Annotated in this window: 78 protein-coding genes, 2 tRNA genes and 2 pseudogenes (1 of these 82 cut by a window edge); 33 read left to right on the plus strand and 49 right to left on the minus strand. The window is 63.1% G+C overall.

The window, feature by feature from the left end:
* Positions 1–163: 163 nt before the first annotated feature.
* Positions 164–874, minus strand: coding sequence for a DUF6198 family protein (locus tag C1M53_RS08650; RefSeq protein WP_129411875.1), 711 nt, complete (start codon positions 872–874; stop codon positions 164–166).
* Between the two features lie 82 nt (positions 875–956).
* Positions 957–2684, minus strand: coding sequence for an amidohydrolase family protein (locus C1M53_RS08655; RefSeq protein ID WP_129411876.1), 1728 nt, complete (start codon positions 2682–2684; stop codon positions 957–959).
* A gap of 111 nt (positions 2685–2795) precedes the next feature.
* On the opposite strand from C1M53_RS08655, the gene C1M53_RS08660 reads away from it, so the two are divergent.
* Entirely contained in the window at positions 2796–3710 is a 915-nt protein-coding gene (locus C1M53_RS08660; RefSeq protein WP_207213080.1) for a LysR family transcriptional regulator, read from the plus strand.
* 74 nt (positions 3711–3784) lie between these two features.
* On the opposite strand, the gene C1M53_RS08665 is transcribed toward C1M53_RS08660, so the two are convergent.
* From C1M53_RS08665 to C1M53_RS08675, 3 genes are read right to left on the minus strand one after another with little or no spacing between them, the layout of a single operon-like run.
* On the minus strand, positions 3785–4750 hold the full coding sequence (locus C1M53_RS08665; protein ID WP_129411877.1) for a substrate-binding domain-containing protein: 966 nt from the start codon (positions 4748–4750) through the stop codon (positions 3785–3787).
* A complete protein-coding gene (locus tag C1M53_RS08670) occupies positions 4737–6059 on the minus strand; it encodes an ABC transporter permease (RefSeq protein WP_129411878.1) in 1323 nt (440 codons plus the stop codon). The genes C1M53_RS08665 and C1M53_RS08670 overlap by 14 nt, the downstream gene beginning before the upstream one ends.
* Positions 6056–7657 (minus strand): sugar ABC transporter ATP-binding protein, encoded by a 1602-nt coding sequence (locus C1M53_RS08675; RefSeq protein WP_129411879.1) that lies wholly within the window; start codon positions 7655–7657, stop codon positions 6056–6058. Before C1M53_RS08675 ends, C1M53_RS08670 begins: the two co-directional genes overlap by 4 nt.
* A 220-nt stretch (positions 7658–7877) precedes the next feature.
* On the opposite strand from C1M53_RS08675, the gene C1M53_RS08680 reads away from it, so the two are divergent.
* Positions 7878–8903, plus strand: a complete 1026-nt coding sequence (locus C1M53_RS08680; protein WP_129411880.1) for a LacI family DNA-binding transcriptional regulator — start codon at positions 7878–7880, stop codon at positions 8901–8903.
* An 84-nt stretch (positions 8904–8987) separates the two neighbouring features.
* Here C1M53_RS08680 and C1M53_RS08685 read toward each other — a convergent pair whose 3' ends face one another.
* The 14 genes from C1M53_RS08685 to C1M53_RS08750 form a co-directional block, all read right to left on the minus strand.
* Positions 8988–9638, minus strand: a complete 651-nt coding sequence (locus C1M53_RS08685; protein WP_129411881.1) for a VOC family protein — start codon at positions 9636–9638, stop codon at positions 8988–8990.
* A gap of 114 nt (positions 9639–9752) precedes the next feature.
* On the minus strand, positions 9753–10331 hold the full coding sequence (locus tag C1M53_RS08690; protein ID WP_129411882.1) for a DUF1349 domain-containing protein: 579 nt from the start codon (positions 10329–10331) through the stop codon (positions 9753–9755).
* A 79-nt stretch (positions 10332–10410) separates the two neighbouring features.
* Entirely contained in the window at positions 10411–11013 is a 603-nt protein-coding gene (locus tag C1M53_RS08695; RefSeq protein WP_245488488.1) for a TetR/AcrR family transcriptional regulator, read from the minus strand.
* Between the two features lie 147 nt (positions 11014–11160).
* Positions 11161–11985, minus strand: coding sequence for an SDR family oxidoreductase (locus tag C1M53_RS08700; protein WP_207213081.1), 825 nt, complete (start codon positions 11983–11985; stop codon positions 11161–11163).
* A complete protein-coding gene (gene phaZ, locus C1M53_RS08705; protein WP_245488489.1) occupies positions 11972–12859 on the minus strand; it encodes a poly(3-hydroxyalkanoate) depolymerase in 888 nt (295 codons plus the stop codon). The genes C1M53_RS08700 and phaZ overlap by 14 nt, the downstream gene beginning before the upstream one ends.
* Complete coding sequence (locus C1M53_RS08710) at positions 12846–14573, minus strand: alpha/beta fold hydrolase (protein ID WP_165358097.1); 1728 nt, start codon at positions 14571–14573, stop codon at positions 12846–12848. Before C1M53_RS08710 ends, phaZ begins: the two co-directional genes overlap by 14 nt.
* The gene (locus C1M53_RS08715) at positions 14570–16588 is read right to left on the minus strand and encodes an acetoacetate--CoA ligase (RefSeq protein WP_129411886.1); all 2019 of its coding nucleotides are present in this window, start codon (positions 16586–16588) and stop codon (positions 14570–14572) included. The genes C1M53_RS08710 and C1M53_RS08715 overlap by 4 nt, the downstream gene beginning before the upstream one ends.
* A gap of 50 nt (positions 16589–16638) precedes the next feature.
* Positions 16639–17400: a glucose 1-dehydrogenase gene (locus C1M53_RS08720; protein WP_129411887.1), complete on the minus strand. Its 762-nt coding sequence runs from the start codon at positions 17398–17400 to the stop codon at positions 16639–16641.
* Between the two features lie 37 nt (positions 17401–17437).
* Positions 17438–18625 carry a lipid-transfer protein gene (locus tag C1M53_RS08725; RefSeq protein WP_129411888.1) on the minus strand — a complete coding sequence of 396 codons (1188 nt, stop codon included), beginning with the start codon at positions 18623–18625 and terminating at the stop codon, positions 17438–17440.
* A gap of 113 nt (positions 18626–18738) precedes the next feature.
* Positions 18739–19860, minus strand: a complete 1122-nt coding sequence (locus C1M53_RS08730; RefSeq protein ID WP_129411889.1) for a DUF5938 domain-containing protein — start codon at positions 19858–19860, stop codon at positions 18739–18741.
* A gap of 53 nt (positions 19861–19913) precedes the next feature.
* On the minus strand, positions 19914–20711 hold the full coding sequence (locus C1M53_RS08735; protein WP_129411890.1) for an SDR family oxidoreductase: 798 nt from the start codon (positions 20709–20711) through the stop codon (positions 19914–19916).
* Positions 20712–20993: 282 nt separating this feature from the next.
* Positions 20994–21875 (minus strand): transporter, encoded by an 882-nt coding sequence (locus C1M53_RS08740; RefSeq protein ID WP_207213082.1) that lies wholly within the window; start codon positions 21873–21875, stop codon positions 20994–20996.
* 373 nt (positions 21876–22248) lie between these two features.
* Positions 22249–22584, minus strand: coding sequence for a hypothetical protein (locus C1M53_RS08745; RefSeq protein ID WP_207213083.1), 336 nt, complete (start codon positions 22582–22584; stop codon positions 22249–22251).
* 118 nt (positions 22585–22702) lie between these two features.
* Positions 22703–23380 carry a GntR family transcriptional regulator gene (locus C1M53_RS08750; RefSeq protein WP_129411891.1) on the minus strand — a complete coding sequence of 226 codons (678 nt, stop codon included), beginning with the start codon at positions 23378–23380 and terminating at the stop codon, positions 22703–22705.
* Between the two features lie 203 nt (positions 23381–23583).
* On the opposite strand from C1M53_RS08750, the pseudogene C1M53_RS08755 reads away from it, so the two are divergent.
* From C1M53_RS08755 to C1M53_RS08785, 7 genes and pseudogenes are all read left to right on the plus strand, one after another.
* A pseudogene (locus C1M53_RS08755) lies at positions 23584–24509 on the plus strand (SMP-30/gluconolactonase/LRE family protein).
* On the plus strand, positions 24509–25294 hold the full coding sequence (locus tag C1M53_RS08760; RefSeq protein ID WP_129416087.1) for a glucose 1-dehydrogenase: 786 nt from the start codon (positions 24509–24511) through the stop codon (positions 25292–25294). The pseudogene C1M53_RS08755 and the gene C1M53_RS08760 overlap by 1 nt, the downstream one beginning before the upstream one ends.
* Before the next feature lie 10 nt (positions 25295–25304).
* On the plus strand, positions 25305–26501 hold the full coding sequence (locus tag C1M53_RS08765) for an AGE family epimerase/isomerase (protein WP_129411892.1): 1197 nt from the start codon (positions 25305–25307) through the stop codon (positions 26499–26501).
* A gap of 100 nt (positions 26502–26601) precedes the next feature.
* A complete protein-coding gene (locus C1M53_RS08770; protein ID WP_165358098.1) occupies positions 26602–27558 on the plus strand; it encodes a sugar ABC transporter substrate-binding protein in 957 nt (318 codons plus the stop codon).
* 181 nt (positions 27559–27739) lie between these two features.
* Positions 27740–28690 (plus strand): ABC transporter permease, encoded by a 951-nt coding sequence (locus C1M53_RS08775; protein WP_245488491.1) that lies wholly within the window; start codon positions 27740–27742, stop codon positions 28688–28690.
* Position 28691: 1 nt separating this feature from the next.
* Positions 28692–29474, plus strand: coding sequence for an ATP-binding cassette domain-containing protein (locus C1M53_RS08780; RefSeq protein ID WP_129411895.1), 783 nt, complete (start codon positions 28692–28694; stop codon positions 29472–29474).
* Between the two features lie 77 nt (positions 29475–29551).
* Complete coding sequence (locus tag C1M53_RS08785) at positions 29552–30799, plus strand: enolase C-terminal domain-like protein (RefSeq protein WP_129411896.1); 1248 nt, start codon at positions 29552–29554, stop codon at positions 30797–30799.
* A 34-nt stretch (positions 30800–30833) separates the two neighbouring features.
* Here C1M53_RS08785 and C1M53_RS08790 read toward each other — a convergent pair whose 3' ends face one another.
* Positions 30834–31859 carry an aminotransferase class I/II-fold pyridoxal phosphate-dependent enzyme gene (locus tag C1M53_RS08790; protein WP_165358099.1) on the minus strand — a complete coding sequence of 342 codons (1026 nt, stop codon included), beginning with the start codon at positions 31857–31859 and terminating at the stop codon, positions 30834–30836.
* Positions 31860–32196: 337 nt separating this feature from the next.
* Here C1M53_RS08790 and C1M53_RS08795 point away from each other — a divergent pair, with 337 nt between their 5' ends.
* The 7 genes from C1M53_RS08795 to C1M53_RS08825 all read left to right on the plus strand — a co-directional run bounded on the left by C1M53_RS08795 (position 32197) and on the right by C1M53_RS08825 (position 41753).
* The gene (locus tag C1M53_RS08795; RefSeq protein ID WP_129411898.1) at positions 32197–34026 is read left to right on the plus strand and encodes an ABC transporter ATP-binding protein; all 1830 of its coding nucleotides are present in this window, start codon (positions 32197–32199) and stop codon (positions 34024–34026) included.
* A complete protein-coding gene (locus C1M53_RS08800) occupies positions 34023–35780 on the plus strand; it encodes an ABC transporter ATP-binding protein (protein ID WP_129411899.1) in 1758 nt (585 codons plus the stop codon). Before C1M53_RS08795 ends, C1M53_RS08800 begins: the two co-directional genes overlap by 4 nt.
* Before the next feature lie 61 nt (positions 35781–35841).
* Positions 35842–38061 (plus strand): TonB-dependent receptor, encoded by a 2220-nt coding sequence (locus tag C1M53_RS08805; RefSeq protein WP_245488492.1) that lies wholly within the window; start codon positions 35842–35844, stop codon positions 38059–38061.
* Position 38062: 1 nt separating this feature from the next.
* On the plus strand, positions 38063–39148 hold the full coding sequence (locus C1M53_RS08810) for an iron ABC transporter permease (protein ID WP_129411900.1): 1086 nt from the start codon (positions 38063–38065) through the stop codon (positions 39146–39148).
* Entirely contained in the window at positions 39145–39915 is a 771-nt protein-coding gene (locus C1M53_RS08815) for an ABC transporter ATP-binding protein (RefSeq protein ID WP_129411901.1), read from the plus strand. The genes C1M53_RS08810 and C1M53_RS08815 overlap by 4 nt, the downstream gene beginning before the upstream one ends.
* Before the next feature lie 109 nt (positions 39916–40024).
* Positions 40025–41023: an ABC transporter substrate-binding protein gene (locus tag C1M53_RS08820; protein ID WP_165358100.1), complete on the plus strand. Its 999-nt coding sequence runs from the start codon at positions 40025–40027 to the stop codon at positions 41021–41023.
* A gap of 190 nt (positions 41024–41213) precedes the next feature.
* Positions 41214–41753: a TetR/AcrR family transcriptional regulator gene (locus C1M53_RS08825; RefSeq protein ID WP_165358101.1), complete on the plus strand. Its 540-nt coding sequence runs from the start codon at positions 41214–41216 to the stop codon at positions 41751–41753.
* Between the two features lie 10 nt (positions 41754–41763).
* Here C1M53_RS08825 and C1M53_RS08830 read toward each other — a convergent pair whose 3' ends face one another.
* The 7 genes from C1M53_RS08830 to cyoA all read right to left on the minus strand — a co-directional run bounded on the left by C1M53_RS08830 (position 41764) and on the right by cyoA (position 48715).
* Positions 41764–42297, minus strand: a complete 534-nt coding sequence (locus C1M53_RS08830; RefSeq protein WP_129411904.1) for a response regulator transcription factor — start codon at positions 42295–42297, stop codon at positions 41764–41766.
* Positions 42287–43645, minus strand: a complete 1359-nt coding sequence (locus C1M53_RS08835; RefSeq protein WP_129411905.1) for an ATP-binding protein — start codon at positions 43643–43645, stop codon at positions 42287–42289. The genes C1M53_RS08830 and C1M53_RS08835 overlap by 11 nt, the downstream gene beginning before the upstream one ends.
* Entirely contained in the window at positions 43642–44364 is a 723-nt protein-coding gene (locus C1M53_RS08840; protein ID WP_245488493.1) for an SURF1 family protein, read from the minus strand. The genes C1M53_RS08835 and C1M53_RS08840 overlap by 4 nt, the downstream gene beginning before the upstream one ends.
* Before the next feature lie 83 nt (positions 44365–44447).
* Entirely contained in the window at positions 44448–44846 is a 399-nt protein-coding gene (cyoD, locus tag C1M53_RS08845; protein ID WP_129411907.1) for a cytochrome o ubiquinol oxidase subunit IV, read from the minus strand.
* Entirely contained in the window at positions 44843–45475 is a 633-nt protein-coding gene (gene cyoC, locus C1M53_RS08850) for a cytochrome o ubiquinol oxidase subunit III (RefSeq protein WP_129411908.1), read from the minus strand. The genes cyoD and cyoC overlap by 4 nt, the downstream gene beginning before the upstream one ends.
* The gene (cyoB, locus tag C1M53_RS08855; protein ID WP_129411909.1) at positions 45472–47478 is read right to left on the minus strand and encodes a cytochrome o ubiquinol oxidase subunit I; all 2007 of its coding nucleotides are present in this window, start codon (positions 47476–47478) and stop codon (positions 45472–45474) included. The genes cyoC and cyoB overlap by 4 nt, the downstream gene beginning before the upstream one ends.
* Before the next feature lie 4 nt (positions 47479–47482).
* Positions 47483–48715 (minus strand): ubiquinol oxidase subunit II, encoded by a 1233-nt coding sequence (gene cyoA / locus C1M53_RS08860; protein ID WP_129411910.1) that lies wholly within the window; start codon positions 48713–48715, stop codon positions 47483–47485.
* A gap of 250 nt (positions 48716–48965) precedes the next feature.
* On the opposite strand from cyoA, the gene C1M53_RS08865 reads away from it, so the two are divergent.
* Positions 48966–50285: an MFS transporter gene (locus tag C1M53_RS08865; protein ID WP_129411911.1), complete on the plus strand. Its 1320-nt coding sequence runs from the start codon at positions 48966–48968 to the stop codon at positions 50283–50285.
* Positions 50286–50364: 79 nt separating this feature from the next.
* On the opposite strand, the gene C1M53_RS08870 is transcribed toward C1M53_RS08865, so the two are convergent.
* Positions 50365–51057: a TetR/AcrR family transcriptional regulator gene (locus C1M53_RS08870; protein WP_129411912.1), complete on the minus strand. Its 693-nt coding sequence runs from the start codon at positions 51055–51057 to the stop codon at positions 50365–50367.
* A 222-nt stretch (positions 51058–51279) separates the two neighbouring features.
* Here C1M53_RS08870 and C1M53_RS08875 point away from each other — a divergent pair, with 222 nt between their 5' ends.
* The 3 genes from C1M53_RS08875 to C1M53_RS08885 are packed head-to-tail and all read left to right on the plus strand — an operon-like array spanning position 51280 to position 55677.
* The gene (locus tag C1M53_RS08875; RefSeq protein ID WP_129411913.1) at positions 51280–53424 is read left to right on the plus strand and encodes a TonB-dependent siderophore receptor; all 2145 of its coding nucleotides are present in this window, start codon (positions 51280–51282) and stop codon (positions 53422–53424) included.
* A 5-nt stretch (positions 53425–53429) separates the two neighbouring features.
* A complete protein-coding gene (locus C1M53_RS08880) occupies positions 53430–54551 on the plus strand; it encodes an ABC transporter substrate-binding protein (RefSeq protein ID WP_245488494.1) in 1122 nt (373 codons plus the stop codon).
* 4 nt (positions 54552–54555) lie between these two features.
* Positions 54556–55677, plus strand: a complete 1122-nt coding sequence (locus tag C1M53_RS08885; RefSeq protein WP_129411915.1) for a siderophore-interacting protein — start codon at positions 54556–54558, stop codon at positions 55675–55677.
* 38 nt (positions 55678–55715) lie between these two features.
* On the opposite strand, the gene C1M53_RS08890 is transcribed toward C1M53_RS08885, so the two are convergent.
* From C1M53_RS08890 to C1M53_RS08900, 3 genes are read right to left on the minus strand one after another with little or no spacing between them, the layout of a single operon-like run.
* Positions 55716–57068, minus strand: a complete 1353-nt coding sequence (locus C1M53_RS08890) for a transporter (protein WP_129411916.1) — start codon at positions 57066–57068, stop codon at positions 55716–55718.
* Positions 56987–59641: a hypothetical protein gene (locus C1M53_RS08895; protein ID WP_129411917.1), complete on the minus strand. Its 2655-nt coding sequence runs from the start codon at positions 59639–59641 to the stop codon at positions 56987–56989. The genes C1M53_RS08890 and C1M53_RS08895 overlap by 82 nt, the downstream gene beginning before the upstream one ends.
* Entirely contained in the window at positions 59638–69477 is a 9840-nt protein-coding gene (locus C1M53_RS08900) for a DUF11 domain-containing protein (RefSeq protein WP_129411918.1), read from the minus strand. Before C1M53_RS08900 ends, C1M53_RS08895 begins: the two co-directional genes overlap by 4 nt.
* A gap of 589 nt (positions 69478–70066) precedes the next feature.
* Here C1M53_RS08900 and C1M53_RS08905 point away from each other — a divergent pair.
* Positions 70067–70507: a MucR family transcriptional regulator gene (locus C1M53_RS08905; protein ID WP_129411919.1), complete on the plus strand. Its 441-nt coding sequence runs from the start codon at positions 70067–70069 to the stop codon at positions 70505–70507.
* Between the two features lie 93 nt (positions 70508–70600).
* Here the strand turns inward: C1M53_RS08905 and C1M53_RS08910 are convergent, their stop codons facing one another.
* The 3 genes from C1M53_RS08910 to C1M53_RS08920 form a co-directional block, all read right to left on the minus strand.
* Positions 70601–71824: an ABC transporter substrate-binding protein gene (locus tag C1M53_RS08910; protein ID WP_129411920.1), complete on the minus strand. Its 1224-nt coding sequence runs from the start codon at positions 71822–71824 to the stop codon at positions 70601–70603.
* Between the two features lie 187 nt (positions 71825–72011).
* Positions 72012–72374, minus strand: coding sequence for a hypothetical protein (locus C1M53_RS08915; RefSeq protein WP_129411921.1), 363 nt, complete (start codon positions 72372–72374; stop codon positions 72012–72014).
* Between the two features lie 169 nt (positions 72375–72543).
* Entirely contained in the window at positions 72544–87033 is a 14490-nt protein-coding gene (locus tag C1M53_RS08920) for a DUF5801 repeats-in-toxin domain-containing protein (RefSeq protein ID WP_129411922.1), read from the minus strand.
* Between the two features lie 373 nt (positions 87034–87406).
* Between C1M53_RS08920 and C1M53_RS08925 the strand changes: the two genes are divergently transcribed.
* Positions 87407–88258, plus strand: a complete 852-nt coding sequence (locus tag C1M53_RS08925; protein WP_245488580.1) for a transglutaminase-like cysteine peptidase — start codon at positions 87407–87409, stop codon at positions 88256–88258.
* A gap of 37 nt (positions 88259–88295) precedes the next feature.
* Here C1M53_RS08925 and C1M53_RS08930 read toward each other — a convergent pair whose 3' ends face one another.
* The 4 genes and pseudogenes from C1M53_RS08930 to C1M53_RS08945 form a co-directional block, all read right to left on the minus strand.
* Positions 88296–88934, minus strand: coding sequence for a ribbon-helix-helix domain-containing protein (locus C1M53_RS08930; RefSeq protein ID WP_129411924.1), 639 nt, complete (start codon positions 88932–88934; stop codon positions 88296–88298).
* A pseudogene (locus tag C1M53_RS08935) lies at positions 88924–90212 on the minus strand (HlyD family type I secretion periplasmic adaptor subunit). The gene C1M53_RS08930 and the pseudogene C1M53_RS08935 overlap by 11 nt, the downstream one beginning before the upstream one ends.
* Positions 90213–90263: 51 nt before the next feature.
* Positions 90264–92402 carry a type I secretion system permease/ATPase gene (locus C1M53_RS08940; protein ID WP_129411925.1) on the minus strand — a complete coding sequence of 713 codons (2139 nt, stop codon included), beginning with the start codon at positions 92400–92402 and terminating at the stop codon, positions 90264–90266.
* A 39-nt stretch (positions 92403–92441) separates the two neighbouring features.
* Complete coding sequence (locus C1M53_RS08945) at positions 92442–93893, minus strand: TolC family outer membrane protein (RefSeq protein ID WP_129411926.1); 1452 nt, start codon at positions 93891–93893, stop codon at positions 92442–92444.
* Positions 93894–94337: 444 nt separating this feature from the next.
* On the opposite strand from C1M53_RS08945, the gene C1M53_RS08950 reads away from it, so the two are divergent.
* The 3 genes from C1M53_RS08950 (at position 94338) to C1M53_RS08960 (ending at position 97394) form a co-directional block, all read left to right on the plus strand.
* Entirely contained in the window at positions 94338–95099 is a 762-nt protein-coding gene (locus C1M53_RS08950; protein WP_129411927.1) for a GGDEF domain-containing protein, read from the plus strand.
* A gap of 384 nt (positions 95100–95483) precedes the next feature.
* Positions 95484–96647, plus strand: a complete 1164-nt coding sequence (locus tag C1M53_RS08955; RefSeq protein WP_129411928.1) for a pyridoxal phosphate-dependent aminotransferase — start codon at positions 95484–95486, stop codon at positions 96645–96647.
* Between the two features lie 339 nt (positions 96648–96986).
* A complete protein-coding gene (locus C1M53_RS08960; RefSeq protein ID WP_207213084.1) occupies positions 96987–97394 on the plus strand; it encodes a nuclear transport factor 2 family protein in 408 nt (135 codons plus the stop codon).
* Positions 97395–97518: 124 nt separating this feature from the next.
* On the opposite strand, the gene C1M53_RS08965 is transcribed toward C1M53_RS08960, so the two are convergent.
* The gene (locus C1M53_RS08965; RefSeq protein ID WP_129411929.1) at positions 97519–98208 is read right to left on the minus strand and encodes a helix-turn-helix domain-containing protein; all 690 of its coding nucleotides are present in this window, start codon (positions 98206–98208) and stop codon (positions 97519–97521) included.
* Positions 98209–98347: 139 nt separating this feature from the next.
* Here C1M53_RS08965 and C1M53_RS08970 point away from each other — a divergent pair, with 139 nt between their 5' ends.
* Positions 98348–98917 (plus strand): dihydrofolate reductase family protein, encoded by a 570-nt coding sequence (locus C1M53_RS08970; RefSeq protein WP_129411930.1) that lies wholly within the window; start codon positions 98348–98350, stop codon positions 98915–98917.
* Positions 98918–98957: 40 nt separating this feature from the next.
* Here the strand turns inward: C1M53_RS08970 and C1M53_RS08975 are convergent, their stop codons facing one another.
* Complete coding sequence (locus C1M53_RS08975; RefSeq protein WP_129411931.1) at positions 98958–99176, minus strand: hypothetical protein; 219 nt, start codon at positions 99174–99176, stop codon at positions 98958–98960.
* A gap of 203 nt (positions 99177–99379) precedes the next feature.
* Positions 99380–100036 carry a CPBP family intramembrane glutamic endopeptidase gene (locus tag C1M53_RS08980; RefSeq protein ID WP_129411932.1) on the minus strand — a complete coding sequence of 219 codons (657 nt, stop codon included), beginning with the start codon at positions 100034–100036 and terminating at the stop codon, positions 99380–99382.
* A gap of 174 nt (positions 100037–100210) precedes the next feature.
* Between C1M53_RS08980 and C1M53_RS31675 the strand changes: the two genes are divergently transcribed.
* Positions 100211–100357: a hypothetical protein gene (locus tag C1M53_RS31675; protein ID WP_165358102.1), complete on the plus strand. Its 147-nt coding sequence runs from the start codon at positions 100211–100213 to the stop codon at positions 100355–100357.
* A 58-nt stretch (positions 100358–100415) separates the two neighbouring features.
* On the opposite strand, the gene C1M53_RS08985 is transcribed toward C1M53_RS31675, so the two are convergent.
* Positions 100416–100886, minus strand: coding sequence for a hypothetical protein (locus C1M53_RS08985; RefSeq protein ID WP_245488495.1), 471 nt, complete (start codon positions 100884–100886; stop codon positions 100416–100418).
* 437 nt (positions 100887–101323) lie between these two features.
* On the opposite strand from C1M53_RS08985, the gene C1M53_RS08990 reads away from it, so the two are divergent.
* Positions 101324–102202, plus strand: a complete 879-nt coding sequence (locus C1M53_RS08990; RefSeq protein WP_129411934.1) for an SDR family oxidoreductase — start codon at positions 101324–101326, stop codon at positions 102200–102202.
* Between the two features lie 173 nt (positions 102203–102375).
* On the opposite strand, the gene C1M53_RS08995 is transcribed toward C1M53_RS08990, so the two are convergent.
* Positions 102376–104331, minus strand: a complete 1956-nt coding sequence (locus tag C1M53_RS08995; RefSeq protein ID WP_129411935.1) for an AI-2E family transporter — start codon at positions 104329–104331, stop codon at positions 102376–102378.
* A 217-nt stretch (positions 104332–104548) separates the two neighbouring features.
* Here C1M53_RS08995 and C1M53_RS09000 point away from each other — a divergent pair, with 217 nt between their 5' ends.
* On the plus strand, positions 104549–104830 hold the full coding sequence (locus C1M53_RS09000; protein WP_129411936.1) for a DUF982 domain-containing protein: 282 nt from the start codon (positions 104549–104551) through the stop codon (positions 104828–104830).
* A gap of 89 nt (positions 104831–104919) precedes the next feature.
* Here C1M53_RS09000 and C1M53_RS09005 read toward each other — a convergent pair.
* Together C1M53_RS09005 and rtcR are read right to left on the minus strand one after the other, a co-directional pair.
* A tRNA-Arg gene (locus C1M53_RS09005) sits at positions 104920–104996 on the minus strand.
* Positions 104997–105118: 122 nt separating this feature from the next.
* Positions 105119–106732, minus strand: a complete 1614-nt coding sequence (gene rtcR, locus C1M53_RS09010; protein WP_129411937.1) for an RNA repair transcriptional activator RtcR — start codon at positions 106730–106732, stop codon at positions 105119–105121.
* 210 nt (positions 106733–106942) lie between these two features.
* Here rtcR and C1M53_RS09015 point away from each other — a divergent pair, with 210 nt between their 5' ends.
* The 3 genes from C1M53_RS09015 to C1M53_RS09020 all read left to right on the plus strand — a co-directional run bounded on the left by C1M53_RS09015 (position 106943) and on the right by C1M53_RS09020 (position 110928).
* On the plus strand, positions 106943–108517 hold the full coding sequence (locus C1M53_RS09015) for a TROVE domain-containing protein (protein ID WP_129411938.1): 1575 nt from the start codon (positions 106943–106945) through the stop codon (positions 108515–108517).
* Between the two features lie 636 nt (positions 108518–109153).
* Positions 109154–109228 (plus strand) — tRNA-Cys (locus tag C1M53_RS31680).
* A gap of 311 nt (positions 109229–109539) precedes the next feature.
* The gene (locus C1M53_RS09020; RefSeq protein WP_207213085.1) at positions 109540–110928 is read left to right on the plus strand and encodes an RtcB family protein; all 1389 of its coding nucleotides are present in this window, start codon (positions 109540–109542) and stop codon (positions 110926–110928) included.
* A gap of 177 nt (positions 110929–111105) precedes the next feature.
* On the opposite strand, the gene C1M53_RS09025 is transcribed toward C1M53_RS09020, so the two are convergent.
* Positions 111106–112305, minus strand: coding sequence for an aminopeptidase (locus C1M53_RS09025; RefSeq protein WP_207213123.1), 1200 nt, complete (start codon positions 112303–112305; stop codon positions 111106–111108).
* A gap of 225 nt (positions 112306–112530) precedes the next feature.
* On the minus strand, positions 112531–113433 hold the full coding sequence (locus C1M53_RS09030; protein WP_165358103.1) for a LysR family transcriptional regulator: 903 nt from the start codon (positions 113431–113433) through the stop codon (positions 112531–112533).
* A gap of 222 nt (positions 113434–113655) precedes the next feature.
* On the opposite strand from C1M53_RS09030, the gene C1M53_RS09035 reads away from it, so the two are divergent.
* On the plus strand, positions 113656–114072 hold the full coding sequence (locus tag C1M53_RS09035; protein WP_207213086.1) for a RidA family protein: 417 nt from the start codon (positions 113656–113658) through the stop codon (positions 114070–114072).
* A gap of 65 nt (positions 114073–114137) precedes the next feature.
* Here C1M53_RS09035 and C1M53_RS09040 read toward each other — a convergent pair whose 3' ends face one another.
* Both C1M53_RS09040 and C1M53_RS09045 read right to left on the minus strand, forming a co-directional pair.
* Positions 114138–114605, minus strand: a complete 468-nt coding sequence (locus C1M53_RS09040; RefSeq protein WP_129411942.1) for a helix-turn-helix transcriptional regulator — start codon at positions 114603–114605, stop codon at positions 114138–114140.
* Between the two features lie 44 nt (positions 114606–114649).
* On the minus strand, positions 114650–115343 hold the end of the coding sequence (locus tag C1M53_RS09045) for a VWA domain-containing protein (protein ID WP_165358104.1). Its footprint extends 1514 nt past the window's final position; the window shows 694 of its 2208 coding nt (coding positions 1515–2208); its start codon lies beyond the right edge, outside the window; the stop codon is at positions 114650–114652.

Raw genomic sequence — 115343 nt, forward strand, 5'->3', positions numbered from 1 at the left:
GCCAGAGGGGCCCGGCCTGGTGGACCTCACCTACTCGACATGGCGACAAAATTCAATGGCCAACCGCGCCGTGCCGAAAATGACAACAGCCGGCGCAGGCTGGAGCGCGCCATTCCTCCAGCGGCGCACCGGCGGCGGAATGAAGCGCTGCTGAAGAAGGACACTATCCCTTCGCAAGATTGGCGTTTCCAGCGCCGGCCGGGGCGCTTCTCGCCTGCCACTTCCTGTGCAGGTAGAAATACAGCTTCACATATTGGCCGACGAGGATCGCGTTGAGGATCGTGCCTTCGCGGATGAACATGATCTGGTGCAGGAAGATCAGGCCGATGCAGGCAGCGACGACCAGCAGGGTGCAATCGAAGGCGGTTTTGATGTTGCCCCATTTCCTGCCCGTCCGCTTGAAGACGGTGTTGACGAACATGTCGATCGGCATCAGCACCAGATTGGCACGGATCATCAGGAACAGGCCGAAGGCCAGCGCCGCGTCGCCGAACACCAGCAGCAGCACTTTCTGGTAGTAGACGTCCAGCGCGATGAAGCTGGTCATCTTCAGGTTGAAATCCAGGAACACGGCGAGCGCGAAGGCCGGGATCAGGGAAGCGAAGTTGGTGAGCTTGAAATCCTTCGGCAGCACCAGATAGGTCAGGAACAGCATGATCAGTTCAAGGATGAAGTTGTAGGTCCCCTGGCTGAGCGGCGGGAACACCAGCGTCATCGTCCGGGTCAGGCTGCTTTGCGGCGAGATGCCGATGCCGGCCCTGATCGCCAGGCTGACGCCGACGGTCAAAATGTAAATGCCGAGCAGATACATGATCCACCGTGCCTTGAGGCTGCCGGTGCTTTGCATTTCGTCTGAGGCTGCTTGATGCGCCATAGGCATTCCCCTCCCAGATTGTTGTTTTTCCACCCCACAGGCCTCCTCCGCCTGCGAGGTGTCGCGATTTGTCAGGCCGCCGCTACTCCATGAAGCGGAAGCGGTGCAATGAGATGAACAGGCTGAGCAGCTTGTTGACGACAGGCTCGCCCTCGTTGCGGTTGCCCATCGCTTCCAGCGCCGCATCGATGGCGGCTGCGCTGGACGTCAGTTCGTCCACCGTCATATCCGCCATGACGCCGTGGATTTCGAGCGGCATCACCGCCTTCTCCACCTTGTTGTCGGTGACGATGCAGGCGCCTGAATAGCGGTCCACCTGCTTCAGGCAGTGACACATCTCCTCGCTGTCCTGGCCGACGACGACGAAATAGGGCGTCGGAGCCGGCCAGAAGGTGGCGACGGCGCCGCGGCTTACGTTCACGCCCTGGAACAGGCCGCTGACGATGTGGCGCTTGCCGTCGGCATAACGCTGGACAACGCAAAGCCGGCTCAGTGTCTTGCCCTCATGTTCCTGGACGACCTTGCCGTCACGGAGCGGAACCCAGATCTCCTGGTGGAATTTGGCGTGGCCGCGTCCGTAGACGTCAAACAGCAGCACCTTGGCCTGGCGGCCATCAGCCGAAACCTCCAGCGGCACGATGTCGAGCGCCTGCGGCGTCAGATCATCGAGACCGGGACGCCCGGCGGTGCGCATGCCGGAATAGTCGATGTCGGCATTGCGCAGCAGCTTGCCGCCCTCGGCGATCAGCTCGCCATCCTTGAAGACGTAGAGCGGATTGATCCGCGACAGGCTGTCGGTCAGCACGATGTCGGCGAAACGGCCCGGCGTCAGCGAACCGATCTGGTCGTCCATGTGGAACGACCGGGCTGTGTTGTAGGTGGCCATCTTGATCGCCTTGATCGGATTGATGCCCATGTCGGCGCACAGCGAGATGATCCAGTCCATATGGCCCATCTTCTGCAGGCGCTCGATCGAGATGTTGTCGGTGCACAGCATGAAATTGTCGGTCGGGAACTTGCGGTCGACGATGCTGCGCAGCAGCGTTCGGATCACCTCGTTGCTGCCGACGCCGAACTTGATGTGCGTCGGGAAGCCGTAGCGGATGCTCTTCTCGATGTCGTCGCCGGTCCAGACGTCATGATTGTTGGAGACGCCGATCGCCGGCAGGTAGTTCAGCACCATGTCGGAGAGCGCGGTCACACCCCAATGGCCGTTGAGGAAGCCACCCTTCTCGCGAACCCAGGCGGCCTTGTGGAAGTCGTCGTCATTGCCGGAGCTGTAGGTGAAATGCTCGAATTCACCCAGGCCTATGACAGGCTCCATCTCAAGCACGGCTTTCGTCACCGATGCCGCCGTCTTCTTGCCCGGCGCGAAGGCAAAAAGGCGATAGGGCAGCTTGTGATAGTCCCTGAACAGGTCCTTCGCCGCCTGCACGCCGTCCTCGCCCGCCGCACTCAGAAGATCGAGACACTCGGCAAAGATCGTCGTGGTTCCGCACGGCACCATGGCTTCAGCGAGCGCGGTCGGATTGGCGAGCTGGGATTCGAAATGCAGGTGCGCGTCGATCAGGCCCGGAATCGCGTAGAGCCCCTTGCCGTCGAAGACCTGCCTGACCTTGATGGTCGCCTCATCCGGATTCAGTGCCACGATGCGCTTGTCGTAGACGAGGATCGAGCCCTGGTAGACCGTCTCGCCATGCACGTCGAGGATGTTGAGGTTCCTGACGAGAAGGTCAGCTTCCTTCTTGCCATGCAGGATATCGAAGATCGCCCGGACCTTCTCGTAGTGATCGATCTTGACGTGCTGCATACTGGTCGTTCCTCCCTCGCCGCTCTTGTGCGGACAATAAGAGGTGATTGAACCGCTTCCGAAAAGCAGTATTTTCTGCACGCATCGCTCTCTTTTCGAGAGCAATCAGCCATGAGGTTCCCGGTGCTGCATTCCCGTATCCTGCGCTATCTCGACGAGGTCGCGCGCAGCGGCTCGATCCGCGGCGCCGCCGAAAAACTGCATGTCGCCTCCTCCGCCATCAACAAGCATGTACTGCAGCTGGAAGAGACGATCGGCGAACCACTGTTCGAGCGCCTGCCACGCGGGCTGCGGCTGACGCCGGCCGGCGAAATCCTGGTCGCGCATGTGCGCCGGACGATGAAGGAATACAGCCAGGTCGAAGCGGAGATCCGCGACCTGAAAGCGCTGCAGAGCGGCGAAGTCATCATCGCCACGATGAACGGGCTGGCGGGCGGCATTGTCCCGCAGGTGGCGGCGGCCTTCTGCGCGCGCCACCCGAAGATCAAGATATCGATCCGCGTAATGTTCATCCGCGACATCGTGCAGGCGGTTGCCGATGGCGAGGCCGATCTCGGCTTCGCCTTCAACCTGCCCGACCAACAGCAGCTCGAAGTGCTGGCCAGAATGGACGGCCGCCTCGGCGCCATCATCTCGCCGGAACACGCGCTTGCCAGTATGGAATCGGTGCCGCTCGCGCACTGCGCAGACTATCCGCTGATCTTCGCCGACCGCAGCATGCTGATGTTCGACATCATGACCGACGCGTTCCGGCAGGCCGGGCTCGACGTCGAACCGAGCTTCCTGACGAACTCGATCGAGTCGATGAAATACCTGGCGGCGGCGGGCAACGGCATCGCCTTCCTCAGCAAGTTCGACATCGCCGAGGAATACCGGAGCGGCACGCTCGCCTATCTGCCGATCCGTGACCGGGCGATGGGCAAGAACATGCTGTCGCTGGTGCAGCGCGAGCGACGCTCGCACGGCCTGGCGACATCCATGTTCGCGGAAGAGATCGCGAGAGCGCTGCGCGCCACCATCGAGTGACGCCGACCTTCGTCCGCCAACGCAACAGCGGCCGGCAATGGTTTGCCGGCCGCTGTTGTCTGGGTCACACCTGCTTACAGGCCGTTGTCCTTGAGGATCTGCGGCGCGTTTTCCTTGGTGATCGTCAAGGTCGGCAGGATGACGGTCTTTTCGACCTTCTCGCCGCCGAGGAATTTCAGCGCCTGGCGCAGGCCTTCGGCGCCTGGCGTGGCGTAGAGGAAGGTCGCCGACAGCTCGCCCTTGTTGACGAGCTGCACGCCCTCATTGGGCAGCCCGTCGATGCCGATGAACTTCATTTCCTTTTCACGGCCGGCATCCTTGGCGGCGAGATAGGCGCCATAGGCCATCGGGTCGTTGTGGCCATAGACGAGATCGATCTTCTCATTGTTGCGCAGCGCGGTCGCCATGATGTTGTAGGCCTGGTCCTGCTTCCAGTCGCCCGACTGCTTGTCGAGCAGGTTTTTGATGCCCGGCTCCTTGTCGGTGAATTCATGGAAGCCGTCATGGCGGTCATGCGCGGCCTGCGTGCCCATGCCGCCCCAGATCTCGACGACATTGCCGGCGGCCTTGCCCGCGCCGCCGAGAAGCCCAACGGCATACTCACCCGCCGCGCGGCCGATCAGCTTGTTGTCGCCGCCCACGAACTGCGTGAAATCGTTGGTCTCGACATTGCGGTCGAGCACGAAGACCGGGATCTTGGCTTCGATCGCCTTCTGCACCACGCCGGTGAGCCCGGCCGATTCCTTCGGCGAGATCAGCAGCGCGTCGACCTCCTGCTGGATCAGGTTCTCGACATCGGCGACCTGCTTCTCGGTCTTGTCCTCGCCGTCGGTGATGATGAGGTTGACGTTCGGATGCTTGGCGGCTTCGGCAAGGATGTCCTTGTTGAACTGCGCGCGCCAGGGTTCGATGGTGGTGACCTGGCTGAAGCCGATGGTCCATTTCTTGTCTTCGGCGAAGGCACTGCCCGGCATCAGGACGGTGGTGGCGGCAAGCACTGTCGTCAGGGCTGCCAGCCCCAGCAATTCACGGCGTTTCATTTGCGTTTCCTCCGATTGTTCGAGACTGCGTCTCTTTTGTCGTCCGCTCCTCCGCGGGCGTTGGCGTCGACGCCGGCCGCTTTCGCGGCAGGCGCAAATGGGAAAAGAGGTCGGCGGCATTGCGCTCCTGCACCAGCACCGTGCCGATGATGATCAGGCCCTTCAGCACCAGCTGCAGGTTGGAATTGATGTTGTGCAGTTGCAGGATGTTGGAGAGCAGCCCGAAGATCAGCACGCCGCAGAAGGTGCCGGCGAGGCTGCCACGCCCGCCCATCAGACTGGTGCCGCCGATGACGACGGCGGCGATGGCGTCCAGCTCCAGCCCGGCGCCGGCGTCCGGCTTGCCCTGGCGGTACTGCGCCACATAGAGCACGGCGGCGATGCCGGCGAGCAGGCCCGACATGGCATAGGTGGCGATCTTGACGCGGCCGGCGGCGATACCGGAAAGCCGGGCGGCCTCCTCATTACCGCCGATGGCATAGACGTAACGTCCGAATGGCGTGAAGCGCAGCACGGCGCCGTAGATGACGATGGCACCGAGGAAGAACAGTCCCGGCATCGGGATCAAGCCGAAGGCGAGCGAGCGCAGGACCTCGAAATCCTCAGTCGCGTTGGAGCCGGTATAGACCGGCAGCACGGCGTTGTTCTGCCCGGCGGTTAGGCGCGCTATGCCGAGTGCCGTCACCATCATGGCCAGCGTGACGATGAAGGGTTGCAGCCGGCCGGCGACGATGATGACGCCGTTCAGGGCGCCGAACAGCAGACCGACGCAGGGCGCTACGATCAGAACGCCGAGCACGCCGAATTTCGAACCGACCTGAGGTAGCAGGAACCACAGCGCGAAGGCGCAGAGGATCACACCAACCACGGCAGGCAGCGCCACGCCGCGCGTCACATCGAGCTGGGTGGTCCGATGCTGTGTGCCGGCCGCTGGTTTGGCCAGATTGGCGAACAGGAAGCGTGTGACGACGACACCGAGGAACAGGGCGATGAAAGCCACGGCCGGGATGCCCATGACGGCTGCCGGCGTGGCGCCCGGCATCGTCAAGAGCATCGCCGTCACCACCGTGCAGATCGCCATCAGCGAGCCGACCGAGAGGTCGATGCCGCCGGTGATGATGACCGCGGTCATGCCGGTGGCGATCAGGCCCGTGGTGGAGACCTGGCGCAGCACGTCGAGCAGGTTGCCGTAGGACAGGAAGATGTTGCTGCCCTTGGAGGTGACCGGCGAGGAGAACACGCCGATCAGGAAGATGGCGATCAGCCCCCAGTAAAGCTTGGTGCGCGACAGGACCCTCAGCGCACTCATGCCGCGGTCCGCCCGTTGGCATGCCGGGGTGCTGCCAGTTGCATGATGCGTTCCTCGCTGGCCTGATTGCGGGGGAGAATTCCGGTCTGGCGGCCTTCGGCCATCACCAGGATGCGGTCAGACAGATGCAGCAGCTCCGGCATCTCGGAACTGACGACGATGATGGCGAGCCCCTCGTCGGCCAGCCTGAAGACGAGGTCGTAGATCTCGCGCTTGGCGCCGATGTCGATGCCGCGTGTCGGTTCGTCGAGCAGCAGCACGCGCGGCTTGGTGGCCAGCCACTTGCCGATCACCACCTTCTGCTGGTTGCCGCCGGACAGGGTGTTGGCGATCTGGTCGATGCCGCTGCAACGGATGCCCAGCGCCTTGACGGCCTCATCGGCCAGCGCCTTTTCGCCCGAGACGGAGCGCAGGCCGAATCGCGACAGCGTGCCGACCAAAGGCAGCGCGACATTGTCGACGATCGAAGCCTTGAGATAGAGCCCCTCCGCCTTGCGGTCCTCGGTGACCAGTGCGATGCCGAGACGGCGCGCATCGCGCGGCGAACGGATCGCCACCGGCTTGCCGTCCAGCCGGACGTCGCTGTCGACCCTGCCTTGCGCGCTGCCGAAGATCGCTTGCAGGATTTCGGTACGGCCGGAACCGAGCAGCCCGCCGATGCCGAGGATCTCGCCGCGCCCTAGATCGAAGCTGACGCCGGAGATGACCTTGCGCCAGCCATGGCGGGCGACTCCGTCGACCCGATCCGGCCTGTCGAAGGAAAGGTTGCGCACCGTCAGGATCGGCATGTCGTAGTGGGCGGCGCGCATGGCGGTGGACGCATCAAGCAGGGTGCGCCCGACCATGGCGGCAATCAGCCTGTCTTCGTTGAGTTCGTTCATCGCGCGCGTCAGCACATGGCGTCCGTCGCGGAAGACCGTGGTGCGATCGGCAAGATGCATGACCTCGTCGATGCGATGCGAAATGTAGACGATGGCGACGCCCTGCGCCGCCAGCTGGCGCATGATGCGGAAGAGCCGCTGGCATTCGGCCGGCGACAGCGCCGAGGTCGGCTCGTCCATGATCAGGATGCGCGCATCCTTCGACAGCGCCTTGGCGATCTCGACCAGCTGCTGCTCGCCGACCCGCAGGCCGCCGACACGCGCCTCCGGGTCGAGATCGATACCCAGCGATTTGAGCAGGGTGCGCGATGCGGCAAGACTTGCCTTGCGGTCGACGATCAGGCCGGCGATCAGCTTTTCCCGGCCAAGGAAGATGTTCTCGGCGACGCTCAGTTCGGGGACGAGGTTCAGCTCCTGGTGGATGATGGCGATTCCGGCATCCTCGGCGTCGCGCACGCCGGAAAACCGCACCGGCTGGCCGGCGACGGAGACGGTCCCCTCATAGTCGGTGTAGACGCCGGAAAGGATCTTCATCAGCGTCGACTTGCCGGCGCCGTTCTCGCCCATCAGCGCGTGGATCTCGCCGCGCCGCAGATCGAAGCCGACGTCGCTCAGCGCGACGACGCCACCGAAAGCCTTCGAGATGTTGCTGGCGGCAAGCACCGGCTGCCCCGCCACGGGGGCATCATGTTCCGGTACGGATTCACGTTCGGCCATGACAGGAACGGCCTCCCTACCGTGCTGCCAGTGATGGTGAAAAGCTAATCTAAACGTTTCGATTTAGTCAAGGATGGAGTCGGGCAGCGGATGCGATGTTTTTTTGATTCTTGCTAAAAACAGGAGAATTCCATAGGTATTGGCAATTGACGCGCTTCAAAACGTTTCGAAAATGACCGAGCCAAGCCTCAGAAAATCCCGAAAGAGCGGCGCACCCACCATGCTGCACGTCGCGGAAGCCGCGCGCGTTTCGGTGGCGACGGTTTCTGCTTACATCAACGGCACCACCACGGTCAGCCAGGAGCTTTCGGCTCGCATCGAACAGGCGATCCGCGAGATCGGCTACAAGCGCAATGCCATCGCCCGCAGCCTCAAGATCGGCACCACCCGCACGATCGGGCTGACGGTGCCGCACATCACCAACCCGTTCTTCACCGACGTCGTCTCCGTCATCCAGCAGGCCTTCGACCGCGCCGGCTATGCGGTGATGCTGTGCTGCACCGATGAGGACCTGAGCAATCAGGACGAACAGATCCGGCTGCTGCTCGACCGCATGGTCGACGGCCTGATCATCGCCCGCGTCGGTGACGGCGCCTATCTGAGGGAGACAGTCGAACGCGCCAACGTGCCGGTGGTGCTGCTCGACCGCGAAGTCGACGGGGTCGACAGCGATCGGGTCGTGCTCGACAACCATCAGGCCGTGTTCGAGGCGATCACCTACCTGCTCGATCTCGGCCACCGCCGCATCGGCTACATCACCGGCGCCTTCAACATCACGCCGATGCGCGACCGCATGACCGGCTATCACGAGGCGCTGCTTCATGGCGGGCTCGACTTCGACCAGAGCCTGGTGCGCTCCGGCGACCTGCATGAGGCCGACGGCTACACGGCCGCGATGCAACTGCTTTCCCTGCACGATCGCCCGACCGCGATCTTCTCCGCCAACAACCCGATGGTGGTCGGCGCCATGAAGGCGATCCGCGACCTCGGCCTGTCCTGCCCGGAGGACGTCTCCGTCATCTGCTTCGACGACTTCCCCTGGGCCGACGTCTTCAACCCGCAGCTGACCACCATCGCGCAGCCGGTGCAGGCGATCGGCGAGCAGACGGCGAGCTTGCTGCTCGACCGCCTCAACGGCAACCGCGAAGCTCCCTCGCGCCGTCTTGTGCTGAAAGGGCGGCTGATGGTGCGCAATTCCTGCCGGCCGCTGCAGGCGGGGGCCAACATAGCCGCTTCGGTGGCATGATCGGAGCGCCGCGCGTCCGTTTGGACGCGCAAAGGACGCTCTAACACTTTTATTTTGCGCATTTCCGTGAAGAACGGAAACGCTCTAGCCACCGGGTCCCGCGAACAGGATCAGGTTGCCATCGGGATCGAGCACGATGAAATCCCGTGCACCCCAGGGTTCTTTCTTCAAGTCCTGATGGAAACCCACCCCCGCCGACTGGAATTCCAGGAAGAGTTGCTTGATCTCTGCCGCCGTATCGACGGTGATCGAAGCCGACAAAAGATGCTCGCGCTGGCGGATGTCTCCGACGAAGACCGGCTCGCACACAAGCCGCAAACAGAGCTGCGCACGATCGCGTTTGACGGCGGCGTAAAATGGCGGGTCGCCATAGACGAAATCGACTTCAAAACCGAGCCTGGACGTGAAGAACTCGCATGATGCCTTCACATCCGCGACGTAAAGGAGGGCGGCCGTCCCGCTGAGGAACGGAGCCGCCATTGCCGGTTTGGGTTGAGTACTCATGGCTGGGATTCCTGCCTTGAGCGCCTGCCATCCATCGAAGCCCTGCTTGCGGGCCACAAGCTCCTGCGCATCGCTGAGCTTGAATTCTGCCTCCAGCACCTGAGCATCATCGATCAGATGCCGGAAACGAGGCAGCACAGCCCTGATCTCGGTCGCGACCGGATAGTACCGCTCGCGATGCCAGCGCAAATACTGCTTGGCTTGCTTCCTGAGGTTTTCGAGGTTCGGCATGGGCGCAGCTACGGTTCATGTATCGTAGGTGGGCATTGCCCTTTCAGCCTCAGCCGATGCGCCCTACAGCAACGGCTGCATGATGGCTGCGTGGCCGGTGGCTTGTCAACGGGACTAGCCCGCCGCGTGGAGATCGCGCGGGATCGCCTCACCCACGGCAAAGCCCGAGAAGGCCACGTCAAAGCCCGGCCCCTGCGGTGAGCAGGCCATGACGCCGATCCGGGCCTCAGTCGCCGGGAACGGACACAGCCGCGCCATCTGCCAGGCCATGTCGTCGACCGCATACTGGACGCGCACGGCGTCGTCGTGCCGGGTCAGGCGGATGCGGACCGGATCGGTCGACTTCGCAGCAGGCAGCGGAATGACGGACCAGTCCGAGACGCCGCGCGTGACGACGACGGAAAAGTGCATCATGCCGTCGGTGTATTCGATGCCTGCCTTGATCCAGTGTTCTTCGTCCAGCCGCAGGAAAAGGCCGGCCTGGTCATAGAGATCGGCATAGTCGCCGAGCACGGTCGCCTCAGCGGTGAAGTCGCCTGTCACCGGACAGATATAGGCATGGCCGCTGTCGCGGATGAAGCCGTAAAAAGTCTCGCGCCAGAAATCCGTATCCGGCTCCGTCCTGAGCTTCAGCGCAGCGGCATCGCCCGACCAGGACTTGGGCTCGTTGAGCCAGGAAAACTGCGCTGCCATGAGTGAAGACCGTTCGCTTGGATGAAGGCGCGCCGGATGTCACGGACCGTCCGGCCGGGAGCCGGTCGACGGGCCTCGATTAACTTCCGGCTGGTTTCTGGGTCTGGCAAGCCAGCGAAAGGAATTCGCACACCCTGTATTTCAGATTGGGCAATGCGTCCGGATCCTCGTTGAGGAAATTCAGCAAGGCCGACTGGAACAGACCATCGAGTGCTGCGTAGGCCACCGGCGGCGATATGCTGGGCTCCTTGCCGCTCAAGGCAAATGCCCGCGAGATCACACGCCAGACCATCTGCTCGAGACTTTTGTCGATCTCGTTCACATCCGCGCGAAATGCGTCTTCGTAGAGTGCCTGCGCCCGCAGGTCATACCACAGGCGGTGAAGCAGAGCCTCTTCGCGCAGGGTCTGGACGAGCCCCTCGGCGAACCGGCTTTCAAGCTCCTGATAGGAGGTCGCATCAAGCACGATCTGGTCGTAACGCTTGACGCATTTTGCCTTGTACTCGCGTACGCAATAGGCAATCAGGTCGACCTTGTCGCTGAAATAGTAGTGGATGGCACCGTGGGAAAAGCGCGACTTCTGCGCGATTTCGCGCAGGCTGGTGCGCGCATAACCCATCTCCGCCAGTGTCTGAAGGGCCGCCTCGACCAATTCGGCCCGACGCTCCAGATACTTATCCACCGGAGGTCGCCGCTCGGCACGCTGTCGCGGGGCAGTTTGCATCAAAGGCCTTCATATCCAACTCTCTCGCGGCAATATGGTTTATTGCTTAAGTAAGTTCAACGTGTTCGGCCGCTTTGCGACCGTGACATGTTGGCGTTTCCCGGATCAGAACATGTAGCCGCCGCTGCAGACGAGCACCTGGCCGCTGACGTAGTTCGATTCCGGAATGCAGAACAGGTAGACCGCTCCCGCCGCTTCTTCCGGCGTGCCGGCGCGGCCGAGCGGGATGCCGGCTTCCATCGCCTTCATCACATCGGGATTGACCCCCACCTTGATGTCCTTGCCTTCGATCTTGATCGCGCCGGCGCCGCCGGCGACTTCGGTCAGGCGGGTCCTGATCAGACCGAAGGCGACGGAATTCACGTCGACCTTGTAGCGCCCCCACTCCTTCGCCATGACCTTGGTCATGCCGTTGACGCCGGCCTTGGCTGCGCCATAGCCCAGTTGGCCGGCATTGCCGCCGACGCCGGCAAGCGAGGAGATGTTGACGACCTTGCGGAAAACCTCGCGGCCCTCCTCGGCTTCCTTCCTGGCCGCCAGCCGGATGAAATCCGACGCCGCACGCAGCACGCGAAACGGCGCGGTCATGTGAACGTCGATCATGGCGTACCATTGTTCGTCGGTCATCTTGCCGACCGTGTTGTCCCATGTGTAGCCGGCATTGTTGACGATGATGTCGATGCCGCCTAGTGCGTCGAGAGCCGTCTTCACCAGGCGATCGCCGAAGTCGGACTCCGTCACCGAGCCGACGCAGGCAACCGCTCCGGTGCCCAGCAGCTTCACCGCCTCGACCGTTTCCTCGGCCAGGGAAGCATCGAGATCGTTGATGACGATGCTGGCGCCCTCATTTGCCAGCTTCAAGGCGATCTCGCGGCCGATCCCGCGGCCGGAACCTGTAATCAGCGCGACCTTGCCATCAAGCTTTCCCATTGTTGTCCCTCCCATTGGTGTCCAGGAATTCGCGAACCGCTTTGGCGGCCTCCTCCGCGCTCGAGATCAGAAACAGATGACCATCGTTGAGAACACGCAGGCGGCTGTCGCGGATCAGCATCGAGAGGACGCGTGCATTGGCGAGCGGAACGACCGGATCGTCGTCACCGGCCAACACCAGCGTCGGCTGCGCGAGCAGCGGAAGCCAGGGCATGCTGGTCCAGCCCAGCAGCGCCAGCTGCTGGTAGAGATAGCCGCGGCGGCTCGTCGTTCGAAACTCCTCGACCAGCAGCTGTTCGGTGCGCGCCTTGCCTCCATAGATCTCGCCGGCGATCTGCTTGCGGTAGCCGGCGTCATTGAACCGCCTCGGGGTCATGAATTTCGACAGCACCGACAGCCTTGGCGGAACCATCAGCATGCCCTGTGAGGTTGCCGCGAGAACCAGCTTGCGGCAGCGGCGCGGATTCTGCAGCGCGAACTGCTGCGCCAGGGCACCGCCCCAGGAAACACCCAGCACATCCACCCGGCCATAACCCAGCTGGTCGAGGACACCCGATGCCAGCATGGACAGCATCCACAGGCGGTAAGGCAGGATCGTCGCTTCGGACTTTCCCGAACCCGGCACGTCGAAGGCGATGATCTCGCGGTCGACGAGCGCATCAGCGAAAGGCATCAGCATCTCCAGGCTGGCGCCAATGCCGTTCAGCAGCAGCAGCGGGGTCCTGGCCTTGCCAGGACACGGCCAGACGGCGACACGGATGCTCTTGCCGAAAACCCTGAGCTGGCGCGACGACATCTCGCGCCTGCCGGTGCCGGCAACCGGGCGGTCAGAGGCTGTCTCATTCCTGCGCCGCAAGGTCTCATCCACGCTCATGAACATAGGTCCCGGGTGCGGCACATAGTGGGGGGAATTCGGCGTTGCCTTCCGCTCGTGGCGCGCCAACCATCTTGCCGGCGCGGGCGGAGGTCCATGCAACGCCATGATCCCACCAGCTGCCGGCGTGTTTTTCCGCGGTCGTCAGCCACTCTTCCGCCGACTCCGGTTTGTTCTCGTTGGTGAAGAAGCTGGCCCTCGGGTTTCCCGGCGGCGAGACGATGGTCTGGATATGGCCGCTGTTGCCGAGCACGAACTGGCTGCGCTCCCCCAGGAGCCGGGCGCTGCGATAGACACTCTGCCAGACGCAGAGATGGTCGTTGGCGGCGCCCAGGACATAGCTGTCGATGTCGAGCTGCGACACCGGCGCGATCGCGGTGCCGCGCACTTCCATCGCGCCGTCCTCAAGGAACGGATTCGCGTCCACGAAGGCCGAAAAATCATGGTTGAACTGCGCGGTCATGCCAGTCCCGTCGCCGTTCCAGTAAAGCACGTCGAAAGCAGCAGGCGTGGTGCCCATCAGATAGTTGGAGACCCAGTAATTCCAGATCAGGTCGTTGGGCCGCAGCATGGCAAACAGCAGCGTGAACTCGTTGGCGCTGATCCGCTTGTTGCGACTCACCTTGCGCACCACCTTGCGGGCCATCTCGTTGCGCGGCTCGGCAAAGGCACTGAGCGACGGTGCCTGCGCCATCGCCTTGGTGTCGAGCGGCGAGACGACCAGCAGCAGGCTGTTGATCCTGCGGGTCTTCCTGGCGGCATAATAACCGGCAAGCGAGACGGCGACGGGGCCGGCACCGCACACCGCCCACAGATTGACATCGTTCGAACCGGTGATGGCGGACGCGGTGCCGATGGCGGTGTCGATCGCGTCCTGATACTCGCCCATGCCCCAGCGATCATGCCGCTTCTGCGGATTGCGCCAGGCCAGCATGAAAACGGTGTGGCCGCTCCGGATGTAGTGCTCGATGATCGAGCGACCCGGCGCGATATCGAAGATGTAGAACTTGTTGACGATGGAAGGCACGATGACGATCGGGCGCTCATGCACCTTTTCGGTCTGCGCCCGATACTGGATCAGTTCGAACATCTCCGTGCGCAGCACGACCGAGCCCGGCGACACAGCCAGGTTTTCGCCGACCCTGAACGCGCTGTCATCGACCTGCGATGGAATCGGGCGCAGCTTTGCGATGTCCCCGGCCAGGTTCCTTGCCCCACGCACCAGGCTGGCACCACCGGATTCGACGGCCGCACGCAACGCTGCCGGATTGCCGAACAGGCTGTTGGTCGGAGCACCGGCCTCGACGAGCTGGTCGAGCAGGAAACGCTCCTTTTCGTTCAGCGCGACGTCCGCGAAACCCTTCAGCGCGGAGCGCCAGGCGAGATAGCCCTGAAGCAGTCCGGCATAGAACAGGTTCTCGGTGTAGGCCTTGTCGCTGAACCTGCGGTCACCCTGCTCGGGTTCCCGTTTCTCCGCGGTTCCGGTGGCGATCCTGGCGATATCGGTCCAGAAATCCAGCGTCGCCCTGCCAAGTGCCATCGGCTGGCGCGCCGCCCGGAAGACCATGTCGATCGCGGTGCCATACAGGTCGGACGGCAGGAAATCGCCGGTCACATTCTGGCCGAGCGCACTGTCGATCGTTCGCCTGACCTGCTCGCTGGCCGTCCCGCTGTCGTTGGCCGGCCCGGCCTGTGCCCGCTTGCCGGGGCTCATGCGGATGCCTCCGCCCGCCATTGATAGTCGGTGGACGACCTTGCGAACTCGACGAAATAGGCAAGCGCGTCCGGGTTCGCCATCGCATCGCGGCTCGCCGCCTTGCCGGGTTCCCAGCCCATCAGGATCTTGCGGATCGGCACTTCCATCTTCTTGCCGGTCAGCGTGTAGGGTACGGCGTCGATCGCGTAGATCCTGTCCGGCACGTGCCGTGGGCTGTAGTCCTGCCTGAGCCGCTTGTTGATGCCGGCGCGGATCTCGTCGGACATCTCGAAGCCAGGTTTGAGTTTGACGAAGAGCGGCATGAAGAAATTGCCGCCGGGCAGTTCGCAGCACACGATCAGGCTGTCGGCCACCTCCGGCTGCTGTTCGACGGAGCGATAGATCTCGGCCGTGCCGATGCGGACGCCGTAGCGGTTCAGCGTCGAGTCCGAACGGCCATAGATGTAGCAGCCGCCGCGCTGGTTGATCTTCAGGAAGTCGCCGTGACGCCAGACCCCGGCAAACACGTCGAAGTAGGATTCGTGGTAGCGCTTGCCGTCGGCATCGTTCCAGAATTTCACCGGCATCGACGGAAAAGGACTGGTGACGACCAGCTCACCCACCTCGTCCACCAGCTCCCTGCCGTCATCGCCCCAGGAGCGCACATCCATGCCCAGCATGCGGGTCTGGATTTCACCGGCATGGACAGGCAGGCTCGGTGCCGCCCCGACGAAGCCCGAGCAGATCTCGGTGCCACCGGACTGCGACGTAACCCAGAGATCCTCCTTCACGCCCTTGTAGAACCAGGCGAAGGTTTCCGGCGTCGAAGGAGCGCCCGCCGCCATTACGCATTCCAGCGCCGACAGGTCGAATTTCCTGCCCGGTTCCAGCCCGGCCTTTTCCATGATCTGCACGAAGGTCGGGCTGGCGCCGAACATCGTCGCCCCGGTATCGGCGGCAAGCTTCCACAGGAAATCCGTTTCGGGGTGAGCGGGATTGCCGTCATAAAGCGTGGCGGACGAGCCGGTCAGGAGCGCGGCCACCAGAAGGTTGAACATCATCCAGCCCGTCGTCGAATAGAAGAACATGTTCGATCCGGGCTTGAGATCGAGCTGGAAGTGCATGAGTTTCAGGTGCTCGACCAGCACACCGACATGGCTGTGCACGATCGCCTTCGGCAGGCCCGTCGTCCCCGACGAGAACAGGATCCAGATCGGATGGTCGTGGCCCACGCGCTCGAATTCGAAATCGGCGCGCGACGGCGCCTGGATATCCATCAGCGCCTGCCAGTCGGTGACATTGTCGACGCCCTCAAGCCGGGCATCGCGATCGAGATAGGGCAGCCAGATCACGTGCTCCAGCGTCGGCAGCGCATCGGTGATCGACTTGACGTCGCCGCGCCGATCGAAGTCCTTGCCGCCAAAACGGTAACCGTCCGCAGCGAAGATCAGCTTCGGCTCGATCTGCGCGAAACGCTCGATCACGGTCTTCACGCCGAATTCCGGTGCCGCGCTCGACCAGATCGCGCCGATGGCGATGACCGCGATCATCGCTACCGCCGTCTCGGGCAGGTTCGGCATATAGGAAACCACGCGGTCCCCAGGCTTCACACCCAGCCTGCGCAGCTGCGTCGCCAGCTTGCGCACGTCATTGCCGAGCTCGGTCCATCCCATCCGCCCAAGCGGCCGGGTCTCCGAGAGGTGATGGAAGGCAACGTCGCCCGGCCGCGCCTTCGTCTCGTAGCGCAGGAGATGTTCGGCATAATTGACCGTCGATCCCTCGAACCATTTCGCGCCCGGCATCCTTCGACTGTCCAGCACCTGCGCGTAAGGCGTGCCCGACTGGACGTCGAAATAGTCCCAGATGCTTGCCCAGAATGCTTCGATCTCGGTGACCGACCATTGCCGCAGCGGTTCGTATTCGGTGAAATCGAGACCGCGCTCCGTCTTCAGCCACTGCATGTACGCATGCAGGTTGGAGCGTTCGACGAACGCCTGCTTCGGCGTCCACAACAATTCGCCTTCACTGACCATTTCCACCTCCCACGGATTCCGATGTTGCTGGCACCGCGTTCATGGCGACCTCAGGCAATCATTCCGCCGTCCACCACCAGGTCACTGCCCGTGATGTAGCTGGCTTCACTGGAGGCGAGGAAAAGGACACAGTTGGCTATCTCGCCGGGTTCAGCGAAACGACCCATCGGGATGCGGGCCAGCGAGCGTCCGGCGAAGGCCTCCGCCTCCGCTGGATCGAGTGCGGCGAGCGCATCAGCCACCATCTGCGTGCCGGCGAAACCGGGGCTCACCGTGTTGACGCGGATGCCATAGCCGCTCCGCGCGCAGTGGATCGCGGCCGAGCGGGTGAACATGCGGACCGCGCCCTTGCTCGCATTGTATGCCGGCAAACCGGGATCGCCGACCATGCCCTCCACCGAAGCGATGTGGACGATCGATCCTCCCCTGCCTTTCATCCGGGCGATCGCAGCCTTGGTGCCAAGGTAGATGCCGTTGAGGTTGATGTTGATGGTGCGATTCCACTCGGCGTCCGAGATATCCTCGACGCTCGCGATCGAGCCGACACCGGCGCTCGAGACGAGAACGTCGAGGGGACCGAACGCCTTTTCCGTTGCATCCAGCGCGGCATCCCAGGCCCTGGCATCCGTCACGTCCAGTCTGTGAAAGGCGGCTTTGTCGCCGAGCGTGCCGGCGGAGGCTTCGCCGCCGGCCACATCGATGTCGGCGATCATCACCTTGGCACCTTCGCGCACCAGCGCCTCCGCCGAGGCCAGACCGAGGCCCTTGGCTCCGCCGGTCACGATCGCCACCTTGTCCTGAACGCGTCCCATGTCTCCTCCCTTTGGATGTCTTGCCGTCGTTTCCGTCTCAGCTCACCTTCTCGAACAGCGTGACCACGCAGGCGCCGCCCAGGCCCAGATTGTGCTGCAGGGCCAGACGCGCGCCCTCCACCTGACGCGCACCGGCGATGCCGCGCAGTTGCGCGGTCAGTTCGGCGCATTGCGCCAGTCCGGTGGCACCCAGGGGATGCCCCTTGGACAGGAGACCGCCGGACGGGTTGACGACGACGGCGCCGCCATAGGTGTTGTCGTTGTCGCTGACGAGCCTTTCGGCCTCGCCAGGACCACACAGGCCGAGCGCCTCGTAGGTGATCAGTTCGTTGTGGGCAAAGCAGTCGTGCAGTTCGATGACGTCGACGTCGCGTGGATCGATGCCCGCCTGGTCGTAGACCTGCCGCGCCGCCATCCGCGCCATTCCCGCTCCGACCACGTCACGCATGTCGCGCGTCGCCGGATCGATTGCCGGATCCGTCGTCATGACCTGAGCCGAGATCACCACGCTCATGTCGAGCCCGTGCCTGCGGGCGAATGCGGGCGAGCACAGGAGGCTCGCCGCAGCACCGCATGTCGGCGGGCAGGCCATGAGACGGGTCATCACCCCGTCCCACAACATGGGCGAAGCCATGACGTCTTCCACGCTCAGGGGCCTGCGGAAAATCGCCATCGGATTGTGTTCGGCGTGACGGCTGGCCTTGGCCCTGATGCTGGCAAAGGTTTCCAGTCTGGTTCCGTACTGCCGCATATGCGCCAGACCAGCGCCGCCGAAATAGCGGATCGCTATCGGAAGTTCCGCGTGGCCAGCCAGCCTGTCGGCCTCCTCGTCGAACAGATCGAACGGGCTTTCGCGGTCGGTGAAGACATTGCCGATGGCGCCCGGACGCATCTGCTCGAAACCAACCGCCAACGCGCACTCGACCGCGCCGCTCGCCACGGCCTGCCGTGCCAGGAAGAGAGCCGTCGAGCCCGTCGCGCAATTGTTGTTCACGTTGAAGATGGGGATTGCCGTCATGCCTGCCTGGTAGACGACGCGCTGCCCCGCGCAGCTGTCGCCATAGACGTAACCGGCATAGGCCTGCTGGACGACATCGTAGGACAGGCCCGCATCCTGCAGGCACAGGGCAATTGCCTCTGCGCCCATGCGCACATAGCTGTCGCCGGCATCCGGCTTCCTGAAGGGGATTGCTCCAACCCCCGCAACGACGACCTGCATGGACACGGCATCTCCCTGACGCTTGGCGAACAGCCGAGCGCTCCTCCAATCGGCCGGCTCTTTCTGGAAACAAGGGGCTGACGACGTATCGCCGTCAGCCAGGGTCACGGTCTCTTGCGCTACCGGTTGACCGTCACGATCGGCTCGCCGACGAAGCCGAAGCTCTGCAGCACACCGAGCAGTTCGCGGTGACCGAAAGCCTGGCCGGCCGATGCGAAGCCGGCACGCTTTGGTGGCTGCTGGATCAGTGAATATGCAGCGTAGGCCTGCAGAAGACCGGTCTGTTTGTAGTTGCTGTTGCCGTGGATCACGACATGCACGCGGGTCAGCGGACCGGAGGCGTGAACCGAGTCGATCGAGCGGTTGATGCGCGGATTTTCGCGCGGCGGCATGTTCGACTGGATCGACGAGGCGATCTTCTGCAGTTCCTCGATCTGCTTGTCCATCGGCAACGGCTTGATGTTGTCTTCGTACATCTTCACCGTGGCGATGACGCCTTCCATGACCGGACGCGCAAACACGCCGGCGGCCACCTTCACATTGGCGACGCGCGGATCATCCTTGAACCAGATCGGGTGACTGGTGCCGCCCCACGGCAGGGCCAGGCCCATCTCGTGCTGGCCCGGAACGACGACGTCGAACTTGGTGCTGGTCGGCCATTCCTTGTATTCATTCTGCTCGAGATAGTACCATTTCGCCTTCAGGATCGTGAAAATGGTCTGCGTCGAGGCCGTGGTCGGGAAGCCGCCCCACAGCGTCAGGATGTCGAGCGTATCGAGGCCCGGTGTCTCAAGCGCGATCTGTGCCGCGATCTCGCCGATGGTGTACATGTGCGCGACCCCCGGAGAAAGCAGCAGGCCCTTCCTGGCGAAGTCGGCGCCCCATTTTTCCTTGCACTCCAGGACCCAGTCCTGCTCCCCGGTGGTATCGAGATAATGACAGCCGGCTTCCAGGCAGGCTTCGACCACGTCGCCACCATAGGAGATGAATGGGCCGACGGTGTTGCAGACCACGGAAGCGCCCTTGAACAGCTTCACCAGGGACGCCTTGTCATGCTTGACGGTGGTGACGTCGAACCGCGCGGTCTCGGTGCCGGGCAGTTTGTCCATGACATCCTTGACGAGCTTTTCGTTGCGTCCGACCGCCGTGAAAGGCACGTTCAGTTCACGCAGGTATTCGCAGATGAGGCGGCCCGTGTACCCGGACGCGCCGTAGACGATGACAGGTTTCTTGTCGCTCATGGAACTACTCTGAAAATCGGGTGAATTATCTCGGGTTCAGACAGGCGCGAGCCCTAGGTTCCCATGCCGCCATCGACCGGCAGTCCGATGCCGGTGATGAACCGCGCGGCATCGGAGCAGAGGAACACGACCGCATCGGCGACTTCCGGCTGCTCGGCCAGCCGCCCGAGCGGCGTCTGTTCGACGACGCCGCCGACCGCTGTCGGGACGTCCGGCGCCAGGCCGAGCGCGACGATGTCGTTGGCCAGGGCGACGCCCATCGAATTGGCGATCAGCCCCGGGTAGACGCAATTGACACGCACGCCATAGCCGAGCTTGCCGGCTTCGACCGCTGCGACGCGGGTCATGCGATCGACCGCGGACTTGCTGCCCGAATAGGCGGCGATGGCCGGAAACGCGATCGTCGCTGCGACCGAAGCAATGTTTACGACCGAGCCGCCATTGCCTGCGGGGCCGCCCGGCCGCATGGCACGAAAGGCATGCTTCATGCCCAGTGCCGTGCCAACGCAATTGATGTTGAACATCCGCAACATGGAGTCGGCATCGATATCGGCCACGAGCGCGGTGACTTCGATGCCCGCATTGTTGACGACGATGTCGAGGCCGCCGATCTGCCTGATGATTTCCGGAATGGCGGCTTCCCAGTCCTTGTCCTTGGTCACATCCAGATGGACGAAGCCGGTCCTGCCTCCCTTGGCCGCCAATTCCTTGGCGGTCGCCCGGCCGACGTCATCCTGGATATCGCCGATCACGACATCGGCACCGGCCGCCGCCAAAGCCGCGGCTATCGCTGCACCGATCGACTGAGCCCCACCGGTAACGAGCGCCTTCCTCCCTTTGAGATCCCCCATGTCAGCACCCGCTCAACCTGGACGGGCTACGGCCGCCGCTGACATCTGCACCTCGCATTTTCGAAACCATCTGACCTTCCTCCCGTGCATCGCTGATCGACACGAAATCAGTATGAAAACCGAGCTTGACATATGTCAAGTATTCTTTTGACGACTGTCAAGTTTCATTTCCCGGCTTCTTGCCGGCACTCGAAAGGGGCGGATCGAAAGGCTCGATCCGCCGCATTCGGACATTGCAGATTGCCTGCCGCAGGCCCTTGGCGGAGCCGATCCTGGACGTCTCTAGAAGAGCTTCATCAGCCGGACGGTACCGATGAAATCGTTGCGGAAACCGCCTTCCGTGTTCAGGTCGGTGCCGATCATTCCCTGCACCTGCAAGGTCGGCGTCAGGAATGTGCTGCCGAACAGGCGCAGCTGGTCGGAACGGGTTTTCGTGCCGGCATAGGTGTCGCTGACGAAGTCCTTGCCGCCGAAGGTGCCCGAATAACCGAATGAAACATTGGTCGTTGCCGAGAACTGGTAGCGAAGATACGCCTGGACCTGCACGGAGGCGTCGCGCGAGAACTCGATCCCATTCTCGGTATGGTCGGATCGCACGGCAACGTCGAGCGCGCCGTCGAAGAAGAACCCGTTGCCAAGGCCCTGGATCAGGCCGATCTGCGGCGTGAAGGTCCAGGTGCCGGAGCCGATGTTGATTGCCCCCGGTTCGTCCCGGAAAGCGCCGGTGGGGAGGGAGACATAGGCCGTGACGCCAAGCGTGGTGCCGGTCGGATCGGCGCTGCTCAGCGGCCACGCAGTGATGCCGAGCGTCAGGTCACCAATGCCGCTCTTCGTCAGCGGTTCGGCCCCTCCGATCCTTGCCTCGGTGAAACCTCCAAAGGGCAGGAAGGCCTGCAGTCCGACCGGTACCCCGCCAATGCTGGTGTAGTGAAGATAGCGTGCGATCCCGATCCCGAGGCCGAGCTTGGAATCCGGCACCTCGCCGACCCCATCCACCTTCAGCTTCGAACTCTGCGAATACTGCCCATAAAGCAGCAGCGCATTGGTTCCGTCCGGCAACACCGTGTAGTCGCCGGGCATGATGTCAATTGCGTTGGCAGGTACGGAAAACAAGACCGATGTCGCAAGCGCGATCGGACTCATCCAGTGACGCATTCTGGCCATGCTCTCTCCCTCTCCCTTCGGCCGAAGCCGACTTGCCAAGTGTCAAGCGAATATATTCAGTCGTCAAGCAAAATTTTGACAAATGGATAAAAACGCCGACAAGCCGCAAATCCGCAGACGCAGAGAGACATCCGAAGCGTCCGCGGCAAGCGCCGGAACCACCGGGACCACGGTGGGAAATCGGCACGGCTGGTCAGGCGCGATTGGTCAGGAATCGCCTGCAATCCGACAGGCCTGACTGCCGCGGAAAACGACCATCCGCTGCTGCGGAATGCGTCGATCCGGCTGCATCTGATTGCCCGGCAGCGGTCACCGCTGCCACAGACGTGACATCAGTCTCTGCTCAGCGATGTGACAAACGGCTGGCGGCCCGTCAAACGACCAAGGCCACGGCCAGGCCCGAAAAAGCCAGCAGGAAGCCGCAGATGTAGATGCGGAAGGTGGTCTGATACCGGGCCGCGGCATCCGCGTGAATGCGGTTGTTGAGCATGCGGAACAGCACGATCGTGAACAGCACGGCACTGCCGAACAGCGCCAGCGCGATGATGAAGTCGGAAGCGCTGTAGAGAGCAGGCGACGACCCATCCGCCTGTGAAGCCCAATTTGCCAGGAACGCCAGCAGGAAGCCAAGGACGATGCCGACCGACGTGACCATCGGCTGTCGATAGCCGGCAATCTCGCTCTCGAATTCCTTCTTCCGATCTTCCACGCGGATCACCCCTTCATGCAATCTACACCCGGCCGGTCGTTCACGATCATGGTGGCTGCCGGGCCGTACAATGCCATGTTTTCATCCTGCCTGCAGGATGCAGTGGGCACGAGGCCTCCTACAGCTGCTCCGGCTCGAAGAACTGCGGAAAGCTCCGGCGAATGTCAGGCAGATCATCCAGCACCCTGCGCAGATGCAGCTGCATGGTACTCGCCGCGCCTTCGGCGTCTGCCGCTGCCACCGCCTCGGTCAGGCGACGATGATCCTCGACCAGCACATCCATATGGCCGCTCTGGATCGACAGCTTGCGCAGCCGGTCCATGTGCTTCTTTGCATCGGAAATGAAGCTCCAGACGCTTTCCCGCCCTGCCAGGGCGCAGAACAGGCCATGCATGCGCTCGTCGGCCTCGAAGAAAAGCTCGGGGCTGTTCTCGTAGATCGCCAGTTCCTGTTCCTCGATCGCCTGCCGGATGCCGAGCAGGATGCGCCTGTTAGACTGGGCCGCTGCCTCCGCCACGATGGCCATTTCCAGTTTTTCGCGAACGAACTGCGCCGTGCGCACCGCATCGAGGCGGATCGGTGCGATGATGACACCGGCACGGGCCCGCAGGTCGACCAGGCGCTCGGCGCTCAATCTCGAAAGTGCCTCGCGCACCGGCGTACGGCTGACACCCAGCATCTTCGCCAGCGCCTGCTCGCCGACAGGCTCGTTCGGCTTGAGTTCAAGCGAGACGATCTTGTGCGACAGCGTGCGGTAGCAGTGCTCGGCCGCCGAAATCTTGGACTCTTGCGCCAATCCGCCAATCTCCATTCGTATGTTTTCTTGTATGCAAGCCGGCGAACTGTCAAGCATCTCGGGTTATGCTGGGCGGAGAAGCCCCAGGTATCGCTTGCTTGACACTCGATCATATTCTTGCATACAAGGATACAAACAGGGGAGGAAGCCTGTGATTTCGAGCGACCAGTCGAGGTGTGGAACAGGCAGCCGAGGCGGCGTGCATGGCTGAGCTGGTCTTCGACGCGCGCGATATCGTCGGCGAAAGCATCATCTGGTCTTCCGCGGAGAAGGCGCTCTACTGGGTCGACATCGGCGCCAGGCGTATCCATCGGCTGGAACCCGAAAGCGGCCGCCACGACCTCTGGCCGACACCGACCATCGTCACTTCGATCGGCATGCGCAGCGATGGCGGCTTCATCGTCGGCATGCAGCGCGAGGTCTGCCTGTGGTCTCCCGATGGTCGTTTCGAAAGCTTCGCCCTTCCCGAGCCGGACCTGCCGGACAACCGCCTCAACGAAGGCAAGGTCGCGCCGGACGGCTCGTTCTGGGTCGCCACCATGCAGAACAACCTGAACCCGGATGGCTCGCCCAAAGACATGGACCGGGCCTCCGGCGCGGTCTACCGCATCGATCCCGACGGGGGCGTGAAACAGCTGACCCCCAACGAATACGGCATCTCGAACACGATGGCCTGGACAGACGACGGCGGCTTCCTCTTTGCCGATACCGTCGCCAACGAGATCTACCGCTTCGACCATGACGTTGATGGCCGGGCAATCGGCAACCGGCGCACGATCGTGTCGGGGTTCGCGCCGGGCCTGCCTGACGGGTCGTGCATGGATGCGGCGGGCACGTTGTGGAACTGTCGTGTCGTCGGCGGCGCCGCCATCGCCAACTTCGATACCGACGGTCGCCTGCTGCGCATGGTCGACCTGCCCGCCACCTGGCCGACGACTGCACCTTCGGCGGAGACGACCTGTCGACGCTCTACGTCACCTCGGCACGCTTCACCATGACCGCGGATCATCTGGCGGCGCATCCGCTCGAGGGTGGGGTGTTCGCAGTCAATCCGGGCGTGCGCGGCCGACCGGAGCCGAAATTCGGTCCGCGACCGCTATCTGCATCCGTCGAAGAGGAGAAGGCATGATGGCCGAATTCAGCGGCAAGAGCATCGTCGTCACCGGCGGCAGCCTCGGCATGGGCCGCGCCTGCGCGGAACGTTTCGCCAGCGCCGGCGGCAAAGTGCTGGTCATCGCCAACGACAAGGCCTCGGTCGACACGGCTGTCGCCGAGATCGGGACGAATGCGACGGGATTTGTCGGCGACGTGCGCAAAGCCGATGACATGCGGGCGGCAGTGGGCCTTGCTGTCGCGAAGCACGGTGGCGTCGACATCCTGGTCTGCTGTGCCGGCATCCAGCGCTACGGGACGGTGGTGGATACCGCCGAAGACGTCTGGGACGATGTTCTCGACATCAACCTGAAAGGCATCTTCCTCGCTGCGAAATTCGCCATCCCGGAGATGAAGAAACGCGGCGGCGGTGCCATCGTGGCGATATCATCCGTGCAGTCCTACGCCTCGCAGGCGGGCGTGGCCGCCTATACCGCCAGCAAGGGCGCCATCAACGCCCTGGTGCGTGCCATGGCGCTCGATCATGCACCGGACAACATCACGGTCAACGCAGTCTGCCCGGCTTCGATCGACACGCCGATGCTGCGCTGGGCAGCCGATCTGTGGAAAGGCGACAGCACCGCGGAAAAGACACTGGAGGCCTGGGGCAAGGGACACCCGATCGGCCGCGTCGGCAAGGCGTCGGAAGTGGCCGACCTGGTGGCGTTCCTCGCCAGCGACAAGGCACGCTTCATCACTGGCGCCGACATGAAGATCGACGGCGGCGCCCTGTCGAAACTCGGCATCGTGCTGCCAGAGTAGGATGACAGGGATGAAGCCGGCGCCCGACTTCCGCTCGAAGGATTTCCTCATCGCGCATATGCGCGAGATCATGGATTTCTATCATCCGATCTGCCTGAATACCCGCGATGGCGGCTATTTCAACGAGTATCGCGACGACGGGTTCGTCACCGACGCCACGACCCAGCACATCGTTTCCACCACGAGGTTCATCTTCAACTTCTCCATAGCGGCGGATGTGCTTGGCCGGCACGACTACATCGAGGCCGCCGCGCATGGCGTGAGATATCTGGACGAGGTGCATCGCGATCCGCGGCATGGCGGCTATTTCTGGGTGATGAGCGGACGCGAACCGGCGGACGCGACCAAACATTGCTACGGCCACGCCTTCGTGCTGCTGGCTTATGCCTCGGCGGCCAAGGCCGGGATCGCCGGCGCGAAGGAAATGATCGCCGAAACCTGGGACCTGCTGGAGCGGCGCTTCTGGGAGCCGGCGCGCCAGCTCTACAGGGACGAGATCAGCCGCGACTGGTCCGTCGTGTCGCCTTACCGCGGCCAGAACGCCAACATGCACATGACGGAGGCGATGCTTGCTGCCTACGAGGCGACCGGCGAGACACGCTATCTCGACCGGGCCGAAACGCTGGCAAGGCGCATCTGCGTGGAACTTGCCGGCCAGGCGCAAGGCGTGGTCTGGGAGCACTACCACGAAGACTGGTCCGTCGACTGGGACTACAACAAGGACGATCCCAAACACCTGTTCCGTCCCTATGGCTACCTGCCCGGCCATATGACGGAATGGACCAAGCTGCTGCTGATCCTCGAACGATACAGGCAGCGCGACTGGCTCCTGCCCACCGCCGTCACCCTCTATGAAACGGCGCTGGCCAGAAGCGCCGATCTCGAATTCGGCGGCATGCACTACAGCTATGGGCCCGACGGCAGGCTGTACGATCTCGACAAGTATCACTGGACGCATTGCGAGACGGTGGCGGCAGCCGCAGGCCTGGCGATGCGCACCGGACAGGAGCGCTACTGGCAGGACTATGACCGGCTCTGGGGTTACAGCTGGCGGCACCTGATCGACCATCAATATGGCTGCTGGTTCCGCATCCTTTCCCCCGACGGCGTGAAGCGGAGCGACATCAAGAGCCCTCCCGGCAAGACCGACTACCACCCCTTCGGCGCGTGCTGGGAGATCCTGCGCGTTCTTGGAGAGGTGAAGTAACACCAGCACCGGATCCCCGCCGCGCGCTCCGTGGATATCCGGCTTGAAAACAGGGCACGCCAATCAGACCGGAGGAGAAGAAATGCTGAGGAAATCGTTGATGGCGCTGGCTCTGGGCGTTGCCTTTGCCGCGCCGGCACAGGCCGAGGGCAAGCCGAAATTCGTCTATCTGACGCAAACCGGCATCGACAACGGCTTCTGGCAATCGATCAAGAAAGGCATGGACGACGCCTGCGCCCAGCTCGACGCCGACTGTCAGCTGCTGTTCACCACGCCCAATGGCGACCTCCAGAAACATCTGCAGAACCTCGAGACGGTGATCGAGCAGGGTGTCGACGGCATCGTCACCGTCATCGTCAACGACGACCTCTATGACGAGGCCGTGAAGAAGGCGATCGACAAGGGCATCCCGGTCATCAGCGCCAATGTCGACGACACCAAGCGCGGCGACGGCAACGCCCGCCTCGCCTTTGTCGGCCAGGACCTTTTCCAGGCCGGCTACCTGCTGATGCAGGGCCTGTACAAGAAGATCCCTGAGGACCAGCCGGTGCATGCGCTTCTCGGCCTGTCCCGTCCGGGCGAAAGCTGGGCGGAAGACCGTATCGGCGGCGCGAAGAAATTCCTGGACGAGGCAAAGGCCGCCAATCCGAACCGCCAGATCACCTATGAGGTGATCGACTCGTCCAACGACATTTCGGTGACCGCGCAGCGCATCTGCCAGTACGTGCAGGGCAAGCCGGAAACCAACGCCTATGTCGATGCCGGCTTCTGGGGTGCCGGCGCCGGCGAATGCCTGCGCGACCTCGGCATCAAGCCGGGCCAGCTCCACATGGCGACCTTCGACCTGGTGCCGGTCGTGCTCGACGAGATGAAGAAGGGCTATGTCGACCTGACGATCGACCAGCAGCCTTATTATCAGGGCTACCTGCCCATCCTGCAGCTGGCCATGATCAAGAAGTTCGGCCTGTCGGCCTTTGACGTGAACACCGGCAAGGCGCTGATCGAACCGAAGGATGTCGAGGCCGTCGAGAAATACGTCCAGATGGGGGTGCGCTGATCGGCCTCCTCGTCAAACAGCCTCCCGCCGAGGCGGGAGGCCCTGAGGCGTTCCGTTTTCGCAGGAACGCGGAACGCTCCAACTCTCTGTTTTTCATGCAGCTCCACACGGAAACCGCCACGCGTTTTCCTGGAATTGCTCCAGCAAGGTTCAGCGCATGAACGTCAAGCTAAGATCCCTGATGGCACGTCCGGAAATGGCTGCACTCGCCATCTTCCTCGTGCTCGTCGTCCTGTTCAGTTTCCTCAACGCCCGGTTCTTCACCACCGGCAACATGACCGTCTATCTGCAGCCGATCCCCGAACTCGCAATCGTCGCGATCGGCATGACGATCCTGATCATCGCCGGCGAATTCGACCTGTCCGTCGGGTCCGTGTTCGGCCTGTCGCCCATGGTGACGGTGCTGCTGATGCAGGCCGGCTGGCCGGTGGCGGCCGCGATCCTGGTCGGCCTCATGGTGGCAGCGGCCATCGGCGTCGCCAACGGGCTGATGACCCTGCGGCTGAAGATACCTTCCTTCATCGCCACGCTTGGCATGCTGTTCATGGCGCGCAGCATGGCCGTGGTGCTGGCCGGCGGCTTCCCGCCGATTTTCCCGCGCGAACTGGACGTATCGTGGCTGGTCGGCCGTCTCGACCTCGGCATCGTCACACCGCGCGCCTCGCTGCTCTACATGATCGCCATCGCGCTGGCGCTCGGCTTCGTGCTGCGCCGCATGGATTTCGGCCACTGGATCTACGCCACGGGCGGCCAACCGCAGGCTGCACGCGACATGGGCATCAAGACCGACCGGGTGAAGATGGCGTGTTTCGTGCTCTGCGCGACGCTGGCGGGTTTCGCCGGCATCATCCAGAGTTTCCGCGTCAAGGTGATTGTGCCGAACCTCGGCACCGGGCTGGAGATGCAGGCGATCGCCGCGGCGGTCATCGGCGGGGTCGCGTTGACCGGCGGGGTCGGTTCGATCCTCGGCGCGATCGTCGGCACGCTGCTGATCGCGGTGATCGAGAACATCCTGGTGCTGAGCGGCGTCAACGCCAACTGGTTCATGTTCGCGGTCGGCGCGATGATCGTCATCGCCGTCGTTCTCAACACGCAGACCCGGCTCAAGGCCGAGAGCATGAAGGGGGCGTGAGATGAGCACCATCGCCACCGAAATCGCGCCCGTCATCACCGCACAGCCATCGGCCAATCCGATCATCCGATGCAGCAGCCTGCAGAAATGGTACGGCGCGGTGCATGCGCTGAAGGATGTCGACTTCCATGCCGAACGCGGCGAGGTCATCGGCCTGGTCGGCGACAACGGCGCCGGCAAATCGACGCTGATCAAGATCCTGTCGGGTGTGCATACGCAGGACCAGGGCCAGATCTTCATCGAAGGCAGCGAGGTCGCCATCACCGGACCGGAGGTCGCGATGCGCCTCGGCATCGAGACGATCTACCAGTACACCGCAATGGTCCCCGAGATGACGATCGCGCAGAACTTCTTCATCGGCCGCGAGCCGCTGAAGTTCGGCCGTCCCGGTCTCGGCGTCGTCGATCGCGACAAGATGCGGCGCGAGTCCATGGAAGGACTGAAAGGGGTCGGCCTGCATCTGCGTGGACCGGATACGCCGGTGAAAGCGCTCTCCGGCGGCCAGCGCCAGGGTGTGGCGATCGCCCGCGCCATGCATTTCCGCTCCAAGGTGCTGATCCTCGATGAGCCGACGAACCATCTCTCGGTGAAGGAAACCAACAAGGTGCTGGATCATGTCGTCGAACTGAAGGCGCAGGGTGTCACCTCCATCTTCATCAGCCACAACCTGCATCACATCCACCCGATCTCCGACCGCATCGTTGCGATGGCACGTGGCCAGAAGGTTCTCGACGTACCGCGCGACGACGTCAGTGTCGAAGAGATGACCCGCATCATCAGCTAGCCGGTGTCTCCCGCCGGCCGCCGGCCGCTGGGGGCAGCGGCCGGCACCCCATTCGAAACGCATGCCAGGAGCCTTCCATGAAGCGGCCAAAGATCACCGACATCCGCGCAACGACCGTCACGGTTCCGCTCGAGGCACCGCTGCGCCATTCCAACGGCGCGCACTGGGGGCGTTTCGTGCGCACCATCGTCGAGATCGAAACCGATGTCGGCATCATTGGTCTTGGCGAGATGGGCGGCGGCGGCGAGAGCGCCGAAGCGGCGTTCCGTGCGCTGAAGCCCTATCTCGTCGGCCACGATCCTTTCGAGCTCGAGCAGCTGCGCTTCGCGATCTGCAACCCGACCGCCAGCCTGTACAACAACCGCACGCAGATGCATGCCGCGATCGAGTTCGCCTGCATCGACATCATCGGCAAGTTCCTGAATGTGCCGGCCTATGACATCCTCGGCGGCAAGATGCGCGACGCGGTGCCTTTTGCCAGCTACATGTTCTTCCGCCTGCCGAACAAGGACACCGGCGAGGGCGAGACACGCACCGCCGACCAGCTGATCGAACAGACGCTGGCACTGAAGAAGAAATGCGGCTTCACCTCCCACAAGCTGAAAAGCGGCGTCTTCCCGCCCGACTACGAGCTGGAGGTGTATCGCGCCTGGGCAAAGGCCCTGGGTGGCGACAGCGTGCGCTACGACCCTAACGCGGCCTTCAGCGTCGAGGAGGCGATCCGCTTCGCCAAGGGCATCGAGGATCTGAACAACGACTACTACGAGGACCCGACCTGGGGTCTCAACGGCATGCGGCGGGTGCGCGAGAACACATCGATGGCGCTCGCCACCAACACCGTGGTCATCAATTTCGAGCAGCTGTCGGCCAACATCCTCAATCCCGCGGTCGACGTCATCCTGCTCGACACGACCTTCTGGGGCGGCATCCGGCCCTGCATCAAGGCCGCCGGCGTCTGCGAGACCTTCCAGCTCGGCATCGCCGTGCACTCGTCCGGGGAACTCGGCATCCAGCTCGCCACCATGCTGCATCTCGGCGCAGTGGTGCCGAACCTCGTCTTCCATGCCGACGCGCACTACCACCAGCTCGTCGACGACATCATCGTCGGCGGCCCGATGCAATATGTGAACGGCGCGATCGCGGTGCCGACAAAGCCCGGTCTCGGCGTCGAGATCGACCGTGACAAGCTCGGCAAATATGCCGAACTCTACAAATCGATCGGTGGCTACCCCTACGACCGCGACCCCTCCCGCCCGGGCTGGTTCTCGGTCGTGCCCAACACCCGCTGGGCAGACCCGAACGACAACCGGGTGGTGGAGTATTGATTGCCTTGTGCTCCCGCAATCGGGCTGGAAATCGCTAACGTCGAAATGCCGAGACCATCCGGTCGAGCATCCTGTCCAGAATGGCTTCCGAGGTCGCGAAGTTGAAACGCACATAGCCATCCGCTGCCGGATCGAACATCGCGCCCGCCATGGTTCTTACGCCGGCCTCGTCAAGCACGTCGTATGGAATTCGGTTTTTCGAGCAGCGGGCGAGATCGATCCACGCCATGTATGTGGCCTCGCCCGGTATCATCCTGGCACCGGGGATCAGGCTGACCGCCTCGGCGACCCTGTCGCGATTGCGGCGCAGGAGCATTTGCTTCTCGGCGAGCCAGTCGTCTCCCTGTTCCCAGGCCGCCTCGGTGGCGTCGACACCGAATACGTTGGGTTGCCCGAGCAGGGAGCGGGCGATCGTCTGCAGGAATCTGTTTTGAAGACCTGGCGAGGAGAAGTGCATCACACCACAACGCAGACCCGGTATGTTGAAGGCTTTCGATGCCGACGTCAGCGTGACGACCCGCTCGTCGAGTTCGCCGCCAAGGCTCGCCAGCGGGATGTGTGCCCCATCGAGCGTCAGGTCGGCATGAATCTCATCCGAGATCACGACCAGATCATGCCTTGCGGCCAGCGTCTTGACGGCATCCAGCTCTTCCCGGGTAAGGACCCTGCCGGTCGGATTGTGCGGGTTGCACAGGATGAGCATCCTCACATCCGCAGGGAGAGACACATCGCCGTCCGGCGCAAAACCGTCGCGGGTCTCAACGAGCGGCAATGGATGAAGGCGCCGTGAAGTCTCTTCGATGAGCCACCGGAAAGGCGGGTAGCAGGGGGTGTGCACCGCCACGCCCTCGCCGGGTCTGGTGAAGGCCAACAGGCACGCGGCAATTGCCTGGTCGAGCGAGGTCACCACCTCCACCGTGGCCGGGTCGGCCTTCCAGCCGAAGCGCTTCGCCATGCGCCACGAGAACCGATCCGCCACATGCGCGCTCATCGAGCCCGCTCCCCGAACGGGATAGCCGTAGTCCATCTCCCGCACGAGGCGTTCGATCGCCGCCTGCACGGCAGGGGGAGCCCCATAGTCCGTTTCGGCAATCCAGGCGGGATATGCCTGGTGGTCAGTGAGTTTCCACTTCGCATTGCGCCGTGCGCGAAGAAGGTCTTCTTCAAGTCGAAGGAACGTCATGGGCGACCTTTTTTACGGTGATTTTTTAATGATATATCATAACGAAATCAAGGCAAGCCACGTTGTAAGAGCACCCTGGGTCAAAGATTCAATCAAATGACTGACCGGCAGTCACTTGACTCATCTTCGCACGCGTCGCTATGAAGATGAACTTGATAGCAAAGTTCAACTTTTGTGACGTGATCCGCTGCACGCGGTTCGCGCAGGGTGATTCATGTCCGATACCAGCGCGGCGATCGAAGACCGCAACACCGTCCAGCACATATGCGACCAGCAAGGAACGGCAGACGCTTCGGCACCGTATCTGCCTCGGACGGGCCCACTCTGGCGCCTGCTCGGACCGGTCCAGGCGCATCTGATCGGCTGTTCGCTTCTTTCGGCGCTGGGAGCGGCTGCGGGCCTCACCCCCTATATCGCCATCGCGGAGATCGCCCGTCTGGCCCTCGGCGCAACCACCATCGCATCGGTCAGCGACACGATCTGGCTGTGGGTCGTCATCGCAGTCGCCGGCGGATCCCTGCGCCTGATCCTCGTCTTCTTCTCCTCCCGGCTCGGCCATTATGCCGATGCGGAGATCCTGCACCACATCCGGGTCAGGCTGGTGCGCCGCCTCGGTGTCTACCCGATCGGCTGGTTCAAGGCCGTCGGGTCGGGTGCCGCCAAGAAAGCGATGACCAGCGACCTCGAGGACATGCATCAGCTCATCGCCCATGCGCTTGGCGAGATGATCGGTGCGGCCATCGCGATCGTCGTCGGCATCGGATACCTCGTCCTTGTCGACTGGCGCATGGCGGCCGTGACCATCGTCGTCCTTGGTGCCTGGGCGGTCTGCTTCCAGGTCGCCATGCGCTCGATGTCTTTCCATCTCGGGCGGCTGAACAGGGCGGAGGCACAGATCAGCGCCGCCAGCGTCGAGTATGCCGACGGCATTTCCGTCGTGAAGACGTTCGGCACCGGCGGCAGGATCATGGAGCGCTTCGCCGACACGGTACGCGAACATACGGAGGCCTTCCGCATCTGGGTCGACGAAACCCGCTACAGCTCCGCCGTCGCGCGCCTGCTCGGCTCGGAGATGGCACTGCTTGCTGCGGTCATGGCTGCCGGCCTCTGGCTGATCAGCCGCGAAAGCCTCGCCGCCGCCGACCTGCTGCCCTTCCTGGTCGTCGGCATCGGGCTGCCGACATCGATCATGCCGGCCATTCTCGGATCGCAGGGGCTGCGCAAGGGCCGCATGGCGGCTGGAAACATCGAACGCCTGCTCTCCCGGCCGGGCCTTCCCGAAACGACCTGTGCGCAGATGCCGTTCGGCCATCAGATCGCGTTCGATGGCGTCACCTTCAGCTATGATGGCGTGACCGAAGCCCTCTCGGACGTCCACGCCGTTTGCGAGCCCGGCACGATCACCGCGCTGGTCGGCCGCTCAGGCGCTGGAAAATCCACGCTGGCGACCCTGGTGTCGCGCTTTTTCGACGTGACAGGCGGCGCAATCCGCATCGGCGGCGCGGATGTCCGCTTCATTCCGACGCCGGTGCTGCTTTCTTCGATGTCGCTGGTGTTCCAGGACGTCATCCTGCTGCGCGACACCGTGCGCGAGAACATCCGGATCGGCCGGCACGACGCCAGCGACGAAGAGGTTCGTCGCGCAGCGCGGGCAGCCCAGATCGACCATGTCATAGCGCGGCTGCCGGACGGCTACGATACCGTGCTCGGCGCGGACGGTGCCGGGCTTTCCGGCGGCGAACGGCAGCGCCTGACCATTGCCCGCGCCATTCTCTCCGATGCGCCCATCGTCATCCTCGACGAAGCCACCGCCGCGCTCGATCCCGACAGCGAAGGTGCGGTGCAGGCGGCATTGGCCGAACTGGCCGCCGGCAAGACGGTGCTGGTGATCGCGCATCGCCTGCACACCATTGCTGGCGCCGACCAGATTCTCGTCCTCGACGCGGGCCGGGTGGCCGAGCGCGGAACCCATGAAGACCTCATCGCGCGCGACGGGATCTACGCCCGGATGTGGCGCGCGCAGCAAGACGGAGCCCGGGCATGACCCTCATCTTCAACCTGTTCAAGCTCTGGCCGAACCCCTCGCTGCTGATCCGGCTGGGGTTCCTGCAGGCGGTCATGGCCGTGCTGCAGGGACTGCTGCTCGGCCTGCTCGTCCCGATCCTGGACGCCCTTTTGAAATCGCAACCGGACTTCGCAATGGCGATGCCCTGGCTTTACGCCGGTGCTGCGGGGCTTGTCCTATACGGCCTGCTAAGCCTCATCGCGACGCCTGTCGGCTTTGCCGCGAGCGGTGAACTGGCGGCCCAGCTGCGCCTTCATCTGATGCGTCATGTCGGCATCCTGCCGCTCGGCTGGTTCACCACCGAGCGCAAGGCCCGCCTGGCGCGGGCGGTGACAGAGGATGTCAGCCACATCGCCCACCTCGCCGTCGTCACCGGCGGGCCGGCGCTGACGTCGATGCTGGTATCGGCCACCATCCTGATCGTCACGCTTGCCGTGGACTGGCGCATGGGGCTGTTGTTCGCGGGAATCGGCCTCGTCGCCTTCCTTGCCCTGCGCCGGTCTTCGCGGATCGCTGACGAGGCGGTGATCCTGCTGGAAAAGGCCAACACCGAGGTTGCCGGCCGCGCCATAGAATTCGGCCAGGCCCAGCCCGTGCTGCGCGCGGCCGGGCTCGGTGAAACCGGCAGCAGCCTGATGCGCGCGTCCCTCGAGGCGCATCGCCGCGTCTATCGCGAGGGGATGAACCGGTCGATGGAACCGGACCTGACCTTCACCGGCGTCATCGTGGCAGGTGTCGCCGCCGTGGTCGTCCTCGGCGCCTATCTGCTGGTCGAGGGCTCGACGACGGTGGCGACAACCGTCGCCCTGCTGGTTCTCGCCGTTCGCTTTCTGGAACCGCTCGGCGGACTGATAGACCTCAACGGCGCCCTGCGCGAGATGGACAATTCCATCAAGCGCCTGATGGCCATCCTGGAAACCCCGACCCTGCCGCAAAAGCCCAATACGGTTCTGAAGCCGGGCGACGCCTCGATCGAGTTCTCGGATGTGTCCTTCGCCTATGGCGATCGGCGCGCGCTGGCTGATGTGTCCTTCCGCTGCGCACCGGGAGAGACCACCGCTCTGGTCGGCCCTTCCGGCTCCGGCAAGACGACGGTCATTCGCCTGATCGCCCGCTTCTTCGATGTCGATCGGGGCGCCGTCCGCGTCGGCGGCATCGACGTGCGCGACCTCGACCAGGAAGCACTGATGGACGACATCGCGATCATCTTCCAGGACGTCTATCTCTTCAACGACACCATCGAGAACAACCTCAGGCTCGCGCGTCCCGACGCCACCGCACAGGACCTGGCCGAGGCGGCCCGCGCGGCGTGCCTGGACGAGATCATCGAGCGCCTGCCGGATGGCTGGAACACACAGGTCGGAGAAGGCGGCGCGCAGCTTTCAGGCGGCGAGCGCCAGCGTGTCTCGATCGCCCGCGCCTTCCTGAAGCAGGCGCGCATCGTGCTGATCGATGAAGCAAGTTCGGCGCTCGACCCGGAGAACGAGCAGGCCATCAGCCAGGCGATCGCCAATCTGGCCCGCGATGCCGAGCGCACGGTGATCGTGATCGCGCATCGGCCGACGACACTGGCGGCAGCCGATCGCGTCATCGCGCTCGATGCCGGACAAGTGGTCGAGACCGGCCCGACGGCGGAGCTGCGCCGTGCCGGAGGCGTCTTCGCAAGACTCTACGATCAGTACGAGCAGGCACGCCAGTGGCGGATCGGGGAAGCCGGCTTCCCGCCGGCGTAGCTCAGGACATCGGCGGCCTGCTGCCAACGCAATCCAGTTTCATCATCCAAGGGGGACATTCGTGCGCATCACCATGCGACCGCCTGCCAATTCGATCCGACCAGGAAGCTTCAAGGCAGAACCGCCGGCTTCGTTCCTGATGGCGGCAGTCCTGCTGTCATCCACCGCGCTCCATGGCACCGGGGCGTGGGCGCAGACGACGTCGAAACCCGTAACCGACACCGGCGGCACCGTTCTCGAACGCATCGTGGTGACGGCGCGGCGAGCGAGCGAGGACGCCCAATCGGTGCCCATCTCGATCAACATCCTGGAGGGCGACAGGGTGAAGGAGATCTCCTCGACCTCGTCGAATTCGGACATCGCGCGATCGACGCCCAATTTCTACAATGGCTACGCCGGCACGCGATACACCAACAGGGCGGTGATGCGCGGCGTCGGCTCCCTGCTGCCGATGTCTCCCGACGATACATCCGTCGTTTTCAACACCGGCGATGTCCCGACCTCGGCCTTCGGCCCGATGCCGTCGACGCTCGACCTGGAACGGATCGAGGTGCTGCGCGGGCCGCAAGGCACGCTCTATGGCCGCGGCGCACAGGCGGGCGCGGTGAACTTCGTGCCGGTTCAGCCGGGTTTCGCAAAAGAACTGCAACTGCGCGGCGAGATCGGCAGCAATGGCAAGGCGCTCGGCGAATTCATCGCCAACACGCCGCTGATCGACGACAGGCTGGCCGGCAGGCTGGCGGTCCAGTATTCGCAGCAGGATGGCGACATCTTCAATCCGATCCGCAACGGCGAGGATGGCGGCTTCAGGATCGGGGCAGCGCGGGGTTCGCTGCTATTCACACCCGACACCGACACCACCGCGCTGCTGAGCTTCAACTACAACAGCAATGACGGCACCACCCAGAACGTGCTGCGCAACGCGTCCTGTTTCCCGTGCAGCGGGTCGAACCCGGCCGAACATCACTTCGTCGACAACTACGGCGCCAACCTGCGCATCGAACGCGCCTTCGAGAGCTTCCGCCTGACATCGATTTCCAGCATCCAACGCTACGGTTCCGAAAGCAGGATGGATCTGATCGACGGCCTGCTGTGGCCGGGTTTTCCCGCCGGCATGATCAACGATCCGCACGCTGACATGTTCTACAGCGACAGCCGCGAGACGGACTACTTCCAGGAACTCCGGCTTTCGTCGCCCGAGGGCAGCGCAACGAAATGGACGGCGGGCTTCAATTTCTTCCGCTCCGAATTCGGCGTCGGGACCTACGGCGAAAACGTCACCTTCCCGGGTTTCGAACTATTCAGCGGGCGCCAGAGCCAATCGCACAGCACCAACAGCTATGCTGCCTTCGGCGAAGCCACGGTGCCCCTCGCTGGCGGGCTCAGCGGTATAGCCGGATTGCGGCTGACGCATGAGGACAAGAAGAGCGCCTATCGTTTCCAGGGCGATGGCGCGCCCGGCACCGTCGATCGCCATGAGCAACGGTCCGATTTCTCCGACACCTATCTCACCGGCCGGGCGGGACTTTCCTACGACTGGTCCGACGATTTCATGACCTATGCAACGATCGGCCGCGGAGCGGTGACCGGCGGCTATCCAACGGCAACGATCCTGATCATGTTCGGCCGCGACGAACCGATGTTTCCGACTTCGCTGAGCTGGACATATGAAGCCGGCTTCAAGTCGACATTGTGGGATGGCCAGGCGACCCTGAACGGTTCGGTATTCTACAACGATGTCAGCAACGGCCACCTGCTGTCCTATGACGCCACCACCATGGCCTATTCGATCGCCGCGCTCGACTATACGAGCTATGGCGGCGAGCTGGAAGCCAGGGTCCAGCTGACCCCGGAACTCACGCTGTTCGGCGGGCTTGGCTTCACCCGTGCGACGCTCAGGGATGTGCCCGCCAACAACGGCACAGGCGCGATGTCGGGCAACGGCGTTCCCAACGTGCCGGAGTTCACCGCCAATATCGGTGCCGAGTACCGGGAAGCCGCCGAGCGGTTCGGACTGGAGGGCGGCGAAGTCTACGCATCCGCGTCCTACCAGTATGTCGGCGCCCGCGCGGCGGACATCAAGAACAGCTTCGACCTTGCCCCCTACGGCATCCTCAACGGCCGCATCGGCTGGGAGGGAGACAAGACCGGCATCTACGCCTTCGGCCACAACCTTCTCGACAAGCGTTACGAAGTCACCGGCGGAATGAGCGGACGCGAACAGGTCATCCGTCCGGGACTTGGCCGCACGATCGGCGTCGGCGCAACGGTCAGGTTCTAGCATGCGCCACGCCCGGCAGAATGATTTCACCCGGCACATCGGCTCGGCTTTGGGAGCGGACGAGTTCCGCCCGACCACCCGCGTCGTGGTCTACGCCGTTCTGGCTATACTGCTTGCCACCGTCACGGTCTTCAGCATCTGCGCCGGCCAGTATGCGGTCGCGCCACAGAAAGTGCTCGCCATCATAGTCGGCCAGATCGCAGGCAGCCAGCCGACATGGTCCGCCATGGACGAGCGCATCGTCACGCTGGTTCGCGGCCCACGCGTCCTGCTCGTCGCCTTGTGCGGCGCCGGCCTGTCGCTCGCGGGAGCGGCGATGCAGGGAGTTTTCCGCAATCCGCTGGCGGCACCGGAGCTGCTCGGCGTGTCGTCGGGCGCGGCGTTCGGCGGCGCGCTGGCAATCCTGCTTGGCGCTCCGGCAGCGGCACTCGTCGGGGGCGCCTTCGGCGCGGGCCTTGCCGCGCTTTTGATGGTCGGCATGGTGGCCAGGATCGGTGGCCGCTCGGATACGACCGGCGTCATCCTGGCAGGCGTCATCGTTGGCGCCTTCTTCACCGCCCTGGTCTCCATCGTGCAGATGTTCGCCGATCCGCACGACTCGCTGCCGGCGATCGTCTTCTGGCTGATGGGCAGCTTCGCCACGGCAGGCTGGCGCCAGTTCGCCATCGCAACACCTGGTATCGTGCTGGGCGCAGGCATCCTGTTCATGATGCGCTTCCGCATCAACATTCTCTCGCTTGGCGACGAGGAGGCCCGTGCGCTTGGCATCCCGGTCGAGCGGGACCGCTGGCTGGTCTTTGCCGCTGTGGCCCTGATTTCGGGCGCCATCGTCTCCGTTGCCGGCATTGTCGGCTGGGTCGGTCTGGTCATCCCTCACCTGGCCCGCCTGCTGGTTGGCCCGGACAACCGCCATCTTCTGCCGGCCTCATGCCTGCTCGGCGCCGTCTATCTGACGCTCGTCGACACACTGGCCCGCAGCACGACGGCGGCGGAAATACCACTCGGCGTCCTGACCGCCATGATCGGCGCACCCTTTGTCGCTCTGTTGCTCCGGCGGATGCGTCGGACGGCGGAGGCCGCGCAATGATCGCCTTGCAGGATGCCGGCGTCCGGTTCGGTCAGCGATGGATCTTCCGCAACCTCGACCTTCAGGTGGCGCAGGGCACCAGCCTTGCCCTGCTCGGCCCGAACGGCCGCGGGAAAACCACCCTGCTTCGGGCACTCGCCGGAACACAATCCCTGACGGAAGGAACGCGCAAGGCACCAGTGACCATCGGCTATGTTCCACAATCCGGGGCGCCTGTCGCCTATGCGGTGCTCGACATGGTCGTCATGGGTCGAGCCCAGGCATTGGGCGTCTTCGGGTCGCCATCGGCCGAGGACTATGAGGTCGCCCATGCCGCGCTCGCGCATGTCGGTCTTGCCACCCTGGCACCGCGCTCGTTCGCCGCGATCTCTGGTGGTGAGCGACAGCTCGTCCTGCTGGCCAGGGCGTTGGCGACGGGCGCCCGCACGATCATCCTGGATGAACCGGCCTCGGCGCTCGATCTCGCCAACCAGCACAGACTGCTGCTGATCCTGAACGCGCTGCGCCGGAAAGGTGGCTATTCCATCATCTTCAGCACGCATCTGCCGCAGCATGCGTTGAGCGCAACGGACGAAACAGTGCTGATGGTGTCGAACCGCGAGATCCTGCGCGGGCCGACCAAAGTCATGCTCAGCGAGAAGAACCTCGAGCGGACCTATCACGTACCTGTCCGCCGGGTCGCGATGACCGACGGCACGATCGCGATCGTGCCGGTGCTGGGCGATACGATCGAGGCAAGGGAAGAAGACAATGCAAAAGTTGACTAGACGGAACATTCTTGCGGGGACATGCGCCGGTATTTGGGCCCTGGCCGCGACGAGCCGGGGCGCATGGGGCGAGGCTTCCTCCCAAGGCACCGGCATCCGGTTCCTGGACATGACCGGCGAAGAAATCACCCTGCCTCGTCCCGCCCGCCGGATCGTGGATCTCTGGACGATCGGGACCGCTTTCGCCATCGCCGCGCATGGTTCGCCTTCGCGGATCGTCGGCGTCAACACGATCGCCCATGCGCAGTTCAAAAGCGGGCTGCTGGGCCGGCTTTATCCCGAGGTTCTCGATATCCCGTATGATCTCTCGATCGGAAACGGCGCCCCGAACATCGAACGTCTCGCCAAACTTGATCCCGATCTCGTCATCGATTTCAGGCAGGGTGGTCACGACAGCGCCGCCGCGATGCGCAATGCCGGACTGCGCGTCGCCCGTTACAGCGAAATCGAAGGCGGTATCCGCGCCACCATCGCGGCGCTGCTGACGATGTATGGACAGATGATTGGCGATACCACGCGCGCGCAGCGGATCATCGCGCAGATGCATGAAAGGCTGACACGGCTCGATGTGCTGAAAACCGTGCCGCAGCCCGACCGACAGTCGGTGCTGCTGGCGATGCCGTCGGGCGACAACCTGTTCGTCTCGGGCGGCGATGCGGGCGGACTGTTTTCCGATTTCATCTACCAGGCCGGCGGCATCAACGCCGCGGCGACGCTTCCGGGCTTCTCCATAGCGAGCGTCGAACAGATCGCCTCCTGGGATCCTGATGCCATTCTCGTCTTCCAGTCGGAAGGCGCCGACCTGGCACAGATCTACGACCATCCCATCCTCGGCGGCGGCAAAGCGGTTGCCGGACGCCGTGTCTACATGCTGCCGATCGGTGCCAACAACTGGGGATCGATGGGGCCTGACGAATTCCTGTCGCCGATCTGGCTGGCGGAACTCCTCTATCCACATCTGCTCGACAGCGCCCTGCGCGAAGACATGCGCCAGGCCTATGCGACGATCTTTGATCGAGACATGACGGATCAGCAGATGGATGAGGTGCTGAGGATCGATCTCAACAGCAGGTCGGCCAATTATGAGAGGTTCCTGAAGCGGGCTTGATGTGCTGCTCGATGGAAGCAAGGTCACAGGGATCACCACCCGCCGACCTCGAAGTGACTTCCCTAAACCGGCTGGCTGTGCTCTTGGTCGATGTCCCGCGCATGGTCGAAAGGAAGAACGCTTGGCGATGGAGACCGCTGCAACGCGAAAACCTCGGACACAACCGCCCGAGAAACGCCGTGACGATCTCATGAACGCGGCCCAGAAGCTGTTTCTGGAGCATGGGATCCTAGCGACGACGATAGAGCAGATCGCGTTGGGCGCGGAACTCTCGAAAGGCGCGTTCTACCTCCATTTCGATTCCAAGGATGAAATCCATCTGGCTCTCTGCGAACGCTTCAGCCTGCGCTTCAACGACAGCGTTCGTGAAGCCGTCGCGAAGGTGCCGAAGGATGACTGGCGCCGGAAGGTCACGACATGGGTGCACGCAACCGTCGGCGGCCTCCTCGACGAGGGTGATCTGGTGAACATGCTGTTCCATTCACACCCGATACCGGCGAACACGGGATGGGACGATATCGTGGTCGCGCCGCTGCTCGACCTGCTCGACGCGGGCGCCGCGCGTGGCGCGTGGAAACTGGAGGACAGCCGGTTTACGGCGATCTTCCTCTATTCGGGACTGCATGGCGTCGTCGACGATGCCCTGATGGGTGAACGGCGGACGAACCGAACGCGTCTCATGCGCGGCATCGAGACAATGTGCCTGACCGCGCTCGGGCTTGCCGAGTAGCCACCGCTCGTCACTTCACCGGCCGCTTCTCCAGCTTCCGTGCCAAGGTGCGGCGGTGCATGCCGAGCCGGCGTGCCGTCTCCGAGATGTTGAAATCGGTCTCGACCAGCGTCTCGTGGATGCGTTCCCATTCGAGGTTCTTGATCGAGGTCGGGCGCTGCGACAGCGGCACGTCGACATCGCCTTCCGTCCTGTCGAAGGCGGCCTCGATGTCGTCGGTGTTGGCGGGTTTGGCGAGATAGTGGCTGGCGCCGAGCTTGATCGCCTCGACGGCCGTCGCGATGCTGGCGAAGCCGGTGAGCACGACGATGCGGATCGACGGGTCGCGTGCATGAAGCGCCTTGACGCATTCGAGGCCCGAGCCGGTGCCGAGCTTCAGGTCCACAACCGCGAATTCAGGCGTGCCCTGTTCGAGAAAATCGCTGAGAGCCTGCACGCTGTCGCAGACATCGACATGGTAGCCGCGCTTCTCGAAAGAGCGCGCCAACGTGCGCGCAAAGGCAGCGTCGTCTTCGACGATTACGAGCGAACGGTCAGATGCCATTTTCATCTCCTGCCGCCAGGGCATCGAGAGGCAATGTCAGCGTCACGCAGGCGCCTCGCCCGGTGTTGCGCGCGGTGACGGTTCCACCGAGCTTCCTGATCACGTTGACGACCAGGAACAGCCCGAGCCCGCCACCTTCACGTCCCTTGCTCGACATATAGGGCTTTCCGAGCGCCGCGAGTATCTCCTTGTCGAAACCCTTGCCGCGATCGCGCACCATCAGCACCAGGGCCTGCCCCTGCCGCCTTGCCGTGACCCCGACCCATTGCGGCGATGCCTCGAAGGCGTTGTCCAGCACGTTGAAGATGACCTGCTTGAGCGCCGCGTCGGAAACGATCGGTTCGTCCGGTTCGAACTCGTTGTCGTAGTCGAGTTGTGCCGGCGACCTGTGATCGCGCCATTCGGCGACGAGCCCGTCGAGAAAGTCGCGCGCCGTGGTATGGACGCTGCCCTCGCCGCGAGCCTGGCCGGACGACATCAATATGCCGGAAACGATGCGCTTGCAGCGGTCGAGCTGGGCCTGCATCTCATCGACATCGCCAAGCAGTTCCGGGTGCCGCGCGATGATGTCGGAATGGCGCCAGTCGCCGAGCAGCACCGAGATCGTGGAGAGCGGGGTACCGAGTTCATGCGCCGCACCCGAAGCCAGCAGGCCCATGCGAACGATGTGATCCTCCTCGGCCGACTGCTGGCGCAGGTCCGCCAGATAGGCGTCGCGTTCGCGCAGGTTGCGATTGATGCGGGTCATGAACAGCACGATCAGCCCGGCCGCCAGGATGAAGCAGACGAACATGCCGCGGATGTGCAGGTCGAGCAGGTCGCCGCCGTGATGCGACATCTCGATCGGCAGGAACACCATCGTCAGAAGCACGAAGCAGAGCGAGGCGGCCGCGACGAGCACCCATGTCGACCAGGGCGCCAGCAGAACCGCGCCGAGGGTGATCTGCAGCAGGTACAGCGAAACAAAGGGATTGGAGGCGCCGCCGCTGAGGTAGAGCTGCGCCGTCAGCGCGGTCATGTCGAGCAGCAGCGATGCAAACAGGACGCCGTTCGATACCGGCCTGGCCATGCGCAGGAACAACAGGCTGGCCAGGTTGAGGCCGACCAGCGACAGCACGACGGCAGCCATCTCCGGCAGCGGCAGGTCGATGCCGAACCCCCATTCGATCGCCGCAATGGTGATCACCTGTCCCGCGACGGCGAGCCAGCGCAGCTGGATCAACAGAAGAAGGTTCTTCCTGTTGGTGGCATCCGGATTGAAAATGATCGTCCTCCCCAGAACGTTTCCGCTTTTGGCGGACCCAGTCGGGGCGTGTGTCTTCCAGCGTGGCGGTGGCGTCAAGGTCATCGGCGCATCCGATCGGCGGCGTGATGCCGGCCGCGCAGCAGGACAAAGCCCAATGCGGCCGAAAGCATGGCGGCGAGGCCGAACCATGTCAGCGCATAGACGAGATGGCTGTTGCGGAAGGAGACCACCGTCAGGCCGCCGCGCGGCGAGGCCCCGGCATTCGGCAGCGCATCCGCATCGATGAAGAAGGGCGCGGCATCGGCCAGGCTGCGTGCGGCGGCGATGGCGGCGACGTCGCGCGAATACCAGCGATCGTTGGCCGGATCGTTCGTGCGCAGGAAGCCACCACCCGGCTCGCTGATGCGCAACAGGCCGGTGACGGTGGTGGTGCCTTCGACGAGGTCGGCCCGCCGTGTGGCAGCAGCCTTGCGATCGGGCGGCACGAAACCGCGATTGACCAGGACGATGAAACCCTCGTCGGTCCGGAACGGCGTCATCACCCAGAAACCACCGCCCAAAGCCGTCACCGCCTGCGTGAACGTCTCGCGATCGTTGAGATAGGAGCCACTCAGGCACACCCGGCTGTATTCATGGCTTTTCGCGGTGACGCCGGCCCATTCGACTGGCCCCGGCACAGCAACCGCCGGCGCATGGATGCGCTGTTCGACACGGGCGATGAGGTCCAGCTTCCATTCCCGCCGCTCGACCTGCCAGATGCCGAGGCCGACGAGGATAGCGATGCAAAGCAGCGAAAGCGCGAGGAGTAAGAAACGGGTCACGAGCGAGCGGCGAGGGCGGCTGGCCCTCTCCTCTCTCGATCCACTGCTGCCGACGTTGGTTCCCCCTGCGCCCTCGCCGGCGCTCACGGCATCTCGCTCATTTCGTGCAGCCCAGGCATCATGTTCGTGTTGAGATGATACATCACCCACAGCGAACCGGTGAGCACGATCACCACCACGATGATGGTGAACATCATCGCCAGCATCGACCAGCCGCCTTCCGACGACGAGTTCATGTGCAGGAAGTAGATCATGTGCACGACGATCTGCACGACCGCGAAGACCATGATGACGATGGCGGCGGCCTGCTTGTTCTCGATCGCCCCGGTCATGACCAGCCAGAACGGGATCGCCGTCAGGATGACGGACAGGACGAAGCCTGTCAGGTAGCCCTTCAGCGAGGCATGGCCGTGGCCGTCGTCATGCGCGTGGTGGGCGTCATGCGCTTCATGGCCGGCGGCTGTATCGTGGTTTGCGCTCATCGCAGCATTCCCATCAGATAGACGAAGGTGAAGACGCCGATCCAGATCACGTCGAGGAAGTGCCAGAACATCGACAGGCACATCAGGCGGCGGCGGTTGGCCGCGATCAGGCCGCGCTGGCCGACCTGGATCATCAGCGTCACCAGCCAGATGATGCCGAAGGTGACATGCAGCCCGTGCGTGCCGACCAGCGTGAAGAAGGCCGACAGGAAACCGCTGCGCTGCGGGGTCGCCCCCTCGTGGATCATATGGGCGAATTCGTAGAGTTCGATGCCGAGGAAGGCGAGGCCGAACAGGCCGGTCACGCCGAGCCAGACCTGCGTGGCAGCGACGCGGTTCTTTTCCATCGCCAGCATGGCGAAGCCATAGGTGATGGAGGACAGCAGGAGCATCGTCGTGTTGACCGCCACCAGCGACAGGTCGAACAGGTCCTTCGGCGCCGGGCCGGCGGCATAATTGGTGCCGAGCACGCCATAGACGGCAAACAGGATCGCGAAGATGAGGCAGTCGCTCATCAGGTAGATCCAGAAGCCGAGCATGGTGCTGCCGCCTTCGGCGTGATCGTGCTCGTCCTTCACATAGAAGGTCGGAACGGCTTTTTCGGCAGCCGTCGCCACGACGGCGCTCACGACCGCACCGCCAGGAGCTGGGTTCTCGCCTCTTCCGTGCGGGTGACTTCCTCGGCAGGAATGTGGAAGTCGCGGTGGTAGTTGAAGGTGTGACCGATGGCGACGACCAGCAGGGCGAAGAAGCCCACCGCCGCCAGCCACCAGATGTACCAGATCAGCGCAAAGCCGACGATCGTGCTGAGCGCCGCCAGGATGACGCCGGTGCCGGTGTTCTTCGGCATATGGATCGGGCGATAGCCGGAGAGCGGCCGGCTGTAGCCGCGCTTCTTCATGTCCCACCAGGCGTCGTTGTCATGCACGACCGGCGTGAAGGCGAAGTTGTAGGCCGGCGGCGGCGACGAGGTCGACCATTCGAGCGTGCGGCCGTCCCAGGGATCGCCGGTGTCGTCGGCGAGCTTCTCGCGCCGCATGATCGAGACGAAGAACTGCAGCAGCATGGCGGCGATGCCGACCGCGATCAGGGCAGCGCCCAGACCGGCGATGATGAACCAGATCTGCAGCGACGGATCGTCGAACACGCGCATGCGGCGGGTGACGCCCATCAGGCCGAGGATGTAGAGCGGCATGAAGGCGAGCCAGAAACCGACCACCCAGCACCAGAACGACACCTTGCCCCAGAACGGGTCGAGCTTGAAGCCGAAGGCCTTCGGCCACCAGTAGGCGATGCCGGCGAACAGGCCGAACAGCACGCCGCCGATGATGACGTTGTGGAAATGCGCGATCAGGAACAGGCTGTTGTGCAGCACGAAGTCGGCCGGCGGCACCGCCAGCAGCACGCCGGTCATGCCGCCGACCGTGAAGGTCAGCATGAAGGCCACGGTCCACATCATCGGCAGGTCGAAGCGGATGCGGCCGCGATACATGGTGAAGAGCCAGTTGAATATCTTCGCCCCCGTCGGGATCGAGATGATCATCGTGGTGATGCCGAAGAAGGAATTGACGCTGGCGCCCGAGCCCATGGTGAAGAAGTGGTGCAGCCAGACCAGGTAGGACAGGACGGTGATGACGACCGTAGCGTAGACCATCGAGGTGTAGCCGAACAGCCTTTTGCCGGAGAAGGTCGACGTCACTTCCGAGAACACGCCGAACAGCGGCAGGATGAGGATGTAGACTTCCGGGTGACCCCATATCCAGATGAGGTTCACATACATCATCGGGTTGCCGCCGAAGTCGTTGGTGAAGAAGTTGGTGCCGACGTAGCGGTCGAGCGACAGCAGCGCCAGCACGGCCGTCAGCACCGGGAAGGAGGCGACGATCAGCACGTTGGTGCAGAGCGAGGTCCAGGTGAAGACCGGCATCTTCATCAGCGACATGCCGGGCGCGCGCATCTTGACGATGGTGCACACCAGGTTGATGCCGGACAGCGTCGTGCCGACACCGGCGACCTGCAATCCCCATATATAATAGTCGACGCCGACCCACGGACTGTAGCCGATGTTGGAGAGCGGCGGATAGGCGAGCCAGCCGGTCTGCGCGAACTCGCCGACGAACAGCGACGCCATCACCAGAACCGCGCCGCCGACCGTCATCCAGAAGCTGAAATTGTTGAGGAACGGGAACGACACGTCGCGCGCGCCGATCTGCAGCGGCACGACATAGTTCATCAGGCCGGTGACCAGCGGCATCGCCACGAAGAAGATCATGATGACGCCGTGGGCGGTGAAGATCTGGTCGTAGTGATGGGCGTTGAGATAGCCCTCGGAACCGTTGAAGGCCATGGCCTGCTGCAGCCGCATCATGATGGCGTCGGCAAAGCCGCGCAGCAGCATGACGATGCCGAGCACCATGTACATGATGCCGATCTTCTTGTGGTCGACGGAGGTGAACCACTCGCGCCACAGATAGCCCCAGAGCCGGAACCAGGTGAGCGTGGCAAGCAATGCCACGCCGCCCAGCGCCACGACCGCGAAGGTCGCGACGACGATGGGCTCGTGCAGCGGGAATGCTTCCCAGGTCAGGCGTCCGAAAAGGAATGTGGTTTCCACGTTTTGCGGGACAGCCATGACGTCAAAGCCTTGAAGAAAGTGCGGGGATGTCGACTTGCGACATCACGCCGGGCAGTTCGGGGCGCGTCCACGGCCTCAGCAGGCCGGCACCGCGGAGCGGAGAATGGTCCTTGGGACCGATGGCGTCGTCGCCGGCAGCGCGCGCCGCGCGGAAGGCGGCTTCGGCTTCCTCGGCCGTGCAGATGGTGGCGACATAGGACGGCCTCGGGCCGAGGATCGAGCCACGCCGGGCATACTTGTCGTATTCGAGCGGCAAGGTGTTGTAGGCGCCTTCGAGGCCGAGCCCGCCCTTGGCGTTGATCGACATCATCTCGTTCATGCACATCTTGCCGCGCTCGACGCACATGTTGAGGATGGCCTGGAAGAGGTTGGGGTCGACCGCGCCGTAGCGGCGCACCGGCTCGTTCTCGCTCGGCCGCTCCAGCTCGAGGTAGTGTTCCCTGTCCAGCGTCTGGCCGGCGGCCTTGGCGCTTGCCACCCACTGGTCGAAACCGGCCTCGGACTGGCCATGGAAGTCGAAGCGCATGCCGGAAAAGCCGGCGCCGCTATAGTTGGCCGAGAAGCCCTTATAGGTGCCTTCGTGGTTGATCACCGCGTGCAGCTTGGTCTCCATGCCGGCCATGGAATAGATCATGCCGGCGAGCGCCGGGATGTAGAAGGAGTTCATCACGCCGGACGACGTGATGCGGAAATCGATCGGCCTGCCGACGGGTGCGGCCATCTCGTTGACCGTGGCAATGCCGTATTCGGGGTAGATGAACAGCCACTTCCAGTCGAGCGATACGACCTCGACCCTGAGCGGCCGGTGCTCTTCGGTCACCGGCTGGCCTGGCGCAATGCGGTCGAGGCGGCGATACGGGTCGAGCAGATGGGTGCCGAGCCACGTCAGCGCGCCAAGGCAGATGATGATGAGCAGCGGCGCCGCCCAGATGACGAGTTCCAGCTTGGTGGAATGGTCCCAGTCGGGCGCGTAGGTGGCCGAGGCGTTGGAGTGCCGGTAGCGCCAGGCGAAGAACACGATCAGCAGCATCACCGGCACGATGATGATCAGCATCAGCAAGGTCGACACAACCAGCAGGTCGCGCTGCTGCGCGGCAATGTCGCCCGCGGGCGCCAGCACCACGAAATCGCAGCCGCTGAGAATCACCGCCAGTGGCAGGATCAGCAGGCTGGCAAGCCTGCGCCCCAATCCATGCAAAGGGGGCCTGTGTGAAGAGAACCAATGTGTGGACATGAAAGCGTCCGCCCGTCATTGTGCACTGCAAGATACGCGATGGAGTAGCCGAGCCGGACACGGCCACGACATTGGACAATTTGTCCAATCCCCCCGGCGAGTGCGATGCATCAAGATTTTAGGTGCACCGCGGCATGTCTCCGCGGCCGTGTTTTTGCTGCATGATCCTCGGCCGAAAAGTCTGCAACTTTTTGCTTTGCTGACCTTCGGTTCGGGGTCATGCTTTCTGTATTGGGACGGCACCGCAGGGATGACTGAAGTCACACGAGCCGACACGAGCGGCGACCACCATCACGTCAATCCCGGTGACATTGCCGTCGGCGTCGTCATCGGCAGGACGTCGGAGTTCTTCGACTTCTTCGTCTATGCGATCGCCTCAGTGATCGTCTTCCCGAAGCTCGTATTCCCCAACACCGATCCGCTGACCGCCACCGCCTACTCCTTCGCCATCTTTGCGCTGGCCTTCCTGACCAGGCCGCTCGGCACGGTGCTGTTCATGGCCGTCGACCGCCGCTATGGCCGCAGCGCCAAGCTGACCGTCGCGCTGCTGCTGCTCGGCACCTCGACCGTGGCCATCGCCTTCCTGCCGGGATACGCTACCATCGGTGCCGCTTCGGCCTGGCTGCTGGCGCTGGCACGCATCGGCCAGGGCATCGCCTGGGGCGGCACCTGGGACGGACTGCCGTCGCTTTTGTCGCTCAACGCGCCCGAGCATCGGCGCGGGCTCTATGCGATGGTGCCGCAACTCGGTGCCCCGATCGGGCTGATCGTGGCCAGCACGCTGTTCGCCTTCTTCGTCGTCAACCTGTCGGCCGAGGACTTCTTCGGCTGGGGCTGGCGCTATCCGTTCTTCGTCGCCTTCGCCATCAATGTCGTCGCGCTCTTCGCCCGGCTGCGCCTTGTCGTGACGCCGGAGTTCAGCCGGCTGTTCGAGAATGGCGAATTGCAACCGACCCGCGTGCGCGAGACGCTCAAGGCCGAGGGTCGCGTCGTCGGCATCGGCGCGTTCGTGCCGCTGGCGAGCTTCGCCCTGTTCCACATGGTGACGGTGTTCCCGCTGTCCTGGGTGTTCCTGTTCACGCAGGAAGGACCGGGGCGCTTCCTGATGATCGAGGCGGGCAGCGCGGTGTTCGGCCTGCTGGCGATCGTCGCTTCCGGCCTGATCGCCGACCGCATCGGCAGGCGCTCGCTGCTGTTCAGCACGGCCATCGCGATCGCCGCCTTCAGCGGCTTCGCGCCGCAGCTTCTCGACGGCGGCACCGCGGGCGAGATCGCCTTCATGGTTCTGGGCTTCATCCTGCTTGGCCTGTCCTTCGGCCAGTCCTCGGGCGTGGTGGCATCGCGGTTCTCGCGCCGTTACCGCTACACCGGCTCGGCCATCACATCGGACCTCGCCTGGATGTTCGGCGCCGGCTTCGCGCCACTGGCCGCCCTGCTGCTTTCGGCCAATTTCGGCCTGATCTCGGCCGGCGCCTACCTGCTCTCCGGCGCGATCTGCACGCTGGCGGCGTTGTGGGTCGCCGGACAGGCGATCGACCGGGGCTGGCAAGAGAAAAGCTCGGCCGAGTAGCGCTCGGCTGAGCCGGGGCTGTCTAGAGCGGTTCCGGTTTTCCGGACGCATAACCGCATGCACTTTTGCTGGAATTGCCCTAAGCCTGCCCGTCGCCGCCGAGAGCACCCTCCAGGAAAAGTTTCCAGGCTCGATTGAAATACCGCTCTATCTCGGCGGGATCGACGAACCTGTCTTCTCCGAGCATGGCCGAGATCAGCGGCTTGATCGAGGTCGCGTAAAGCAGCTGCTCCGCAACGAAGAAGGCATTTCCTTCCTTCAAGAAGCCCTCGGCCTGCGCCTGCTTCACCAGAGCGGCAAAGCGCATCATGATCGGGCTTTCGACGGTTGGCGTCGGCTGTACGCCTCCGAAGGCTACGGCTTCGCCGAGGGCGACGCGATTGAGAGCGATCATCTGGGGCCGCAGATTGATCGACAGCAGTGCCCGCGCAAAACGTTTCAGGCGCTTCGACGCGCTTGAATCGATCGCCATCAGCTCATCGAGTTCCGACAGGACCTCCCCCTGCAGCCCCTCCATCAAGGCCTTGAACAGTGCGGACTTCGAGGAATAGCGGCGATAGATCGTATCCTTGCCCGCTCCGCAGACCGAGGCCACCTGTTCCATCGTGGTGGCCGCGAAGCCCTGAACGGCAAACAGTTCGGCAGCGCTCTCCAATATCCGCCGATTGAGTGCCGCCTGCGCCTCCCTGGAGGGACGGCCACCCTTGGACTTGCCGACAACGGACGGTGAGCCGGTCCCCGCAGCGGGTTCCACCTCGCCGGAATTCTTCATCCGAGACTGCGCAGACGCCATGTTCCTGCCTGTACGAGGTTGGTGGGGTCACCGACGTTTCCCGCCTATCTAGCTTTGCCGGAAAACCAAACGCAACCGTTCCGTTGCGATTGTGCAACAGCAAATAAGTTGAGTATTCCAGTCATAAAATTAAACTGGACGTCATCGTCCCGTTTTTGCTATCGGCCATGACAACTCGGGCGAAGGGAAAGAGCGGGGCAAATGGCTTTTGGTGCATGCAGGGCGGCGTTTCTGGGAACGACCTCTCTTCTGGTCTTTTCGGGGGGCGCACTCGCCCAGGAACCCGCGACGCAATTGGAAAAGATCGTCCTGGAAGGACGGTCCGGATCGACCTCGGCCGACCGCATCCTGCAGAAGAATACGGCAACCGCCACAAAGACCGGAACGCCGGTCGCGGAAACTCCGCAATCGGTGACGACGATCACCCGCAAGCAGATCGAGGAACAGAGCCCGCGCACGGTCAGCGAAGCGCTGCGCTACACGACCGGCGTTCTCTCGGACCGCGATTCGAACTCCCGCTACGATTCGATCTTCCTGCGCGGCTTCGGCGCTTTTGGAACCGCGACGAGCTACGTCAACTATCTCGACGGGCTGAAGCTGCCGCGCGGACAGGCCTTCGCGCAACCGTCGATCGACCCTTACCTGCTCGACCGGATCGACGTGCTCAAGGGCCCATCGGCGCTTCTCTACGGGCAGGTGAGCCCGGGCGGCCTCGTCAACCAGGTCAGCCGCATGCCTTCGGCGCAGCCGTCCAACGAGGTCCGCATCGAAGGCGGGTCGCATGGCCGCGTGCAGGGCGGGTTGACCTCGCGCGGCGCCCTGAACGCGGATGGAACGCTGCAATACGGCATCAGCGCGGTCGGCCGGCTGTCCGGCACCCGCTATGACGATGTCGATGAAAAGCGCCTCGCCATCGCCCCTGCGGTGACCTGGCAACCCGATGCCGACACGACCCTGACGATCTCGGGCTATTACCAGAACGACCCGGAAGGCGGATATTTCAATTCGCTCTATCCGGGGTTCCTGGCTCCCCAGGCCTACCGGCCCTACCTTAATTCGAAGCTGAACATCGGCGATCCTTCCTTCGACGCCTTCAAGCGGGAACAATACGGCATCGGCTACCGCCTGGAGCATCGCTTCAACGAAACCGTGACCGTCCGCTCCGCCCTGCGCTATTCCCACGTGGACACGGACTTCAGTTCCCTGCAGATGTCAGGGCCGCTGGGCGCGAACGGGGTCATCCCGCGCCATGCCCTGCGCTCGATCGAGGATGTCGGCGGCCTGTCGCTCGACAACCAGGCGGAGTTTCATTTCGACACCGCGGCCGTAAAGCACACGCTCCTGACCGGCATCGACCACCAGAATTCGACGAGTGACTGGGAATATCGTTTCGGTGCAGCACCGTCGCTCGATGTGGTCAATCCCATCTACGGGCAGCCGATCGGCCCGCTCGCGACGATCATCAACAACGGACAGACGCTGCGACAGACCGGCGTCTACGTCCAGGACCAGATGAGCTTCGGCGGTTTCCGCGCGGTAGTCGGCGTGCGCCATGACTGGACGCGGCAGGAGACCGACAACCGGCTGGCGCGGACATCGTCAGAGCAATCGAGCAGAGCCACAAGCTATCGCGCCGGCCTGCTCTATCTGTTCGACAACGGCATCGCCCCCTATGTGAGCTATTCCACATCCTTTGAACCGAATGTCGGCGTCACCGCCAAAGGTGCACCCTTCGTACCGAGCAAGGCACAGCAATACGAGGTCGGCGTGAAATACCAGCCTGCCGGACTCGACGCGCTGTTCACGGTCTCCGCCTTCGATATCCGGCAACAGGATGCGCTCGTGCCCGACACGTTCGGCTTCAACGTGCAGGAAGGCGAAATCCACTCGCGCGGCCTCGAATTCGAAGCCAGGGGCAATGTCACCGACAACCTCGAACTGATCGGCGCGCTGACGCTGCTCGACACGAAGGTCAGCAAGGCGGCCGTCCCGGCGAATGTCGGCAAACGGCCCCAGGCAGTGCCCGAATATTATGGTTCGCTCTGGGCGAACTATACCTTCGATGCCGACGCCCTCCAGGGCCTGTCGATCGGCGGCGGGCTGCGCTTCGTCGGCTCCAGCTATGCTGACAATGCCAATGCGGTGAAGGCCGATGGCTATACGCTTGTCGATGCCGCCCTGCGCTATGACTTCGGCGCAAAGAACCCCAACCTCAAGGGGCTACAGGGCACGTTGAACATCACCAACCTGTTCAACAAGCAATACTATTCGAGCTGCAGCTCGAACATCTATTGCCAGTACGGTAATGGCCGCGAAGTCCTGGCGGGCCTCAACTACAAATGGTGAATGGAATGGACAGGCGCATATTCTGCGGAAGCCTGCTGCTGGGAGGGCTGGCGGCGGCCCTGCCGGCCCGCGCTGCGGAACCGCTGACCGTCACCGACATGGCCGGCCGCAAGGTCCGGCTGCCAGCCATGCCCAGGCGCATCGTCCTGCTGGAAGCCCGCGATATCGTCAGCATGTCGCTGCTGCATCCGGACCCGGCCGCGCTCGTCGTGGGCTGGGCAGCCGTCGATCGCATCGACAGCGACGCCGTGAGGGATGGGTTCGAGCGCAAGCGGCAGATCCCGGTCGTCGGCAAGCAGACGCCCGACACGATTTCGTTCGAGGGACTGATCAGCCTGTCGCCCGACCTCGTCGTGGCCAATCTGTACATGGCCCCCCAGGGCAGCAAGGACCTGCTGGTCGAGCGCCTGGAGAGCGCCGGTGTTCCCGTCATTTTCAGCGATCTCTCCAGCAACGCTTCCGGCGACCAGGCCCCCGCCAAGAGCACCATCGCCGATTTCCACGAGCAGATGCGCATGTGGGGCGACGTGCTCGGCGCCGCTGACAAGGCCGCCGCATACATCGCCCTTGTCGACGCGCATCTGAAGCGGGTCGCGTCCTGCGTGGCAGATGCGGCTCCGGTCACAACCTATCTGGAAGTCCAGTCCACCGTCGACGACTGCTGCTGGGCAGCCGGCAGCAGGGTCTGGGGGGAGCTGCTCGAACTTGCCGGCGGCAGGACGCTGCCCGGCGTGACGGCACCCTGGTTCCAGAAGCTCCAGCTCGAATATCTCGTTTCGACGCCAAGCGACGTCTACATCGCCTCAGGCGGCGGGTGGTCCGCCGGCGGGCGTCCGTCGATCGGGCCGGGCTTCACGGCGGCGCAAGGTCGGGAGGGTCTGCAACGACTGATCCAACGCACGGGTTTCGACCAGCTGTCCAGCGTGCGCAACGGACGTGTCCACGGTATCTGGACCGGGCTCATCTCCATCCCGCCCTTCAACATCCTGTTTGTCGAACAGGCGGCGAAGTGGCTGCATCCGGAACCGTGCCGCGACATCGACCCGGCGGCGACGCTGGCCGAGATCAACGAGCGTTTCCTCTCCGTGCCGATCAAGGGGCCGCTCTGGGCCTCCTTGCGGGATTAGGGCAATGCCGGCCCCTCGCAAGCGCCGATACGCGGCAACCGCGGTGACGCCTTTTTCGAAGGTCGAGGCGTTTCTCGAACCGATCCTGGCATCGATCGCGACACACGACATCAGCGTTCAGCGGCTGGGCGGTCGTTTCGAGTTCCAATCGCCATATGGCGTCGGCTTTCTCGAAGCGACCGCCGGCCAACTGCGCCTGTCGGTGGAAACCGACAACCGCCATGCGCTCAACCGCCTGAAGCATGCACTGGTCGGACCGATCTCCTTCATCGCCGCCGGCGAGGCGTTGCAGTTCGAATGGACCGGCGATGAAGCCGGGCTGACGCCGCTGGAAGACCTGCGCATCCTGCGTGTCAGGCGAACTGCACAGCTCACCCCACGCATGCTGCGGATCGGCTTCGAGGGAGAAGATCTGGCCCGCTTCGACCGGAACGACCAGCTCCATTGCCGGCTGATCTTCCAGCCGAAAGACGTCGTATCGCCGCAATGGCCGAGCATCGACGATCGCGGTCACATCGTATGGCCGCAGCGGCGCAAGCTCGACACGCGCGTCTACACCATCCGTTCGATCGACGTTCCAAAAGGCGAACTCACCATCGACTTCGCTCTGCACGACCGTGCAGGACCCGCGACGCGGTGGGCCATCGCAGCGTCAGCGGGCGATCTCGTCGGCATTGTCGGCCCCGCCGCCGACGGTCCAAGGCCCGCTGGCTTCTATGTGCTTGCGGGAGATGAGACAGGACTGCCGGGCATTGCCCGTATCCTCGAAAACCTCGACAGCGATGCCCGGGGCTTCGCGTTTGTCGAGATCGGCGGACTGAGCGAAAAACTGCCGCTGGCCCATCCGGCGGGGATCCAGCTTCAATGGCTCGATCGTCAAGGCGCCCAGCCCGGAACCACATCACACCTCGTCGATGCGGTCCGCTCGGTGGCGTGGCCTTCCGATCGCCAGGATTCGTTCTTCTGGGGTGGCTGCGAACACAAGGCCTTCCGCCAGATCCATCGATACCTGCGCAACGAACTGCATCTGCCACGCGAACGCCAGGTTTTCTATTCGCACTGGCATCGCACGCTCAGCGAGGAAGATATCATCGCCGCAGGCGCGTCGGCATATCTGCCCGATTGAAGACAAACGAGGCGAGCCAGGGGCCTCTATCAGCCGCCTCAGAACTTGCCGACGACGTTGAGGAACACCCCCCTGTCGTCGAGCGTGAGATCGCGAAGGTCGTCGGAGAACCGGCCGAAATTGTAGCCAACGCCGACCTTGAAGTTCTCCCCGACATGACGATAGAGCGCGACGAGCGCGCCATAGTCGACCGTGTCGGCTTCGGGCATCGCCAGGGCGCGTGCCTCGACCAGGGCATCCCATTGCTTCACGATATGCAGGTCGGCGCGAACGATGCCGAGATGCGCCGATGACCGTTGCCAGCCGTCGTCGATGGCGACGTTGTTGCCGCTGACACGCTCGCGATACCGCACGTCGCCGATGCGGAAGCCGTATTTGCCGCCGATCGAGAGCCATGGCACCAGATCGTAGGTGAAGTCCGCCGACATTATGTGGCTGCGCTGCAAGGGGCCGAAACGGTCGCCGGTCACGGCGCTGACCTGATCGTTGCCGGGCAGATCATAGAGCCAGGTGTATTTGAACAGCGCGTTCAGCCGGTCGTTGTCGACCGGACGGTAGGCGTAACCCAGCGATGCCTCGACATAGTCGCCATCGCGGAAGGAGTTGATGCAGTTGTTGGCGATGATGCTGGCGTCGCAATTGCCGGATGCGGACCAGACGCCCTCCACATTGGCGAGCACGCGCCAGTTCGGATCCGTCTTCCACGACAGGCCGGCAGCGAAGAGATAGGTGTTGACGTCGCCGCGGCCGGTGCTGGAGCTGTCAAAGCGGGCCTCGCCGCGCACGCGGCCGGTGATGCCCGCTTCCTCGTCATTGTAGCCGAGCGACATCGACACTGCCCTGCGGTTGAAACTGTCGCGCCGCTGGTACTGGCCGGTCTCCTTGCCGTTCTGGTCGAGGACGGCATAGATCCCGTCATCCTCGACCCGGCCAGCCTCGAAAGAGGCGTTGACGGTCCACATCGCGTCGGGCGTGTAGATGACGCCATAGGTCTGGTTGAGCGAGCGCCGGCTTCCGAACATGTCGTAGCTGTCTTCGGAGAAGGCCGACAAGGTGTCGTTGATCTTGCGCTTGACGCCGCCGACGATCTGGCCACTGTCGGTGCCGATCGGGTCATAGTTGCGATCGAGATCGAAGGCGCGGGTGGGGTCGAGCCTGTAGCCGATGTAATACTGGTCGTCGGCGGTGGGATTGTATGTGATGGCGGCCAGGCCGCCGACACCGCCGGTGCCGTAGGAAATCTCGCCATTGAGGCCGATCTTCTCGGTCAGCTTGTATTCGGCGCCGATGCCGAAGCGGTCGTTGCGGTCTATGTCGCCGGAGCGGCTGATCGTTCCCTGGCCGAAGGCGTAATACATCTGGTCGCTGTCGGGCCGGTATTCGACGCGCACGCCGCCACGACCCTGTCGCCATTGTAGCCGGAACGGTAACCCGAACCCCGGGCACGCAGCGGATCCGAGAGTTCGGTGTAGGTGACGCCGAACGAGACCTTCCAGTATTCGTCCCACTGCCAGCTGAGCACACCTTCGCCCTTGCGCTTGGAGCGTGTCCTCAACGCAGGATCGTCAATGCCCGAAAGCGGCGCGACATAGCGATTGTAGTCGTCGACCCGGTAGTCGTCATAGGTGACCTTCACCCCGACATCCTTGTTGACGGCGACATCGGCGAACGCGCCCCAGCTGCGCTCGTTGCCGTCCACCTGCTCGGACAAAGTCGAGAAGCCGTCATCCTTCTTCTCGAAATAGCCTCCGACAACGCCTTTCGGGCCACCGCCGAACAGCTCGTCGACGGCCGCCTGTCCGCGCATGCGCCAGGCCATCGCCGAGTGGTCCCGCGATCCGGTGCTGGGAATGTCCTCGATGGAGAGGCCGCCATCGACCGAGCGCGACGTGCCGAACCCCGGTCCCTTGGAATGGGCAACTTCGGCTTCGAGGAAGGTGCGGTCCGACTGGCGCAGCTTGATGTCGGCGCCATAGGCGCGCTGGTGCGCCTCGCCGGTGTTCTCGTCCATACCGGTCACGCCGACGCGGACCTTGTCGTTGATCCAGTGCTGGCCGCGGCCGCCATAGACATAGCCGTCGACCTCGCCGACGGCCGGCGTGTATTCGTACTGGGAGATGATGTAGGCCTTGTTGCCGCCGAGCGTTCCGTCGCGCACGGGATCGCTGGTGCCGGTCGTGGAAAAGATCGGCCGCGTCAGCAGCAGCGTGCCCTGCATGTAGTCGAACGAATAGTCGTCGCCGTAGCGCAGGTTGCGCCGTTCCACCACCCGGCCGGTCACGGCATCGCGGATCTCGAGCGTGATCGTTTCCGAGCCGATGGTGATGTCCTGGTGCTTCATCCAGTAGAAGGAACCGCTGCCCAGGAATTCGTCGCGCTGCGGCAGCGTGTCGGGCTGGGCGGCATAGACGGTAGCCTCGGTCCGGCGTTCACCGAAGGTCGTCGTCTCCTCCGAACGGTAGACCGCGTTGGCGCCGTAGAGGCCACGCTCGGAGCGGATGAATTCCGTGCCGGTGATGCTGGTCTTGTAGTTACCCCACATGACATGGCTGTCGCCGCGCTGGAGGCGGACATAGAACTTGCCCTTGGTGGGGGCGTCCTCGATGGCCGTCGAATCGTCGCCATAGACGGGATAGTAGTCATCGGGGTCGAGACGGCGCAGCAGCTGGCGCGGATCCTTCGAATCCAGTCCCCTGAACATGTTCTCGAACTTGTCGTTGCCGGTGTCGCCGGCAGCGGTCAGCAGGTATTTGCCCTGGATCTTGCCCTTCAGATAGAAGGCCAGTCGCCCGTTGGTATAGACCTTGTCGTATTCGCCCGGCCGCACGTCCTCGATCTGGGGATCGCCCGAGCGCTTGCCCACGGTGAGGTCGGCGAGCGCGACATAGAACCAGTCATTGTTGGGGATGTTGATCTGGCGGCTGAAATTCAGCGCGCCGGTCTTGGCACCACCACGCACGGCGACATCGACGTCATGCTCGCCGGGCGGCAGGATGCGCTGCACGACGAAGGCCTGCTTCGGGTCGACGGGGATCGTCTCGCCGAGCGCCACGACCTGGTGGCCGGACGGCACGTTGCGGCCGAACACGGTGACGGCGCCGCCCCGGATCGGGATGTTGCGCAGCGCCGTGCGATCCTCGCCCATGCCCGGTGCGGTCGCCTCGCGCGGCGCCGCCGGCTTCAGGTCGGCATCGGTGCGGGCGATGGTCAGCGGCACCGTCTCGTCGTAGCGGCCTTGCGCGTCGTAGACACGCAGCACGTAGAAATAGCCGACTTCCTTGCCGGTGTCGGGGTCGCGCTCGTCCGGCATGACCCAGCTTCCCTCGCCATTGATCGCGACGGGGATCACGGCCTGCGCCGGCTCCCCTTCCCGCTTGTTCGTGCGGTAGATGCGGATTTCCGAACGGTCGATGAAAGCCGGATAGTTGGCGGTGGCCAGGAAGTCGATGCGTTCGCCGGCCTTGTAGACGCGGCGGATCGGCGTGGTGGAGATGTTGAGGGTGGGACGGCTCTCCAGCCCGTCATACTTGACCTGGATGTCGACGGCGTTGAGCCCGACATCAGCCTTTCGCTGGGCGTCCACCGACTTGCCGGACGGCCGCGGTCCCTTGCGATTGTCTTGGTCTGTCCGGGAACCCGCTTCCTTGCCCTGCTGCGTGGAACTGCGGTCGACCTGCTCTCCGTCGACGCTGATCGAGAACGGGATGTTGCCCTGCTCGCCCGGCTTCTCGGTTTCGGTGTTGCTGCCGGGCGCGACCGTCTCGCTGGAGCTGTCGTCCAGCACCTTGCCGCGGATGGCTGGTTCGCATCCGCGCTCCAGGCAGGCACCCTGGGCAAGCGCGGTACCGCCGCCTGCAGGTATGACGAAGGCACAGCTGGCCAGCAGGAAGCCCGCACGCGCGGCGGCATCGATGCCAGCCTTGCGCAGCCCGGACTGGATGTGGGAGTGGCGGGCTGCTTTCATCGGCCGGTCTCTATGCGTGTTTCGATTTCGAGCCTGTAGCGGCCATCGACGGCCGACCAACGTTGCGAAATCTCCTTCTCCAGTTGCTGGACGCGGCTGCGTGCGAGCTGTTCGTCGGCACCCGGTTCGATGTAGCTCAGCCGCAGCACCGACTGCTCCCTGGCCAGGACGGCGATCAGCTGATCGAGGCCTTTCTGCCATTTCGGATCGAGTGCCGTGGAACCGCGCTGGAACGCCTCATCCTTCAGGTCGAGGCGTACGACCCGGCCGATGCGGGCGCCGAAATTGAGCTTCGTCATCTTGCCGGCGGTCAGGCGCACCACGCGCGGATTCTCGGTCGTCAGCCGGTAGCCGCTGGGCAAGGTGCGTTCGTCGAGCTTCATGATGAAGTTGGAGCCGATGCGCTTGTCCGGCAGGTCGGCGCAGGCGACATGGAAGCGCCCGTATTGATCGGTGGTGATCAGCAGCCCCCTGACAGTCACCACGCGCACGCCGGGCAGGCCAGGTTCGCCCTCGTCCTGGTAACCATTGCCGTTCTTGTCGTCGAAGACCTTGCCGATGATGTCGCCGCAATCGAACACCGGCTCGGCGACGATCTCGACCCAGGCCGAGGCTTCATCCGACAGCGGCGTGCCGCGTTCGTCGGTTGCCAGCGCCCGGTTGGTGTGCCGGCCCGGGCCGGCCGTGTTCAGCGCCAGCATCTGCAGGCGGATCTGCACCTTGGCATTCGGGCCGAAATTGATGTTCCTGAAGATGACCTGGCGGCCGGCGACCTCAGGGGTCACCGCAGTGCCATCGATGGAGGCGGAGCCGATCACGAAGCGGAAGCCGACAGGGATGGTGTCGACGATCGTCACCGGCCCGACATTGCGCGCTTCGTTGTTGGTGGCTGAGATGACGAACGGCGCCTTTTCGCCGATGCGGATCTGCCTGATCCCGGCCTGCTTGACCAGCGTCAGCGTCCCCGGCTTGCCGGTCGGCAGCGCCACCAGCGCGGTGCTGGCCGGCGAGACGATCCGTGTGCCGGAGGTGCTGTCGCCATTGGCGTAGGCTTCACCAGTGGCAGTGTTCTTTACACCATCGGCGATGCCGGCAGCGGAATCGACATCGGCGGTACCCAGCACATAGGTGGCGCTGAAGGTCGCCACGGCGCCAGGCGTCAGCACGGCGACGCTTGCCGGCGAGAAGGCCGACAGCTTGTTGGCGGCCGGCTTGCCGTTGAAGGTCGGACCCGCGTCGAGCGGCGCGACGTCGCGCAGCGTCGCGCTGCCGGTGTTGGTCACCTCGTAGCGGTAAGTGATCTTGTCGCCTTCGCCGCCGACCACGCCGTCGCCATTGTCGTCGCGCAGCGCATCCGCCGTTTTCTTCAGCACCAGCGCCGGCTTGTTGTCGATCGACACGACGGTGGGATCGTTGTCGCCGGGCAATGTCGGGTCATCGGAGGTTGCTGTCACGGGAGGTCCGCTCGGTGGCGTGCCTGTCGCCATCGCCTGGTTGACGATACGACCGCTGTCGATATCGGCCTGCGTCAGCGCATAGGTGGCCGCGGCGGTACCGGCGGCATTCGGCGCGAGCGTCGCGGGGGTGACCGCGAGCCCGGCGACGCCGATACGCGCGTCATCGATCTTCAGGTTCGTCAGCGTGACGGTGCCGGTGTTGGTGACGAGGAAGTCGTAGGTCACCGTGTCGCCGGGGTCGGTGCGACCATTGCCGTTGGCATCGACGATCCTGCCGGCGGTCTTCTTGAACGTCAGGCTCGCTGCCGACACCAGCGGCGTGGTGACGGCGCTGGGTGGACTGTCGACGGTGCCACCAGCCGGCGGGGCGCCGCTGGCGGTCGCCTGGTTGACGACGGAGCCATTGTCGAGGTCCGCCTGCTTGATCAGATAGGTCGCCGTGAATGTCGTCGTGTCCACGGCGGCCGGCTGCAGTGTCGCGATCGGGCCGCCCGTGAGCACGATATCGACAAGGGTGTCGGTGACCTTGACGTTGCGCAGCACGACATTGCCGGTGTTTTCGACCCGGAACGCGTAGACGATGGTGTCGCCGACATCCGTGCGCCCGTTGCCGTTGGTGTCTTGCACGGTCGCGGTCTTGACCAGCGTCAGCGTCGGCCGCTGCGTGGCATTCACCGTCCTGGAAGCCGGCGAAGACGTGACCGCGCCATCGGTGGCGGTCGCGGTGTTGGTCACCGATCCCGCGTTGAGGTCCGCCTGGGTGACCGTATAGCTGGCCGTGCAGGTCAGCGTCCTGGTGGGCTCAAGCCCCCCCGCCGGCAGGGCCGGGCAAGCGACGGGTGTGATCTTGTTGTCGTCCACCGTGATCGGCTCGGTGATGGTGACATTGCCGCTGTTGGTGACGACGTAGCTGTAGGTGACCACATCGTTGACGGCGGCATAAGGATCACCGGCGGTCACGTTCTTCACCAGCGTCAGGGCCGGTGTCTGCACGGCGGTCACCGTCACCGTGGAAGGCGGCGAGGTGGTGGTGCCGTCGGTGGCCGTCGCGATGTTGGTCACCTTGCCCGCGTTGAGGTCGGCCTGGGTGATGGTGTAGCTGGCGGTACAGGTCAGCGTCCTGTCCGGGTCCAGCCCGCCGGCCGGAAGCGCCGGACAGCTGACCGTGTTCGGTGCGGCGATCTTGTCGTCGGCGACACTGATCGGGCTGGTGATGGTGGTGTTGCCGCTGTTGGTGACGAGATAGCTGTAGGTCACCACATTGCCGACAGCGGTGTAGCCGTTGCCGGAGGTGGCGGACTTGACCAGCGTGAGGCCGGGCGTGCGCGAGATCGTCGTCGTGGCCGTGTCGGTTTTCGAGACGGGGGCGCCGCTCGGCGGATTCGCCGTTACCGTGACGGCGTTGACGCGGTCGGTACCGGCATTGATCTGCGCCTGGTCGACGGCATAGGTCGTCGTGTAGGTCCAGATCTCGTCTATATCGAGCTTGCCGTTGCCGTTGGTGTCACCGCTCGGATTGGCAAGCGTGACCGTCGTGCCATTCGGCAGCGTGTCGACCGGGTTCACATTGCTCAGCGAGACGTTGCCGGTGTTCTCGACCGTGATGGTGTAGGTCAGCGTCGCTGGCCCGGTGACCGTCTGGCGGTCGACCTCCTTCTTGACCTGCATCGCCGGTGCCTGGCTGATGGTCGTGGTCGCGGATGCATCGACGGGGGTCGGTGTCTGCGTGCTGGTGACCGAGGCCGTGTTGACCAGGCTGGTGCCGGCCTCGACGTCGGCCTGGCTTGCGGCGAAGGTCGCCGTGTAGGTCCAGGTTTCGCCGACATCGAGCACGCCGTTGCTCGACAGGCTCTCGACCGGCGAGCCGACATTGATTGGCCGGGCGCCTGGCGCCAGCGTGTCGGTGACGCTGACACCGGTCAGCGACACATTGCCTGTGTTGTGCACATCGATGGTGTAGGTCAGCGTGCCGGGAGCCGAAATCGAGGTCTTGTCGACGCGTTTGGCGACGGTCAGCTTCGGCGTCGTGGTGATCGTCGTCGTCGCCGAGGAACTGCCCGACAGTGCCGGGCCGCTCGGCGGATTTGCCGTCACCGTGACGGCGTTGACGCGGTCGGTGCCGGCATCGATCTGTGCCTGGTCGACGGCATAGGTCGTCGAGTAGGTCCAGGTCTCGCCGACATCGAGGCTGTTGTTGCCGTTGGTGTCACCACTCGGGCTGGCGAGCGTGACGGTCGTGCCGTTCGGCAATGTATCGACCGGGTTGACGCTGCTCAGCGAGACGTTGCCGGTGTTTTCGACCGTGATCGTGTAAGCCAGCGTGCCGGGCGCGGAAATCGACTGGCGGTCGACAGCCTTCTTGACCAGCATGGCAGGCGCCTGGCTGATGGTCGTGGTCGCCGACGCATCGACCGGAGCCGGTGTCTGCGTGCTGGTGACCGAGGCGGTGTTGACCAGGCTGGTGCCAGCCTCGATATCGGCCTGAAGAACATCGAAGGTCGCCGTGTAGGTCCAGGTTTCGCCGACATCGAGCACGCCGTTGCCCGACAGGCTCTCGACCGGCGCGCCGGGGTTGATCGGCCGTGCGCCGGGCGCCAGCGTGTCGGTGACGCTGACACCGGTCAGCGAGACATTGCCGGCGTTGCGCACCTCGATGGTGTAGGTCAGCGTGCCGGGTGCCGAAATCGAGGTCTGGTCGACACGCTTGGCGACGGTCAGCTTCGGCGTCGTGGTGATCGTCGTCGTCGCCGAGGAACTGCCCGACAGGGCCGGGCCGCTCGGCGGATCTGCCGTGACCGTGACGGCGTTGACGCGGTCGGTGCCGGCATTGATCTGTGCCTGATCGACGGCATAGGTCGTCGTATAGGTCCAGGTCTCGCCGACGTCGAGCCTGTTGTTGCCGTTGGTGTCTCCGCCTGGATTGGCCAGCGTGATGGTCGTGCCGTCCGGCAGCGTGTCGACCGGGTTCACATTGCTCAGCGAGACGTTGCCGGTGTTCTTCACCGTGATTGTGTAGTTCAGCGTCGTCGGTCCGGTGATCGCCGTCGGGTTGACGGTCTTGACCACCTGCATCGAGCCAGACTGGCTGATGGTCGTGGTCGCCGACGCATCGACCGGGGTCGGTGTCTGCGTGCTGGTGACCGAAGCGGTGTTGACCAGGCTGGTGCCGGCGTCGATGTCGGCCTGGCCGACGGCGAAGGTCGCCGTGTAGGTCCAGGTCTCGCCGACATCGAGCACGCCGTTGTTCGATACGCTCTCGACCGGCAAACCGGGATTGATCGGCCGCGCGCCGGGCGCCAGCGTGTCGGTGACGCTGACACCGGTCAGCGACACGTTGCCGGCATTGTGCACCTCGATTGTGTAGGTCAGCGTGCCGGGTGCCGAGATCGCAGCCTTGTCGACACGCTTGTCGACGGTCAGTCTTGGCGCCGTCGCGATCGTCGTCGTGGCGGTGTCCGTCTTCGAGACAGCGCCACCGCTCGGCGGATCTGCCGTGACCGTGACGGAGTTGACGCGGTCAGTGCCGGCATTGATCTGTGCCTGATCGACGGCATAGGTCGTCGTGTAGGTCCAGGTCTCGCCGACATCGAGCCTGCCGTTGCCGTTGGTGTCACCGCCCGGGTTGGCGAGCGTGACCGTCGTGCCGTTCGGCAATGTATCGACCGGGTTGACGCTGCTCAGCGAGACGTTGCCGGTGTTCTGGACCGTGATGGTGTAGGTCAGGGTACCAGGTGCGGCGATCGAATGGAGATCGACCACCTTCTCGACCTGCATCGAAGCCGTCTGGCTGATCGTCGTGGTCGCCGACGCGTCGACCGGGGTCGGTGTCTGCGTGCTGGTGACCGAGGCCGTGTTGACCAGGCTGGTACCTGCGTCGATATCGGCCTGGCTGGCGGCGAAGGTCGCCGTGTAGGTCCAGGTTTCGCCGACATCGAGCACGCCGTTGTTCGAAATGCTCTCGACCGGCGAACCGACATTGATTGGCCGGGCGCCTGGCGCCAGCGTGTCGGTGACGCTGACATTGGTCAGCGACACGTTGCCGGTGTTGCGCACCTCGATGGTGTAAGTCAGCGTGCCGGGCGCCGAAATGGAGGTCTGGTCGACACGCTTGGCGATGGTCAGCTTCGGCGTCGTCGTGATCGTCGTGGTGGCCGAGGAACTGCCAGACAGCGCCGGTCCGGTTGGCGGGCTTGCCGTCACCGTGACGGCGTTGACGCGGTCGGTACCGGCATTGATCTGTGCCTGATCGACGGCATAGGTCGTCGTGTAGGTCCAGGTTTCGCCGATATCGAGCCTGCCATTGTTGTTGCTGTCTCCGACAGGGTTGGCGAGCGTGACGGTCGTGCCGTTCGGCAGCGTGTCGACCGGCGTCACATTGCCCAGCGAGACGTTGCCGGTGTTCCTCACCGTGATCGTGTAGCTCAGCGTCGCGGGCGCGGAGATGGCCGTGGTATCGACGGTCTTGGCAACCGTCATCGACGGCGCCTGGCTGATGGTCGTGGTCGCGTCGGCCGTCTTCGGTGTCGGTGTCTCGGCACTGGTCACCGAAACGGAATTGACCCGGCTCGTGCCGGCCTCGATCTCGGCCTGCGTCACGCTGTAGGTCGTCGTGTAGGTCCAGGTTTCGCCGACATCGAGCTTGCCGTCGCCGTTGACGTCGCCGGTCGGGTTGGCAAGCGTGACGGTCGTGCCGTTCGGCAGGGTGTCGACTGGCGTCACATTGCTCAGCGCGACATTGCCGGTGTTCTTCACGGTGATCGTGTAGTTCAACAGGCCGGGCGCGTTGACGGAGGCCTTGTCGACCTTCTTCTCGACGGCGAGCGAATGGAACTGGCTGATGGTCGTCGTTGCCGAATCCTGCGGCGACGGCGTCTGCGTGGTCGTGACCTGGACGGTGTTGACCAATGTGCCACCGGCCTCGATCGCGGCCTGGTCGACGGCATAGGTGAAGACATAGGTCCAGGTTTCGCCGACATTGAGCACGTTGTTGGCGGAGATGCTCTCGGTGGGCGCCGGCAGAACAGCCTGATCGCCGTTCGGCAGCGTATCCGTTGGGGTGACGCCGGTCAGCGAGACGTTGCCGGTGTTGGTCAGCACGATGGTGTAGGTCAGCGTGCCGGGTGCCGAAATCGTCGCCTTGTCGACGGTCTTCCTGGTCGTGAAGGCGGCATTGCGGACGATCTGGGTATCGGCCCTGCTGGTCGCGGGCGTCGGCGTCTGGGTGGTCGTGACCGAAGCCCGGTTGGTCAGCGTGGTGTTGGCCGGATTGTCGATCGTTGCCTGGTCGACGGGATAGGCAAGGGTGTAGGTCCAGCTTTCACCGACATCGAGCACGCCGTTGGTCGCGACGCTCTCGTTGGGCGATGGCAGGTTCGCCGGGTCGCCGTTCGGCAGCGTGTCGGTCACGTTCACGCCGGTCAGCGTGGTGTTGCCGGTGTTCCTGACGACGATGGTGTAGTTCAGCGTCCCCGGCGCCGAGATCGTGTTCCTGTCGACCGTCTTGGTGATCGACACGCCCGGCGAACGGCGCGTCGGCGGCACGGTCTTGGTATCGGTACCGGTGACACGCCCGGCCGATGTATTGCCGGCGGCGGTGACGACGTTGCGCAGCGCAGCCTGCTGGTCGATCTCCGCCTGGGTGACGGTGTGGGTGTAGCTCGTGCAGGTCGCGGTGGCGCCGGGTGCCAGCGTCTGCGGTGAGCAGCTGAGCGTCGTCGCCGGGGCGCCGTCCAGGCTGTCGGTGACAGTCAGGGCGGTGACCGTGACATTGCCGGTGTTCTTGACGGAGACACCATAGGTGATCACCTCGCCGGCGTCGGCCGTGCCGTTGACGACGACCGTATCGGCAAGGCTCGCCGTCTTGGTCACGGTCAATTGCCGTGTCTGGGCGATCGGTGTCGTGGTGCTGGACGAATTGGTCACGGCCGGGCCGGACGGCGGCGTACCCGTCGCAGTCGCGGTGTTGACGACCTGGCCGGCGTTGATGTCGGCCTGGGTCAGCGTATAGGTGACGGCCGCACCGCAGGAGGCCGAAGCCCCCGCGGCCAGCGGCGCAACCGGACAGGTGATGGCGCCGCCGAGCATCGGGTCGTTGACCGTCACAGGGTTGAGCGTGACGGTGCCGGTGTTCCGCACCGTGAAGGTGTAGGAAATGGTGTCGCCTTCGTCCGGGCCGTTGCCGTCGAGATCATTGATCGCGCTAGCGGTCTTGGTGAGCACGATCGAGCTCGCGCCGGTGATCGGCGTGGTCGTCGTGGACGGCGGGCTGGTCACCTCGCCGCCGCTTGGCGGCCGGCCGCTGGCGGTAGCGCTGTTGTTGACGGTGCCGGAATCGATGTCGGACTGGATCAGCGTGTAGGTGACGGTCGCGGTTCCGGTGGCGCCGGGCGCCAGCGTGGCAGGAGAGACGGCGAGATCGGTGACGCCGACGCGCGCATCGTCGACATTGACCCCGGTCAGCGGCACATTGCCGGTGTTCCTGACCGTGAACGTATAGGTGATCTTGTCACCCGCATCCTGGCGACCGGAACCATTGGCATCGACGATCGGGCCGGCGCTCTTGGTGATGGTCAGCTTCGGCGCCTGCGTTATCGGCACGGTTGCAGTGGCTGGCGGGCTGGTGACATCGGAGCCGCCTTCCGGCGGCGATCCTGTCGCCGTCGCGGTGTTCACGACCTGGCCGGCGGTGACCTCGGCCTGCGTCAGGGTGTGGGTGCCGGTACAGGTCGCGACGGCGCCGGGTGCCAGCGTCGTCGGACTGCAGACGGCGGCGGAGTCCAGCTTGGCATCGTTGATCCGGACATTGGTCAGCGTCGTGTTGCCGCTGTTGGTTACCGTGAACGTGTAGGGGACCTGGTCGCCGGCATCCTGCGCGCCGCTGCCGTTGGTGTCGCTGATCGCGCCCGCGCTCTTGGCAATGGTGATGGCGGGATTTCGCGGCGCGTTGTTGAACACGCAGGTGATGTCATCACCGGCAGTCGGCCGTATCGTGCCTGTCCGCACCGCGCCGCCGGGCAACACCGTGGTCGAACCCGTCTTGGCGTTGCTGCAGGTCAGGGTCGGCGCGTAGCTGCTTTGCGGGCTGGCGCTGCCGGCGGCCATCGCTTCCGAAATGGTATAGTTGGTGTTGACGGCGATGTTTGAAAGCTGTGCCTGGCCGTTGACCGTCGTGCCGGCTCCCGTCGTGTTGACATTGACCGGGCCGTTGGTACCGGCGATCGAAAGCGCGAACTGATCGCTCGCCGCCACACGCGAGCCGGCCAGCGTCTTCTGCACGGTGATGCGGGCATCATCATCGATGATGGTGTAGGTACCGGTCGCCGAGGCGGTGGCGCCGCAGGATTGCGTGCTGGCAATGGTGTAGCTCGCCGGATTCGGCGTGATCGTCAGCTGGATCGTTTCGTCTGGCTCAATCAGCGTATCGTTGATGATGGCCATGCCGGTGGCGATCGGCTGAGTACCATCATAGTTGCCGGCCGGAATGGTGACGGTGAACGTGTTTGTCCCGGACGGCGTCGTGTAGTCGGTGCCGAGCGTCGCAGTACCACCGGTGACCTGGATCTGTACGGATGTCGGCGCGTTCAGCAGGCCAGCCACGCGCAGCGCCGGCAGGTTGGCGGTGGCGATGCTTTCCAGGCCCGAACTGTTGCCTGGGACGAATTCCAGATAGGGCGTCAGCGTTATCTGGATGTTGTCGAGAAAATTGCCGGCAGTCGTGCCGCCGATGGCCTCGAAACCCAGCGTCTGCACGCCGGAGGGGCCGGCGAAAGTGTAGTTGCCGGTCCGATTTGCCCAGGTGGACCCCGAAACAGTCGATCTCACGATCTGCGTTCGCGTGCCATTGGCTGTCGGAGCGATGTTGAAGTCGGCAACTTCGTTACCGCCCGAGCGCGAACGGTGGCTGAAACGGTAAGCGAACTGCTCGCCCGCGACGAGACAGACGGTCTGGTAGAGGCGCGAGGCACGCTCGGCGTTCAGCTCGGCGAACTGGCTGCCCTCGGCTGCCGTCACGCCGTTGAACGGCGCGCGCCACAGTTCGATCAAGGCACCGGAGGCTGCCGAGGGCGAGGTACAGTTGCCGCTGCCCTGTACGCTCGGATGCGTTGTCGACCAGCCGGGGACCGTGCCATCCGTGACCTGGACATAACATCCGTTCGCTGCATTGGAAGGCGTGAGAACGGGCTGTTCGAACCCCTGATTGATGAAGCTGCGCTGCACCTGCGCCTGCGCGGGCACAGCGAACATCAGGATGGCGATCAGCGCGAGAAGGCAGGAGATGGCTCCGGAAACCGAATGTCTTCCGCAGAAACTCTCTGGAGACGTCCCGCGGGCGACCTCGTCCAGTCCTGAGAGTTCGATCTTTTCGCGCCGAAATTCCAAATACTTCCCCCGACTTCGAACATTAGAAATTGCGAATAGAATACCCCTCCCGCACGGAAACCCGTGCAGGACAAACTCGATTCATCACTAATATAACGAAACTCTAATATTGAATAATTTGACTATTCAACAAAACTAATAACAGACTCAACACATCCAATAACTGGACGTTTGTATAAAACGCAGACTATTTTACAATGTAGTCTCGCCGAACTTTTAACCGAAGACGGCCCGCCTGTTGCATTCCAGCAACAACAGGTTGCATTACAAGGCGCAACAACCCGACCTCTGGTGGTAAAACGCCGGAAGGAATGCCGGCGCCGGTCGAGGCGACGCCCCGCGGCCCCGGTTTTCACCCCAATTCGATATGGTGTCGGCGCAGTTTCGCGCGCCGGTCGGCCGTTCGATCTTCCGGGATTCGTTTTTCCGGGAATGTATGCGAGCACAAGGCACAACCGCTGCTTCGCACGGCCGGCACAATCGGCCCGAAGCCGCGCAAAAGGGGATTATTTGCCTTTTGAATTAATGTTTCAGCTTTCGGAACTTCCGTTTCTCGGCTAGGCAAGTGGTGGGCAGCAAGGGGACAATCATGGCCGAAGACAACAAGGTTTCCAACGACCTGGTGACCGAACTTACCGCAGCGATCGTGGGTGCGTATGTCACCAAGAATCCGGTTCCGGTATCCGATCTGCCTGGCGTCATCGCCAGCGTGGCAGACAGCATCGGCAGGCTGGGACAAACCCAGGCCGAGGTCGTGCCGGAACCTCAGAAGCCGGCAATCTCGATCCGGAAATCGCTCACCCACGATTACCTGATCAGCCTCGAAGACGGCCAGCAGTATCGCACCCTGAAGCGCCATCTGGGCAAGCTCGGCCTCACCCCGGAGGAATACCGCGCGAAATGGGGGCTTCCCGTCGACTATCCGATGGTGGCGCCGGCCTATGCCGCCAAGCGCTCGGAACTGGCCAAGAAACTCGGTCTCGGCAGGAAGCCCGGAACCAAGCGCGGGCGGGGCAAGGCCAAGGGCTGAACCGCACGCTCTGCCGCCAGGCGCCGCGAAAGCACGGCGCTCCGCCGGTCTTGCGGGGATCTCCGGCAAAAGCTCGGGTGGCGGAACTGGAGATCAGAACCCCGTCACCGAATTCGCGATCTTCTTCGCTACGCCTCTGTCGATGCGATAGAAGGACATCGAGCGTTCGCTGGCACCGTCCGAGCGGAAATGGAACACGCCGGCGGAGCCGCGGAAGCCGTTCCTGTTTTCGAGGATCTGCGGTGTGAAGCCTTTGGGGCCCATGGCGCCAGCTATGCCGGCTGTCAGCGCCACGCTGTCATAGGCATAGATCGCGTTGATATCCGGAGCATAGCCGTATGTCGCCTTGAAGCGATCGGCGATCGGGCCGGCCTCGCTCTTGTCCAGGGCCGCCACGTAGCTTCCTTGAAACAGCGGGTCGGCGAGCGGCTGCTCGAGCCAGCGCGCGGTGCCGATGACCGCTACCTTGTCGGCGGAAACCCCGCGGGCCTTCAGTGCCCGCAGGATGGGCAACGGACTGGCATCGCCGATGGCGATGACCACACCTTCCGGTGTGGACACGGTCGCCAGCATATCGGCGGCCGCCTTCTCGGCCTCGGCAACCGGATCGAAAGGCATGGTCAGCGCGATCGACGCCCCGGTGATGCTCAATCCGTTCGCCACCCGCTTTTCGATGGCGCCTGCGATCGGACTTCTGGCTACGAACAGGACGAATTTGCGCTTGCCTTTCTGGGCGATGGCCGCGGCGCCGGCGGCAGCACTGTCCGCTTCATTCAGGGCCATGGCATAGAGGCGCGGCGCACCGGGAAAATTCTCCGCCAGCACAAGCACCGGCGGTCGTGTCGGCCCGGAAATCGACGTCAGCCGCTGGGCCGCATCGAGTTCGGCCGGGCCGATGATGACCCTGGCGCCGGACGTCATCGCCTTGACGACGAGGTCCTTGGCGACAGCGCTGTCGCCACGCGTGTCCTGGACGGACAAGGTGATGGTCTGGTTGCCGAGATCCGCCATGGCGAGCTTGGCCGCATCGAACATCCTGCGGCCCTTTTCGCCCATGCCACCGGAAGCCGAAAGCGGCAGCAGCATGAACACCTTGGTTTCGCCGCTGCCAAAAGTCTGGGCCGACGGCACGGGACCGGCCGATGGCGCCGGTGTCGCTGCGCCTTTCGCCTCTGGCGCCGCCGCACTGCCGCCCGGATCGAGAACATCGCCGGCAGTCTTGGACTGGCATGCCGCCAGCGCCAGCACGGGCAGCGCGGCCAGGAGCACGCGGCGACTTATGCCGAATGGACCGAAGTGCCCGTCACCAGACTGCATTAAGGGTTCGCTCCAGGGTGCCGGCATCATGCCTCGCATTGTGTCGGGGCCAGGGAAAGCAGCCATTTGAGCATGCGCAGCGTCTTCCCCCATCTCGACCGGAGGAATTTCCCCGACGGGCAGCCGGGACAGCAACGCAAGAGGTTCCTACCGGGCAAGACAACCGGAACCGGCAGCCATCATTGCTCTAGTGCATGTATTCGAGCATGCGATCGTGGAAACACTCGCATTTGTTGAGGGTGTCCTCGTCGCGATAGTTGGTCTTGAGATAGCCATAGGCCATGCCGCAGGCGACCTTGGCTTCGGAAGCCCAGACGAACACCGGACGCGAGGAATGAACCCATTGCTCGCTCTTGGCCGCTGCAACCGCTTCGTCCATCAGCCGCACGACTTCTGTCTTCAGCGTGCTCATGTTCTCCTCCAGGATCAGGTTGGAGGTGCCCACGGTGCGGCAATACTCACCCGTCGGCGCGCCGATGATGTCGGCGGCCTGCGCGCCCGTGACGCCAAGCGACAGCAGCAAAGCCAGACCGAAAGAAGAATGCTTCATGATCTCCCCCTCGTTGAAAAAACATGCCGCGGCGGGATGGATCCTTCCCGTTGTGCGGATGCAATCAAACCCAATTCAACCTTACCATGTCGCCATGCCGGCGAGCCAGCGCCCGGCGGCATGGCGGATAGTCGAGTAGACAACGGCGTCGCGCTCCTTCTTGCGCCCATCAGGTCGCCGTGCCCGTCTTGTCGTGATTGTCCTCGCTGTAGAGGATGTTCACTGTTGTCAGACCCGGATTGAGCGTCGCAACCGTCACGTAATTGTTGCCGCCGCCATCGACGTCGACCTTCAGGGCGCCGCTTGCATTGTCGTAGTCGACATAGCCGGCGGTGCCGACATTGGTGCCCAGCGCGACATTCAACAGTTCCGACAGGTCGACGACGTCGCCATCGGCATTGCTGTAGTCGTGGATGACGTCGACCATGCCGACTTCCGAAAGCGCCGACTGATCGATGACGAAGGTATCCTTGCCGCCTTCGCCATAGAGATGGTTCAGGCCGGCGCCGCCGTAGAGCATGTCGTCACCGCCACCACCGTGCAGGGTATCGTTGCCGTCCAGGCCGTAGAGAACATTGGCATTGCCGTCGCCGGTGAGCAGGTCGTTGAAGTTCGACCCGATCAGGTTCTCGATGCCGGTCAGCTTGTCGCCGCTGGCATCACCTGTCGAAGTCTGGGCCACGCCGACCAGCGTCAGGTCGACGGTGACGCCGGCTGCCGAATTCTGATAGCTGGCCGTATCGCCGAGCGTCGAATGCGCGCCACCGACGAGGACATCCGCGCCGGCTCCGCCGACGAGTGTGTCGTCGCCGCCGAGGCCGTTGAGCGTATCGACACCGAGACCCGCAACAAGGTTGTCGTGACCGGCCGTACCGTTGATGGTGGTGGTCGGAGGCGTGGTCGTCAAGGTGATGGAACCCGTCGACGTATCCCCGTCTGCGTCGGTAGCCTGAACATTGAACGACATGTTCAAGGGAGTGCCAGCGTCGAAGCGCAGGTAGCCGACGTTGGAAATCTGGAAATCGGCACCGGAGGCGTGACTGACTTCGATCCGGTTGTATCCATCCGCCGTATAGACGGAAATGATGTCGCCTGTAACCGACGGAACGATGTAGCCGCCGCCGGAAGCAGTCAAACTTGCCAAACTGAGCAGAACACCATTCTTGTAGATCTGGGTGATGGTGTCCTTGCTTGCAGCATCGTTGGTCAAGTCTGCATAGCTGTTCGCCGTATTGTCATTTGCATCGTAGGCGACCACCAGGACGCCCGACCCGCCGGTACCATCCACCGTGAATGAAAAACCGTTCGTGTTGTAGTGCGCTCCGTCGGTGTAACTGTTGTTCGCGCTCCCTGTCACCGTCACCGATTTTGCAAAATCGAACCTGAGTATATCGCCCGTTCCAACAACCGGCTGGTCGACACCAAAGGCTACGCTCGAGCCCGAGCTGCTGCCGTTGACGGCACCCTGCGTCCCATTCGAATGCGACGCGGAAATCAGGATGTCCTGATCGTTCGCCGAGGTGTCGTCCACCATCTTGTAGTCTCTCTTGCTCGTCGAGCTGAGATTCGAAGTGGTGATCGTTGTTCCCGAACCGTCGTCCAGAGCCCGGGAAAACTGGACTGTGTAGACGTCACTCGGTTCGCTTTTGGCATTGGGAGACAGCTTGACCGTGAAGACCGTGGTCTCGTCCGTTCCGTTGCCGTCGAGATCGATCCTGGCCGTCAGCGTATCGGTTCCGAAGCCGTAGAGATGAACGGTCTTGCCCCCCGATGTGACGGCGCTTGCACCGCTCATCAATGTGGAGCCGTTGGTGCCGGAGAACACCGCGCTGCCGCCATCTGCGCCGATGCTCTCATAGAAGTTGAGCGCACCACTGCCGATCGCATTGGCCCCGTTCTCGATCGTCATGGCCTGCGCGGTGAAGTTCACCGGCGAGTCATCGTCGAAATTGATCGTCAGGGTACCGGTGCCGGTATCGCCGGCGCTGGTATCGGCATCGCTGTCGCTGACCTTGTATTGCAGCGCCAGCTGAAGGTCGCCGGCTTCCGCATTGTTGGCATTGGTGTGCAGAACCGCATTGATCAGGCTGACCTGGTAGGCGCCCGTCGACGGCGTGACATCCACCGTGAACAGCACCTGGCCGACGCGGGCTGCGATCGTGCTCGAGCTGATCGTCGCCACCAGCCTGTTCAGCGTGCTGTCCCAGGAATAGGTGACCTGCTCCTGGCCGATCGTCACCGCCGGCGTGCCGGCAAGGTTGGCGAAGCTGTAGGAAAGCGCGCCGTCGCCGCCTGAACCGGTCAATGTGCCCGTTGCGAAGGCCGAGGCAGTGGTCGTGTCGTCACCGGTGCCACCGACAAGTCCGTGCAGCAGACCTTCGTCGTCGACGGACGCTGTAACCGAACCGCCTGTGGGCACGTTGTTGACGTTGGCGATGGTAATGACCTGGGCAGCCTCCGACGTGTCGCCGTCGCCATCGGTGATCCGGTAGGTGAAGGAACCCGACTGGTTCGAGGTGCTCGCATTGACCGCGGGATCGAAGGTCCAGGTGCCATCGGCCTTGAATGTATAGACACCGATGCCCGAGACCGAGAACGAATAGACCCCGCCGCCGAGCGATGTCCCTGTCGTGATGGCAACGAAACCACTGCCCAGATTGACATGGGTGAGCGTTGCACCGTCAGCACCCTGCGTATCATTGGCGAGGAGACTGGTGCCGTTCGTCTGGCCGTCCGTCTCCAGAACATTCATCGCAGCACCGGCGCGTGCCGTCGGCACGTCGTCGATGATGTCGACCTCGATGGTGCCGGTGACCGTGTTGCCGTTGGCATCCGTCGCCGTGTAGGTGAACACGTCACGGTTCTGCTCGGTGTTGGTCGCATTGTCGGCATCCGGCGAGGTGTCGAAGCGCGACGTCAGCGTATAGGTGTAGGCACCCGTCGTCGGGTTCAGCGACAGCGTGCCGTAGCTGCCCGTGCCGCCACCCACACTGGTGATCGCATAGCTGACGATCGGCACCGCACTCGAAGCCGTGATCTGGCCGGTGGCGAAGATCTCGCTGTTCGAGGAAGCATCGCTGCCCGTCGAAAGACCGGCCTCGTTGACGATCGCATCATTGTCCGAGGCCGTGATGCCGCTGTCGGACAGGTTGATCGTCAGCGTCACCGTCGAGGTGTCGCCGTCGCCATCGGTGATGGTGTAGACGAAGGTGTCCGTCGCTCCGCCGGCCGGCACCACATTCGGCTTGGCCTGGTAGGTGTAGCTGCCGTCGCCATTCAGCGTCAGCGTGCCGAGCGCCGTCACGATCGGCGTGCCGACATTGCCCGTCACCGGGCTTGCCGTGTTCGAGCCCGTCGCGACACCCGTCACGCCGCCGCCCGCAACCGTCGGACCGTCCGCGCCGAACACATCGGCACCGGACACGCCACCGGTCGTGCCGATACCCGTCAGCACATTGCCGCCGATCAGTGCGCCTTCGATACCGGCATCGGCATCGGCATGCGCCGTCGGCACGTCGTCGATGATATCGACCTCGATGGTGCCGGTGACCGTGTTGCCGTTGGCGTCCGTCGCCGTGTAGGTGAACACGTCACGGTTCTGCTCGGTGTTGGTCGCATTGTCGGCATCCGGCGAGGTGTCGAAGCGCGACGTCAGCGTATAGGTGTAGGCGCCCGTCGTCGGGTTCAGCGACAGCGTGCCGTAGCTGCCCGTGCCGCCACCCACGCTGGTGATCGCATAGCTGACGATCGGCACCGCGCTCGAAGCCGTGATCTGGCCGGTGGCGAAGATCTCGCTGTTCGAGGAAGCATCGCTGCCCGTCGAAAGACCGGCCTCGTTGACGATCGCATCATTGTCCGAGGCCGTGATGCCGCTGTCGGACAGGTTGATCGTCAGCGTCACCGTCGAGGTGTCGCCGTCGCCATCGGTGATGGTGTAGACGAAGGTGTCCGTCGCTCCGCCGGCCGGCACCACATTCGGCTTGGCCTGGTAGGTGTAGCTGCCGTCGCCATTCAGCGTCAGCGTGCCGAGCGCCGTCACGATCGGCGTGCCGACATTGCCCGTCACCGGGCTTGCCGTGTTCGAGCCCGTCGCGACACCCGTCACGCCGCCGCCCGCAACCGTCGGACCGTCCGCGCCGAACACATCGGCACCGGACACGCCACCGGTCGTGCCGATACCCGTCAGCACGTTGCCGCCGATCAGTGCGCCTTCGATACCGGCATCGGCATCGGCATGCGCCGTCGGCACGTCGTCGATGATATCGACCTCGATGGTGCCGGTGACCGTGTTGCCGTTGGCATCCGTCGCCGTGTAGGTGAACACGTCACGGTTCTGCTCGGTGTTGGTCGCATTGTCGGCATCCGGCGAGGTGTCGAAGCGCGACGTCAGCGTATAGGTGTAGGCACCCGTCGTCGGGTTCAGCGACAGCGTGCCGTAGCTGCCCGTGCCGCCACCCACACTGGTGATCGCATAGCTGACGATCGGCACCGCGCTCGAAGCCGTGATCTGGCCGGTGGCGAAGATCTCGCTGTTCGAGGAAGCATCGCTGCCCGTCGAAAGACCGGCCTCGTTGACGATCGCATCATTGTCCGAGGCCGTGATGCCGCTGTCGGACAGGTTGATCGTCAGCGTCACCGTCGAGGTGTCGCCGTCGCCATCGGTGATGGTGTAGACGAAGGTGTCCGTCGCTCCGCCGGCCGGCACCACATTCGGCTTGGCCTGGTAGGTGTAGCTGCCGTCGCCATTCAGCGTCAGCGTGCCGAGCGCCGTCACGATCGGCGTGCCGACATTGCCCGTCACCGGGCTTGCCGTGTTCGAGCCCGTCGCGACACCCGTCACGCCGCCGCCCGCAACCGTCGGACCGTCCGCGCCGAACACATCGGCACCGGACACGCCACCGGTCGTGCCGATACCCGTCAGCACGTTGCCGCCGATCAGTGCGCCTTCGATACCGGCATCGGCATCGGCATGCGCCGTCGGCACGTCGTCGATGATATCGACCTCGATGGTGCCGGTGACCGTGTTGCCGTTGGCATCCGTCGCCGTGTAGGTGAACACGTCACGGTTCTGCTCGGTGTTGGTCGCATTGTCGGCATCCGGCGAGGTGTCGAAGCGCGACGTCAGCGTATAGGTGTAGGCACCCGTCGTCGGGTTCAGCGACAGCGTGCCGTAGCTGCCCGTGCCGCCACCCACACTGGTGATCGCATAGCTGACGATCGGCACCGCGCTCGAAGCCGTGATCTGGCCGGTGGCGAAGATCTCGCTGTTCGAGGAAGCATCGCTGCCCGTCGAAAGACCGGCCTCGTTGACGATCGCATCATTGTCCGAGGCCGTGATGCCGCTGTCGGACAGGTTGATCGTCAGCGTCACCGTCGAGGTGTCGCCGTCGCCATCGGTGATGGTGTAGACGAAGGTGTCCGTCGCTCCGCCGGCCGGCACCACATTCGGCTTGGCCTGGTAGGTGTAGCTGCCGTCGCCATTCAGCGTCAGCGTGCCGAGCGCCGTCACGATCGGTGTGCCGACATTGCCCGTCACCGGGCTTGCCGTGTTCGAGCCCGTCGCGACACCCGTCACGCCGCCGCCCGCAACCGTCGGACCGTCCGCGCCGAACACATCGGCACCGGACACGCCACCGGTCGTGCCGATACCCGTCAGCACGTTGCCGCCGATCAGTGCGCCTTCGATACCGGCATCGGCATCGGCATGCGCCGTCGGCACGTCGTCGATGATATCGACCTCGATGGTGCCGGTGACCGTGTTGCCGTTGGCATCCGTCGCCGTGTAGGTGAACACGTCACGGTTCTGCTCGGTGTTGGTCGCATTGTCGGCATCCGGCGAGGTGTCGAAGCGCGACGTCAGCGTATAGGTGTAGGCACCCGTCGTCGGGTTCAGCGACAGCGTGCCGTAGCTGCCCGTGCCGCCACCCACACTGGTGATCGCATAGCTGACGATCGGCACCGCACTCGAAGCCGTGATCTGGCCGGTGGCGAAGATCTCGCTGTTCGAGGAAGCATCGCTGCCCGTCGAAAGACCGGCCTCGTTGACGATCGCATCATTGTCCGAGGCCGTGATGCCGCTGTCGGACAGGTTGATCGTCAGCGTCACCGTCGAGGTGTCGCCGTCGCCATCGGTGATGGTGTAGACGAAGGTGTCCGTCGCTCCGCCGGCCGGCACCACATTCGGCTTGGCCTGGTAGGTGTAGCTGCCGTCGCCATTCAGCGTCAGCGTGCCGAGCGCCGTCACGATCGGCGTGCCGACATTGCCCGTCACCGGGCTTGCCGTGTTCGAGCCCGTCGCGACACCCGTCACGCCGCCGCCCGCAACCGTCGGACCGTCCGCGCCGAACACATCGGCACCGGACACGCCACCGGTCGTGCCGATACCCGTCAGCACATTGCCGCCGATCAGTGCGCCTTCGATACCGGCATCGGCATCGGCATGCGCCGTCGGCACGTCGTCGATGATATCGACCTCGATGGTGCCGGTGACCGTGTTGCCGTTGGCGTCCGTCGCCGTGTAGGTGAACACGTCACGGTTCTGCTCGGTGTTGGTCGCATTGTCGGCATCCGGCGAGGTGTCGAAGCGCGACGTCAGCGTATAGGTGTAGGCGCCCGTCGTCGGGTTCAGCGACAGCGTGCCGTAGCTGCCCGTGCCGCCACCCACGCTGGTGATCGCATAGCTGACGATCGGCACCGCGCTCGAAGCCGTGATCTGGCCGGTGGCGAAGATCTCGCTGTTCGAGGAAGCATCGCTGCCCGTCGAAAGACCGGCCTCGTTGACGATCGCATCATTGTCCGAGGCCGTGATGCCGCTGTCGGACAGGTTGATCGTCAGCGTCACCGTCGAGGTGTCGCCGTCGCCATCGGTGATGGTGTAGACGAAGGTGTCCGTCGCTCCGCCGGCCGGCACCACATTCGGCTTGGCCTGGTAGGTGTAGCTGCCGTCGCCATTCAGCGTCAGCGTGCCGAGCGCCGTCACGATCGGCGTGCCGACATTGCCCGTCACCGGGCTTGCCGTGTTCGAGCCCGTCGCGACACCCGTCACGCCGCCGCCCGCAACCGTCGGACCGTCCGCGCCGAACACATCGGCACCGGACACGCCACCGGTCGTGCCGATACCCGTCAGCACGTTGCCGCCGATCAGTGCGCCTTCGATACCGGCGTCGGCATCGGCATGCGCCGTCGGACCATCGTCCAGCACCCGGATGGCAAGTGTTCCCGAAGAGCTGTCGTTATCGGTGTCAGTGACCGTCACCGTGTAGTTGGCGAAGACAGGATCGTCCGTGCCACGATCACCCGGCGTCGCATCGGCGGTGATGTTGGTGTGGGTCAGCGTGTTGTCGGTAAGGGTGAAGCGATAGGTGATCTCACCCGAACCGCTGTCGAACCCGATGATCTCGAGGGAGCCATAGGCCGGGTTGCCGCTGATGGCGATCGGCGATGCGGACGAGGCTGCTCCGAGCTGGGCAATGGTGAGGACAGTGCCGCCGATCTGGACGGACTGGATGCCGTCCGGCGCAAAAACATTGAAGCTGCCGGTCTGAACCAGCGCTGCCGGGTTGCTGCTGGAGCCATCGGAGAGATTGGCTTCCGACAGGGTGGCGTCACCGCCGCCTGCGGCCGGTGTCAGGTTGGTGATCAAAGTGCCGTTGTCGGCCACCCCGATCGTCAGCGTCGCCGTCGAGATGTCACCATCACCATCCTTGATCGTGTAGGTGAAGATGTCCTGCGAGACGACCGGATCGCTGTTGAAGCGGGTGTAGACGTAGGAGCCATCCTCGTTGAGGACCAGCGAGCCGTAATTGCCAATCACCTGGAAATTGTGCGCGGCATCCGGCGAGGAATCGGTCGACACCCCAGCCACGGAGGCGACTTTGCCACCATCGGTGCCCAGCTTGTCGGCGACGCCGTCGTCGGTGTTGGCATCGCCGGCAGCGATGTCGATACCGGTCAGGACATTGCCTGTGGCCGTCATATCCGCCCCGAGAACCGTGTCGATATCGTTGATCGCGTGCGGGCCGTCGTCCTGGAAGGTCAGCCTGATCGGGGTCCCGGACACGGCGGACGCCACATCGCCGTCGGCATCGGTGACATTGGCCTGGACATGGATGTTGCCGATCACGGAGACGGCGTCGTCATAATCGGCAGCCGTCGAACCAGCCACGGGATTGTGGATCGCCTGGAACTGGACCAGCCAGAGCTTGCCGGCATCGTCGACATAGGCGGCGAACACCTTCTGGCCGCTGGCAAAATCATTGCCGGCAATGCCCCACAGGATGCGCGGGTCAGAAGGATCGGTGAAGAGCTTGATGGCAATGCCGCCATCCGTCGTCGTCAAGCCGCTGTCCTGACCGGTGAAGGGGGTGTTCGCCGTCCCGTTCGCGAGCTGGTAGGTGATCGCGGCCGGCTCGTCCGCGCCGGGCTGCGACGTGAAGAAGCCGGCGACCGTGCCGGAGGAAACCGCATGACCGAGCTCGGTCAGCGCCAGCCCGCCGATCCTTGTCGCCAGGCTCGACGGCAGCGGCGCCGCCGTGTCGTCGGCGATGTTCGGATCCGCGGTGTTGTTGACCAGCGGGCTTTCGTCGTGCCTGACCTCGAATGGCTGGATGACGGTGCTTTCCGACCCGGAAATAAGGACCCCGAAGCTTTTCGCGCCGGAAATTGTGGCGGAGCCGCCGCCGCCGGTGTTGATCGTGACACCGTCATAGTTGGAGATTTCGAGACGGCCGAAATCGGCAGCGCCGGTGACCTTGATGGAATCGCCCGCATTGACGCCCTGGATGAGATAGCCGATCGGCGTGACGCCGTCGGCTGCGTAGACAACCGTGACAGGCCAGTTGGTCCCGTTGACGCTGACTGTGGTGATCGCAACCCTGGCGTTGTCGGTGAAGTTCGCCGAACCCGAGTTGTTGTCTTCGGTCGTGGGAACGCTGAATGCCCGCAGGAAGACCGAGGCCGTGCCTGGCCCGGTGGTCTGTGAGACCTTGAAAGTCAGCGAAGCGACAGAATAGTGCTCGGTTGCCGTGAAGGTCGTCGACATGTTGTTGCCGGTGGCAACGCCATTCTTCACGAAATCGAGGACGAGATATTCTTCGGCGCTGTTGTTGTCCTTGCCGTTGATGTTCTGGCCATTGCCGACGCCGATGTCGTTGGACGTGTTGACGGCATCCTGGGTGGTACCCGTACGCCCGCTCAGCAGGATGTCCTTGTCGTTGGCGCCGTTGAGAACCTTGTAGAGATCGTGCCCGGCCTGCACTCCGGTGAGGGAGTAGGACGTCGTCTCGGTTCCTGTCTGGGGAGGCAGCGCCACGACGACCGGAACGTCGTTCTGGACGGTAACGGTGAAGGAACCCGGAGCGGCACCGGTGGCCTTGTCGCCATCGGCATCGGTGGCCACGATCATCGACGAGAAGTCGATCGACGGCACGCTGCCGACGGTGGTGCGCAGCAGGGTGCCGGCATCGCCGCTGCCGGCGACATGGTCAAGCTGATCCTTCAGGTCGAAATTCCACGAACCGTCGGCATTGACGGTCAGCGTGAAGACGGTGTTGGCGCCGGCCGTGGCCGTCAGCACGCCGCCGGCCACGTTGTAGACCAGCTGGATGCCATGCGAATAAAGCACCGGCAGACCGCTGGTCGAGGGATTGAGGCTGAAGGTCAGCGGCGCGTCGGCACCGGCGTTGAACAGGGCGCCCAACGAACCCAGCGTGCCGGAGGCCTCGTCGCTGGACGATGTCTGGCCGGCATCCGGAATGCCGTTGGAGGCATCGCCGTCCGCCGTCGCCATAGTGTCTTCGGCAACCGTCGCCTGGATGCCGGCGCCGCCGACAACAGCTGTCGGAGCATCATCTTCGAATGCGATCACACCGGCCCGACCGCCAAGATCGACCTTGGCGGTCGAGACGTCATGGTCGCCATCCGTTACCGTGTAGACCGCCTTCAGCACGTTGCTGGACAGATACAGCGCTTCGTCGGCGTTGGTGGTGTCCGGGTGATCCAGCGCCTGGAGCTGCGTCAGCGTGACATTGCCGTTGGTGGCATTGATCGAAACCGTGAAGGCAAGCACGCCACCGGCTCCGCCGACGCGTCCTTCAATCACCCCACCATTGTCCACCAGCACGATCTCGTGTGCCGCGTCATGCACCGCGCCCGAAAGGTAGAGGCCGGTCTGCCCACCGCCGGCGATCTCCAGCGAGAACGCCGTCGTCGCGCCCTCTTCATCCTGTCCTGCCGACGAACCCGTGGTGTCGAACAGCGACGTGCCCAGAACCGTCACCTGGCCCAGGCCGGCGGCGCCGCCCTCGGCCTCGCCCGCGTTCTGCCCGAGGGTCTCGTCGACGATGATCGACGCGCCGGCCTTCAGCGCCAGCGCTGCCGTCGGACCATCGTCTTCGAAGGCAATCACGCCGGCCCGACCACCAAGATCGACGCTGGCGCTGGCAACGTCCTGGTCGCCATCGGTCACCGTGTAGACGGCCTTCAGGATACCCGTGGCCAGGAACAATGCCTCGTCATAGCTCGCACCGGGCGTCGGATGGTTCAGCGACTCGTACTGCGTCAGCGTGACATTGCCGCTCGATGGATCGATCGACACGGTAAAGGCGAGCGTGCCGCCGGCGCCGCCGACGCGACCTTCGATGACACCGCCGTTGTCGACCAGAAGGATCTCGTTGGCCGCGCCGCTCTGGCCGGTCAGGAACAGACCGGTGTGGCCGCCGGCGGCCACTTCCAGCGAGAACGCCGTCGTTGCACCTTCCTCGTCCTGACCGGCCAGGGAGCCGGTCGTGTCGAACAGCGACGTGCCCAGAACCGTGACCTGGCCGAGGGTTCCAACCGGCTCCGTCTCCGGAGCGCCGTTCTGGCCCAGGCTCTCGTCAACGACGATCGATGCCTTGCCGGCCAGGGCCAGCACAGCCGTCGGACCATCGTCCTCGAACGCGATCACGCCGGCCCGACCGCCAAGGTCGACGCTGGCGCTGGCAACGTCGTTGTCGCCATCGGTCACCGTGTAGACGGCTTTCAGGATGCCGGAGGCCAGGAACAGCGCCTCGTCGTAGCTCGCGCCAGACGTCGGATGGTTCAGCGACTCGTACTGCGTCAGCGTGACATTGCCGCTCGATGGATCGATCGACACGGTAAAGGCGAGCGTGCCGCCGGCGCCGCCGACGCGACCTTCGATGACACCGCCGTTGTCGACCAGAAGGATCTCGTTGGCCGCGCCACTCTGGCCGGTCAGGAAAAGACCGGTATGGCCGCCGGCTGCAACCTCCAGCGAGAACGCCGTCGTTGCACCTTCCTCGTCCTGCCCGGCCAGCGAGCCGGTCGTGTCGAACAGCGATGTACCCAGAACCGTGACCTGGCCGAGGGTCCCAACCGGCTCCGTCTCCGGGGCGCCGTTCTGGCCCAGGCTCTCATCAACGACGATCGATGCCTTGCCGGCCAGGGCCAGCACGGCCGTCGGACCATCGTCCTCGAAGGCGATCACGCCGGCGGCGCCACCGAGATCGACACTGGCAGTGGCGACGTCCTGGTCGCCGTCGGTCACCGTGTAGACAGCTTTCAGGATGCCGGAAGCCAGGAACAGCGCCTCGTCGTAGCTCGCGCCAGGTGTCGGATGGTTCAGCGACTCATACTGCGTCAGCGTGACATTGCCGGTCGACGGATCGATCGACACGGTGAAGGCGAGCGTGCCGCCGGCGCTGCCGACGCGGCCTTCGATCACGCCGCCATTGTCGACCAGGAGGATCTCGTTGGCCGCACCGCTCTGGCCGGTCAGGAACAGACCGGTGTGGCCGCCGGCGGCCACTTCCAGCGAGAACGCCGTCGTTGCACCTTCCTCGTCCTGACCGGCCAGGGAGCCGGTCGTGTCGAACAGCGACGTGCCCAGAACCGTGACCTGGCCGAGGGTTCCAACCGGCTCCGTCTCCGGAGCGCCGTTCTGGCCCAGGCTCTCGTCAACGACGATCGATGCCTTGCCGGCCAGGGCCAGCACAGCCGTCGGACCATCGTCCTCGAACGCGATCACGCCGGCCCGACCGCCAAGGTCGACGCTGGCGCTGGCAACGTCCTTGTCGCCATCGGTCACCGTGTAGACGGCCTTCAGGATACCCGTGGCCAGGAACAAAGCTTCGTCGTAGCTCGCGCCAGACGTCGGATGGTTCAGCGACTCGTACTGCGTCAGCGTGACATTGCCGCTCGATGGATCGATCGACACGGTAAAGGCGAGCGTGCCGCCGGCGCCGCCAACGCGACCTTCGATGACACCGCCGTTGTCGACCAGAAGGATCTCGTTGGCCGCGCCACTCTGGCCGGTCAGGAAAAGACCGGTATGGCCGCCGGCTGCAACCTCCAGCGAGAACGCCGTCGTTGCACCTTCCTCGTCCTGCCCGGCCAGCGAGCCGGTCGTGTCGAACAGCGATGTACCCAGAACCGTGACCTGGCCGAGGGTCCCAACCGGCTCCGTCTCCGGGGCGCCGTTCTGGCCCAGGCTCTCATCGACAACGATCGATGCCTTGCCGGCCAATGCCAGCACGGCCGTCGGACCATCGTCCTCGAAGGCGATCACGCCCCTCTGGCCACCAAGATCCACCGCCGCCGAAGCGATATCCTTGTCGCCATCGGTCACCGTGTAGACGGCCTTCAACGCACCCGTGGCCAGGAACAGTGCTTCATCATAGCTCGCGCCAGGCGTCGGATGGTTCAGCGACTCGTACTGCGTCAGCACCACATTGCCGGTCGCGGCATCGATCGACACGGTAAAGGCGAGGGTGCCGCCAGCGCCACCGACGCGGCCTTCGATCACGCCGCCATTGTCGACCAGAAGGATCTCGTTGGCCGCGCCGCTCTGGCCGGTCAGGAACAGACCGGTGTGGCCACCTGCGGCAATTTCAAGCGAGAAGGTCTTCGTCGCACCTGCGCTGTCGGAACCGACCGACGAACCCGCCGTGTTGAACAGCGAGGCGCCTGGAACCACCACCCGGCCAAGTGTTCCGGCCGGCTCGGTCTCCGGCCCGCCGTTCTGGCCGAGACTCTCGTCGACAAGGATCGATGCGCCTTCCCTCAGCACGAGTGCTGCGACGGGAATGTCATCGCCAACGGAAACGACAACGCTGCCGACCGGCGGCGTGAGGGTATCGCCGTCCTTGTCCGACACCTCGATCAGGCCGGACAGGTCGATGCTCAGGTTGGTTTCGACATTTCCCGGACTGTTGACGTGATCGACCTGGCCCAGCAGGGTGAATGTCAGCGAACCGGTCGCCGTCAACTCGACGGTGAAGACGGAAACGCCGCCGGCCGAGCCGGTGATGGTGTGACCGTCCGGCGAAACGACGTAGGAAATCGCGGCGCCGTTGCTCGACAGGCCGAGACCTGCCAGCTGTGTCAGCGCGCCGGAGACGAAATGATACGAACCCAGCCCATCCGCGCCGGGGTTGATGACGGTCGAAAGCTCGATATGGCTGACGGTCTGCTTGCCGAAATCATTTTCGCCGCTACGGCCGGAATCCGCATTTGCCGATGCCAGGCCGTCTTCGTCGACGCGAAGAACGCTCTGGCCGGCGCCGACGAATGCCGGGCTGTCATCCTCGATGGTGACCGACATGTTGGCGGTGGTGCTGCCGCCTTTGCCGTCGGTGGCGGTGACAGGCACGGTAAAGGTCAGGTCGTCTTCCGAGCCCGGACGCGTATCGTTCGGATGATCGATCGGGCCGAGAAGCTGGATGGTGTAGCTGTCACCGGCCGCTGTGATCGTGATGACCGGAACACCGTTCACCGAGCCGATCAGCTGGGCGGTGCCTTGTCCGGTCCAGACCAGCGGCACGCCGCCGGAGGTTAGCCCTGAAGGTTGGCCGAAAGTGTAGGTGAGCGCATCGCCGTCCGGATCCGTTGCCGGGAACCTGCCGGTGATCAGCGTGGCGTTGGTGGTATCGCTCGAACCATCATTGTCCGGGTTTCCACCGGCCAGGCCTTCGTCCGAAAGGGCAAGCGCCGAGAAATCAGCGAAGAGCGGATCGCGATTGGGGGCAGCCGGGTAGAGCTCGCGCTCGTCGAGCTGGCCAAACTGCAGGTCGGTCGGTGGCAAGAGGCTGCTCAGGTCGAAGCCGTCACCGATCCCGCCGGCAGGATGTTCGAAATTGCCGCCGGCGCTGGGGTTCGACGCGGCGCCCTGCCCGGCTGAAATCGAGCCGTCCGCGCCGAAGGCGACATCGACGCCGCTCGTCTGCAGCGCTGCGAGCAGGGCCACGCGCGGAAATTCGACTTCGCCGACAATGAAGGTCGGAACATCGACCGCACCATCCTTGATGACAACGACCGAACCGTCGGCCTGCTGCAGAACGAGATTGGTGCCCTCGACGCGGATGTTGTCGATGGATGTATTGGCGGGCAGGTGGACGGTCTTGTCCGCGCCAACGATGTATTCGCCAGAAGAGGAAGGCGGCGTTGCTGCTGCCTGTGCTGGTGTTGGTGCCGGCGTGGCGCCGACATCTACAGGCTTCGGCTCGGATGCTGCCCCGGCCGGCTGATTTTCTTGCCCCGCCGGCTGACTGCCAGAAGTGGCCTGCGCCACCTGCAATGAAACAGACGGATCATCATGCTCAGCCCGCATGCTTTGCTGATTCCAGCTCGCGGAATTGCTTTCGATCTCGAAACTGTTTGCCATGACCCACCACCCCTTACTTTGTCATCAAAGCAAACAGGGGCGAGTTTGGTTTGGCAACTAGCGGGTAACTGCATCCATATAATGGGCTATGCGTTCGATGCTAAATTTTACTTTTAGTAAATGAGGACTGCATATGGGGATATATGTTCTCTACCCAATACGTTCGTTTCAAAGGCGCGCCAGGGATAACGAGAATCTTTGATTCAAATTTGAATTAAATTCCTCCGCGCAATTTATACTATAATTATCCATCTATATTTTCGGTATCTTCAGGCGTGCTGGATAGCATCCATCGTAAAGGGTGGGTGTCATGAAAGCAAAGCAAAAGTTCTCATTGATAAAACACTTGCGGAATATTGCGAGCTTGGCCCTCGTGATCGCTGCACCGTCGGCCTATGCGGCGACCGGTCCTGCAACATCCGAGGCTCGGGACAGCCTGGCGAAGCCGGTCCAGATGGTCGAATTCCTGGGCGGCATTTCCCTGACGAAGCCCGAGTCCGCCGTCGCAGGCAGCGTCTATCGCGCCGAGATCAGTGGCGGCTACAGCCTGGCGCTCCAGAACATCGCCGAAGAAAAGCCCGAGCTGGACCCGATCCAGACCGCTGCGATCATTCCCGGCGTCTTCGGTTCCATGGCGATATCGATGAAGAACTTTCCGGCCGCAACGCGCTGGGCATCCGTCTATCGCTCCGTGCGCAACTGCGACAACATCTGCGACCGGACCAGCGCCGGCTATGCGTTCATCGTCAAGGCGGTGAAGGACAAGAACTTCACCGACAAGCTCACCTTCGTGAACAGCGGCATCAATCAGCTCATTGCCTACCGCAAGGACGAAGTCACCTATGGAAAGGTGGATTACTGGGCGACGCCGGAAGAGACGCTGAGCCGTCGCTCCGGCGACTGCGAGGATTTCGCCATCCTGAAGATGGCAGCGCTGCTGGAGGCTGGGGTGCCGGCCACCAGCATGTCACTGGTGGTGCTGCAGGACAGGAAGAGGAACGTCTTTCACGCCGTCCTGTCGGTCAGCACGTCCAGCGGCACTTTCATCCTCGACAGCCTTAGCAACAAGGTCGTGATGGACAGCGCGCTTCCAAACTATGTGCCGCTCTATTCCTTCAGCACCGAGCGCGCCTGGGTGCATGGCGCCAAGACGGGCGAGAGCCGTATGGCATCGCTGAAGGGCGGGCTCTCCGGCATCGCGCCGGGCGAAGGGCCCGAGAACTGATTGCGTCCGCATGCCATTGCTGCGGGGCTGAAACAGCCTATCCGTTGACAACGAAAGCCAGCAGCAGATCAGGCGCCGGCACCGGCGCGCGCACGGCGTTGATCTGCCCGCGATGACGCCGTTCACCGATGCCGATGACGAACCCGGTGCCGACGGGCAGGTTTCCATTCTGCCTCAGCCGCTCCAGAATATCCGCGACATTGAGGTCCAGCGCCAGCTTCATGTCCTTGCGGGCATCGTCATCCTGTCCGACCGGAAGCTGACGGCGAACCAGGTTCTGGAATGGCTGGTTGAAGGCCAGGATCTTGCGCGTGCTTTCCAGAGCGAAAGCCGGTGCCGGACAGGCGAACAGGATGGCCTTGATCATCTCGACAGAGGTCAGCCGTCGCAGCATCGCGGTTTCGGCGTTGGCGTCGTGAAGGCAAGCTACCCTTATCGCCGAGGTCAGATTGGCCTCCGGTCCTGCGGCGACGGCTATCTGATCGACGAGAGCACCGAGTGTTTCCTGATTGCGCGCAGCCATGCGTTTCAGCATGTCCCAGAAGCCGCGTTCGAGCCGGATGCCGCGCCGCTGTCCATTGCGTTCGACGACCCGGAACTCCGGTTCCTGATCGCGCAGCAGCGGCTGACTGGGCAGTTGCTGGCCAGAACTGGAGGGGACCGCGCTATCGCTCACGCATGGCCTCCTCCCTGGCCTTGTTGATCGGCTTCAGGAGATAGCTGAGGATGGTCTTGCGACCGGTCTTGATATCGACAGAGCAGATCATGCCGGGAATGATGGAATAGGTCTTGCCGTCGCGCTGCAGCGTCGACTTTTCCGTGGCGACGCGCACCTGATAGTAGGGTTCACCCGTCTTCTCGTCGACAAGGCTGTCGGCGGTGATGTTCGCCACCTTGCCTTCGATGCCGCCGAAGATGGAAAAGTCATAGGCGGTGATCTTGATCAGCGCGTCCTGCCCGGGGCGGATGAAGGCGACATCGCGCGGCGAGACACGGGCCTCGACAAGCAGGGTTTCCGAGGTGGGAACGATGCCGGCAACGACAGCACCGGGCTGCACGAAGGCGCCCAGCGTGTTGACGTCGAGCGTGTTGACGATGCCGTCGACCGGCGAGCGGATGTCGGTGCGTGCGACACGGTCGGTGGCGCCACGGATCGTCTCATCGACAACAGACAGGTCCGCCAGCGTCTGGGTCAGGTCGTTCAGCGCCTCCTGCTGCAGCTCGAGGGTGACTTCATTGACCTGAAGCTGCGCCTCGTTGATGGCGGCCTTGCCGCGCAGGATCGTTTCGCCGGCGAGCTTGATCTGGCCCGCCAGTTCCGTCTGTTCGCGCTCGACCCTGAGCTGTTCGGTCTGCGCGATCAGACCCTTCTGGGCCATCGTGTTGACGAGCTTCGCCTCGCGCGCGCTGACCTGCTGGTTCCGGCTCAAACGATCGAGATTGGCATTGGCCTCGTCGAGCTCCTTCTGCCGCTGCTCCAGTCGTGACTTCAGCACGGAAAGCTTGTTGTTGAAGTTGTCCTGCCGGGCGATTAGCAACTTCTCTTCATTGTCGCAGATTTCCGGCACGTTCTTTTGATCTCGACCGGGCAGGCGAAAGGTTCGCCGATCTTTCCGCCCTGTTCCTGCTTGAGGCGGGCAACGCGCGCCCGCAAGGCGCGGGCCTTGGCCTGCTGCTCGCCCAGGCTCGATGAATTCAGGGTGTTGTCGAGGCGGATGATGAGATCGTCCTTCTTGACGATCTGGCCGATCTTGACCGCGATGTCCTGCACGACGCCGGCTTCGCTGGCCTGGATGATCTGGGTCTTCGATGCGGGGATGACCTTGCCATCGCCCCGCGCGATCTCGTCGATCTCGGCAAAGGACGACCATGCCACGAACACGACCAGCAGGAAGCCCACGATGGCAACCGTGGCCGAGGCGAACAGTGGTGGCCGATCATCCCTAGCGAGCATTATTCCCTTACCCAGCCGACCATGGTGTTGGAGCCGCCTTTCCTGCCGAGATCACGCGCCACGACCGGATTTCTGCAGCGCCTGTATCACCTGGTCCTTCGGCACGTCCGCGACGATCTTGCCCTGGTCGATGACCATCAGGCGGTCGACCAGCTCGAGCATGCTGAAACGATGCGTCGACACGATCAGGGTGGTGTCCGAACCGAAGGCCACCTTGAGCTGGCGGATCAATTGCCGCTCGGAGGCCAGATCCATCGAGCCGGACGGCTCATCCAGGAAAACGATCTTCGGCTTGCTCAGAAGCAGGCGTGCAATGGCAACCGCCTGACGCTGGCCACCGGAGAGGTTGGTGCCACGTTCGCCGACATTCATGTCGTAGCCACGTGGATGGCGTGACACGAACTCGTCGACGCCCGCCGCCTTCGCGGCATCGATGATTTCCTCGTCCGTGGCATCGGGCCGTGCCATCAGGAGATTTTCCTTGATCGTCCCCGAAAACAGATCGCCCGCCTGCGCCACCACGCCGACGGCAGCGCGGACCTCGGAGGGATGATACTGCCGCACGTCGATGCCGTCGAACAGCAATTCACCGGACGTCGGCAGGAAAAGCCGGCCGACCAGACGGCCAAGCGTCGTCTTGCCGGAGCCGATGCGGCCGATGATGCCGACCCGCTCGCCTTGCCTGATGTTGAAGCTGAGCCCGTTCAGGACCTCGGCATCGGAGCCCGGGTAGACGAAACCGACATTCCTGAACACCAGCGCACCGTTGCGGATCGGGCGATTGACGAAGCCCACCGTATCGGGTCGGTCTTCCGGCTGCGCCATGATGCCGTTGATGACCTTGAGGGAGAGCATCGCCTGCCGGAAACGGGCCAGCGTGATCGCGATCTGACCGAGCGGCGCCACTGCGCGTCCAGCCAGCATGACAGTGCCGATGATGGCGCCGGTAGAGACATGGCCTTCCGCGAAAGCATAGGCTCCGGCGACCACCAGCGCGACCGTTACCAGTTGCTGTACCGCCTGTGTGATGTTGCCGGCCGCCGCGGACAACTGCTTGATCTGCTCGGAGGTGTTGGCGGCATTCTTGGAATGCTCGCTCCATTTGCGCAGCAGATAGGCTTCGGCGCGCAGCGACTTGATCGTCTCCAGCGTCGAAATCGACTCGACCAGCAGCGCCTGCCGCTGCGAGGATTCGTTCAGCGACGCCGCGACGCATTTTGCGATGCGGCGCTGGGCGACAAGGCCGACCGCGATCGTGATGAGGAAGGCGATGGCCGGGATGATCACGAGCCAGCCGCCGATGGCATAGATGACGATCAGGAAAATGAAGACGAAGGCGGTGTCGATGAACACGCTGATGGTGTTGGAGGTGAAGAACTCGCGGGCGAATTCATATTGCGTGACCCGGTTTGCATATTCGCCGGTGGAGCCGGGCCTCGCGACCAGCGACGAATTCAGCACCTTGTCGAACAGCATGTAGGAGATGCGCAGGTCGGCCTTGCGGCCGGCATAATCGATCAGTGCGGCGCGCGCCGTCTTCAACAGCAGGTCGAAGAGCACCACAAGGCCAACGCCCAGCGCCAGCACCCATAAGGTCGAGACCGCCTTGTTCGGCAGGATGCGGTCATAGACATTCATGGTGAAGATCGGCGAGGCGAGAGCCAGCAGATTGATGAACACCGCCGCCAGGATCACCTTGGAATAGGAGCGCCAGAACGCGCTCATCGTTCCCGTCAGCCAATGGCGCCGCTCGATCTTCTGGGCGCTGCCGACATTCATCTCTTCGGCGGCATTGGCATAGATGATCGAAAACGACGCACCGCCGAGAATGAGTTCGCGCGAAAGGTCGGACCGGGAGACGACGACCTGGCCGTCTTCCTGCGGCGCCGTCAGATAACCGTCGGCGCCATCTTCCGACAGCAGTGCGACAGGCGGCTTGTTGGCCCGAAACAGGATGGCGGGCAGGTCGACGCGCCCGGCACGAAAATCGCGTCCGTCGAATTCCTTGGCATCAAGGCCGATGCGTTCGGCGAGGTGCCGTATCTCCTCGATGTCGACACGTTCATCGGACAGCGGCACCCCGGCAAAGAGCACCGTTTCGGCGCTCGGCCGGCCAAGAAAAGCAGCGATTGCCGAAAAACAGCTTTTAAAACCCGTTCTCGGCGAACGAAGTTGAGGTTGCTGGTTCACGAGACGCTTAACCGGCTTCTATGTCCGCAGCCCGGGCGCCTATTTCTTCTTGCGTACGGGTGCGAGGATATCCAGCGGCAGATCGTTGGTCTGTTCCGATGGCGTGCGCGCGAAGGTTTCGACATCCGCGGTCTTCGGAACGTTGAACTCGGCCCTTGCATAAGCCGCTGCCTGCTTCGGCGGGCTGATGCCTTCCGTGCGCAGCAGCTGCCCGGTCGCCGCCAGAAGGCGGTATTCGGCGAAGAGCGAGGCAAAGACCGCGGTGTCCGCAAGCGTCGCCGTGTTGAAGCGCGTGTTCTGCGCATCGAGCACGTCGAGCAGCGAACGCTGGCCGACCTTGAACTGCTCGCGATAGGAAGCAACCAGCCTTTCATTGGCAGATGCCTGCTGTCGCAAGGTCTTTGCAAGATCCGCCTGCTTGAAGCGGCGGTCCCACGACGTGCGGACGGCTTCCTCGATTTCGCGGTGCGCCTGATGCAGGGCAAGGCGCTGCTCGCTGGCGCGCCGGATCTGTTCCTGCTCGTTGGCCTTGTCGATGCCACCGCGATAAAGGTTCCAGCGCATCACCAGCCGGGCCTGCAGATCGTCAGTGCGTCCGTCGGCACCGTCGATGTCCTGGCCGGCGCGTGCCGAACCTTCGGCAATGAACTCGGGGCCGTATTTGGCGCGGGCGGCATCCACCATCGCGCTTGCCGCGTCGATATCGCTGTTGGCCATATGGATGCGTGGATTGTTCTGCCGGGCCAGACCGATCGCTTCATCCAGCGAGCGCGGCAGGGCCTTTGCAACGGATGGCGGCCTGCTCGGGTTGGTCAGCGGCTTGCCGACGGTCTTGAAGAACCGGATCTTGGCCGCTTCCAGCTCTTCGGAGGCTTCCTGCAGGCGCGCCTTTGCCGAAAGGACACGTTCCTCGGCCTGCTGGCGGTCGGCATCGGTCAAGGCGCCACCGGAAACGCTTTCGCGGATATCGCCCAGGATACCCTGGTGGAACGAAAGGTTCTTCCTGGCCTCGTTCACGATCGAGCCCTGAAGCATGTATTCCAGATAGTCCTGGACGACCGACAGGGCGATGAATTCTGACCGTTCGAGGACGCGGAAGGACGCGCCGTCGACACGCGAAGCCTGGCGATCGACTTCCGCCCGACGAGCACCGCTGTCGAACAGCTTCTGGGTCACCACCACGCCGGCTTCGGTCGGATATAACGTATCGTGCTCTATGGCGAGCGTGCGACGCGAGGGATTGTCCAGCCGGCGTGCGCCGGTTGATGCTTCGAGATCGACGCTCGGCAGATAGAGACCCCTGGCCTGGCGCAGTTCGAACTCGATCGCCTCGCGATTTTCAATCGCCTGCCCGATCTCGGGGTTGGACTCGACAGCGACTGCGATGGCTTCCTTCAGGGACAGCGCATAAGCAGACCCTCCCGTTAAGGTTGTAGCCGCCAACAATATCGCTGCAAACTGGCGCAGGCGCGCCACTCTTCTTGAAGCCATTTCCCCCAGCCCTAGATCGCCCATCAATCTCCTACCACCCTTTGGAGACCGCTACAGTATCGGCCAATATCCGAAAAAAGATAAGAGTCGACAAGCGTCCCGTTACTTAAATCAAAGAATCCGCGTTGTTGGCGTCGAATCTTTCTTCATGTAGTAAAAAAGGCACATACACCCATTTAAAGTTGTGCGATTTGGTCGACTTTCGTATTGACAGGACCAGACGCTCCGAAGCTGCAAGCAATATTTGCCGACACCAGTTCTTTGCAACCTTGGATCACACGAATGCGTTGGCGCGCCGGAAAACACCAACATATGTTGATAAAGCCTCTTGCCGGAGACTATTGGGGGTCGAAATTGAAAATTGTCTTCAATATGAATGTTTTTCGAAACCAAGGCTGAACGCATCATGGCGTATTCGCATATTGTTGGCATGGAGGACGACAATTGGCGAACGAAGACCCTAAAGGCCGATATCCCACCGACTGGCTGCCGATCGCAAAGCTGGTGCTGATCGGCACTGCCATCTGCATCGGCGTTTCGGCGATCTTCAACTATCTGCTGCTGTTCGGCTCGTTCACCAGCTTCCAGAGGACGGTCATCACCGCATTTGCTGTCCCTGTCGTCATCGGGGTGCCAGTCTTCACGCTGCTCAGTCTCAAGATCGAAGAGATTCGCCGGCTCCGGAAAGACCTGACACATTCGGCCAGCCACGACAGGACAACGGATTTCTATCACGCCGACGTGTTTTCCTCGCTTGTCGATCGCCGTGTGCGTGCGCCGATGGGACCGACGCGTCCGAAGGGCGCGCTTCTGGTGGTCGATGCCGGCCAGTTGCGGGCTACGGCGGAGCGGTATGGTTTCGAATGGGCCAATGAAGCGTTGCGACAGATCGCGACGACGATCCGTTCGTCGGTCCGCAAGGAGGATTTCGTCGGTCGGCTTGGCGAGACCGAATTCGGCGTCTTTCTGCATCACGCCACCGAGCAGGAAGCCATGGATGTCGGCCAGCGCATCCGTAATGAGGTCGCCAAGGTCTATTTCGCGCCGCAGGGCAAGGCCATCGAGCTGACCGTGCAGGTCGGCGGAATTTCCTTCGAGGACGCCACGACCGTCACGGAACTGCTGCGCGTTGCCGACAAGCAACTCGAATCCGCCAAGCGCCAGTCGGGCGGCCTGGAAATCAAACGGCTGATCATCGACAGCTAGGGCAGCTGAACAGCCCGCGCAGGGCAACTCCTCGCTCCGACATCGGAAACCTTATGAGAGAAGCCCGTGCGACCGCGCGGGCTTTTTGCATTGCGGAGTGCCCGCACCGCTGCGGGCAAAGGACAGTTCCTCGGCGCAATGGGCAGACACTCCGGTCTCGCCAGCCCTTCGCCGCATCGAAAGCCCGACTTCGCGACATCATACCCCACATCGCCGCTCAAGCTTATTTGATTTTTTGATCAAACATACTTTACAGCGCCTTTTGGCCTCGCCTACAGTCGGCGCCAGATGTTTCACCGCAAGGTGAAAGGGACTGCGAGCCGCCAGGGTCGCCAAGCCATGCTGCCAGTCGGCGCAACCGGCTTACCAGCCAGGAGATTGAAGATGCGTCGCGTCGCCAAGCGGATATCGCAGACATCCGCCAAAAGCTTCGGCATGTATGATAAGGCATCACGCCTTGCCGGCGAGGATCTCATTCATCTCGAGGTCGGCAGGCCGCACGCCGACACGCCCGCCCACATCAAGCAGGCGACGATCGCGGCGCTCAATGCGGGCAAGGTCCATTATTCGGATCCGCGCGGCACGCTGGAACTGCGCGAAACCCTGGCTGCCAAGCTCACACGGCAGAACGGCATCAAGGCAGGCCCGCAGGATGTGCTGGTAACCAACGGCGTCACCCACGCCGCCTTTGTCGCCTTCATGGCGATGTTCGATCCGGGTGACGAGGTCATCCTGCTGCAGCCGCATTATCCGCAGCATGTCGGCAAGATCGAGCTGGCCGGTGCGGTGCCGGTGTTTGCGACGCTCGACGCGAACGACAACTACACCATCCATGCCGCTGCCATCGAAGCCAGGGTCACCTCGCGCACCCGTGCGATCGTTCTGGTCAACCCGTCGAACCCGACCGGACGCGTCTACAGCCGCGCCGAGCTCCAGGCGCTCGCCGAGGTGGCGATCCGCCATGATCTCATCGTCATCGCCGACGAAGTCTACGAGGACATCGTCTATGACGGCGCCCGGCATATCAGCATCGCCGCGCTGGACGGCATGCAGGACCGCACGGTGACGATGTTCGCCTTCACCAAGTCCTACGCCATGGACGGCTGGCGGATCGGCTATCTGGCGGCGCCACAATGGCTGATGCCGGCGCTGCTCAAGATCGCCATGAACGACGTCACCCACGTCAACACCTTTATCCAGGATGGCGCCCGCGCCGCGGTCGACGGACCGGTATCCGTGCTCGAAGGGCTTGTCGCGGATGACCGCAGCAAGCGCGACTTCGTGGTGCGCTCGCTCAACCAGATGCCGGGCGTGCGCTGCGCGCTGCCGCAAGGTACGATCTATGCCTTTCCCGATATCAGCGAGACCGGCATCCCGTCGCAGGAACTCGCCGACAGGATCCTGCAGGAAGCCCATGTGGTGGTGGAAGCGGGCAGCTTCTACGGCGAGGCCGGCGAAGGTCATCTGCGCATCTGCTTCGGCTCGGAATCGAGCGAGCGGCTGGAAGAAGGGATGAAGCGGCTGACGGCCTTTTTCAACGGCCTGTGATGGCAAGGCCGACGCGCAAGGCAAGCGCGATTTCGGGCAAGATTGGCAGCGTGTCCGTATGGATCAGTCTTCGCTGGTCCCGGCCTTCGCCGTGCGCGCCTCCCTCACGGCGCAGCAGGGCCCGGGCAGCAACGTTTATGCACGCTCAACCCACGCAGGCTACCGGGCGTTTTGTCGAAACCATGCATCGCATCCGGCAGCGCATGATCGTGTGGTCCGATCACGACGATGGTCTCATCCTTCGAACCGCTTGACATTCAATCCGCCGCTCATATTGTTAGTCTATCTAATTATTAGATTGTCTAATCTTTTGATATCCGACCGGATTCAAGACGAGGCATGACCATGAGCGATGGTGCCGACAACGAGGCGCAGATCAGGCGACAGATCGAAGCCTGGGCAGCGGCGGTGCGCCGCAAGGACATGGCCGCGATCCTGCGCGACCATGCCGACGATTTCGTCATGTTCGACGTGCCGCCGCCGCTGTCGTGCACCGGCCTTGAAGCCTACCGGGCAACCTGGCCATTGTTCTTCGAGGCTTCGCCCACGCCTCCGGTGTTCGACATTCGCGAACTCGACATCACCGCAGGCTCCGACGTCGCTTTCGCGGTCGCCCTGATGCGCTGCGTCGTCGTCGAAAACGGGCAGGCCAGCGACCTGGATTTCCGCCTGACCATCGGCCTGCGCAAGATCGGGGGCAGATGGCTCTTCATGCACGAACACCATTCGATCCCGGCTGCGAGCTAGGGTGTTTCCGCCTTGCTTCGGATTGCGGAAACATTCCAGCTCTCTGTTCTTGCACAATGCCGGACGCAAAACCGCTGACACTTTTGCTGGAAATGCTCTGGTGCGGCGGCGCGATGTCGGAGGGTTATCGTGCACGGACAGCCAGTTGCCCGGGCGTCCTGCCGACGAAGCGCTGCAACGATCGCGTCATGTGCGCCTGATCGGAATAGCCGGCGATGTCGACGGCGTCGAGGATCGACACTCCGGCCGACAGCAGGTCGACCGTGCGCTCCGCGCGCTCGATCTGACGTACCGTTCCATAGCTCAATCCGGTTGCACGCAGGAAGCGCCGCTGCACCGAACGCTCGGTGATGGCGACAGGCTCGCGCAGCAGCGTCTGCTGCACGACCTGATCGCGGACCAGCGCACCGTCGCGGACGAGGTGTTCGACGAAATCGAAGGCATTGTCGAAGTTCGGGATTTCCCAACTTCTCCCGGCAAAGGCGACCCTGCTTGCCGAAACGACATCAAGTTCGCGTCCGACATTGACCAGTGCGTCGAGCGCGACAGCGGGCATGAATGCGCCGAGCTTGAACTCAATGCCGAGGAACTCCGCGTCCTGCGGTATTCCGGTCACGTTCGTCGTCGTCTCCGGTCCACGCACGACCGTCATCGGGCGGCCATTCGAAGGCCTGACGACGACGATCTGCCAGTGCGGCAGTGCAACCGACAGCATGTTCTCTTCGGGCACGCTCCACGTCCGCCAGATTCGTTCGACGAAGTCCGACGGCTCCGTGCGGCTTTCAACCGAGAAGATCCTGGTTGCCCACTCCATCGCCTGAACCTACTCCGTCTGCCAACGGCTGCAAAGCGAGCACCCGGCTTGCAGGACAAGGAGACCTCACTGTCGCTTTCTTTCAAGACCCGGCCCACAGGTCGTCGTAGCTCTTGCCCACATTCAACAGGAGACGATCATGACCAGCAAAATCATCGCAACCCAATACATCTCCGTCGACGGCGTCATCCAGGATCCCGTCGGCATGGAAGGCTCCGGTCTGGGCGACTGGACCGGTCCTTTCAGCCGCGGCCCCAAGGGAGACCGGTTCAAACATCAGGAACTGATGAATGCCGAAGCGCTCATCCTCGGCCGTGCGACCTATGACGGCTTTGCCGCCGTCTGGCCGACGGTCAACGACCCCGAGGGCTTTGCCGAGCGTATCAACGCCATGCCCAAATTCGTGGCAAGCCGCACGCTGAAAACCGCCGACTGGAACAATTCCACGCTGATTGCCGGTAACCTCGTCGACGCGGCGACGTCAATCAGAGCCCAGGCAAGGGGCGATGTCCTGATCTATGGGAGCGCTTCGATCATCCATCAGCTGGCCCCGCATGGCCTGATCGACGAATACCGCCTGATGGTGTACCCGACCGTCCTCGGGCGCGGCATCCGTCTGTTTCCCGAAAACCACGCGCAAGGACTTGCGCTGGTCGAAAACGAACAGTTCGGCGACGGCATCACCTTGCTGCGATACGTCAAGGCATAGCTCCACCGCTCGAGGAGACCCGAGGAACGGCGCCGCGCGATCAGGTCCTTGTGAGATCGCCGGGAAGTGCCGAGGCAGTCAGCCCCGCGATGAACTGCGGCAGATCGGAAACCGCGATCGACAGGACGGGCTCGTCGATGCCTGGCCTGAATATCTCGACGGTGCTGACCTCCATCGTCGATGCCTTGGGATCGACGACGCCAATGATCGTCCAGTTCTTGTGTCGGGTGTTCGCGAAATGATCGAACATGTCGGACATCGGGCGTCTTCCGGGTAAGGGCAGCAGCAACGGAGCTACGGCAGCAAAAGGGCCAAAGTAGGGTTGATCCATCGTCGCGAACGGCAGCGAGAAAACTCGGCAGGGCCAATGCGATTGGATCAGGGAGAGAGAAGCTGGCGCGCCGCGTCGAGCGAAGATGAAAACTATGTCTACTCCATAGCCCTCCAAATCAACGCTCGTTTCTAGATCATCGAATAATAAATGAGGTTGAGGCCATTATAGATCACGTGAAGGGTCACGGCCGGCCAGATGGAGCCTGACAGGCGGAACATCGCACCAAAGAAGAGCCCCATCACAAACGCATCGACAAAGATGACGCTCGGCCCGTGAATAGCGGCGAACATGAGCGAACTGCCCACTACCGCGACCCATGATCCGTATTTTTGGAGAGCGCTCTGGACCACCCCGCGAAACACCAGTTCCTCGCCAATCGGCCCCAAGACCGCGCTCGTGAACAACAATAGCAGCATCCCCGCGAGGCCACCGTTTGCCGCAGCTTGAAAATCCGCTTGTGTGTTCGCTTCGGAGATAAAATGGAAATAGACCGCTTCGACGATGAAGATCAGGCCGAAGCCCACCACGCCAAGCGCTGTGCTGATCGCTATCCACTTGAGCGTCGTCGGACGAAAGCCGAATGCCCCCCAGTTTCGAACACGGTAGAGATACGCGCCGAGCAATCCAGCGAGGCCGAGCGCAAAGTTCGCTGCACCGGCGATGTTGACGCGGAAGACGGACTTGTCGTCGGGCTGGAGCAGCATCCAGTAGCCAAGAAAGCCAATGCCGAGAATATAAACACCAACAGCGATCACGATCTCCGGCCATCCGGGTTGCGCGATCATTCGTGTCTGGGCAGGTCGAATATCAGTCATTGGGCAGCCACAAATCCACCAATTCCTCCACTGTCACGGCCGTTATTTCTATCAGTTTAGCATTGTGGACGGCTGGTGCCGAAAGCTGCGCTGGCAATCCAATGTCCCTTGGCGCGAAGCGGTGATAGGCGGCGACATCGTGCCGTGGGACAATCGACGGCTGCCCGCATGCTGAGGCGCACGCCATATTCGCTCTCGGCCCTTGATATCCTGATGACCGATAGCAGACTGGAGAAGCTCCTGACCGAAGCCGTCGAGGCCGCACATGGCCGAGCAATCAAACTGCGCTGAAGAACGGCCAGCAAATCGGCGTCATTTCCTGTCGCGCAAAGTCTGGTGCCGGGAATAGCTAGGTGCGGCTGAGGTTGATCTGACTGATAACGACGTTTTTTCCCGTTGCCGGATCCTTGTCGATGGTCGTCAGGCGCATGCGGTCATTCCCGAGCTTTTCCAACCTCAGTTGCGCAGCACGGTCGCCGTTGACTTCCTTGGCCCAGCGAATGCCCAGGACCAATGCATCGCCTGCACGGTTGCCACGCAGACCAGCGGGTCCGGTGCGGGAACCGGTGTATACCCCCGTATAGGTTTTTCCATCGGTCTTGACGTCGGCGCCGATCGCCCGGGAAAAGACGACATATCCGGTGCACTTGCCATTCAGTGACAACGAGCTTGCCGTCGCACGCGACGAAAATTTGCAGTTGATCTTGATAGGCTGGGACCCTGTCTCGGTTGTGACCGAGCCCCGGCCACCCCAACTCCCGGCCAGTGATTGGAGAAAATCTGCGTCCGTGGCATGCGCGGGCCCTGCAAGACAAAGCATTCCCGCCGCCAGCCAGCCTGTGCATTTTGTCATGGGTTGATCCTCCTTTGAGTCAGCGGCGTTTCCCGCATTCCAGACCGTCGTTCGAGAGATCGAGCCGGGGGCGACGACCCTGCGGATTATTCTCGAAAACGGGCCGGATACGGTATCGTTCCGCTATTTATGTGTGGGCTGACGCATACCCCAAGAGGGTTCTCAGGACCGCGGGGGGCCGCGCCGGACAGAGCGCCTTCGGGGATCAGGCCCTGTCGCACCGGCTTTGAAAAACATGCGGTTCTTCCGCTGCAGCACAAACTGCCAAATGGCAAACGCTGGCAGCGGCTGCATCATTTCCAAGTTGGCCGAATTCTTCAAGAACCGAGCCTCTCTCCGGCTCAAGCTAGGTCCGCAAACTCAGCGTGACAGGCAAGTCACCTTCGCGGACATTGGAGACGACCATGACAATTCTCATCACCGGCGCGACCGGCAAGATCGCGCAGCACCTCATTCCATCGCTTCTCGATCAAGGCCAGCCTTTGCGTGCAATGGTTCGTTCGCCCGACAAGGCGGCAACATTTGCAAAGCAGGGCGCAAGGACCGTCATTGCCAGCTTCGAAGATGCGATATCGCTCGACAAGGCCTTTGCCGGCGTCGAGACGCTTCTTTTCCTGACGCCGCCGCACGAGCGGGCTTCCACATGGGCAAGCGCGGGGCTGGCGGCGGCAAAACGGGCGGGCGTCAAGCGGATCGTACGGATCTCGGCCCTTCTCGCCGGTGCCGACGGCCCATCGGACAACAACAGACAACACGGCAGGACCGACGACGAGCTTCGCGCCAGTGGCATTGCGAGTGTTATCCTGCGGCCTCACTTCTTCATGCAGAATCTGTTGGCGGACGTGCCAAGCCTGCAGGCGCGAGACACCCTCTACGCAGCCGCGGGCAATGCCAAGCTCAGCATGATCGACACGCGCGACATTGCCGACGTCGCCAGGTCCGCCCTGCTCAGTCCGGCATGGGATGGCAACACCTATGATCTTACCGGGCCGGCTTCGGTTTCCTTCCATGAAATCGCCGAAGAACTGTCCGAACAGCTCGGCCGCGAGATCCGATATATGCCGGTCTCGCCCGAAGCTCTTGCGCAGAGCATTCGCGATATGGGCTTGGACGAGTGGTTTGCCCAAGGCTATCACGATTACCTCGAGGCCTATTCGCGTGGCTGGGGCGATTTCACCACAGACGCTGTCCAGGCAATTTCAGGCAAGCAGGCCAGAACGTTCAGGCAGTTCGCCCGGGAAATGCTCGTTCCCGAACTGTTCAAGAACACCCAGGCGGCCTGAAGCGCCGCGCGTCCGTTTGGACGCGCAAAGGTCGCTCCAGCACCTTGATTTTACGCATGGCGGGTGGCGTACGCCACCGCTGCCTTTGCGAAATTCGGCTGGGGTCCCAGCATTGGGCTCCAGCATGCATGCCGTGGAGGCGGCACCGGAGTGTTGGGATGCCAGCCAGAAGGCTATGCATCCGTCTCAGTTTCCGCCTTTCTTCGTGCCGAGGTTGTTGGCCGCGAACGCCGGATACTTTTCTGTTTTTTCGGCTTAACGTCACGCGGCTTGTCGTCCGACAGTGCTCCGACGACGCAGTCGGCGAGACTGAACGCAATGAAGTCAGCCTCCAATCGTTCGGCGAGTTGGTTCTCATCGAACGGCTTTTCGCTTCCGGGCGATGTCCATAGGACGAGACCGATGCGAGAGTGAGGAGCCAATCGCCTCAGACGGCGCACCGCGAACCTGGAATACTTCAGGGAGTCGGGATTCAAGAAACCGATGACGATGGAATTGCGCCCTTCCAGCGGCAGGCTGCGCATTCTGGCTGCAACGAGATCGCGGTGGCCCACCGCCTCGCATTCGGCCCCTTCGACGGACATGACCTGCACCAGTATCACGGCTGCAACGTCGTCGAGTTCACCATGCCCCCCGATGCAGAGTACCGATTTGCCGGAACCGTCCGGCAGATCGACATCGAACTCGTCTTCTTTTTCGTCCGCCTTGCCTGGAGTTTTGCTATCCTTGTCGTCGTCCTCGCGATCCTGCTCGTCCTCGTCTTCCTCCTCTGCTGCGATCTCGTTCAAGTTGGCTACGACTTCGCGCGCATTTTCGGCGAGATCTGCCAGTTGGCTCTTTGTCAGTGCTCCCCGGGCCCGATCCTGTTCGCCAAGCAACAGTGCCGGTATGCTGACGGCACTGTGATACTCGATCAGGTATTTGTCCTCGAGCATTTGCTCGGCATTGTCGGTGGCCTCATCAAGATCATCCGCCAGCAGGCGCTGATACAGGCGTTCGTGAGGATCAAGCACCGGCTCATCGCCAAGCAGGATCTGAAGGAACTCGAACTGAGGCACGTGTCGGCCCAGTACGACGAGGCACACCGTCAACGGCGTTGAAAGCACTAATCCTATCGGGCCCCAAAGCCACGCCCAAAACACCGCCGCAACGATGATCGCAAGAGGCGACAGCCCGGTGCGGGAGCCGTACAACCAGGGCTCGATAACATTGTTGCTCAAGAGCTCAAGCAAGATGAACAATCCCGCCGTCCAGATCAGCAACGACCAGCCGGGAGCCACCGCGATCGCCAGGAACAAGGGAATGACTGCCGCAATTACCGGCCCGATATAGGGAACGAAGCGGAAGACGATGGCGAGCATGCCCCACAACAAGGCGTTGGGAATGCCGAGAAGCCACAGGCCTGCCGCCAGTGGTACGCCATAGGTGATGTTCACCACCAGTTGCATCAGAAGGTATTTGCCGACGCGGCTGCCCGCGTCCTGCAAAGCTTGCGTGGTTCGGTGAAGATCGCTGTAGCCGACAAGGCGGATGAAGCGATCGCGCAGCTCTTCGCGCTCGAGCAGCATGAAGATCACGATGACGATCACCAGGCCTGTTGTAGCCAAGGGGCCGACCAATGGTTCAATAATGTTCCGCAACGTCTCGATAGGTCGCTGGGGCGAAAATATCTGAACCAGCAGCGGACGCTGCTCGCCGTGGAGTTGCGGGTTCGCTGGAGTTGCCGAGGAAGCCGATTCATTGATTTCGGTGTTGACGCGCTCGAACACGCGCCCGAGGCGGCTGATGACGCCATCTTCCGAGCCGGTCTCTTTCAAGACCCTTATCTTCTCCACGATGTTCGATTGGTATTTCGGGATATCCTGAGCGACCTGGCTGACCTGCGCCGCAACGATGAGACTGAAGATCGATATGGCCGCGAAGGCGAATGCAACCGCTCCAATCACGGCCGCCAGACGCGGCAGCTTCATTTTCCGGAGAAAGGAGACGATCGGAGCCAGTGCGAATGTCAGCAGCACCGCGATTGCCAGAGGAAGCAGCAGTTCCTTCGCTACATAGAGAACGACTATCGCCGCGATCATCGTCGCGGAGGTCGCGAGCCTGGCGGTCATGTAGGAGGATGAAATCATGGGGTCGAGCTTCGATCCGAGGGTGCGTGAGCCATTCCTAACATGAAACGGGCAGCGGACTGTACCATCGGCATAGGTTGCCAGTTGGACGCAGGCGTAAGGTCTATCGAATTTACCTCCTTCCTCCGAAGGGATGAATTCGTTTGAACGAACTGCCGGATCGTCCGTTCTCAGCTAGCCGGATAATTTCGGTGTGGCTCACAAATGAGGAAGTCCCATGAAGCCTTTCGCGAAACCCGTTTCCATTTTTGTCGGTCTTGGATTTCCACGCGATGTCGAAACCGTCGACGAGGCCTTTGAAATCCTCAACGAATGGGTCGGTTCGCGAAGCCCTACCCACGAGCAGGCTCTTGCCGCAGCCCGCACCGCGCTCACCGAAGGTAATGTGGCTGTCGCGCGGCTTGCGTTCGAGGCTTTCGCCAGGAAAACAGGCATCCTCGCCCCCGACGCACTGGAACTGGCAGCTGCCAAGGCTGCCGACGAGTGGCTGACTGCTTGATCCGAGCTTGGGCAGCGTGCCCGAGAGGCCGCCTGCAAAGGCACACAGTCTGCGACCCTTGCGTAGCGTGGAGGACGATCGGCGGTATTTGGCGCACCCGACAGGATTCGAACCTGTGACCCCTGCCTTCGGAGGGCAGTACTCTATCCAGCTGAGCTACGGGTGCTTCCGGGATCGCGAGATCCAGAAACGAACCAGCCCGTTGGAGCCGGTCACCGGCTTCATAGACGAAGCCGTGTCCTGCTTCAATGCAGAAAAGGGAAAGACCTTGCCTTCTATGGCGCGGGGTCATCTGTTCGGCGTCGGGGTCAGGTCCTCGAAGGCCAGCCCGAACCGCAGAAGATATTTGCGCAGCCTGTCGGCGTCGTTGCCGCTCGTCTTCTGAAGGCGCGAAACGGCAAAGAGCTCGCGGCCGGCCGCGCTGACCGAAGCGCTTTCGCGGCAGACCTCGATCACCGCCGCCAGTTGCGCACGGTCGAACAGGTCGATCGCCTCGAGGCGTTCCGCGCCGAGGATCGTCTGCAGCATCCGGTCCGGCGATGCGTCGCCCTCGCCCGACACCCATAGCTGCCTGAGGCGGCCGATCTCGTCGCGAACGGTCTGCTCGTTGATGCGCCCTTCCGGCGCCAGCGTCGCCATGCGGGTCACCGATGCCGAGAGATCGCGAAAATTCGCCCGCCAGGCGGCGTCCGGCGCCATCGCGAAGGCGAGATAAAGGTCGCGGGCCTCCCTGTTGAAGGTCACGTTCTGCCCTTCGCGTTCGGAAAACCGCCTGAGTTCGAAGTCAAGATTCGGCTCGATGTCTTCGCGGCGATCCTTCAGGGCCGGAAGCCTGAACGTCCACAGGTTGAGACGGGCGAACAGATCTTCCCGGAAACGCCCTTCCCTGACCGCAACGGAAAGATCCCTGTTGGTGCCGGCCAGCAACTGGAAGTCCGAAGCGACATCCTGGTCGGCGCCGACCGGGAGGAAACGCTTTTCCTCGATCGCCCGCAGGCACATGGCTTGTTCGTCAGGACCAAGCTCGCCGATCTCGTCGAGAAACAGCACCCCCTTGTCCGCCGCCTTCATCAGGCCGGCGCGAGCGGCCTGCGCGCCGGTGAAGGCGCCTTTCACATGGCCGAACAAGGTGGACATCGCCTGGTCGCCGCGCAGCGTCGCGCAATTGACTTCGACAAAGGCGCCGCTGACCTGGTGCTGGGCTTTCTTGAGCTCGTAGACGCGCCGGGCAAGCTGCGACTTGCCGGCTCCGGTCGGGCCTGTCAGAAGCACCGGCGCACGCGAGCGGATCGCGACCTTCTCGATCTGGTCGATCATGGCGTTGAAGGATGGATTGCGGGTGGCGATGCCCGACTTAAGAAAGGATGCGGCATCCTCACGCTCGGCGGCGAAGCGCGTCGCGATCGCGTCGTAGCGCGAGAGATCGAGATCGATGATCGAATGGCTGCCGGCGACACTGCCGCCTTCGCCACGATCCTTCGGCGGCGAGAGCTGCAGCAGCCGCGCCGGGATGAAATGCGCCTCGGTGAGCAGGAACCAGCAGATCTGGGCGACATGTGTGCCGGTGGTGATGTTGACGAGATAATCCTCGCGGTCCGGATCGAACGCATAGCCGCGGGCAAATGCGTGCAGGCTGGTGTAGACCTCGCTGAAATCCCACGGATCCTTGAAGTCGATCACATGCGACCGCACCTCGGTCGCCGGGGAGACGTCGCCAATGTCGGCCGTTACCTGTGCTGCCAGCCCCGCGGCCGATCCGGTGCCGTGGATCAGTTCGAGCCTGTCGATGAAGAGATCGGGCTGCTGGCAGAGCGCTACGGTCGGCCGCCAGCGCTGCCAGCGCCCGCCTCGCCCCATATCCAGCGTGGTCCCTAGAAAACCGATGGCGACCCGACGACGCATTTCTTATCCAAGAATCTAAGCTCTTATCCATTGTTATCATATACCGAAAATCAGCTCAATCACCTCACGCCGGGCGGCGAGTCGGGGTGAATTTTTTTATGGCAGCAAAATCAATCCATTATGAAGAATTTTCGCCTCCGCTTGGTTCATGGCACGCAAGTTGGCACGCAACTTGGAATGTAGATGGCGTGAACAGAAGGAACGAAAACAATGGCAAACAAATCCGTGTTTGCGACGATCAAGGGAAAGCTGCTCCCGCGTGCTGACGCCATGAACCATGCCGGTGCCCAGGCCTATGCCCTGACACCGCACCAGGCTCTGGCGCAGCTGGCATCGACGGGAACGATGAACGCGACCTTCTATGCCGAGCCGCGGGAGCAGCTGGACGAGGTGCTGAAGCTGGCCTGGCAGGTCGAGCCGGAATTCCTGGCGAAGACCGCCGTGCATGCCTACGAGACCGGCTACATGAAGGACATGCCGGCGCTGCTGCTGGCCGTGCTCTCCATGATGCAGGGCGACGCCTTCGAACGTGCCTTCGTGCGGGTCGTGAAGAACGGGCGCATGCTGCGCAATTTCGTGCAGGTCATGCGCTCCGGCGCGGTCGGACGCAAGTCGCTTGGAACGCGGCCGAAGCGGCTCGTGCTCAACTGGCTCGAGCGTGCCTCGGACCTCGAGATCATGCGGGCTGCCGTCGGCAATGACCCTTCGCTGGCCGATGTCGTGAAGATGATGCATCCGAAGCCGGTTTCGGCCTCGCGTGCGGCGCTGTACGGCTACCTGATCGGCAAGCCGCACGACGTGCTGGCGCTGCCGGATCTGGTGAAGGCCTTCGAAGCCTTCAAGCGCGATCCGTCGCTGCCGGTGCCCGAAGTGCCGTTCCAGATGCTGACCTCGATGCAGCTGACGAAGGCGCATTGGGTGCAGATCGCGGAGACGGCAGGATGGCAGATGCTGCGGCAGAACCTCAACACCTTTGCCCGCAACGGCGTGTTCGAGGTGGAGGGTTTCGCCGAGAAACTGGCGGCACGGCTGCGTGATCCGATGGAGGTGAAGCGCGCCCGCGTCTTCCCCTACCAGTTGATGGTTGCGTTCAACAGTGTCGATGCCGGGGTGCCGGACGTCGTGCGGGATGCATTGCAGGACGCGATGGAAGTAGCGCTCGGCAATGTGCCCGAGGTGAACGGCCATGTCGTGGTGGCGCCCGACGTGTCGGGCTCGATGAGCTCGCCCGTGACCGGCCACCGCAAGGGGTCGACCTCGGTCGTGCGCTGCATCGACGTGGCTGCCCTGGTGGCAGCGGCGCTGCTGCGGCGCAACCCGACGGCGAAGGTGTTGCCGTTCGAGAACGATGTGGTGGACGTCCGCCTCAACGCTCGCGACTCGGTGATGACCAACGCGCAGAAGCTTGCCGCGGTCGGCGGAGGCGGAACCAACTGCTCGGCTCCGCTCGCCCGCCTGGTCAAGGAGCGCGCCAGGGTCGACCTCGTGGTGTTCGTGTCGGACAACCAGTCCTGGGTGGATGGGACATCCCATCCGCATCAGGGCCATCCGCATCAAGGAACGGCGACGATGCAGGAATGGCGCAAGCTCAAGGCGTTGAACCCTGGGGCAAAGCTGGTCTGCATCGACATCCAGCCCTACACCACGGTGCAGGCCAAGCCGGAAGCCGACATCCTGAATGTCGGCGGGTTCTCCGACCGGGTCTTCGAGGTGGTCGGGACAATGCTCTCCTCGAAGGGCGATCCGGACCATTGGGTCCGCCATATCGAGGCGACCGAACTTTAAAGGAAACGCTCCAACGACGATCCCGGCGGATGACCCGCCGGGATCAATGAACGGAGATATCGAGAAAGGCATGACGAATGCCGATGGAACTACAGGCTGTTACCCTCCAGGTCGCGGGTTCGAATCCCGCCGGATCCACCAGACACGGGTCCGTAGCTCAGTGGTTAGAGCAGGTGCCGATCCGAACGGACCGGCGACGTTTCATCATTCTTGTCGTCATGACCCTCGAGTTTTGAAAGGCCTGGAAAGACGCGGCGAATGCCGGACGGAACTACAGCACTCATCGGGCAATCCGCGAGGTTCGACTCCTCGCCTTGCAGGCGCTCTCTGGCACGAGCGGGATCCCGGAGTTTCGTCCATCCTTGTCGCCGCGGCAACAAATATCCGGCGAATGCTGGCAGGACTACAGGTAGCGCGCCCGTCGCAAGACGGGAGGTCGGATGTTCAAATCATCCCTTCGCCTTCGGGCGGAGTGGCGCAGCAGAAACGGTCTTGCCGATCTCGTCGCCGGTGCGGCGAATGCCTGCGGGACTACAGGGATAGAGCGCCTGCCTTGAGAAAGGCGGGAGGTCGGGTGTTCAATCCACCCCTTTCCGGATCCTCCGAAAAGTAGCTCAGTACCGTCTCGCAAATCTTGTCGCCGTATTCGCGGGGAAGACGAATGAATGCAGGACTACATTGGGATTGGCGGTTCGAATCCGCCCGGCGGCTTCCGCCGAATTGTCCTGCAGTGACTTGTCGCCTTCCCGGCCGAATGGCGGATGCAGGCCAGACTCGCGCATGACCCCGAAAATCGGAACCGATTTTCGGAAAGGATCATGCGCCAAATCAAAGTGTTAGAGCGTCCTTTGCGCATCCAAGTGGACGCGCGGCGCTCTAAGGTAGACGCGACCTGCGCAGGCAGGTGTCGAAAGACGTGAAGGTTCGTGTCCTTCCTTCGCACCAGTTGCGAAGTGGCGGAACAAGTCTTGCCGATCCTGGCCGCTATTCGGCCATTGTGATCGATTGAAGGGAATGAGGTTATGGTAGACGTATTGAGTGGACAGGATCTGATCGACGCCGGGCTGGCCCAGGGCAAGTGGTTTGGCAAAGCGCTGACTGCTGCCAATGCCGTGCTCGAACGCGGCGGCTCGATGGACGAGGCGATGCAGGTGGCGCAGGGCTTCGCGCCGCCGCCGGTGGCGGCCCTGCATCCTGCCGGTTCGGTGCCTTTCCATGTGAACATCGAAGCGGAAACGCCCGAGGAAGCCGCCAATGTCGAGGCGGTGAGCAGGAGCATGACGGAGCTGATGCGCACGCCTGTCATCAAGGCCGGCGCGATCATGCCCGATGCGTGCCCTGCCGGCCCATCCGGCACGATCCCGGTCGGTGGCGTGGCGATCTCCGAGGCCATCCACCCCGGCATGCATTCGGCCGACATCTGCTGCTCGATGGCGATCTCGACCTTTCCGGGGGTAGCGCCAGCCGCGCTGCTCGATGCCGTCCACGCCGTGACGCATTTTGGTCCGGGCGGGCGGCCGCGTGGCCAGCAGGTACGGCCGCCGAAGGATGTTGCCGAGCGCATCGACGCCAACCCGTTGCTGCGAGACATCATGAGCGCCGCGATCGAGCATTTCGGCACACAGGGAGACGGCAACCATTTCGCCTTCGTCGGCACGATCAGGTCGACGGGAGAAACGGCGCTCGTGACCCATCATGGATCGCGAGCGCCGGGCGCCAGGCTCTACAGCAAGGGCATGAAGATCGCCGAGGGCTATCGCAAGCAGCTCTCGCCCGAGACGCTGCCCCAGAACGCCTGGATCCCGGCTGACACAAGCGAGGGCGAGGATTATTGGGAAGCCCTGCAGACGATCCGCGCCTGGACGAAGGCCAACCACGAGCTGATCCATGACATGGCGGCCGAACGTCTGTCGGCCAAGGTCGCGGACCGGTTCTGGAACGAGCACAACTTCGTCTTCAGGCGTTCCGACGGGCTGTTCTACCACGGCAAGGGTGCGACGCCGGCCTTCGACAACTGGGCCGATGACGCGACGGAGCTGACGCTGATTCCGCTCAACATGGCGGAGCCGGTGCTGATCGCCCGCGGAAAGAACGCGCCGAACGGGCTGGGCTTCTCGCCACACGGTGCCGGGCGCAACTTCTCGCGCACCCAGCACCGCAGGCAGAAGGCGGGACGGACGAACGAAGAGATCTTCGCTGAAGAGACCAAGGGCATCGATGCCCGCTTCTTCTGCGGCGTGACCGACATCTCCGAACTGCCCAGCGCCTACAAGAACGCTGCGGCGGTCCGCCGGCAGATCGAACAGTACGATCTCGCCGAGATCGTCGACGAGGTGCTACCCTATGGCTGCATCATGGCCGGTGACTGGGAAGCCGACGCGCCCTGGCGCAGGAAGAAGCAGCGTTCGTAGAACGGTTGCCGGGATGCACGGTGTCCGGTGAATGCCCGCGGAACTAAAGGGATGGAGCGCCTGCCGTGCTCGGACTCGGCGGCTCCATGGATGAGGCGAGCAGGTGGCGCGGGGCTTCGCGCCACCGCCGGCGGTTGCCCTGCATCCTGTCGGCGCGCTGGATGGCTCAAGCGATATCTACACCCAGTTGCCCTGACGCATGATCGCTTGGCGAGTGCCGTCCTTGTGGACACCGTGCACGTCGATCGAAGCGGAGCCAATCATGAGATCGAGATGAATCAGGCTGTTGTTCAGGCGCTGGTCTGGCTGCCCTTGACGCGAGTCAGGACGCACGCAGTTGCTGTACGCTCTTCCCAGCGCAACATGACTTGCTGCGTTTTCATCCAGCAACGTGTTGAAAAACACTCGGCGGCTTCGCGCAACGGGAGCAATTTCGGGCACCAGCGCAACCTCCCCCAGCCTTCTGGCGCCCTCGTCTGTACCGAGAATTGCCGAAAGCGCCGACGAACCAACGCGCGCCGCGCTATCAACCACGCGCCCAGCCTCAAAGCGCAGTTTGATACCTTCGATCAACGAGCCTTGATAAGCCAACGGCTTGGAACATTCGAAAAAGCCGTCTACGCGATCTTTGTCGGGCGCCGTGTAGACCTCGTCGGTCGGGATATTGGGGGTGCAAGTAACCCCATTGGCACATTTCATCGAGCCGCCCTGCCAGACATGTTGGTCCGCCAGCCCGATGGTGAGATCCGTACCATCACCGACAAAGTGCAGGGCGTCGTAGTTCCGTGCATTCAACCAGTCGGTTTTCTCTTGCAGGGCAACGTTGTGTGCATGCCAGGTAGCCCTCGGATTGGGCTGATCTAGCCGGGCTGCCGTGAAAATCTCTTCCGCCAGGAGCGCGACCGCCCGATCGACCTGTTCACCAGGAAACACAAAACTGGCCCATGCCGGGGTGGGATAGGCCGCCAGACACCAATTGACGGCAAACGTGCTGATGATTTTCTGCGCCGCGGAATAGGCCTGCAGCCTCGACTGGTTTGCACGGCCGACTTTCGCTGCATCCTGCTCGACGAGAAGACCGGGATCTTGTCCCCAGATCAGGAGTCGGGCTGCTCCGCTTGCGTTTGCCTTGGCAACGCCGTCCCACAGCCAAGCGTTGGATACATCGAGACTGTCGTCGGACGCGGCCGCAAGCCGCAGCAGCGACAATTTTTCATCTTCAAACAGTGGCGTCACCAGGCTGACACCCGCGCGATAGGCGTGCCTTGCCACCTGTCGAACGAACGGCGCAGCCTCGACTGGCGCGGTGATGATCAGCTGTTGGCCGGGGTGAAGGTTAAGGCCAACAAGGACAATGAGTTCGGCGTATCGATCCATCTGGAAATGCAGATTGATCGTCTCCAGCCCCACTCGATCATCGTCACGCGCGCGCTGGAACATGGCTGCCTCTCACGGATCTTCGATGTTCAGATGATCGCCATGTTCTCCTGATCGCGGTTGCTAACAAGATGAATTTTTACGTCTATGCGTTGCCGTTTCGGCAAGATACCGACGAAAACAAACCTGGAGCGTTTCCGCGTTTCCGTGAAAAACGGCAACGCTCTAGGATCGCTGATAACGTGCGGCTTGCTGCTTGAGAATCGCAGCCAGTTCCAAGCCGGCATTTGAGAGCTCGCGGTCCTTGCTCCTGCAGATCTTGACAGCAGGGGCACGGATCAGAAACTCGCTGATCGGGATCGTGGTCAGCATACCCCGCTCGATATCCTCTTCAACCGATGCCTGTGTCAGTATCGTGGTGCCGCTGCCTGCACGCGCAAAACCTCTCAGGGCCTCGATCGAATTGCTCACCACAGAAGGGCGGAACTCGACATCGGAAGCTCTCGCGGCTGTGTCTACGACATGCCTGATGCCAAAACTGCTGTCCGGAAGCGCAATCGGCCAACGGGTGAGGTCCGGCAAAGTCAAAAGTTGATGTGTGGCAGCGACGTGGCCCGGAGACATCACGGCGAAAAGTGGCGCGGGAAATTGTGCGGCGACCGTAATCCGGCTGTTTCGCGGCGGATCGAACGTGATTCCGATATCGGCTTCGTCCTCCAGGAGCGCAGCAAGGACCTCATCAGAACTCGCCACGACGACATCTGCCGTAACGGCAGGATACTTTTGATGAAAAAGAGCCAGCGTCGGGCTTATGAAATCTTTGATCATCCCTTCGATCGACCAGACCTTGACGTGTCCACGTCGCAGGCCGAGCAAATCGTCTATTCCAGACCGTGCCTGGTCACGATGACTGAGTATGGCGCGGGCGTGCTCGAAGAGTATCTCTCCGGCGGCGGTCAATTTCATCCCGCGCGTCTGACGCTCGAACAGGCTGACACTGAATTCTTCCTCAAGCTGGGCAATCTGGCGGCTGATGGCCGAGGTGGCAACGTGGAGCCGCTCGGAAGCTTCCCGGATCGAGCCGTATCGAGCGACTTTCTCGAAATAGCGAAAGCGAGTGAGTGACATTGTCGGCTCTCCAATGCCATTTCGGCAACGATCCTGTGCAAATATTGACATAGTTAGATCGGCGCGCCTATGGGAGTAAAGAGGCCGGCGCCGAAGGGCGCATCATCGTCGACGCTGCGGCGACTGTGCTCTTTTGGATCTGTGCAACAATGTCACCAAGAACACGCACCGGGTCGTCTCCAGGGCAAGACGGTGCTGGTGAATGCGAAATTGGAGGGTAACGTGACTCATCCGCAAGAACAGATACTGCTGGCTCCCGCTACCTTGCCGGCGCCGGCTGGATACAGCCACATCGCCATCGTGCCAGCGAAGGCAAATCTAGCCTTCATATCTGGGCAAGTACCATTGAACAGCGACGGAGAGCTCATCGGCGGCCAGAATTTTGAAGAGCAGGCGATCCAGGTCTTTCGTAATATTGGGGCCGCCCTCGAAGCCATCGGGAGTGATTTCCGGCACGTGGTGAAATTCGGCATGTTTGTCACCGATATGGCTAACCTGCCGACCTTGCGATCCGTACGTGATCGATTCATCGTCGGTGAAGCACCCCCGACAAGCACCCTGGTTGAGGTCAGCAGGTTCTTTCGCCCGGATATCCTGGTCGAGATTGAAGCGATAGCTCTATGTCCCGGCGCGCGGTAAACGCCTGCGACTGAGATGATATCTGGACCGAAGACGTACAGAACCCCGCCAGATGCTTCGTCTTTCTATTGAACGGCCGCGTTCTGTTTGGCCCGGCCGGTCGGCCGGGCGGCGCGCGCACGCTCCGATGCGGCCTTCCGCCCGAGATGCACATCGTGGATGTCGGCCACCAGCGAACGGATCGAGTCCTGCAGGCTCGATGGCAGCGCCGAGAACTGCTGCCACATCTTCCAGTCGGATGGGTCGAGAAGCCGGGCTGAGGCTTGGTTCCGGCCGACCGCACCTTTGCGCACACGTGTGGTTATGTTCGACAGCCTCGCATGCTCGGAGAAGAAATAGTCGATCGGCACGCCGAGATATGCAGCACAGCGCTGCAGCATGGCCGGAGAGATGCGGTTACGGCCGCGTTCGTATTTCTGCAGCTGTTGGTAGGAAACGCCGATATGGGTCGCCAGCTCCATCTGGGTGACGTTGCGGAGCTGGCGCAGGCCGAGCAGTCGCGCCGCGATGTCGGCGGTTTCCGTATGATGCATCTGCTTCCCCTTCGGTGGATATTCCGGCGCCTCGACGATGCACGTCATCGGCTCAGTGTCAGATAGAGTTTCGGTAGAAGGTCGGTCAGCCGCTCGACCGCCGCGATGGTTATGGCGTTGCGCTGGCCGAAGATGCGGCCGAGATAGGAGTCGGCGTTCGAATCCAGGCCGACGCAGAACGTGTCGATGCCGAAACGATTGAGATGGTGTACCGCCTTGCGGGCATCCTCGACCAGATACTGGCGGTCCTCGACGTCGATGTCCGACGGCTCGCCGTCGGTGACGACGAGCAGCAGGCGGCGGTAGCTGCGCTCGCGGGCAAGGTCGGCGCCGGCATGGCGCATGGCGGCGCCGATGCGGGTGGAGAGCCCGCTCTCCAGGCCATCCAGCCGGGCATCGACAAGATCGTCGTAGCCACGGTCGAAATCCTTGATGCGAACGTAACGCACGTCGTCGCGCTTGTCAGAGCAGAAGGCGGCGATGGCGAAGGGATCGCCCAGTCCGGCCATAGCCCTGGCCAGCAGGGCCGCCGACTGGCGCTCGACATCGAGCACCGTACGCGTCGAGCCACGCATCTTCTCGGCGGTCGACTGCGAGATGTCGAGCAGCAGCAGCACCGACAGGTCGCGGCTGCGCCGCTCATAGCGGCCATGGATGCGGTGATCGGCGGCCTCGCCGATGCGGCGGGCGACCGTCGCCTCGATGCAGGCGTCGATGTCGAGGAACTCGCCTTCCGGC

It is taken from the genome of Mesorhizobium sp. Pch-S (assembly GCF_004136315.1).
Taxonomy (GTDB): Bacteria; Pseudomonadota; Alphaproteobacteria; order Rhizobiales; family Rhizobiaceae; genus Mesorhizobium.

What these genes read in the sequence shown, in the direction of transcription:
- C1M53_RS08650 (WP_129411875.1), bottom strand. Translation starts at nt 874, where the DNA reads ATGGCGCATCAAGCAGCCTCAGACGAAATGCAAAGCACCGGCAGCCTC.
- C1M53_RS08655 (WP_129411876.1), bottom strand. Translation starts at nt 2,684, where the DNA reads ATGCAGCACGTCAAGATCGATCACTACGAGAAGGTCCGGGCGATCTTC.
- C1M53_RS08660 (WP_207213080.1), top strand. Translation starts at nt 2,796, where the DNA reads ATGAGGTTCCCGGTGCTGCATTCCCGTATCCTGCGCTATCTCGACGAG.
- C1M53_RS08665 (WP_129411877.1), bottom strand. Translation starts at nt 4,750, where the DNA reads ATGAAACGCCGTGAATTGCTGGGGCTGGCAGCCCTGACGACAGTGCTT.
- C1M53_RS08670 (WP_129411878.1), bottom strand. Translation starts at nt 6,059, where the DNA reads ATGAGTGCGCTGAGGGTCCTGTCGCGCACCAAGCTTTACTGGGGGCTG.
- C1M53_RS08675 (WP_129411879.1), bottom strand. Translation starts at nt 7,657, where the DNA reads ATGGCCGAACGTGAATCCGTACCGGAACATGATGCCCCCGTGGCGGGG.
- C1M53_RS08680 (WP_129411880.1), top strand. Translation starts at nt 7,878, where the DNA reads ATGCTGCACGTCGCGGAAGCCGCGCGCGTTTCGGTGGCGACGGTTTCT.
- C1M53_RS08685 (WP_129411881.1), bottom strand. Translation starts at nt 9,638, where the DNA reads ATGCCGAACCTCGAAAACCTCAGGAAGCAAGCCAAGCAGTATTTGCGC.
- C1M53_RS08690 (WP_129411882.1), bottom strand. Translation starts at nt 10,331, where the DNA reads ATGGCAGCGCAGTTTTCCTGGCTCAACGAGCCCAAGTCCTGGTCGGGC.
- C1M53_RS08700 (WP_207213081.1), bottom strand. Translation starts at nt 11,985, where the DNA reads ATGGGAAAGCTTGATGGCAAGGTCGCGCTGATTACAGGTTCCGGCCGC.
- phaZ (WP_245488489.1), bottom strand. Translation starts at nt 12,859, where the DNA reads ATGAGCGTGGATGAGACCTTGCGGCGCAGGAATGAGACAGCCTCTGAC.
- C1M53_RS08710 (WP_165358097.1), bottom strand. Translation starts at nt 14,573, where the DNA reads ATGAGCCCCGGCAAGCGGGCACAGGCCGGGCCGGCCAACGACAGCGGG.
- C1M53_RS08715 (WP_129411886.1), bottom strand. Translation starts at nt 16,588, where the DNA reads ATGGTCAGTGAAGGCGAATTGTTGTGGACGCCGAAGCAGGCGTTCGTC.
- C1M53_RS08720 (WP_129411887.1), bottom strand. Translation starts at nt 17,400, where the DNA reads ATGGGACGCGTTCAGGACAAGGTGGCGATCGTGACCGGCGGAGCCAAG.
- C1M53_RS08730 (WP_129411889.1), bottom strand. Translation starts at nt 19,860, where the DNA reads ATGAGCGACAAGAAACCTGTCATCGTCTACGGCGCGTCCGGGTACACG.
- C1M53_RS08735 (WP_129411890.1), bottom strand. Translation starts at nt 20,711, where the DNA reads ATGGGGGATCTCAAAGGGAGGAAGGCGCTCGTTACCGGTGGGGCTCAG.
- C1M53_RS08740 (WP_207213082.1), bottom strand. Translation starts at nt 21,875, where the DNA reads ATGGCCAGAATGCGTCACTGGATGAGTCCGATCGCGCTTGCGACATCG.
- C1M53_RS08760 (WP_129416087.1), top strand. Translation starts at nt 24,509, where the DNA reads ATGGCCGAATTCAGCGGCAAGAGCATCGTCGTCACCGGCGGCAGCCTC.
- C1M53_RS08765 (WP_129411892.1), top strand. Translation starts at nt 25,305, where the DNA reads ATGAAGCCGGCGCCCGACTTCCGCTCGAAGGATTTCCTCATCGCGCAT.
- C1M53_RS08770 (WP_165358098.1), top strand. Translation starts at nt 26,602, where the DNA reads ATGGCGCTGGCTCTGGGCGTTGCCTTTGCCGCGCCGGCACAGGCCGAG.
- C1M53_RS08775 (WP_245488491.1), top strand. Translation starts at nt 27,740, where the DNA reads ATGGCACGTCCGGAAATGGCTGCACTCGCCATCTTCCTCGTGCTCGTC.
- C1M53_RS08780 (WP_129411895.1), top strand. Translation starts at nt 28,692, where the DNA reads ATGAGCACCATCGCCACCGAAATCGCGCCCGTCATCACCGCACAGCCA.
- C1M53_RS08785 (WP_129411896.1), top strand. Translation starts at nt 29,552, where the DNA reads ATGAAGCGGCCAAAGATCACCGACATCCGCGCAACGACCGTCACGGTT.
- C1M53_RS08795 (WP_129411898.1), top strand. Translation starts at nt 32,197, where the DNA reads ATGTCCGATACCAGCGCGGCGATCGAAGACCGCAACACCGTCCAGCAC.
- C1M53_RS08800 (WP_129411899.1), top strand. Translation starts at nt 34,023, where the DNA reads ATGACCCTCATCTTCAACCTGTTCAAGCTCTGGCCGAACCCCTCGCTG.
- C1M53_RS08810 (WP_129411900.1), top strand. Translation starts at nt 38,063, where the DNA reads ATGCGCCACGCCCGGCAGAATGATTTCACCCGGCACATCGGCTCGGCT.
- C1M53_RS08815 (WP_129411901.1), top strand. Translation starts at nt 39,145, where the DNA reads ATGATCGCCTTGCAGGATGCCGGCGTCCGGTTCGGTCAGCGATGGATC.
- C1M53_RS08820 (WP_165358100.1), top strand. Translation starts at nt 40,025, where the DNA reads ATGACCGGCGAAGAAATCACCCTGCCTCGTCCCGCCCGCCGGATCGTG.
- C1M53_RS08825 (WP_165358101.1), top strand. Translation starts at nt 41,214, where the DNA reads ATGAACGCGGCCCAGAAGCTGTTTCTGGAGCATGGGATCCTAGCGACG.
- C1M53_RS08830 (WP_129411904.1), bottom strand. Translation starts at nt 42,297, where the DNA reads ATGGCATCTGACCGTTCGCTCGTAATCGTCGAAGACGACGCTGCCTTT.
- C1M53_RS08835 (WP_129411905.1), bottom strand. Translation starts at nt 43,645, where the DNA reads ATGACCTTGACGCCACCGCCACGCTGGAAGACACACGCCCCGACTGGG.
- cyoD (WP_129411907.1), bottom strand. Translation starts at nt 44,846, where the DNA reads ATGAGCGCAAACCACGATACAGCCGCCGGCCATGAAGCGCATGACGCC.
- cyoB (WP_129411909.1), bottom strand. Translation starts at nt 47,478, where the DNA reads ATGGCTGTCCCGCAAAACGTGGAAACCACATTCCTTTTCGGACGCCTG.
- cyoA (WP_129411910.1), bottom strand. Translation starts at nt 48,715, where the DNA reads ATGTCCACACATTGGTTCTCTTCACACAGGCCCCCTTTGCATGGATTG.
- C1M53_RS08865 (WP_129411911.1), top strand. Translation starts at nt 48,966, where the DNA reads ATGACTGAAGTCACACGAGCCGACACGAGCGGCGACCACCATCACGTC.
- C1M53_RS08870 (WP_129411912.1), bottom strand. Translation starts at nt 51,057, where the DNA reads ATGAAGAATTCCGGCGAGGTGGAACCCGCTGCGGGGACCGGCTCACCG.
- C1M53_RS08875 (WP_129411913.1), top strand. Translation starts at nt 51,280, where the DNA reads ATGGCTTTTGGTGCATGCAGGGCGGCGTTTCTGGGAACGACCTCTCTT.
- C1M53_RS08880 (WP_245488494.1), top strand. Translation starts at nt 53,430, where the DNA reads ATGGACAGGCGCATATTCTGCGGAAGCCTGCTGCTGGGAGGGCTGGCG.
- C1M53_RS08885 (WP_129411915.1), top strand. Translation starts at nt 54,556, where the DNA reads ATGCCGGCCCCTCGCAAGCGCCGATACGCGGCAACCGCGGTGACGCCT.
- C1M53_RS08895 (WP_129411917.1), bottom strand. Translation starts at nt 59,641, where the DNA reads ATGAAAGCAGCCCGCCACTCCCACATCCAGTCCGGGCTGCGCAAGGCT.
- C1M53_RS08905 (WP_129411919.1), top strand. Translation starts at nt 70,067, where the DNA reads ATGGCCGAAGACAACAAGGTTTCCAACGACCTGGTGACCGAACTTACC.
- C1M53_RS08910 (WP_129411920.1), bottom strand. Translation starts at nt 71,824, where the DNA reads ATGCAGTCTGGTGACGGGCACTTCGGTCCATTCGGCATAAGTCGCCGC.
- C1M53_RS08915 (WP_129411921.1), bottom strand. Translation starts at nt 72,374, where the DNA reads ATGAAGCATTCTTCTTTCGGTCTGGCTTTGCTGCTGTCGCTTGGCGTC.
- C1M53_RS08920 (WP_129411922.1), bottom strand. Translation starts at nt 87,033, where the DNA reads ATGGCAAACAGTTTCGAGATCGAAAGCAATTCCGCGAGCTGGAATCAG.
- C1M53_RS08945 (WP_129411926.1), bottom strand. Translation starts at nt 93,893, where the DNA reads ATGGCTTCAAGAAGAGTGGCGCGCCTGCGCCAGTTTGCAGCGATATTG.
- C1M53_RS08955 (WP_129411928.1), top strand. Translation starts at nt 95,484, where the DNA reads ATGCGTCGCGTCGCCAAGCGGATATCGCAGACATCCGCCAAAAGCTTC.
- C1M53_RS08960 (WP_207213084.1), top strand. Translation starts at nt 96,987, where the DNA reads ATGACCATGAGCGATGGTGCCGACAACGAGGCGCAGATCAGGCGACAG.
- C1M53_RS08965 (WP_129411929.1), bottom strand. Translation starts at nt 98,208, where the DNA reads ATGGAGTGGGCAACCAGGATCTTCTCGGTTGAAAGCCGCACGGAGCCG.
- C1M53_RS08970 (WP_129411930.1), top strand. Translation starts at nt 98,348, where the DNA reads ATGACCAGCAAAATCATCGCAACCCAATACATCTCCGTCGACGGCGTC.
- C1M53_RS08975 (WP_129411931.1), bottom strand. Translation starts at nt 99,176, where the DNA reads ATGTCCGACATGTTCGATCATTTCGCGAACACCCGACACAAGAACTGG.
- C1M53_RS08980 (WP_129411932.1), bottom strand. Translation starts at nt 100,036, where the DNA reads ATGATCGCGCAACCCGGATGGCCGGAGATCGTGATCGCTGTTGGTGTT.
- C1M53_RS08985 (WP_245488495.1), bottom strand. Translation starts at nt 100,886, where the DNA reads ATGCTTTGTCTTGCAGGGCCCGCGCATGCCACGGACGCAGATTTTCTC.
- C1M53_RS08990 (WP_129411934.1), top strand. Translation starts at nt 101,324, where the DNA reads ATGACAATTCTCATCACCGGCGCGACCGGCAAGATCGCGCAGCACCTC.
- C1M53_RS08995 (WP_129411935.1), bottom strand. Translation starts at nt 104,331, where the DNA reads ATGATTTCATCCTCCTACATGACCGCCAGGCTCGCGACCTCCGCGACG.
- C1M53_RS09000 (WP_129411936.1), top strand. Translation starts at nt 104,549, where the DNA reads ATGAAGCCTTTCGCGAAACCCGTTTCCATTTTTGTCGGTCTTGGATTT.
- rtcR (WP_129411937.1), bottom strand. Translation starts at nt 106,732, where the DNA reads ATGCGTCGTCGGGTCGCCATCGGTTTTCTAGGGACCACGCTGGATATG.
- C1M53_RS09015 (WP_129411938.1), top strand. Translation starts at nt 106,943, where the DNA reads ATGGCAAACAAATCCGTGTTTGCGACGATCAAGGGAAAGCTGCTCCCG.
- C1M53_RS09020 (WP_207213085.1), top strand. Translation starts at nt 109,540, where the DNA reads ATGGTAGACGTATTGAGTGGACAGGATCTGATCGACGCCGGGCTGGCC.
- C1M53_RS09025 (WP_207213123.1), bottom strand. Translation starts at nt 112,305, where the DNA reads ATGGATCGATACGCCGAACTCATTGTCCTTGTTGGCCTTAACCTTCAC.
- C1M53_RS09030 (WP_165358103.1), bottom strand. Translation starts at nt 113,433, where the DNA reads ATGTCACTCACTCGCTTTCGCTATTTCGAGAAAGTCGCTCGATACGGC.
- C1M53_RS09040 (WP_129411942.1), bottom strand. Translation starts at nt 114,605, where the DNA reads ATGCATCATACGGAAACCGCCGACATCGCGGCGCGACTGCTCGGCCTG.